At 71.1% G+C, this 81,413-nt stretch carries 63 protein-coding genes and 4 pseudogenes; 36 read left to right on the forward strand and 31 right to left on the reverse strand.

The features are described from left to right. Positions 1-184: 184 nt before the first annotated feature. A complete protein-coding gene (locus ACFWWQ_RS06730; RefSeq protein ID WP_143943349.1) occupies positions 185-1,345 on the reverse strand; it encodes a cystathionine gamma-synthase in 1,161 nt (386 codons plus the stop codon). A 137-nt stretch (positions 1,346-1,482) separates the two neighbouring features. Between ACFWWQ_RS06730 and ACFWWQ_RS06735 the strand changes: the two genes are divergently transcribed. Further along, the gene (locus tag ACFWWQ_RS06735) at positions 1,483-2,622 is read left to right on the forward strand and encodes a hypothetical protein (protein WP_384591221.1); all 1,140 of its coding nucleotides are present in this window, start codon (positions 1,483-1,485) and stop codon (positions 2,620-2,622) included. 153 nt (positions 2,623-2,775) lie between these two features. Continuing rightward, a pseudogene (locus tag ACFWWQ_RS06740) lies at positions 2,776-2,928 on the forward strand (DUF255 domain-containing protein); the annotation flags it as partial. Between the two features lie 388 nt (positions 2,929-3,316). On the opposite strand, the gene ACFWWQ_RS06745 reads toward ACFWWQ_RS06740, so the two are convergent. The 4 genes from ACFWWQ_RS06745 to ACFWWQ_RS06760 are packed head-to-tail and all read right to left on the reverse strand — an operon-like array spanning position 3,317 to position 11,074. Beyond that, on the reverse strand, positions 3,317-4,417 hold the full coding sequence (locus ACFWWQ_RS06745) for a hypothetical protein (RefSeq protein WP_384591224.1): 1,101 nt from the start codon (positions 4,415-4,417) through the stop codon (positions 3,317-3,319). After that, on the reverse strand, positions 4,414-6,297 hold the full coding sequence (gene drmB / locus ACFWWQ_RS06750; RefSeq protein ID WP_384591227.1) for a DrmB family protein: 1,884 nt from the start codon (positions 6,295-6,297) through the stop codon (positions 4,414-4,416). The genes ACFWWQ_RS06745 and drmB overlap by 4 nt, the downstream gene beginning before the upstream one ends. Positions 6,298-6,302: 5 nt before the next feature. Continuing rightward, on the reverse strand, positions 6,303-9,461 hold the full coding sequence (locus ACFWWQ_RS06755; RefSeq protein ID WP_384591230.1) for a helicase-related protein: 3,159 nt from the start codon (positions 9,459-9,461) through the stop codon (positions 6,303-6,305). Further along, the gene (locus ACFWWQ_RS06760) at positions 9,458-11,074 is read right to left on the reverse strand and encodes an NERD domain-containing protein (protein WP_384591233.1); all 1,617 of its coding nucleotides are present in this window, start codon (positions 11,072-11,074) and stop codon (positions 9,458-9,460) included. Before ACFWWQ_RS06760 ends, ACFWWQ_RS06755 begins: the two co-directional genes overlap by 4 nt. Positions 11,075-11,780: 706 nt before the next feature. Here ACFWWQ_RS06760 and ACFWWQ_RS06765 point away from each other — a divergent pair. From ACFWWQ_RS06765 to ACFWWQ_RS06780, 4 genes and pseudogenes are all read left to right on the forward strand, one after another. Continuing rightward, positions 11,781-12,437, forward strand: a pseudogene (locus ACFWWQ_RS06765) (RNA polymerase sigma factor RpoD/SigA); the annotation flags it as partial. Positions 12,438-12,710: 273 nt separating this feature from the next. After that, positions 12,711-14,606 (forward strand): annotated as a pseudogene (locus tag ACFWWQ_RS06770) (transcriptional regulator); the annotation flags it as partial. Next, complete coding sequence (locus ACFWWQ_RS06775; protein ID WP_384591236.1) at positions 14,603-15,595, forward strand: hypothetical protein; 993 nt, start codon at positions 14,603-14,605, stop codon at positions 15,593-15,595. The pseudogene ACFWWQ_RS06770 and the gene ACFWWQ_RS06775, both read left to right, overlap by 4 nt. Then, positions 15,592-16,479, forward strand: coding sequence for a DUF6339 family protein (locus tag ACFWWQ_RS06780; RefSeq protein WP_384591239.1), 888 nt, complete (start codon positions 15,592-15,594; stop codon positions 16,477-16,479). The genes ACFWWQ_RS06775 and ACFWWQ_RS06780 overlap by 4 nt, the downstream gene beginning before the upstream one ends. On the opposite strand, the gene ACFWWQ_RS06785 is transcribed toward ACFWWQ_RS06780, so the two are convergent. Together ACFWWQ_RS06785 and ACFWWQ_RS06790 are read right to left on the reverse strand one after the other, a co-directional pair. Then, the gene (locus ACFWWQ_RS06785) at positions 16,448-17,758 is read right to left on the reverse strand and encodes a DNA cytosine methyltransferase (RefSeq protein WP_384591242.1); all 1,311 of its coding nucleotides are present in this window, start codon (positions 17,756-17,758) and stop codon (positions 16,448-16,450) included. The two genes, ACFWWQ_RS06780 and ACFWWQ_RS06785, sit on opposite strands and share 32 nt — an antisense overlap. 118 nt (positions 17,759-17,876) lie before the next feature. Then, positions 17,877-18,380, reverse strand: coding sequence for a very short patch repair endonuclease (locus ACFWWQ_RS06790; protein ID WP_384591245.1), 504 nt, complete (start codon positions 18,378-18,380; stop codon positions 17,877-17,879). Between the two features lie 84 nt (positions 18,381-18,464). Here ACFWWQ_RS06790 and ACFWWQ_RS06795 point away from each other — a divergent pair, with 84 nt between their 5' ends. From ACFWWQ_RS06795 to ACFWWQ_RS06805, 3 genes are all read left to right on the forward strand, one after another. Beyond that, positions 18,465-20,519, forward strand: coding sequence for a thioredoxin domain-containing protein (locus ACFWWQ_RS06795; protein ID WP_384591248.1), 2,055 nt, complete (start codon positions 18,465-18,467; stop codon positions 20,517-20,519). A 146-nt stretch (positions 20,520-20,665) separates the two neighbouring features. Next, on the forward strand, positions 20,666-21,670 hold the full coding sequence (locus ACFWWQ_RS06800) for a zinc-binding dehydrogenase (RefSeq protein ID WP_384591251.1): 1,005 nt from the start codon (positions 20,666-20,668) through the stop codon (positions 21,668-21,670). Positions 21,671-21,752: 82 nt separating this feature from the next. Next, entirely contained in the window at positions 21,753-23,129 is a 1,377-nt protein-coding gene (locus ACFWWQ_RS06805; RefSeq protein WP_384591254.1) for an amidase, read from the forward strand. 89 nt (positions 23,130-23,218) lie between these two features. Here ACFWWQ_RS06805 and ACFWWQ_RS06810 read toward each other — a convergent pair whose 3' ends face one another. Next, on the reverse strand, positions 23,219-23,971 hold the full coding sequence (locus ACFWWQ_RS06810) for a hemolysin III family protein (RefSeq protein WP_384591257.1): 753 nt from the start codon (positions 23,969-23,971) through the stop codon (positions 23,219-23,221). Positions 23,972-24,392: 421 nt separating this feature from the next. On the opposite strand from ACFWWQ_RS06810, the gene ACFWWQ_RS06815 reads away from it, so the two are divergent. Next, complete coding sequence (locus ACFWWQ_RS06815) at positions 24,393-26,213, forward strand: phosphoenolpyruvate carboxykinase (GTP) (protein ID WP_384591260.1); 1,821 nt, start codon at positions 24,393-24,395, stop codon at positions 26,211-26,213. A 169-nt stretch (positions 26,214-26,382) separates the two neighbouring features. Here ACFWWQ_RS06815 and ACFWWQ_RS06820 read toward each other — a convergent pair whose 3' ends face one another. From ACFWWQ_RS06820 to ACFWWQ_RS06840, 5 genes are all read right to left on the reverse strand, one after another. Then, positions 26,383-26,811, reverse strand: coding sequence for a hypothetical protein (locus ACFWWQ_RS06820; protein WP_384591263.1), 429 nt, complete (start codon positions 26,809-26,811; stop codon positions 26,383-26,385). Positions 26,812-26,940: 129 nt separating this feature from the next. Then, positions 26,941-29,355, reverse strand: a complete 2,415-nt coding sequence (locus tag ACFWWQ_RS06825) for an ATP-binding protein (protein ID WP_384591266.1) — start codon at positions 29,353-29,355, stop codon at positions 26,941-26,943. A gap of 18 nt (positions 29,356-29,373) precedes the next feature. Then, a complete protein-coding gene (locus tag ACFWWQ_RS06830; protein WP_384591269.1) occupies positions 29,374-30,003 on the reverse strand; it encodes a DUF6879 family protein in 630 nt (209 codons plus the stop codon). Then, positions 29,996-30,265: a hypothetical protein gene (locus ACFWWQ_RS06835; protein ID WP_384591272.1), complete on the reverse strand. Its 270-nt coding sequence runs from the start codon at positions 30,263-30,265 to the stop codon at positions 29,996-29,998. The genes ACFWWQ_RS06830 and ACFWWQ_RS06835 overlap by 8 nt, the downstream gene beginning before the upstream one ends. A gap of 126 nt (positions 30,266-30,391) precedes the next feature. Next, a complete protein-coding gene (locus ACFWWQ_RS06840) occupies positions 30,392-31,600 on the reverse strand; it encodes a pyridoxal phosphate-dependent aminotransferase (protein WP_384591275.1) in 1,209 nt (402 codons plus the stop codon). A gap of 254 nt (positions 31,601-31,854) precedes the next feature. On the opposite strand from ACFWWQ_RS06840, the gene ACFWWQ_RS06845 reads away from it, so the two are divergent. Further along, complete coding sequence (locus ACFWWQ_RS06845; protein ID WP_384591279.1) at positions 31,855-34,335, forward strand: P-loop NTPase fold protein; 2,481 nt, start codon at positions 31,855-31,857, stop codon at positions 34,333-34,335. 172 nt (positions 34,336-34,507) lie between these two features. Here ACFWWQ_RS06845 and ACFWWQ_RS06850 read toward each other — a convergent pair whose 3' ends face one another. Then, positions 34,508-34,744 carry a hypothetical protein gene (locus tag ACFWWQ_RS06850; RefSeq protein ID WP_384591281.1) on the reverse strand — a complete coding sequence of 79 codons (237 nt, stop codon included), beginning with the start codon at positions 34,742-34,744 and terminating at the stop codon, positions 34,508-34,510. A gap of 109 nt (positions 34,745-34,853) precedes the next feature. Between ACFWWQ_RS06850 and ACFWWQ_RS06855 the strand changes: the two genes are divergently transcribed. Further along, a complete protein-coding gene (locus ACFWWQ_RS06855; RefSeq protein ID WP_384591285.1) occupies positions 34,854-35,708 on the forward strand; it encodes a helix-turn-helix transcriptional regulator in 855 nt (284 codons plus the stop codon). 1 nt (position 35,709) lies between these two features. Next, complete coding sequence (locus tag ACFWWQ_RS06860; protein ID WP_384591288.1) at positions 35,710-35,982, forward strand: DUF397 domain-containing protein; 273 nt, start codon at positions 35,710-35,712, stop codon at positions 35,980-35,982. On the opposite strand, the gene ACFWWQ_RS06865 is transcribed toward ACFWWQ_RS06860, so the two are convergent. Further along, a complete protein-coding gene (locus ACFWWQ_RS06865) occupies positions 35,957-37,588 on the reverse strand; it encodes an amidohydrolase family protein (protein WP_384591291.1) in 1,632 nt (543 codons plus the stop codon). The two genes, ACFWWQ_RS06860 and ACFWWQ_RS06865, sit on opposite strands and share 26 nt — an antisense overlap. A gap of 190 nt (positions 37,589-37,778) precedes the next feature. After that, complete coding sequence (locus ACFWWQ_RS06870) at positions 37,779-39,113, reverse strand: alanine racemase (RefSeq protein WP_384591293.1); 1,335 nt, start codon at positions 39,111-39,113, stop codon at positions 37,779-37,781. Between the two features lie 420 nt (positions 39,114-39,533). Here ACFWWQ_RS06870 and ACFWWQ_RS06875 point away from each other — a divergent pair, with 420 nt between their 5' ends. The 5 genes and pseudogenes from ACFWWQ_RS06875 (at position 39,534) to ACFWWQ_RS06895 (ending at position 43,226) form a co-directional block, all read left to right on the forward strand. After that, positions 39,534-40,730: a sugar kinase gene (locus tag ACFWWQ_RS06875; RefSeq protein ID WP_384591645.1), complete on the forward strand. Its 1,197-nt coding sequence runs from the start codon at positions 39,534-39,536 to the stop codon at positions 40,728-40,730. Continuing rightward, the gene (locus ACFWWQ_RS06880; protein ID WP_384591296.1) at positions 40,727-41,506 is read left to right on the forward strand and encodes an IclR family transcriptional regulator; all 780 of its coding nucleotides are present in this window, start codon (positions 40,727-40,729) and stop codon (positions 41,504-41,506) included. Before ACFWWQ_RS06875 ends, ACFWWQ_RS06880 begins: the two co-directional genes overlap by 4 nt. A 5-nt stretch (positions 41,507-41,511) precedes the next feature. Next, the gene (locus tag ACFWWQ_RS06885; RefSeq protein WP_384591299.1) at positions 41,512-41,922 is read left to right on the forward strand and encodes a RidA family protein; all 411 of its coding nucleotides are present in this window, start codon (positions 41,512-41,514) and stop codon (positions 41,920-41,922) included. Beyond that, positions 41,923-42,114 (forward strand): annotated as a pseudogene (locus ACFWWQ_RS06890) (GntP family permease); the annotation flags it as partial. A gap of 194 nt (positions 42,115-42,308) precedes the next feature. Further along, positions 42,309-43,226 carry a serine protease gene (locus ACFWWQ_RS06895; RefSeq protein WP_384591302.1) on the forward strand — a complete coding sequence of 306 codons (918 nt, stop codon included), beginning with the start codon at positions 42,309-42,311 and terminating at the stop codon, positions 43,224-43,226. 111 nt (positions 43,227-43,337) lie between these two features. Here the strand turns inward: ACFWWQ_RS06895 and ACFWWQ_RS06900 are convergent, their stop codons facing one another. After that, on the reverse strand, positions 43,338-44,384 hold the full coding sequence (locus ACFWWQ_RS06900) for a chitinase (protein WP_384591305.1): 1,047 nt from the start codon (positions 44,382-44,384) through the stop codon (positions 43,338-43,340). A 322-nt stretch (positions 44,385-44,706) separates the two neighbouring features. Here ACFWWQ_RS06900 and ACFWWQ_RS06905 point away from each other — a divergent pair, with 322 nt between their 5' ends. The 12 genes from ACFWWQ_RS06905 (at position 44,707) to ACFWWQ_RS06960 (ending at position 55,354) form a co-directional block, all read left to right on the forward strand. After that, the gene (locus tag ACFWWQ_RS06905) at positions 44,707-46,209 is read left to right on the forward strand and encodes a hypothetical protein (protein ID WP_384591308.1); all 1,503 of its coding nucleotides are present in this window, start codon (positions 44,707-44,709) and stop codon (positions 46,207-46,209) included. Next, complete coding sequence (cpaB, locus tag ACFWWQ_RS06910) at positions 46,206-46,922, forward strand: Flp pilus assembly protein CpaB (RefSeq protein WP_384591311.1); 717 nt, start codon at positions 46,206-46,208, stop codon at positions 46,920-46,922. Before ACFWWQ_RS06905 ends, cpaB begins: the two co-directional genes overlap by 4 nt. A 13-nt stretch (positions 46,923-46,935) precedes the next feature. Next, entirely contained in the window at positions 46,936-48,288 is a 1,353-nt protein-coding gene (locus ACFWWQ_RS06915; protein WP_384591314.1) for an AAA family ATPase, read from the forward strand. A 209-nt stretch (positions 48,289-48,497) separates the two neighbouring features. Beyond that, the gene (locus ACFWWQ_RS06920; RefSeq protein WP_384591317.1) at positions 48,498-48,890 is read left to right on the forward strand and encodes a TadE/TadG family type IV pilus assembly protein; all 393 of its coding nucleotides are present in this window, start codon (positions 48,498-48,500) and stop codon (positions 48,888-48,890) included. After that, the gene (locus tag ACFWWQ_RS06925; protein ID WP_384591321.1) at positions 48,887-49,432 is read left to right on the forward strand and encodes a TadE/TadG family type IV pilus assembly protein; all 546 of its coding nucleotides are present in this window, start codon (positions 48,887-48,889) and stop codon (positions 49,430-49,432) included. Before ACFWWQ_RS06920 ends, ACFWWQ_RS06925 begins: the two co-directional genes overlap by 4 nt. Continuing rightward, a complete protein-coding gene (locus tag ACFWWQ_RS06930) occupies positions 49,429-50,766 on the forward strand; it encodes a CpaF family protein (protein WP_384591324.1) in 1,338 nt (445 codons plus the stop codon). The genes ACFWWQ_RS06925 and ACFWWQ_RS06930 overlap by 4 nt, the downstream gene beginning before the upstream one ends. Beyond that, complete coding sequence (locus ACFWWQ_RS06935) at positions 50,763-51,707, forward strand: type II secretion system F family protein (RefSeq protein WP_384591327.1); 945 nt, start codon at positions 50,763-50,765, stop codon at positions 51,705-51,707. Before ACFWWQ_RS06930 ends, ACFWWQ_RS06935 begins: the two co-directional genes overlap by 4 nt. Before the next feature lie 19 nt (positions 51,708-51,726). Beyond that, positions 51,727-52,620, forward strand: coding sequence for a DUF5936 domain-containing protein (locus ACFWWQ_RS06940; RefSeq protein ID WP_384591330.1), 894 nt, complete (start codon positions 51,727-51,729; stop codon positions 52,618-52,620). Positions 52,621-53,096: 476 nt separating this feature from the next. Then, positions 53,097-53,264, forward strand: coding sequence for a hypothetical protein (locus ACFWWQ_RS06945; protein ID WP_384591334.1), 168 nt, complete (start codon positions 53,097-53,099; stop codon positions 53,262-53,264). A 38-nt stretch (positions 53,265-53,302) separates the two neighbouring features. Further along, positions 53,303-54,028 carry a pilus assembly protein TadG-related protein gene (locus tag ACFWWQ_RS06950; protein ID WP_384591337.1) on the forward strand — a complete coding sequence of 242 codons (726 nt, stop codon included), beginning with the start codon at positions 53,303-53,305 and terminating at the stop codon, positions 54,026-54,028. Positions 54,029-54,095: 67 nt separating this feature from the next. After that, on the forward strand, positions 54,096-54,677 hold the full coding sequence (locus tag ACFWWQ_RS06955) for a hypothetical protein (protein ID WP_384591341.1): 582 nt from the start codon (positions 54,096-54,098) through the stop codon (positions 54,675-54,677). 8 nt (positions 54,678-54,685) lie between these two features. Continuing rightward, positions 54,686-55,354, forward strand: a complete 669-nt coding sequence (locus ACFWWQ_RS06960) for an OmpA family protein (protein WP_384591344.1) — start codon at positions 54,686-54,688, stop codon at positions 55,352-55,354. Positions 55,355-55,619: 265 nt separating this feature from the next. Here the strand turns inward: ACFWWQ_RS06960 and ACFWWQ_RS06965 are convergent, their stop codons facing one another. Both ACFWWQ_RS06965 and mgrA read right to left on the reverse strand, forming a co-directional pair. Continuing rightward, positions 55,620-55,982, reverse strand: coding sequence for a DUF192 domain-containing protein (locus ACFWWQ_RS06965; protein ID WP_384591347.1), 363 nt, complete (start codon positions 55,980-55,982; stop codon positions 55,620-55,622). Positions 55,983-56,456: 474 nt separating this feature from the next. Beyond that, the gene (gene mgrA, locus ACFWWQ_RS06970) at positions 56,457-57,494 is read right to left on the reverse strand and encodes an L-glyceraldehyde 3-phosphate reductase (protein ID WP_384591350.1); all 1,038 of its coding nucleotides are present in this window, start codon (positions 57,492-57,494) and stop codon (positions 56,457-56,459) included. 141 nt (positions 57,495-57,635) lie between these two features. Here mgrA and ACFWWQ_RS06975 point away from each other — a divergent pair, with 141 nt between their 5' ends. From ACFWWQ_RS06975 to ACFWWQ_RS06990, 4 genes are all read left to right on the forward strand, one after another. Further along, positions 57,636-58,415 (forward strand): isoprenyl transferase, encoded by a 780-nt coding sequence (locus tag ACFWWQ_RS06975; protein ID WP_384591649.1) that lies wholly within the window; start codon positions 57,636-57,638, stop codon positions 58,413-58,415. A 410-nt stretch (positions 58,416-58,825) separates the two neighbouring features. Continuing rightward, entirely contained in the window at positions 58,826-60,163 is a 1,338-nt protein-coding gene (locus ACFWWQ_RS06980) for a PhoH family protein (protein ID WP_384591353.1), read from the forward strand. Between the two features lie 410 nt (positions 60,164-60,573). Next, entirely contained in the window at positions 60,574-61,278 is a 705-nt protein-coding gene (locus ACFWWQ_RS06985) for a lytic transglycosylase domain-containing protein (RefSeq protein ID WP_384591356.1), read from the forward strand. A 135-nt stretch (positions 61,279-61,413) separates the two neighbouring features. Then, positions 61,414-62,964, forward strand: coding sequence for an AI-2E family transporter (locus ACFWWQ_RS06990; protein ID WP_384591359.1), 1,551 nt, complete (start codon positions 61,414-61,416; stop codon positions 62,962-62,964). An 82-nt stretch (positions 62,965-63,046) separates the two neighbouring features. Here ACFWWQ_RS06990 and ACFWWQ_RS06995 read toward each other — a convergent pair whose 3' ends face one another. Together ACFWWQ_RS06995 and ACFWWQ_RS07000 are read right to left on the reverse strand one after the other, a co-directional pair. After that, positions 63,047-63,580, reverse strand: a complete 534-nt coding sequence (locus ACFWWQ_RS06995) for an alkyl hydroperoxide reductase (RefSeq protein ID WP_384591362.1) — start codon at positions 63,578-63,580, stop codon at positions 63,047-63,049. A gap of 11 nt (positions 63,581-63,591) precedes the next feature. Further along, positions 63,592-64,146, reverse strand: a complete 555-nt coding sequence (locus tag ACFWWQ_RS07000; RefSeq protein ID WP_384591365.1) for a peroxiredoxin — start codon at positions 64,144-64,146, stop codon at positions 63,592-63,594. Positions 64,147-64,441: 295 nt separating this feature from the next. Between ACFWWQ_RS07000 and ACFWWQ_RS07005 the strand changes: the two genes are divergently transcribed. Further along, positions 64,442-65,425 (forward strand): hydrogen peroxide-inducible genes activator, encoded by a 984-nt coding sequence (locus ACFWWQ_RS07005; RefSeq protein WP_384591368.1) that lies wholly within the window; start codon positions 64,442-64,444, stop codon positions 65,423-65,425. 72 nt (positions 65,426-65,497) lie between these two features. On the opposite strand, the gene ACFWWQ_RS07010 is transcribed toward ACFWWQ_RS07005, so the two are convergent. The 7 genes from ACFWWQ_RS07010 to ACFWWQ_RS07040 all read right to left on the reverse strand — a co-directional run bounded on the left by ACFWWQ_RS07010 (position 65,498) and on the right by ACFWWQ_RS07040 (position 73,601). Continuing rightward, complete coding sequence (locus ACFWWQ_RS07010) at positions 65,498-67,777, reverse strand: FtsX-like permease family protein (protein ID WP_384591371.1); 2,280 nt, start codon at positions 67,775-67,777, stop codon at positions 65,498-65,500. Between the two features lie 56 nt (positions 67,778-67,833). Continuing rightward, entirely contained in the window at positions 67,834-68,523 is a 690-nt protein-coding gene (locus ACFWWQ_RS07015) for an ABC transporter ATP-binding protein (RefSeq protein ID WP_384591374.1), read from the reverse strand. Then, positions 68,520-69,044 carry a PadR family transcriptional regulator gene (locus ACFWWQ_RS07020; RefSeq protein ID WP_384591377.1) on the reverse strand — a complete coding sequence of 175 codons (525 nt, stop codon included), beginning with the start codon at positions 69,042-69,044 and terminating at the stop codon, positions 68,520-68,522. Before ACFWWQ_RS07020 ends, ACFWWQ_RS07015 begins: the two co-directional genes overlap by 4 nt. A gap of 133 nt (positions 69,045-69,177) precedes the next feature. Then, complete coding sequence (locus tag ACFWWQ_RS07025) at positions 69,178-71,562, reverse strand: FtsX-like permease family protein (protein WP_384591380.1); 2,385 nt, start codon at positions 71,560-71,562, stop codon at positions 69,178-69,180. Beyond that, complete coding sequence (locus ACFWWQ_RS07030) at positions 71,559-72,245, reverse strand: ABC transporter ATP-binding protein (protein ID WP_384591383.1); 687 nt, start codon at positions 72,243-72,245, stop codon at positions 71,559-71,561. Before ACFWWQ_RS07030 ends, ACFWWQ_RS07025 begins: the two co-directional genes overlap by 4 nt. 112 nt (positions 72,246-72,357) lie before the next feature. Next, positions 72,358-72,639, reverse strand: coding sequence for a hypothetical protein (locus tag ACFWWQ_RS07035; protein WP_384591386.1), 282 nt, complete (start codon positions 72,637-72,639; stop codon positions 72,358-72,360). Then, positions 72,636-73,601 carry an SPFH domain-containing protein gene (locus ACFWWQ_RS07040; protein ID WP_384591389.1) on the reverse strand — a complete coding sequence of 322 codons (966 nt, stop codon included), beginning with the start codon at positions 73,599-73,601 and terminating at the stop codon, positions 72,636-72,638. The genes ACFWWQ_RS07035 and ACFWWQ_RS07040 overlap by 4 nt, the downstream gene beginning before the upstream one ends. A gap of 277 nt (positions 73,602-73,878) precedes the next feature. On the opposite strand from ACFWWQ_RS07040, the gene ACFWWQ_RS07045 reads away from it, so the two are divergent. Continuing rightward, entirely contained in the window at positions 73,879-76,173 is a 2,295-nt protein-coding gene (locus tag ACFWWQ_RS07045; RefSeq protein ID WP_384591392.1) for a transglycosylase domain-containing protein, read from the forward strand. A gap of 87 nt (positions 76,174-76,260) precedes the next feature. On the opposite strand, the gene ACFWWQ_RS07050 is transcribed toward ACFWWQ_RS07045, so the two are convergent. The 3 genes from ACFWWQ_RS07050 to ACFWWQ_RS07060 all read right to left on the reverse strand — a co-directional run bounded on the left by ACFWWQ_RS07050 (position 76,261) and on the right by ACFWWQ_RS07060 (position 81,148). After that, a complete protein-coding gene (locus ACFWWQ_RS07050; RefSeq protein WP_384591395.1) occupies positions 76,261-77,724 on the reverse strand; it encodes a catalase in 1,464 nt (487 codons plus the stop codon). 327 nt (positions 77,725-78,051) lie between these two features. Beyond that, entirely contained in the window at positions 78,052-80,379 is a 2,328-nt protein-coding gene (locus ACFWWQ_RS07055) for a SpoIIE family protein phosphatase (RefSeq protein ID WP_384591398.1), read from the reverse strand. An 85-nt stretch (positions 80,380-80,464) separates the two neighbouring features. After that, positions 80,465-81,148, reverse strand: coding sequence for a class I SAM-dependent DNA methyltransferase (locus tag ACFWWQ_RS07060; RefSeq protein ID WP_384591400.1), 684 nt, complete (start codon positions 81,146-81,148; stop codon positions 80,465-80,467). Positions 81,149-81,413: the final 265 nt, after the last annotated feature.

An 81,413-nucleotide genomic window follows, 5' to 3' on the forward strand; every position in this document is an offset into this window, starting at 1 on the left:
CGCTCCCCGACCCCCCCGCCCTGCCCCGCCGCGGCGGCGCGCGCCCGCCGCCGCGCCCCCGCCCCGCCCCCCCCCCCGCGCCCCCCCCCCCCCCGCCCCGGGTGCGGAGCCCGTACGGCCTCCCCTTACGGGAGACCGCCCGCCCCGGGGTGCGGTGCGGGCGGGACCGCACCGCACCGGGTGCTCAGCCCAGCGCCTGGGTGAGGTCGGCGAGCAGGTCGTCGATCGACTCGATGCCGACGGAGAGACGGACCAGGTCGGCGGGGACCTCCAGCGCGGAACCGGCCGTCGAGGCGTGCGTCATCCGGCCCGGGTGCTCGATGAGCGACTCCACGCCGCCCAGGGACTCCCCGAGGGTGAACAGCTTCGCCCGGTCGCAGACGTCGACCGCGGCCTGCTCGCCCCCGGCGACGCGGAACGACACCATGCCGCCGAAGGACCGCATCTGCTTGGCGGCGACCTCGTGCCCCGGGTGCTGCGGCAGCCCCGGGTAGTAGACCTGCGTCACCTTGGGGTGCGCGGTCAGCAGCTCCGCCACCCGGGTGGCGTTGGCGCTGTGCCGGTCCATCCGGATGGCGAGGGTCTTGATACCGCGCATCACCAGCCACGCGTCGAACGGCCCGGCGACCGCGCCCATCGCGTTCTGGTGGTAGGCCAGCTCCTCACCGAGGGCGTCGTCGCCCACCACGAGGGCGCCGCCGACCACGTCGGAGTGGCCGCCCATGTACTTGGTCGTGGAGTAGACGACGACGTCCGCGCCGAGCGCCAGCGGCTGCTGGAGGTACGGGCTGGCGAAGGTGTTGTCGACGACGAGACGGGCCCCGGCCTCCCGGGCGATACCGGCGAGCGCCGCGATGTCGCTGATGCCGAGCAGCGGGTTGCTGGGCGTCTCCACCCAGATCGCCTTCGTACGGGGACGCAGCTCGGCGCGCACCGCCTCCGGGTCGGAGGTGTCGGCGACGGACCATTCCACGCCCCAGCGCTCCGCGACCTTGGCGAACAGCCGGAAGGTGCCGCCGTAGGCGTCGTTGGGGATGACGACGTGGTCGCCGGGGGTCAGCAGCGTCCGCAGCAGGCAGTCCTCGGCGGCGAGGCCGGAGGCGAAGGCCAGTCCGCGACGGCCGCCGTCGAGGGCGGCGAGGTTCTCCTCAAGGGCGGTGCGGGTCGGGTTGGCGCTGCGGCTGTACTCGTAGCCGCCGCGCAGCCCACCGACCCCGTCCTGCTTGTAGGTGGACACCTGGTAGATGGGCGTCACCACCGCGCCGGTCGCCTCGTCGGGCTCCTGACCTGCGTGGATGGCGAGGGTTTCGAAGTGCTGGTGGCGCTGGTCGCGCTGTTCGCTCATGGACAGCGAGGGTAGTCGCCCCCCGGGCGGGCCGATCCCCGGAACTTTCTGGTTCGCTGGGGAGTGGAGAGAGTAGGACGGGCAACACCGCGCGTCCCGTCGCTCTGTCCGACCTGCCTCCGACCAGGACACGCCTCATGGACGCTCTGCTCGTACTCTTCGCCGCCGCCGTGTTCGGCGGTGTCGTCCTCCTGCCCTGGCTGCGGCGCCGCCGGGCCGCGCAGCAGTTCCGGCTGCAGGGCCCGCCGCAGGTCTCCGACCCGGTGGCGGGCTACGGCTTCGTCCCGCTCGACGCGCTCGACGTCCGCCTGCCGGGCCCCGACGAGGAGCTGGAGCACGTCCTCGCGGAGATCCGGCGCACCCACGACTGGCGCCCGGCGGCGGCGCTGCTGCGGGCCACCCCCGAGGACGACGAGCGGCGCTGGCAGCGCGTCCAGACGCTGGCCGGGGCGGCCGCCTTCGACCTCGCCCGGGAGCAGGACGATCCGGACGCCGCACTCGGTGCGCCGCGCAGCGGCGGGGTGTGGCTGCGGCGCTGGCGGCTGGAGGCCCCGAAGGACGCCGGGGGCGCGCAGACGCACGCCCAGTTCCTCGTCCTCCAGGCGCTGCGCGACCCGGGTTCGGAGGACTTCCGGATGATCCTGGAGGAGGCCCGGACGGTCTGCGGCGAGGCGGCCCTGCTGGCCCCGGGCAGCCCGGTCCCGTACATCATCGAGCTGGCCGTCGCCCGGGGGCTGCACGACCGTCCCGCCGACTACGCCGAGCTGTGGGAGAAGGTGGCCCGCCGCGCACCGCACCACATGGGCGCGCACCTCGCGGCGCTCCCCTACTGGTCGCAGAAGTGGCACGGCTCGCGCGAGGAGGCGGAGGCGTTCGCCGAGCGCGCCGCCTCCGGCGCGCCGACGGGCACCCTCCTCCCGGCGCTGCCCCTCTTCGCCGTCTACGAACACCTCCCCGAGGCCAACATGGTCAGCGGCCTCTACCAGAGCGCGGTCATCGAGCGAGCCATCGAGGGCGCCCACTACGCCCTCCGCGAGGCCCCGGCGGACCACCCCATGGCCCCGCACGTCCGCCACCTGCTGATCTGGTTCCTCGTCCGCGCCGAACGATACGGCGAGGCCCTTGAGCAGCTACGCGAGGTCGACGGCCATGTCGGCGCCGTCCCGTGGTCGTACGGTCACAGCCCGGCGGCGGAGTACGCGGCCTACCGCGCGCTGGCGGTGGCGGGGTGGGAGCGGAGTGGCGGGACGGCTACGGGCGGCATACGGCCGGAGTGAGGGGCGGCCGGGGCGGCGCGGGCCTGCCGCCGCGCCCCCTGGCCCGTAGCCGAAAGCCTCCACCGCCCTACGGCCCGCGCGGGCGCCTTCCGCCACGCCGCCCACCGTCCCACCACCCCCGCGCACGCAGCCCACGTGCGCAAAGATGGCCCCATGCCCAACCGACTCGCCCACGCCACCTCCCCCTACCTCCTCCAGCACGCCGACAACCCGGTCGACTGGTGGCCGTGGGAGGCCGCGGCCTTTGAGGAGGCGCGGCGGCGGGAAGTGCCGGTGTTCCTGAGCGTGGGGTACAGCGCGTGTCATGGTGCCATTGAACTCATAAGCCCAGTAGTTCAGGATTCGAAGGCGAATCGCCGAAGCCGATTCAACGGTGGTTCGCGGGCTTTGAGCCCGGGGCGGCACTGATCCAATCGGCCGTCCCGCCCGGCTCCCGCACGTCCCATCCAGCGATTCCGCCCGCCGCGCGGCCACCACCACCCGCGTCCCAGCCCGGCGGAGCGCCTCCGCAATGCCTAGCCCGATCCCCGGCCCTTCATGGAAAACAGCTCAACAGGGCAGGGGTGCATGCTCGGGCTCCCTCACGACTGATCATCACATGCGTGCCCAGTGAACCGGTGCTGGGACCAGCTGCAATGCGATCACCTCCTGCAGTGCACCAACAACGCGTGGCCGGTGGGAGCACACCTCCCGATCAACCTCCGTGTCGGGCCAACAGGGAATCCGGAATGGTGGACAGGATCGCGGGTTCCTGAAGGCCGCGGTGGGCCAAGTGGAGATCCTCGCGGGCACGAGTACAGAGCACCAGGAAGCGCAGTCGGGCGTCGATGCTGGTCGGGTCCTCCGCGTAGGCGTCAAGATCCGGCACGAAGACGCTGTCGAACTCCAGCCCTTTCATGCTTGCCGTGCTCACGATCTTGATGGGACGTGCCGAGAAGTCGATGGTGTGCCGGAGGCGATCGTTGTGGACGTATGCCTGGGTCTGATCCGCCAGTCCGATGCTGGTGAGCCTGCTCTGGATGTCCCGTACCAGGAAGGTCGACCTACAGATGATTCCGATGGTCCAGTCCCGATGAGCATTGAAGTACTGGGAGACCCCGGTGACGAGATGGTCAAGGGAGGGAATCCTCATGACGACAGGGGTGCGGCCGACGCGCGCCGGCAACGGGATCTCCTCGAGGGTTTCGATGCGGAACTCGGCCGCCAGCATCGCGATCTCTCGACTGTTCCTGTGGTTTTCCGGCAGTACGAGTGGTTCGGCCCCCGCGGCGAGCGTTCGCCGTATTTCGGACAACGTGCTCTGTTCGTCACCGATGCGCTGGTTCTCGTCCGCGAACACCGTGACATCGACGCCGAGGACACGGCACAACTGATAGAAGCCGAGGGGGAGGTTCTGCCCCTCGTCGATCACCAGATGCGTGGTCGCCCCCACGTTCCGGAGGATGCAGTCGCGCTGCATCTCGACCCAGTCGTAGCTCCGCTCAGCCTGGTCGGCCCGCGGGGGGTCGGCCTGGAAGTGCGCGCGCCAGAAGTCCCTGATCCACCGTTCACAGGTGGTGATGCCGACCGCCTCGGTGAGATCCGGGGTCAGCTGCGCAAGGTACTGATGCAGCAGGTTGAACCGAGTGACGAGGATGACGTCGCGCCCGGCAGTTGCCAGGGCCCAGGCACGATAGACGGCTGTCACGGTCTTTCCCCCGCCGGGCGATCCCGTGACGACGTGACGTCCGTGGAACGGCAGGTCGATGACTTGCTGTTGCTTGTTTCCGAGCTCCAGCAGGGAGGGGATCCTCATGAAAGGCCCACGGTCTCGACCGACTCCTCCAGCGCGGCGCGGAGGGTCTCCTGGAAAAAGCCCGGAACCTCGTTGTCGCCGATCAGCAGCGTCCTGTCCAGGATGGAGTTGTCGATCTCGCAACAGGTCTCGGGGAGAAGAGTGCAGGCATGGCAGGCGGCGCGGTTGAGGTTGGCCAATGAACGACCGGTCGAATCGGCACACAGCGGGTCCTGCGAACACCATTGCGCCGATTCGAGTAGGCGGATCAAGGTCTCGGCGAGGTAGGGGGACTGGCCCTGGCGGACGAGTCCGCCCAGTGTTCCTTCGGCGTCCCCGGCAGCCGTGTAGACGAACACACCGGCCTGCGGCGGGTGCCCGCTGCCCGGTGAATGGCTCCTGGCGTAGACGCGTTCCCGGAGTGAGGCCGCGTTGTACCCGCTGTCGTAGGAGAGCTGCCGGATGAAGTGGTGGGCCAGGGTGTGCAGCATCACGAATCGCGGGAGGAGCACCGGGCCCGACTTGGCCCTCAACCGGTCGACCTTGAAGGAGGCGTCCAGATCGCGTTCGATCCGTCGCGTCCAGTCACGAACCGACTCAAGGATTTCCCAGGAGCTCAGACGATCTTCGTCCACAGCGATGAAGATTCCCTCGCCGTAGGTTTCCACGGCGGGCAGCCACTTGGCTCGGCGCGCCGTGTTGACCGATACCAGACGGCCGCCCTCGCCCTCGTCGCCCGGAGTGGGCTCGTAACGCGAGAATCCCTCCAGCGCTCGGACTTCGCGTACTCGATCCGCCACGACCACGGTGGAGATTTTCGTGGCCAGTTCCCGCATCGAGCGAGGGGCGGTGTGGTCGATGCCGAGAAGGGCCCGGCGCACGGAAAACGTTTTCGAACCGGCGACGGATTCAGGGGCGGAAAGCGCTGCCCATTCAGCGATGCTGAGGTCGTCATCCGGGTTGGTTGAGGGCTTTGAGGTGGCCTCGTCAACTGTGCGGCGCCACGCCGATTCCACGAACTCCACCGAAACATTGCACTGTACGGCGATGATCTTTTTGAACTCGCCGGCGAGGGGGCCATCAGGGGCGCTGGTGAAATCCGGCCAGAGCTTGTTGTCGACGACCGTTTGGACGAGCTCGTCGTCATCCGGCAGGCCCGCAGGCGCAGGGATGTCGATCGCTGAGTGCGTGACCGGGAAGTACGCATTGGACGCGCCGCGCTGTACCGCCTGTGGTGTTTCCTCGCAGGCGTCGGCTTCATCGGCCTCGTATTGCCAGGGGTGGGTGCCGGGGCATTGCTTCTGCAACTGCTTGAGGATGTTCTTCTGACTGATCCCAGCCAGGCTGCGGTCGGCCCGACAGGCGTCGCAGACGACCCGCAGGGCTTCGAGGCCGGACGATTCGGGGGTGGCGACGAACCGGAGCCGACGGACCTGGCACTGACGTTGATCATGGTTCTCGCTCTGCGAATGTGCCCATCGACGCCAGTCGATGTCGGCCATGTGGCCCGCCCGACACACCTGGATGAAACGCATCGGGGCCAGCTGTGGCCTGCCGGGGCAGCGCTCGCACGCGGGGTGTCTGTCCTTTGCCTCGAGCTCCGTGCGCCAGATTTTCATCTCCCTGCATTGGGGGCAGAACAGCCATTTGGGGAACCGTACGTATGAAGGTCCGCTCCGGGAAGCGTAGGCGGCCTTTCCGGAAGGAATGACAGGGGCAGAGCGAAAATCCTCGACTCGGAGCTTTGCAGCGAGTCGCGGCGACTCCACTCGTTCGGCGGTCCTGGACCAGCTGCGAATATCGGCGGCCACGAACGATTCGCCGCGGAGGTCGATGATCCCGCCGACCCCGAAGGGAACAATGGTCTGCGTCCTGCGGACCTTGCGGCGAATATCCTTCATTGTTCTCACGCTCCCCTGACGACGATGAGGCATTCGCGGTCGACGTTGCGCATGGATTGCGGCGTCTCCCACAGACCTTCCTGTTTTCCAAAATCAGTGAGGAGCGAGGTGTGCATTCTCCCCTGAGGTTTGTAGTAGAGGCGTTTTCCCTCGCCCCGCGCGATTTCCGCCTCCTGCGTCCATTCCGCGATCAGGGCATCCAGTTGCGAGGCTGTGGCATCGGCCTCGTCAGGATCGGCGCGTCGTACATGAGCCACCACGAGTTCCCGGATCCGCGCGACATCGTCGGTGTGATGGAGGATGTCTCCTGCTTTGTTCTCCGAGTCGAGTCCGGCGCCGTGTCGCATAAGAATGGTGAGCACTGCATGGAGGGCCCGGTCGCGAGAGGGCAGGGACCACGGTGTGACGCTGGTGGGTTCGACATGCCGGTAGAGCGAACGGTGATAGACGCCGAACGACTCGTAATGGGAGCGGTCGCGCGGTTTGGACGAGCGGAACAGCGTGATGATCAGCCCCGGTACGTGGCGTCGGCCGACGCGACTGGTGGCCTGGATGTACTCAGACGTCGTCTTGGGCTGCCCATTCATGATCATGAGGCCGAGTCGCGGAACATCGACGCCCACCGAGAGCATGTTGGTCGTGGCGAGGAAGGAGACACTGCCCCGTTCCTTGAACTGCTTCCCCAAGCGTTCGAGGAGTCGTGGTTGGTCGGCTCGCGGGATGTTGCTGGTGAGCTCGACGACTGAGCCGTCGCCCAGCTTGCGGCGCCGGGAATGGTCCTTCGTCAAGTGCTCCAGGCGCGCCGGAATGTCGTCCCTCGCGATGGTGACGGTTCGGCCGAGCTCCCGCAGACTGTTGTGGTACGCGACCATGGTCCAGTACGCATCACGCAGGACGTCGTCGTCACCGAGCTCCATCGGAGCCTGCAAGCCCGCGGCACCCACATGGACGGTCGCCGTCGAGGCCGTGTGCCCCTGTGCCATGACGCCGACATACAGACGTCCGGGCTTGTCCCTGTCGGGTGAAGCGAAGTACGAGTGACCCGCTTTGAGCCCTGCAGGGGGAAAGAGCTGTACGGGGCGGCCGTAGAGGCCGCGGATCTGGTCCTGTGAACGTCGGATCGTCGCTGTCGAGGCGATGACTTTGGGTGGCGTGCCGCCCCAGGCGCATAGTTCGAGGATGGCCGACTCGTAGAGGCCGACCGTTGTCCCCAGGGGGCCGGCCAGCAGGTGCAACTCGTCCTGGATCACCAGCGAGGGTGCGAGCCTGCCGTCCGCGCCGAAGAGGCGCCCCGCCTCCGGCTCCCACGCCAGCCGCGCGAACTTGTCGACGGTGCCGAGCACGAAGGTCGGGGGGTCCTTGTAGATCTGCTGGTCCACAACCGCCACCGGGAGCTGCTTGTGGAAGACGCAGGTGTTGCGCGGGCAGAAGAACGAGGTGCTGACGCCGTCGGCCCGGATGCCGAAGTCCCGTTCCCGGCCGCCCCGTTCCGGGACGATCTCGGTGCCGCACCATGGGCATCGTTCCAGCAGGAACCGATCATCCGGCTCGATCATCTGCTTCAGGACATCGAGTTCCACCTCCGCAGCGGCGATCTTGTTCGGCGTCGTCTCCTGGCCGACCCAGAGCCCGATGGAGATGGGCTCCTCACCCAGATCCTCGGGCAACGGACCGTCCTCTCCGGCCCTGATGTATTCGAGGGCGCAGATCGCCGTTGCCGTGCGCTGGAACTGCTGGGTGGTCAGCAGACTGAGGGTGTATCGGCTCAAAACGGCCGTACCGCCTCCTTTCGCGCCGAACCGGAGCCGGCGCAAGAGGATCTCGAAACAGGCGGTGAGCAGATAGGTTTCGGTCTTGCCGCCACCTGTCGGGAACCAGATGAGGTCGACCGTCCGCCGGTCCTCGTGCCCGGGATTCATCAGACTCTCGACCACGAGCAGAAAGTAGGCAAGCTGGAACGGGTGCCACGCGTAGTCGTCGGCAGGTTCGGTCAGCTCGATCAGCTCGCTGTTCCTGCGGCGACGGCTTCCCGCCAGCTCCGGGCGGCTGTGCAGCATCTGGAGTGCCATGGCCCGGTTGGCCAGGCGGAATGCCTCGCGGGCCTTGCCCGCTACCGACGTTGATGCGGTAAGTGCCTCCACGCCGGACGTCATGCGATCGAGTGTGGCGCCGATTCGATAGAGGAGACGCTTGGCGGGTACGGCGGCCCACGGCCGCAGGGACTCCGCCTCCGATTGCTGGGTCTCGAACCACTTGCGATATCCGAGGATGAAGGAGTGCAGTCCGGCTCGGAGGTCGTCCACTGTCAACTCGGGCCGTGACAGGTAGGCGAGGTTGAGCACCGGCAGATCCCGGGGCCCGTCGGGTTTGATGTGCTCGACCACCTGTCGGGGCATGACCTGTGCTCGCACGGTGGTCACCCGGTCGGAATCGTCGTCCCATTCGACAGCGCAGCCATGCCCCACGGCTCTGGTGACGATGTGCCGATACTGGACGCGAAGTTCCTGCTCTTCCTCATCACGACTATTCAGACGAATGCTCGGGTACTCGAGGACGGTGCCGTCCTCCGTCGTCGCCCGGAGTTCCACTTGGAAGAGCATCAGGTCCCGGTCCTTGTGCCGGCTCTCCTCCTCCTGGTGCTCGTTGGCCAGTACGCAGGTGACGAGATGCCCGTTGCCGAAGGCGCGCCACCGGACATGGAGACGACCGTGTCCGTCCAGACAGGGAAGCGGGGTCGGCATCCCGATGTCGATGGTTTTCGTCGTGGAGAGGCGTGCTTGCCTCTGCCAACTACGGCGCCCGCCCTCGCGGATCGTCAGGTAGCGGGAGGCCTCGCAGGACACCTCGATCCGGCGGGCATCGGTGAAGAAGGAGAAACCGAGAGACGACGGGAGCCAGGCATTTGCCTCGGCCACGGGGTCTTCGGCGAAGCCGTCCTCCTCTCCGCTGCCGGCCGCTGTCTCGTGGAAGCCCTCCTCGCCCTCCTCCTGCGTGTGCTCCAGCATGGAGGTTCCGCGTGGATACAGCGTGCCCATCAGGTAGCGCCGGTCGGGCGGGTCGACGAGGGTCTCCTCCTCGTCCGGGCGGGGGCCGACCAGCTGTCGGTGCAGGTAGGCCACATACTCGTCGCGATGGGCGGAGAGTCGCGATGCGAAGTCGTTCATTTCAGACCCCCGGTTCGATGCAGTGCGGCCGCGCCCAGGGTCGCCAGCTTCTTCCGGACGTTCGGGCGGCAGGAGATCCAGAGCTGGGCGCGTGCCCTGGTCCAGGCGACATAGATCGCATCGAGCCGGCCCTCCAGGTGCTCGGGTTCGAGGTCGATCAGACAGACGACGTGGCTCTCATGGCCCTTGAAATCGGCGATCGACGACCAGGTGAGTCGGTGCCTGGTGCGTTCGGACCCGACGACGTCGGTGAAGCGTTGGATCTTGGGCGCACGTTGCGACAGACGGGCCGAGCTCGTCTCCCAGTCGCCGGAAGCGGACAGCAGCGTGATGTCCCGCAGCGAGACATCCTGCTGCACGAGTTCGTTCACATAGGTGTCCAGCAGGTTGGCCTCGTGCCGGGCATCCTGCGGGTAGACGAACTGGGCCGGGTCCCCTTCGCCGGCAGAGGCGATACCCAGGTCGGCCCCGGTGAAGAGCTGGACCTGCTTGACGATCTGCACGGTGTTGCGACAGTTACGCTTCATGGGTCCGTACACGGAGCCCAGCGTGCGCAGGTAGTCCCAGGCGTCGGAGCTGTAGGTGTCCGGAGCCAGCACTTGGTTGTTCTGATCCAGCATGAAGATCCAGCGGCCTTGCTCAAGGCCGCCTGAGACCAACTCGTCCAGGATACCGAGGCTGTCGAAGGTCATCAGGTCCTGGGCCTCGTCCACGATCAGGTGGTCGAAGGTGCGGTGCTTGACCTCGTCCAGTCGGTCGAAGGTCAGGACCGTGATCGTGTCGTTGGCGAGGATCCGAGTCATGTGCCTGGCAAGTGTGCTGCTCGCGCAGGTGAACAGGACACTGCCGACGACGGACTTGCGGCGAGCCGCCTCAGCAGCGAGAAACGTCTTGCCGGTGCCTGCGCCTCCGGTCCAGATGAGGCGTGGGTTGGATTCCAACTCGTCGAGTCGGTCCATCTGTTCGTTCGTGAGGCGCTCGAACGCGACGTCGAGATCCGTCAACCGCGACTGCAGATTGGGCACAAGGTCGAAATCCGGACGGATCGCGTCGAGCATCTTCCGCCGAACACCGCTCGGGACGGGGGTCTGTGCCCACCTGTTGCGACCCAGCCAGAAGCGAGTGGCCCGCTCGATGCCCTGCACCAGTCCGCGGCCGCCGTCGTAGGCCGTGCGTCCCAGGTACTGCTCGGGTTCGAATTCGGTGGTGAGATCCAGATCGATGTCCGTGGTGATCACGAGGTATCCGCTGGGGACTCCCAGGTCCCTGAGGTCGCCGATCAGGGTGCCGAGCTTCCGCTCGAACTCGTGCATCCCGCCGCTGGCCTGTGCGAAGGGACTTTCCTTGGGCCCGTCCTCATGACCAGCTGGTCCGTAGTACCACTTCCCGTCCTCCTGCACGACCCGGCCGCCCTTGACTTCGATGAAGAGCAGGATGTCGGGGGTGATGACGACGAAGTCGATCTCACCGACACGCTTCGTGCGATGCCGGCCGAGATGGACCGAGTGCAGTGCGACGCTTTGGTGGTCGGGGATCGCCTTGAGCGCCGCGAACACACTGCGTTCGGCCCGGCTCCTGGTACTGCTCGAGATCTCGCTCGGGATGATCCGCATCAACTCTCCCCACCGTCACGCCAAAACATCCTCAACATACCGAGTCCCAGGGCGTCAGGGCGCGGGCCCTGATGAAGAGACGCTGGCAGGAGCGGCCCGATGGATGATGAACTACGAGCCGACACAGGTGTGATGCAGCTGCAAAGTCGGGGTGATCATGGAGTCGGGCAGTGTGTCCGGTGAGCGGATGGATGATGCCGGCCGGGACCTGCTCGTCCGTCTCGTTCGTCGATTCGCGGCCGAAGGAGTCGACCACAGGTCGGCCCTCGCGCATGTGGTGAAGGCCGCGCGGCTCGACGAGTCCGGGGCCCGGGTCCTACGGGAGGCCGTCGAGGGGGAGCACCTACGCCCCTATGCGGGGCCGTCGTTCAGATCCGGCACGACCGTCGACCGCGCGGCCGTTCCCGACAAGGATCGTGACGCCCTGGACTTCCCCGAGGCGGAAGACGCCGAGGAAGCTCCGGACCTCGCCGAGTTCCGAGGCGCGGTGCGGATCTACGATCTGGAGTCCGCTCGTGGCGCGGCACGACGTGTGCTCGAGGCCGATCGCCGGCGAGGGGATCCGAGTCGATGCTTGCTCAGCGCGGAGGAAGAGGTGGGACTCGTCCTGCTGTTCCGCGGGACCATGACGCCGGCGGAGGAGCTGCCCGACCGATACGTGGCGAATCTTGCGCGAGACGGTGAGGCGTACCGGGCTTTTTCCGCGATGCTCGCCCATAATCAGCGGTTGGTCCACAGGGCCGTCAACAACTTGGGGTACCGGGACCATCCCGATTACGAGGACCTCGTACAGCACGGCATGCGCGGTCTGATCCGCGCGGTGGAAAAATTCGATGCTTCCCGGGGCTACAAGTTCTCCACGTACGCCACCTGGTGGATTCGGCAGCGCACCTCTCGTGCGATCGCCGATGAAGGATCGATCATTCGAATCCCGGTTTACCTTCGGTCCGAGATCGAGAAGGTGCGGAAGAGGGAGCGGGAATTTTTCGCGCAGGGTAGAAACCCAAATATTGACGACCTTTCGTTGGCTTGTGGCCTGAGTCCTGAGAAAGTGACCGAGTGCCTCCGCCTGAGTCGCCGGGTTGTCTCGCTCGATCAACCCGTAGGCGAGAACGTAACTCTTGGAGAGCTGGCCGTCGGTGACCTCGGAATTGTACCGGGCCCGGAACAGGTGCTGCGGCCGATATTCGAGCGACAGGAGATCTTCCAGTGGTTCGACGCGTGCGGTCTCACAGCTAGGAAACGTGAGATTCTGCTGCTGCGACACGGATTTGTCGATGGGCGATTCTGGACGCTGGAGGACATCGGTAGCAGATTCAGCGTCACACGCGAGCGCATTCGGCAGATCGAGCGCCAGGCGCTGACGGACATCAGGATTCTTTTGGGCCTCGAACCCGACGATGTCGCCGCTGAACGACGTCGCAAGAAGGCGGCTCGCCGGCTTGCCCGGGGGAGCGTCGAAGGAACCGTGCGTCGCAGTACTCCGGGGAATCGAGCTGAATCGGGTTTCGCTGCCTCGCCGCGGAAAGGCGGGGCAGGTAGGGCGGGGACAGAGAGCAGTTCCAACAGAGGAGAGGAAACGGTGGCCTCGAAGGAGACCGAGTTCGGCCGGGGAGCGACCGAACGGGAGGTGTCGGTCAGGTGGTACCACCGTCCCGGGCACGACGACGGTGGGCGGGAGTTCGGGAACGCGGCGGCCTTCGCCTTCGAGGCAGACCTGGAGGTGCTGGCGCGTGAGGCGACCCAGAACAGCCTGGACGAGCGCGACAGGCGGAACGACCTCCCGGTCAGGGTTCGTTACACGCTGCACGAACTGACCGGTGATTTTCTTGCCCGGTTCCGCAGCGCAATGGGCTGGGACGAACTCCAGCCTCACTATGAAGCGGCCGCCACACAGGACCAGAAAGTCGGACGTGTCATCAGTACTGGCTTGCGCGAGATGGCCGAGCGGGATCGGTTGGTACTTCTTCGCATCGACGACTACAACGCCCACGGCCTGACCGGTGACGACTACGAGGACGGCCGGTTCGCGGCGGTGGTCCGACGTCAACTCGACAGCCGCAAGTCCGATGCGTCGGCCGGTGGGTCATACGGTCTGGGGAAAGCCACCTTGTGGGCCACCAGCCGTCTGGGGCTCGTACTCATGAATTCGACGCTCTCCGAACCACACGAGGGGCGTACCCGGCGTCGATTGATCGGGCGGCTCGATCTGCCCTGGCGGGAGGTGGACGGCAGGAGATTCGCTGGTCCCGCCTGGTTGGGGCGGCCGGATCCTGGGGCGGAGAACGCGGAGGTCGTCCGCTCCTGGTGGGCGGACGATGAGACGGTCGAGGGCTTGCATCTCACCAGGGAGGGCGATGAGCCTGGCACATCCTTCCTGATCGTGGGAGCCCACGATGTGGCCAGCCTGGCCGAGGCCGGGCAGGATCACGAAGGCGATGCGAGCGAGGACGAGGACAGCCTGGAGCGCATGCATCGGCGACTTGTCCGCGCCCTGGGGCGCAACTTCTGGGCCGCGATGACATCAGGGGGAGAGCGCCGGCCCTTGCTGGAGGCGTCCGTGCGGACGCTTCGCAACGGTGTGGATCACATCGAGGAGGAACGGGTCGACCCGCAGGTGCATCAGCCTGCTCGCTCGCGCGCTCTTCAGGCCTTTCTGGCCGGGACCACGGTGGATCGTCTCACCGAGGTGGGCCAAGTGGCTCTCACCACGGTGCGATTGAAACTCCCCGAGCGCGATGGGATCGCCGGTACGGCTGGTGAGCATCGGGCCGTGCTTCTCGTCACCGAGGCCACGGACGCTGACGGCAGGATCAATCACGTGACTGCGATGCGCGGCAATCGCATGACGGTCAGGACCAGTCGGGTACCTGGTCTTCCCGTTGGGACGAACCCTTTCCAGGCTGTCCTGCTCGCCGGTCAAGCGGCAGGAGAGGACGCGCTCTTCGCAGCCGAGGCCGAGGAGTTCCTTCGAGCCTCCGAGCCGCCGGAGCACAACAAGTGGAGTCAGACCGAGGAGCTGAGGATGCGCTACTCGCCGTCGGCCCATCGGCGGATCGCGGCGATGACGTGGGAGATCAACAAGGCGGTGCACCAACTTGTGGCGGTCTCCAAGAAGGAGAAATCCGGTGGCACGAGCAAGGTGAGCAAGCGACTCGAGATCTCGGGCAGGCCGGCCGCCAAGGTCAGGGGAACGGCCACGCCTCCGAAACTGGATGAGCTGGCAGCCGTGATCGACGCCTCCGGTGCGTGGCAGATCACAGCGGTGGTCAAGGTGGCGCCTGGGAACGAGTCCTGGGCGATGAACCCCGTTGCCAAACTGGAAGTGCGCTCCGGCCCACGTCCGTCGGTCGGATGGGCCGAGCTGGCCGCCGTCAGCGACTGCGAACTGGTCGACGGTGTGCTGCACTTCGCGCCCGGAACACGCCGTGCCGTCTTCCGGGGTGTCACCGACGTGTCCACCCACCCGGTACGGGCGACGCTGACCGGCCTCGTCGTCGAACTTCAGGAGAACAAGGAGGCCGTCGCGTGAAGGTCTACCCGTACCCCTGGCTGGCCGGCGCGGTGACGGCCCGGGTCACGGCAGTCCGGTTGCGCGGGCCCGACGATAGCCGTGAACAGCTGGACTCCCGGGGCTGCTCGGTGGTCGAGCAGGTCGTGGCACTCGGCATGGCGGAACGCGAAGACTGGCAGACGGCCAGGCTTGCTGTGACGGCGACCGTGCCCTCTCGTGAGATCGAGAGGAAGGGTTGCTGGTCCGATGTCGCGGTCGTCGCTGTGCTGACGGAGGGGATCACCAACACCCGTACTGTGACCCGACTGGAGCCCTGCTCGGAGGGTGACCGGGAATGGACCGGGGAGATCGAGATCGACCGGGACAATCATGTGGATCGAGCGTCCCTCGGCGTGCACGTGGTGGCAACGGTGAAGGGTGTGGGGGGTCGGGTCATCGGTTCCACCGACCAGGAGTGGCTGATCGATGTGACGTCCGATGTTCCGCTCAGGGACCGCCAACTCGAAGTCAGCACCGTCAGCTTCGCCCGTGGCGCGGAGTGGCTGCGGAGCTTCCGGGACGCGCCCTGGATAGTGGACACCTCTGGGCGGATGCCAGCCGTACGTCTGAACGCGGATTTCGAGGGCTTTGCGGCGCTCGTGCAGGACCCGGGCTCCAAGATGGAGAGCATGGTGAGCGAGATATTGCTGGCCCAGATGTGCGCCGATATCTGGACCGCAGTGTTCCATACGGCGATCGGTGATCTGGAGATCGAGGACGACGGAACGCCGCTCTTCCCACCCGACTGGCGGGGGGCCGTGCTTCGGGAGATGCTCCCGGACATCATCCCCGGACGGTCGGAGGAAGATGCTCTCCGAGAGGTGCACACTCGGCGCACCGGTGAGGGGAGCTGGACGGATCTGCAACCGCGCATCCAGTACGCCGCCGCTCGGCGTGCCGAGATTCCCAGGGCATTGGCATCCACTGTCCGCGGCATCGAACGATTCGAGCAGGAGACCCACGCGTGACTTCCCGACCCGAGCACCTGCCGGAGCGGCTGGCTCTGATCTCCGATGTGCAGGCCGCCGAGTTCCTCTCCGCAGGACTGCTCGAAGGGAACGACGACGTTCCATCCATCGCGCTGAACAAGGTTGCCGAGCCCTTGGCGGGTGACGATGTGCGACTGGAACTGCATCGCGTCCGGGATCTGATCGATGACGCGCTGAACAGGTTCCGAGTCGGCCGCCCCACCGCAGCGGACGCATGGCTGGCGCCGCGACTGCACGAAACCCTTCGGCTGACGCGTAGGGAAGCCGCCGAGAAGGGGTTCTGGACGTATCTGGCCCTTGGAGTTGCGCCGGACTACGTCGTCTGGCGGCATCTCCCCGAGCCGAAGGCCGACGGTTCGCGCGTACGTGTGGCTCGCGACAGGTTCGTCGGTCCGCACTACAAGCAGTCGTTCGCCAGGCTCTGGTGGGCGGCGGAGCTCTTCCGGGACGGCTCGGACTACCAACCCGTCGTCGTGGCCTGTGGCAATCAGGACATGCTCAATTCCGCACTTCGGCTGGACGTCATCGATCACCGCCCGACCGCTCAGGCACTCGTTCGGCTTCTGGAGCGAGGAACCGTGCGCACCGGTCGAGAGGTCAATGCCCTGACACCTGCGGTCAACGCCGCTGCAGCGACCCTGATGTACGACATCGTCGCCCCGGACGTGGAGCGTGACGGCGAGGCACTGAGGGACTGGATCGTGGGGGCTGCATCAGCTCTTCCCTCCCCCCGGAACGGACTTCCCGAAGGCCCGGAGGAGGAGCGAGTCCCGGAAGACGCGGTGCAGAGCCTGGTCACCCACTTCGAGGAGCTGTTCGCCGACGCACCGGTCAGGGGGCGGACTTCCGAGCAGTCCGCGTGACCTTGTGTCCGTCCTGGGGGCACTGGCTCTGATCACCGCACCCGATGGCGCGCAACTCATCGGCAGTGGGCCCGGAGACGGTCGGCCAGGTCGTCGAACGTTCCAATTCGTTGTTCGAGGGAGCGGTGCCGCGCAGTGCCCTGCTGAGTACGTGCATGCCGAGCCGGGGCGGTACCGCATTGCCCACCTGCTGCGCCTGGTCTTTCCCCGACCAGGGGAAGTTGTGCGGGAAGGTCTGCAGCACTCCGGATTCGGCCATGGTGAAGCGGTCGGACCTTTCCGCTTCGTAGTCCGCCCTGCTCTTGTACACCTTGTTTCGGGAAACCTTGCTGGTGACCGTGAAGGCAGGTTCGGAGGACAGGCGCCGGCCTCGGTTCTTCGGATTGCCGTTCGATCCGTAGTTCGAGACGACGAAGAACTTCGTCTTGCCTCTGGTTCGGAGCCGGGAGATGTCGATCGATGACCCCTTCAGGGCGCTCGCGGCGTCGAGTGCCTCCGCCATCGACAGCCAGCGGCGCTCGGCTCCGGAGCTGGTCGGAAACATTTGGGCCTGAGCAGCATTGCCTCTTCCGCGACGCACGTCGAAGGGCAGGTGAGTCGCTTCGGGCCGTTGGACGGCTCCGGATCCCACGAGCCGGGCGACGAGTACGGCGCGTGTGCGAGTCTGGGGGACCCCGAACTGCTCGGTCTTCAGCTCCCAGCAGTCCGCTTCGTACTTGACGCCCTTGAGGCGTCCCTCACCGCTGCGCAGAAGCTGCGCATAGACGTCCCATAGGGGCAGGACCGCAGGAACCTGTTCCAGAACGATCACCCGGTACGGGTCGCGGCCTTCCGTCTCTATCGCTTTGAGGAGCCAGCGGAGGGGTTCGAGCACCAAGGCGGTGCGTGGATCCACACCGAGAGCATGCAGGTCCTTGTCGATCTGGGATTCGTCCTCCCCGCTCACCAGGCGGTGAATGAACTCTTTCACGGTGTTGAGTGCTGCCCGTCCCGCGCCGCGCCCCGCTACGGAGAACGACTGGCAGGGAGGCCCGCCGGCGAGCACCTCGACCGATGTGGGGATCTCGTCGAAACGGGTCTCGCGCATGACACTGACATCGGCATGAAAGGTTGGCAGGCCCGCTGCGTAGCGCGTTTCGCACGCGTTCTGGTCCCACTCGATGCCGATGCTCTTGAAACCCAGGAAGTGCGCGGCCACGTCGAGTCCGCCAGGGCCCGCAAACAGGTCCAGGATACGGACTTCGTCGAGGGGGTGAACCTGTGTTCCCGGGCTGCTCATGGAGCTGAAGTCTAGCCGGCCGCTATGACGGCGTTGCCGGTGCGGACCGAAGTGCCGTGGCCCGGGATCCCTGGCCGCGGGGCACGGCCTGGCGTGCCGCACTACGGACCGAGAGTATTCAGTCGCTTGCGGATGCGACACCTTCCGTCCCGGAGGGCAGAGCTACCCGACTCCGTGCCCGTGTCGGCGTGGGAGTCCGCCTGCCCGCCTTCTCCCGATCCACGGCCTCGGCAATCTCTCGCTTGACGGCTTCCGGTGACTCGTGTTCCCAGAAGCGCAGGACCGTCCATCCCTCGGAGCGAAGCTGCGCAGTGGTCTCCAGGTCCCGCTCGATGTTGCGATCGAGTTTTTGTCGCCACCAAGCCGCGTTCGCCTTGGGACTGGTGGCGTGCTCCGGGCAGCCGTGCCAGAAGCAGCCATCTATGAGGACGGCCAGCTTTGCTCGCGTGAATGCGATGTCGATCTTGCGTCTGGGCATGCCCGGCACCGGAAAGTGGACGCGGTAGCGGTATCCGGAGGCATGGAGGAGTTGTCGTACGGCCCGTTCGGCACCGGTGCTCTGGCTGGTCTGCCGGCTCATCCGGGCGGAGACCTCAGGACTGGAGGGCGGTGCGGCTTGCATGATCCCAGTGTCCCGAATTTCGAAGTGGAACGAGACCGTTCGCAAGGTTCCAGATTTTGGACGGGGGTGTGAGAGGTTGGCGGCGTGAACCGTCTCGCGGACGCGACCTCGCCGTACCTGCTTCAGCATGCCGAGAACCCCGTCGACTGGTGGGAGTGGGGGCCCGCGGCCTTTGAGGAGGCGCGGCGGCGGGATGTGCCGGTGTTCCTGAGCGTGGGGTACAGCGCGTGTCACTGGTGTCACGTCCTCGCGCACGAGAGTTTTGAGGACGAGGCGACGGCCGCGTTCATGAACGAGCACTTCGTGGCGGTGAAGGTGGACCGCGAGGAGCGGCCCGACGTCGACGCCGTGTACATGGAGGCGGTACAGGCGGCCACGGGCCAGGGCGGCTGGCCGATGTCGGTGTTCATGACACCGGACGGGGAGCCGTTCTACTTCGGTACGTATTTTCCGCCTGAGCCGCGGCACGGCATGCCGTCGTTCCGGCAGGTGCTGGAGGGCGTGCGGAGCGCCTGGGCGGAGCGGCGCGGGGAGGTCGGGGAGGTCGCCGGGCGGATCACCGCGGATCTGGCCGGGCGGTCCCTGACCGCGTCGTTGTCGGCCGACGCGCCTCCGGGGCCGGGGGATCTGGCCGGGGCCCTGATGGCGCTGACCAGGGACTTCGACGCCGTACACGGGGGATTCGGCGGGGCTCCCAAGTTTCCGCCGGCGATGGTGCTGGAGTTTCTGCTGCGGCATCACGCGCGGACGGACTCCGAGGCCGCGGTGGAGATGGTCGAGGCGACGTGCGAGGCGATGGCGCGCGGCGGGATCCACGATCAGCTCGGCGGCGGGTTCGCGCGGTACGCCGTCGACGCGACGTGGACGGTGCCGCACTTCGAGAAGATGTTGTACGACAACGCGCTTCTCTGCCGCGTTTACGCGCATCTGTGGCGTGCCACCGGTTCCCGCACGGCCCGTCGCGTCGCGCTCGCGACCGCCGATTTCATGGTGCGTGAACTGCGCACCGTCCAGGGCGGGTTCGCCTCCGCGCTGGACGCGGACAGTGACGACGGTTCGGGCAGCGGGCGGCACGCCGAGGGGGCGTATTACGTCTGGACCCCTGAGCAGTTGCGGGAGGTGCTCGGGGAGGAGGACGGGACCTTCGCCGCCGCGTACTTCGGGGTGACGGAGGAGGGCACCTTCGAGGAGGGAGCCTCGGTGCTGCAACTGCCGGACGGGGTCGGTCCGGTGGACGCCGAGCGCGTGCGGTCGGTGCGGGAACGTCTGCTGGCTGCGCGGGACGAGCGGCCGCGCCCCGGGCGGGACGACAAGATCGTCGCGTCCTGGAACGGGCTGGCCGTCGCCGCGCTCGCGGAGACCGGCGCGTACTTCGACCGGCCCGACCTCGTCCAGGCGGCCACCGACGCAGCTGACCTGCTCGTTCGCGTCCACATGGACGGGCGGGCCCGGCTGCACCGCACCTCCCGGGACGGCGTACCCGGCGACAACAACGGCGTCCTGGAGGACTACGCGAACGTCGCCGAGGGCTTCCTCACCCTCGCCTCCGTCACCGGTGAGGGCGTCTGGGTGGACTTCGCGGGCTTCCTTCTCGACACGGTGCTGGTGCAGTTCCGGGCCGAGGACGGTTCGCTCTACGACACGGCGGCGGACGCGGAGGCACTGATCCGCCGCCCGCAGGATCCGACGGACAACGCCACGCCGTCCGGCTGGACCGCCGCCGCCGGAGCCCTGCTCTCCTACGGGGCGCTCACCGGCAGCGCCCCGCACCGGGAGGCCGCGGAGCAGGCGCTCGCCGTCGTGACGGCGCTGGCCGGTCGCGCGCCGCGCTTCACCGGCTGGGGGCTGGCCGTCGCGGAGGCGGCGCTGGACGGGCCCCGGGAGATCGCGGTCGTCGGCCCGCCGGACGACGCGGCCACCCGGGCGCTGCACCGCGCCGCACTGCTCGGCAACACGCCCGGCGCGGTCGTCGCGCTCGGCGCGCCGGACACGGACGACGCGGGGGCGGTGGCGCTTCTCCGGGACCGGCGGCTGGTCGACGGAGCCCCCGCCGCGTACGTCTGCCGCCGCTTCGTCTGCGAGCGTCCCACGACGGACCCGGACGAGCTGAGCGGGCGGCTCCGGGGGACGGTGGGGTGACGGGGCCGGTCGGCGGCGGGCTGAGGGCACGAGCGGCCCGCCGGTGTCGTCAGCCCTGACGGTGCGACCGGGCGCGTTCCCGGTCGGAAGTACTCCGCCCTAGGGACGAGTTGACGCCGGGCGGGAATCGGGCGTGAGATCGACACATGACTCAGCGCACTGCACGTGAAGTTCATCTGACGGCCCGTCCCGAGGGGCCGGTCACCGACGCGCTCTTCGCGATCGTGGAGGTGCCGGTCCCCGAGCCGGCGCCCGGGCAGGTCCTGGTGCGCAACACCCTGATGAGCGTCGCGGCGGTGATGCGCACCCTCATGGACGAGTCCAGCGCGGTGCCGATCCCGCCGTTCGCGCTGGGCGAGCCGCTGAACGGACCGGCCATCGGCGAGGTCGTCGCCGCGCCCGGAGGCGAGGTGGCCGTCGGCGATCTGGTGCAGCACCGCCTCGGCTGGCGCGAGTACGCGCTGGTGGACGCCGCGGCCGTGCAGCGGATCGATCCGGCGGTGCTGCCCGACCCGGCCGCCCATCTCTCGCAGGGGCCCACCGCGTGGATGGGTGTCGTCCGGGGCGCCGAAGTGCGGCCCGGCGACACCGTGTTCATCACCGGGGCGGCCGGTGGCGTCGGTTCGCTGGCCGGGCAGATCGCGCGGCAGCAGGGCGCCGCCCGGGTCATCGGCAGCACCGGCTCGCAGGCCAAGGCCGACTCCCTCATCGACAACCTCGGGTACGACGCCGTGGTGATCCGGGGCGCGGGACCGATCGAGGAGCAGCTGCGCCGCCTCGCCCCGGACGGCGTCGACGCGGTCTTCGACAACGTCGGCGGCGAGCAGTTGCGCGCCGCGTTGGCGGTGGCCAACCGCGGCGCGCGCATCGCGGTCGTCGGTGCGCTCGCCGCCCAGATGGGCGGGCACGGCGCGGCCCCGCTGGAGATCGACACGTTGTCGCTCCTGGCCCGCGGGATCACGCTGCGCGGCCTCGCCCTCCACGACCACCTGGATCTGATCCCGGAGTGGAACGCCCGCTTCGGCGAGGGCCTGCGCGAGGGCACGTTCACCTTCCCCCACACCCGCCTGCACGGCATCGCACAGGCTCCGGCCGCACTGCGGGGGCTGACCGAGGGGCGTTATATGGGTGCGGTGATCGTGGAGTTGTGACCCCGGCGGGGCGGCGGCGCCGCGGCATATGTCCCTTCGGGCTTCCGCCCCGCCCTGCCTCCCGCGGTTGTAGCCTGCCGCCGTGGACAGCTTGCTCCGGCATCGATCACTCGTCCGGGAGGCCGCGGCGCTGCGGTCCGGTGCGGACGACCCCGTGGCGGCGGCGCGGCGCACCTGCGACCGTATCGACGCCGTCGACCCGCACGTTCTCGCCTTCGTGCCGGAACCGGACCGGCGGGCCCGGCTGCTGGACGAGGCGGAGCGCGCCGTCGCGGCGTGGGACAGCGCGACGGCGGGCGCCCCGGACCCGGCCGGCCGGCCCGCCAAGCCGCCGCTGTACGGCGTGACGGTCGGGGTGAAGGACATCATCCGGGTCGACGGGCTGCCCACCCGCGCCGGTTCGGTGCTGCCGCCGGGGGTGCTCGCCGGGCCGCAGGCCGCCGTTGTGGACCGGCTGGTCGCGGCGGGCGCGCTGATCGCGGGGAAGACGGTGACGGCGGAGTTCGCGGTCACCGCGCCGGGGCCGACGCGTAACCCGCACCATGTCGCGCATACGCCGGGCGGTTCGAGCAGCGGCTCGGCGGCGGCCGTCGCGGCGGGCATGGTGCCGCTGGCCCTCGGCACCCAGACCGTCGGCTCGATGATCCGCCCGGCCGCGTACTGCGGCATCGTCGGCTTCAAGCCGAGCTTCGACCGCGTCCCGACCGCCGGGGTGATCCCCAACGCCGTCAGCTTCGACACGGTCGGCTGGTACGCGCAGGACGTCGCGGGCGTCACGCTGGCCGCCTCGGTGCTGTGCGACGCCTGGCCGGCCGATACGGGCACGGCGCCCGGACCACCGCCGGTGCTGGGCGTGCCGGCCGGCCCGTATCTGCGCCGCGCGGACGACGAGGCGCTGGCCGCCCTCCGGGCCCAGCGGGAGGTGCTGCGCCGCGCCGGGTACACCGTCGTCGAGGTGCCGGTGATGGAGGACTTCGAGGAGGTCGTCACCCAGCTGTTCACCATGAACCGCTACGAGGTCGCCCGCGCGCACACGGAGTGGTACGCGCGCTTCGGTGACCTCTACCGGGAGCAGACCGCGAACGCCCTGCACGAGGGCCACGCCGTCACGGACACCGCCTACGAGCAGGCGCGCGCCCGCCGGGCCGAGTTCCGCGACCGGCTGGATGCGGCGCGGGTGGCCGCCGGCGCCGACCTGTGGATCACCCCCGCGGCCACTGGCCCGGCCCCCTTCGGCCTCGGCTCCACCGGTACGTCGGTGATGTGCCTGCCGTGGAGCAACGCCGGTCTGCCGTCCGTGAGCCTGCCCGCCGGGTACGCCGCGAACGGCCTGCCGCTGGGCCTCCAGCTGGTGGGTCCGTACGGTTCCGATCCGGCGGTGCTCGCCTGGTCGGCGGGTGTGGAGGAGGCGCTGGGGGCGGCGGGAGCGGGAGCCCCGGCCTCGGCCCGTCCCAGGTAGGTGACCCGTTCACCCCGGCGTGGGCATGACGCCGGGGGCGGCCGTCACTCCTTGGCGGGGAAGTACCGCGCGGGCGGTGGTCACCGGTGTCAGCCGTGCGAGTAGGCGACCAGGGAGATGCCGACGTAGTGCACCACGAACGCCGCCAGCGTGAAGGAGTGGAAGACCTCGTGGAAGCCGAACCAGCGGGGGGACGGGTTGGGGCGCTTGATGCCGTAGATCACGCCGCCGACGCTGTAGAGGAGGCCGCCGACGATCACCAGGACGAGGACGGCGATGCCGCCGGTGCGCAGGAAGTCGGGGAGGAAGAAGACGGCGGCCCAGCCCATCGCGATGTAGCAGGGGGTGTAGAGCCAGCGCGGCGCGCCGACCCAGAACACCCGGAAGGCGATCCCGGCGAGCGCCGCCCCCCACACCGCCCACAGCAGGATCTGCCCGCGGCTGCCCGGCACGAGCAGCATCGTCAGCGGCGTGTACGTACCGGCGATGATCAGAAAGATGTTGGCGTGATCCAGCCGTCGCAGCACACCACCGGCGCGCGGGCCCCAGTTGCCGCGGTGGTAGAGCGCGCTCACGCCGAACAGCAGGCAGGCGGTGAGCGTGTAGACGCCGCAGGCCACGCGGCCGCGGGTGCTGTCGGCGAGCGCCGTGAGGAAGACGCCGGACAGCAGGACGGCCGGGAACATCCCGGCGTGCAGCCAGCCCCGCAGCCGGGGCTTGAGCGGGGCGGTCGCCGCCGGGTCGGCCGCGGCGGCGGGGGCCGCTCCGGCCGGTGGGACCGCTTCGGCCGCCGCGGGCGCGGAGGGGGGCTGGCTCGCTGCGGCATCGGGCGCGGAAGTCATGCCGGACATGCTATCTACGGCACCGTAAGTTTCCGGTCTGGCGGCCGCCGGGCGGGCGACGGCGGACCCGGATGCACGAGTGCCGGGGCGGTCGGGTGAGGGACGGGGGCGCCGGGGACGCGGGCGCCCGGCCTTCCCCGCGGGCGCTTGACGCTCGCTTGGCACGCGCTTGACGAGGGCTTTTGGCCGCGGGTGTACGTACGGGTGCGAGTGGTGACGGTCACCACGCGGCCCCCTGGACAGAAGCCCGTCGGGGTCGGATGATCAAATGAGTGCGGTCGGCACCGGATGAGCGGTCACGAAGCGTCCGGGTCGCAGCCCCCAAGGGGCACCAACCAAAGAAGCGGATTTCCCGGACCGAACCGGCAGCCTCCGGCCCGGCCCGTCGGCAATCCGTCCACACCCTCATCTAGGAGCGATCGTGGCGCGCGACAACGCGGCTCCCACCACCCAGACCCGTCACCAGGAGCTCATCGCCTGGGTCGACGAGATCGCCGCCCTCACCCAGCCCGACCGGGTCGTCTGGTGCGACGGCTCGGAGGCGGAGTACCAGAGTCTGTGCGAAGAGCTCGTCGACAAGGGCACGTTCACCAAGCTCGACCCCGTCAAGCGCCCCCACTCGTACTACGCCGCGTCGGACCCCCGCGACGTCGCGCGCGTCGAGGACCGCACCTTCATCTGTTCCGCCAAGGAGGAGGACGCCGGCCCGACCAACCACTGGAAGGACCCCGCCGAGATGCGGGAGATCTTCACCGGTGAGCAGGGCATCTTCCGCGGCTCGATGCGCGGCCGGACGATGTACGTCGTCCCCTTCTGCATGGGCCCGCTCGGCTCGCCGCTCTCCGCGATCGGCGTCGAGATCACCGACTCCGCGTACGTCGCCGTCTCGATGCGCACCATGACGCGCATGGGCCAGGCCGTCCTGGACGAGCTGGGCGACGACGGCTTCTTCGTCAAGGCCGTCCACACCCTGGGCGCCCCGCTCGCCGAAGGTGAGGCGGACGTGCCGTGGCCCTGCAACACCACCAAGTACATCTCGCACTTCCCCGAGGACCGCGAGATCTGGTCGTACGGCTCCGGCTACGGCGGCAACGCGCTCCTCGGCAAGAAGTGCTACGCGCTGCGCATCGCCTCCGTCATGGCGCGCGACGAGGGCTGGCTCGCCGAGCACATGCTGATCCTCAAGCTCACGCCGCCGCAGGGTGAGGCGAAGTACGTCGCGGCGGCGTTCCCGTCGGCCTGCGGCAAGACCAACCTCGCGATGCTGGAGCCGACCATCCCGGGCTGGACGGTCGAGACCATCGGCGACGACATCGCCTGGATGCGCTTCGGCGAGGACGGCCGCCTGTACGCGATCAACCCCGAGGCCGGATTCTTCGGCGTCGCGCCCGGCACCGGTGAGCACACCAACGCCAACGCCATGAAGACGATGTGGGGCAACTCCGTCTTCACCAACGTCGCACTCACCGACGACGGCGACGTGTGGTGGGAGGGCATGACCGAGGAGCTGCCCGCGCACCTCACCGACTGGCGCGGCAACGACTGGACCCCGGAGTCCGAGACCCCGGCGGCCCACCCCAACGCCCGCTTCACCGTCCCCGCCGGCCAGTGCCCGATCATCGCGCCCGAGTGGGAGGACCCCAAGGGCGTGCCGATCTCCGCGATCCTCTTCGGCGGTCGCCGCGCCAGCGCCGTCCCGCTCGTCACCGAGTCGCTGACCTGGCAGCACGGCGTCTTCCTCGGCGCGAACGTCGCCTCCGAGAAGACCGCCGCCGCCGAGGGCAAGGTCGGCGAGCTGCGCCGCGACCCGTTCGCCATGCTGCCGTTCTGCGGCTACAACATGGGCGACTACATGGGCCACTGGGTCAAGGTCGGCGCGTCCGCGGACGCCGCCAAGCTGCCGAAGATCTACTACGTCAACTGGTTCCGCAAGGACGACAAGGGCCGCTTCGTGTGGCCGGGCTTCGGCGAGAACAGCCGCGTCCTGAAGTGGATCGTCGAGCGCCTGGACGGCAAGGCCGAGGGCGTTGAGACCCCCATCGGCATCCTCCCGACGAAGAACGCCCTGGACACCGACGGCCTCGACCTCTCCGACGACGACCTCGACTTCCTCCTCACCGTCGACAAGGACGTCTGGCGCGAAGAGGCGTCCCTGATCCCCGAGCACCTCAACACCTTCGGCGACCACACGCCGAAGGAGCTGTGGGACGAGTACCGGGCGCTGGTGCAGCGACTGGGCTGACACGGGCGGCGCCACCTGGTGGCGCGCGTGGAAGGGACCGAGGGACCTCGCACCTGTGGTGCGGGGTCCCTCGGTTTGTGTGGGGTGCCTGGGTTTGTGTGGGGTGCCTGTGCCTGTGCCTGTGCCTGTGCCTGGGTCCGTCGGTTTCCCCGTCCCCCTACGTCACCGGCTATGCCGTGGCGAGGTCCGGGAGCGCCGGGGTGGCGGGTGCCTCGTGGGCGGCGCGGCGATCGGCGGCGAGGGCGGTGGCCGCCGCGTCGCTCCGCGAGGTGGCGACGGTCAGCGCATGCCCGGCCAGGGTGTATGCCCGCTGGTGCAGGGCCCGCACCCGAGCCGGATCCCCACCGGTCGGCTCGGCCCGCAGCGGATACCGCCCACCACGCAGCCGCGCCACCTGCCCGGCGATCCGCTCGGCCGCCGCCGTCAGCGCTTCCCCGTCCGCCCCGGTCGTCAGCGCCCGCAGCTCATCGGTGACCGTCAGCAGTGCGGTCAGGTGCCCGGCGAGGCGGATATCCAGTTCCTCCGCCCGCGAACGGTGGGGAAACTCCCCGGCGGCGGCCATGGTGTGGACCGACTTGGAACGGATCGGTTCGTACATGGGATGGCCTCCTGAATGTGTCCAGGAAACTATCTTAGCTTAGACAGAGTCTAAAGTGGGGGTGGGTGTGAGGCCCTCGCGCGGCAACGGGAGCGCGTACCGCCAGTGGGGTCCCGCCTCCGCTCCGGCTCACCCGCCGCCGGACAGATCCTCCAGGCGCGAACGGAAGGCCGTGGCCCGGGGATCGGCGTACCCGGACAGGTGGGACAGGGCTTCGGACCGGTGGGCGCGGGCGGCGCACGGGTCCTCCTGGCGGACGGCGGCGGCCACGAGGTCGAGTTCCACGGCAAGCTGCCAGGAGTCCCCGAGGGCGCGGTGGACGGACAGGGCCTGCCGGTGGAAGTCCGCGGCTTCCGTGGAGCGGCCCATCGCGGCGTACGCCTGGCCGGTGCCGCGCCAGGCCAGGGCCTCGCGGCTGCGGTCGCCGAGCCGGCGGTGGAGCATGGCGGATCGTTGGTAGGACGCCAGAGCCTCGCCGTATTGCCCCTCGGCGCGCTGGACGTCGCCGAGGGTGAGGAGCCAGTACCCCTCCAGCGTGTGGTCACGGAGGGCGAGGGCGATGTCGAGTGCCTCGTCGATGGCCTGCCGGGCCGCGCCGACATCCTCCTGTTCCAGGCACAGCGCGGCCGTGAGGCGCAGGGCATTGCCCGCGCTGCTCCGGTTGCCCTGAGCGCGGTGGGCATGCAACGCCTCACCGACGGCTGCGGCGGCTTCCGGAAGGCGGCCCGCGCTGAGGCGGGCGCCAGCGACATTGGACAGTGCGACGGCGATCAGCCGGCGGTCCGCCACGGCCCGGAAGACGGAGAGTGCCCGGCCGAAATGGGCCTCGGCCAGGCCGAGTTCGCGCTGCCGGAGGTGGATCAGGCCGATGAGGTTGAGGGCTCGGGCCTCGTCGTGCCCACTCCCCAGCCCCCGCGCGAGATCGGCTGCTTCGCCCAGGGCTTCCAGACCCTCCGGGAAGTTGTTCAGCGCCCGGTACGCGATGCCCGTGTTGAGGAGGAGCTGCATCCGCGCCGCCGGGTCGTTGCGTTCCACCGCGGCTTCCCTGCCGATGCGCCCCAGCTCCAGCCAGTCGCGCTCCGACGAGGAGGGGGGCCGCGCGGACCACATGACGGCGGCCAACAGCCATGTGAGCTGTGTCAGCCCGTTGCGTGCGGCGCTGCGCACCACCGGAAGGAAGGACGGGTGTTCCTGCTCGGACCAGTCGACGGCCGCGTGGTAGTCGGCGAAGGTGAGCGGCCGTACGCCCGGCGGCGGCTCCGGCAGGGTCAGGTGCTCCGCGGACGGCGCGAGCCAGGTCTGCGCGGCGTCGGCCGTGTGCAGGTACCAGCTCATGAGCCGCCGTAGCGCCGCGTCCCGGTGTGCGGGAGATTCCTCGGTCTGCACCAGGTCGGTCGCGTAGGCGCGCAGCAGGTCGTGGAACTGGAAGCGGTCCGGGGCGGTCTGCTCCAGCAGGTGGGTCCCGACGAGGTCGTCGAGCAACTGGCGGGCCCGGTGGTGCGGGAGGTCGCCGAGCGCGGCTGCGGCGGCGAGGCCGAACTCCGCTCCGGGGTGCAGCCCGAGGAGCCGGAAGAGGCGCGCCGAGTGCGTGGACAGGGCGCGGTAGGACCAGGCGAAGACCGAGCGGACGGCCTCGGCTTCCTCGTCGATGCCGGTGCTGAGGGTGTCCCAGAGCGCGGACTCGTCCCGCAGATCGCTGATGAGATCGTCGAGCCGCAGATACGGGTGGCTGGCGGCCCGTTCGGCGGCGATCCGCAGGGCCAGGGGCAGACGGGCACAGTAGCGGGCCAGCTCCGCGAGTTTGTCCTCGTCGTACTCGGGCCGGTAGTCCTTCGTGACCGCGTGCAGCAGGGCGACGGCCTCCGGTTCCGGGAGCGTGCCGAGGGTGATCCGGCGGGCACCGTCGCGTACGGCCAGGCCGGCCAGGCGGTTGCGGCTGGTGACCACGACGAGGCTGTTTCCGCTGCCGGGCAGGAGCGGCCGGACCTGGCTGACCGTCGCGGCGTTGTCCAGCACGATCAGCACCCGTCGGTCGGCGAGCAGCGAGCGGTACAGGGCAGCCGCGTCATCGGTGTCCTGCGGCAGATCGCCCGCCGCCACGCCGAGGGCCCGCAGAAACCGTTGCAGGGCCTGGTCCGCTGTGACCGGCTGGCCGGGATCGTAGCCGCGAAGGTTGACGAAGAGCTGGCCGTCGGGGAAGCGGTCCTTGACCTGGTGGGCCCAGTGCAGCACCAGAGAGGTCTTGCCGGCACCTGCGGTACCGGCCACGACCTGCACGGAGATGACGACGTCGCTGCCGTCCCGGCCTGCCAGCACAGCGTTCAGCTGCCCCAGCTCCGCGGTGCGGTTCACGAAGGTGCGGATGTCGGACGGTAGTTGACGAGGACCGGGGCGGTGTGACGCGGCCGGGGGCGCCTGGTGGAAGTGCACACCTCCGGCGATGCTCCCGGCCTGAACGACGTCGTGGGTCGCTCCGGAGACGTCGTTCCGCGAGTCCCCGCAGTGCTCGTTGCCGTGGTCATCCGGCATATCGGTATCCGGCACGGCGATCGTGATATCCGGTCATGCCGCCGGCGGCGGAGCCAGCGGGGCCACCACACGGTCGAAATACGTCTGCATGCTCTCGGCCGCCGCGTACAGCTTCTCCACATACGCCGCCCATCCCTGTACGAGGTGGGGGTCGGTGAAGCGGATCGCTCCGTCGGGCTTCCCGCTTTCGGTGTAGAGAACCCGGAAAAGTACGCGGTCGCCGGGTAGTGTCAGCTCGGGAAGGAGCCCGTCGGTCTCGGCCGGGGCGATCGCGGCAGCGGGCAGTACGCGGACGGGGTGGCCGCACTGCGCACGCATATGCAACCAGTGCAATTCCCACTGCACATACGGTGTCAGCGGTTCCTCCACGACCCGGATGCGATGGAGGAGTGCGCCCCGCAATTCCTGCTCCCGGGCTGCCTGACGCGTGGCGTCACGCTCGGCTTCGAACAGGCGCAGGACTTCCGGCCAGTCCCCGTTGCGCAGGGCGTCGCGGCTTTCGTCGTTCGTCTCCTCGAAGTGCTGCAGCCGTTCGAGTTTCCAGGAATTACTGCCGCGGATTTCCTTCCGGTGCTCCCGGAATTCACGATGGTATTCAGGACGCGTGAGCCGCACACCCGATGCGCCGGGGAGCGGTGGAACGGGGATGCAGAGGTCAAGCATCGGGGATATCCGCCTTCGCTGCGCTGAGCATGTTTCCCGGGATGACGACCACGCGCTCGTCGGGGCCGAGGCGTACGCCTTCCGGCAGGCGCGAGCCGTACTGGTCGCTGAGATCGCGACCTATGACGGCCACATCGCCATTGCTCAGCTGCCAGATGTCCGGGCAGTCATCTTCGTCCTTGGAATTACCGAGTTCCGCTGCCGATTTCCCCAGTCGTTTGGTGAATAACGCTGACGGGTCGGCTTCCCAGGCGCGGGCCATGGTGACCTCCAGATTCCGATGGCGTGCACGGTCCTGCGGACGATACCGGACGCGAGGGGCGCGGGGAGCGGGCGATTCGGCCACCACCGGCCATGCGGGTGGTGGGCCATCCCCGCCCCGCGGCGCCTACTTCCCGTACCCCTCCAAAAACGCCCCGATCCGCGTCACCGCCTCCGTCAGATCATCCTTATTGGGCAGAGTGACAAGGCGGAAATGATCCGGCGTCGGGTGATTGAAGCCGGTGCCGTGGACGATCATGATTTTTTCGGCGCGGAGGAGGTCGAGGACGAGTTCGCGGTCGTCGGTGATCTTGTAGATCTTGGGGTCCAGGCGGGGGAAGGCGTAGAGGGCGCCCTTCGGCTTGACGCAGGTGACGCCGGGGATCTGGGTCAGCAGCTCGTAGGCGGTGTCGCGTTGTTCGAGGAGGCGGCCGCCGGGGAGGACCAGGTCGTTGATGGACTGGCGGCCGCCCAGGGCAGTGGCTACGGCGTGCTGGGCCGGCATGTTGGCGCACAGGCGCATGTTGGCGAGGATCGTCAGGCCCTCGATGTACGACGTGGCGTGGGCCTTCGGGCCACAGACCGCCATCCAGCCGCTGCGGTAGCCGGCGACGCGGTACGCCTTCGACAGGCCGTTGAAGGTGAGCGTCAGCAGGTCGGGGGCGAGGGCAGCGAACGGGGTGTGGGTGACGCCGTCGTAGAGGATCTTGTCGTAGATCTCGTCGGCGCAGACGATGAGGTGGTGGCGGCGGGCGATCTCGGCGATGCCCTTCAGGAGCGCGTCGTCGTAGACCGCGCCGGTGGGGTTGTTCGGGTTGATCACGACGATCGCCTTGGTGCGGTCGGTGATCTTGGATTCGATGTCGGCGAGGTCCGGCATCCAGTCGGCCTGCTCGTCGCAGCGGTAGTGGACCGCGGTGCCGCCGGAGAGGGAGACGGACGCCGTCCACAGCGGGTAGTCCGGTGCGGGGACGAGGACCTCGTCGCCGTCGTCGAGGAGCGCCTGCATGGACATCTGGATCAGCTCGGAGACGCCGTTGCCGAGGTAGATGTCGTCGACGGAGACCTCGACGCCCTTGGTCTGATAGTGCTGCATGACCGCGCGGCGGGCGGAGAGCAGGCCCTTGGCGTCGCCGTAGCCGTGGGCGGTGCCGACGGAGCGGAGGATGTCCTCCAGGATCTCCGGCGGGCACTCGAAGCCGAACGCCGCGGGGTTGCCGGTGTTGAGCTTGAGGATGCGGTGGCCTGCCGCTTCCAGCCGCATCGCCTCCTCCAGCACCGGGCCGCGGATTTCGTAGCAGACGTTGGCGAGCTTCGTTGACTGGATGACCTGCATGTCCGCCACCTTACGGGCGCTCAGGGGGCTCGGCGCGGTGTTTTTGCCCACGTTGGGCCGGTGGGGGAGCGGGCGGACGGATCGGCTGCGGGGCGCGGTGGAGCGGCGGTACGCTCCGGGCGTTCGTCGGCGGGCGGCGCCCGGCCAGGGGCGCGTTCGCCGGACCGGGGCGGGGACGCGGGGGTCGGATGGCAGGGCGGCACGGCGGCGGCAGCGGGGACAGCGGGGGCGCGGGGAGTACACCGTTCTCGTTGTTGAGCGATGAGCCCGTGACCGAGGCGGGCGGGGATCTGCTCGGGGCGCAGGCGGCGGCGCGGCGGTTGGCGGGGCTGCTGGTCGCCTCGCGCCCCGCGACGCCGTTCACCCTCGCGGTGGACGCCGGGTGGGGGATGGGCAAGAGCAGCCTGATGCGGCTTGTCGACGCGGAGCTGACGGCGCAGCCCGAGGTGCACACCGTCTGGTACAACGCCTGGACGTCGACCGGCGCGGACGCGCTGGAGGGGCTGATCAAGTCAGTCCTGATGCGGTTCGACCGGCGGGTGCTGCGGCGCGGGCTGGCGCGCGCCTCCGAGCAGCGGGCGCTGCTGCGGGTGGTGCGCGCCGTGACGACGGTCGCCGCGGGCCCGCTGGGCGTCGCCGGTCTGGTGGACGAGCTGTGGAAGAACCTGTCCGTCAATTCGCAGGCCAGGAACGAGATGCGGACGGCCATCGGCGAGCTGGTCGGGGAGTGGGCGCAGAGCGCCGGTGAGCTGCGGCGGATGCTGGTCGTGTTCATCGATGACCTGGACCGATGCTCGGAGGAGACGGTGCTCGCGGTCTGCGAGGCGGTGAAGGTCTATCTGGACGTGCCGGGGCTCGCCTTCGTCGTCGGCTGCGACCGCTCCGCGATGGGGCCGAACGGGCTGCTGCGCGATCTGTCGCCCGCCGGGTCGGCGTTCATGGAGAAAATTTTTCAGACGAGCTACCGGATTCCGGCGCCGGACGGCCGCGGCGTCGAGGAGTACATCCGCTGGTGCGCCCGGACCGCGGGCGTCGAGCCGCTGCTGGACGACACGCTGGTGGAACTGCTGGCACAGCGCAGCGCGCGCAACCCGCGGCGCATCAAACGCCTGGTCAACGGCTTGGTGCTGGAAGCGACGCTGAATCCGGTCTGGCGCGACTTCGGCCCGGACGCGGTGCTGCGCACGCTGCTGCTCCAGTACTTCTATCCGGACTTCTACCGGATGATGACCGGCCCGTCGGGGACGGTGGACGGCGATGTGGTCGCGGAGTTCCGGACGTACCGGGAGGTGCGGCGGACGCTGCTGGCGCCGCGCGGGTCGGTCGCCGAGGGGGAGGTGGCGCAGGCGGCGGATTTCGTCGGCCGCTATGACCTGGTGCTGCCGGAGGGACCTGACGCGCTCGGGCCGGAGACGCTGGCCCTGCTGGAGCGCCAACTGCCGAGGGAATTCCCGGAGTTGGTGCTCAATTCCGGTTTCGTCTCGCTGATCGACGAGCTGGTCGGTCTGGACGACGCGGCACGGCTGCTGCTGCGGTTGCGCGAGGGGCCGGCGCTCTCCGGGGACGGCCCCTCCCGGATGTCGGCCGCTTGGGAGCCGCTGCGGGAGGTCCTGGGCGGGATGCGCGACGGGCTCGACGCGGACGGGTCGCCGCTCGCCTGGGCGATGACGTCTCCGCCGGGCGGCAGCCTGCCGGGCGCTGCACCGGAGCGGGATGCCTCCCCGGAGCCGTCGGCGGGTCCGGAGCGGGACGACGGTTCCGTCAGGGCCGGTTTCCCCGGCGGGCCGGTCAGGGTGAGGGAATCCATCGTGGCGGGTTCCTTCGATCCCGCGTCGATCAGGCTGGGCGACGCCGCCTGGATGGACGTGAGCCACCTGCGCGCCCAGTACAGGCAGCCCCTGCCGGTGCGGCTCGATGTGCTCTGGGTGGACGACCAGCCCGACCGCAAGGGCGAGGTGATGGAGATGCTGCTGAACATGGGGGTGCGGGTGCGGCATGTGACGTCGACCCGGGAGGCGGTCGGCGCGCTGCGGGAGCGTATGCCCGATCTGCTGATCTCGGACATCAGCCGCGGCCGTGACCACAGCTCCGGGTTCGTGATGGTCGAGCGCTTCCGGAGCAGGCCGCTGTACGAGGGCCCGGTGATCTTCTACACGATCCGGCAGAGCCCCGAACGGGAGGACCGCGCCGCGTCGTTGGGTGCGCGCATCACCAACCAGGAGGAGGAGCTGCGGGCGATGGTGCGGGAGGTCGCGGAGGAGCTGGCCGAGGCGCCTGCCCCGGGGCTGCGGCCGTCGGAGCCCCTTCCGGAGCAGCGGTCGGACGGCGGGTCCGATGCGGATCTCGCCGTCCTGTGGCTGGACGACGCCCCCGAGACGTTGTCGTCGCTGGTCGCGCGGGTGCGGCGGCCGGGCGTGGACGTGCGGGTCGTGGCCACCGAGGCGGAGGTGCTGACCCGGGTCGCCGACCGCCGGGTGGACCTGGTCCTCTCCGGCTGCTCCCTGGGCGGCGATCCGGACGGCGGCTTCGCCCTCGTCCGGCGCCTGCGGGACGAGGGGCTGTACGACGGCCCGGTCGGCTTCCTGACCGGACGGGTCACCCCGGAGAGCGCGCGCCGGGCCGACGAGGTCGGGTCGCTCGGCGTGACCGGCGATCTGTGGGTGCTGCTCGACTGGGTCGAGGAGGCGCTGGCGGTACGGCGGCGGCGAGCCGGGGGTGACTGTCACGCAGAGTGAGGCAGGCGGCCCCGCGCATCGAGGCGTACGGGGCGCGCGTTTCAGCGGCGCCCGCCCCCTCCTGACGACCATCTGTTGAGCCGCCGGACCTCCTCGGCCAACTCTTCCCGCCGGGTCTCCTCGGGCCCGGAAGGCGGCTCCTTCGGGGCACGTTCCCCGTCCCGCCGCTCCGTCATCGCGCCGTACCCGTACCGGAAACGGCCTGGTGGAGGGCGGCGGAAAGGCGGCGGACGGTGGCGGTGTTGCAGTTGCCGAGGGCGATCAGCGGGGCGGTGCAACTCCCCGCGTACGACGGCAGGTCGATGCCGAGAGAGGGGAGCGTGATGCCGTGCGCGGCGAGCGCGGCGCGCAGTTCCTCGACGCAGTCGTCGATGTCGTCGTGGTGCGGGTAGTGGTAGGCGTGCGGCATGGTGTCGGCTTCCTGTGCGTTCGGTGACGATCCGCTCACAGCGTGACGCGGACCGGCGTACCGTGGAAGGCCCTTCCCTTTCGGTACGAAGACCGTGGAGCGGTGAAAAATGCCTGCACGCAAGGATGTTGACGGTTCGGAAAGTGTCCCCGCCTTCTACGGTTCCGAGCTGCGCTGGAAGCGGGAGGAGGCGGGCCTGACCCTCAAGGACGTGGTCAAGGACTGCTACTACTCCGTGAGCTATCTGAGCGAGATCGAGCGGGGGCAGCGGCGGATGCCGATGGACTTGGCCGCCCATGTGGACCGCGTGCTCGGCACGGATGGCTTCTTCAAGCGGCGGTGCGAGGACGTGCGGAAGGCGGCCCGCAATGGCCATGCCAGCTATTTCACTCGCGTACTGGAGGCGGAGACCCACGCGAAGACCATCGAGGAGTGGTGTCCCAGCGTCTTCCCCGGGCTGCTGCAAACCGCCGCGTACGCACGGGCGGTTGTGCGGGCGACGCATCCGCTGGCGCCCGCCGAGGAGGTGGAGGAGAAGACCAACGGGCGGATGGCGCGAGCCCGTCTCTTCGAGGACGACCACAAGACGCCGATGTACTGGGTGGTCCTGCACGAGTCGTTGCTGCGTGAGCCCATCCTGCCTCCGGCGGAGATGGCCGAGCAGCTTGAGCACATCGCCGCGCTTGCGCGTCGGCACCGGATCGCTCCACAGATCCTTCCGCGCAACCGGGGGCCGCACCCTTTCATGCTCGGCACGGCCAAGCTCATGACGTTCCCCGACGCCCCGCCGCTCGTCTACACGGAGTCGCTGCACAGTGGTGTGACCATTGACGATCCGGCGCTCGTGGAGGAGTACCGCAGGTCGTACGATCTGCTCAGGGCCGCCGCACTGCCACTGGAGGCGTCCCTGGAGATGATCGAGGCGACGGCGGAGGACTACCGAAATGGCAAGCGCGCGGATTGACTTGAGCACCGCCGAGTGGCGCACCAGCAGTTACAGCAACGGCTCCGGCGGCGACTGCGTCGAAATCGGCGAAGGCTTCCTCGGCGCAGCCCGCTGGCGCACCAGCACCTACACCAATGGTGATGGCGGGGACTGCATCGAGGTCGCCGACGACCTCCCCGGCATCGTCCCCGTTCGCGACACCAAGGACCGGACCCGTGCCACGTTGGTCTTCGGGTCCGGTGCCTGGGGCAGCTTCGTTTCGGCGGTCAAGGGCGGGGCGTTGCGCGCCTGACCGAGCGGCCCGCCAGGACCTCCGTCCGGTGGCCGTTCTCGATGACGAACTGGCCGTCGATGAGGACGTGCGGGATGCCGGTGGGCAGGGTGCGCGGGGCGTCGAAGGTGGAGCCCGCGGCGACCGTTTCCGGGTCGAAGAGGACGAGGTCGGCGCGGTAGCCCTCGCGGATCAGGCCCCGGTCGGGCAGGCGCAGGCGGGCGGCGGGCCGGGACGTGAGGTGGGCGACGCACTCCTCCAGGGAGAGGACGCCCAGCTCGCGGACGTAGCGGCCCAGGTAGTGGGGGAACGTTCCGTAGGCGCGGGGGTGCGGTTTGGCGCCCTGGAGGATGCCGTCGGAGCCGCCGGTGTGGACGCGGTGGCGCATGATGCGGCGGACGTTCTCCTCGTGGCCGACGTGCTGGAGGATCGTCGGGCCGAGGCGGTCCGCGACGAGCAGGCGACGGGCGACGGTCCACGGTTCCTCGCCGCGCGCGGCGGCGCTGTCCGCGACGGTCCGGCCGACGTAGGCGGCGAGCGCCGGATCCGTCGTCCCGGAGATCTCGATGGTGCCCCACTCGATCGGCACGCCGTGGCAGCCGTCGGCGCCCTCGACCTCCATGGTGTGACGGATACGGGCGGCGCTCTCCTCGTCCCGGAGGCGGGCGAGGATCGCGTCCGGCCCGCCCTCGCTCGCCCAGCTCGGCAGCATCGCGACGAGCGTCGTGCAGCCGGGGGTGTACGGGTACGTGTCGAGGGAGATGTCGGCGCCGCCGTCGAGTGCCGCGTCCAGGAGGGCCAGCAGCTCGGGGGCGCGGTCCTTGTTGACGCCGAAGTTCATGGTGGTGTGGGCGAGGTGGAGGGCGCAGCCCGCCTCGCGGGTGAGGGCGATCATTTCCTCGTACGCCTGGAGGGCCCCGGCGCCGTAGGAGCGGTGGTGCGGGCAGTAGTAGCCGTCGTATTCCGCCACGACGCGGCACAGTTCGGTCAGTTCGGCATCGGACGCGTACATGCCGGGGGTGTAGGTGAGGCCGGAGGAGAGGCCGACGGCGCCCTGTTGCAGGCCCTCGGCGACGAGTTGCTTCATGCGGGTCAGCTCGTCGGGGGTGGCGGGGCGGTCGTCCCCGCCCATGGCGAGCATCCGGACGGTGCCCTGCGGGATGAGGTAGGCGGCGTTGAGGGCGATGCCGGCGCCGTCGAAGCCATGGTCGAGGCGGTCGAGGTAGCCGCCGACGGAGCGCCAGGAGAAGTCGATGGCATCGTCTCCGGGGCCACCGCCGTTCCAGCCGGTGATCTGGGCGCGGACCTCCGCGAGGGTGCGGTCGTCGACGGGCGCGTACGACAGGCCGTCCTGGCCGAGGACTTCGAGGGTGACGCCCTGGGCCGCCTTCGCCTCGTGCGCCGGGTCGCGGAGCAGCGCGAGATCGCTGTGGGCATGCATGTCGATGAAGCCGGGGGCGAGGGCGAGGCCGTCGGCGGAGACCGTGTGGCGGGCGGACGGGCGCGGGCCGCCGTCGCCCTCGCAGTGCAGGACGGCGATCCGGCCGCCGTCCAGGGCGACATCGGCGCGGTAAGACAGGCCGCCCGATCCGTCGATGACGCGTACGTCGCGGAACACGGTGTCCATGAGGGCTGCCTTTCGGTACTGCTGCCTTTCGGTACTTCTCGGTACTTCGGCCTTGCGGTCGAGCGTGCGGCCGGTGTCCCGGGTGGTGCGCCGGTCGGGTGGGGGCCGGGAGGAGAGAGGGGCCGGGCGGGGAGCGCTTCGTTCAGGAAGCCTCCCTGAACGAAGCGCTCACGCCCGGCCCCGCCGCCTCCTAGAAGAACGTCCGGATGAAGTCCACGACCGTGCCGTCCGCCTCGACCAGCGGGATCAGCTGCCACTTGTCGAAGGAGGTACAGGGGTGGGAGAGGCCCATGCCGACCCAGTCGCCGACCTCCAGGGCGTCGGCGGACTCGGTGGCCAGCCAGGCGTGCTGGTCGGACAGGCCGGTGACGGTGACGCCGGTGGCGGGGCGCTCGGCGCCGTCGCGGGCGGAGCGGACCACCTGGGCCTGCGGAAGGTGGAGGTCGTAGGCGGCGTCGCGCTTCCCGGCGTTGGCGAACGCCTGGTGCGGGGTGGGGCGGGAGATGACCTGCGCCCAGAGGCGGAACGCGGGCTGGAGGGCGCCCTCTTCGGGGACGCGGTTGAACGGGGTGAGGTGGCGGTAGTGGCCGTCGTCGTGCGAGACGTACGCGCCCGAGCGCAGCAGCTTCAGGACCGGGGCGGACAGCTCGGGGATCTCCTCGAAGACCTCGGCGACCGCGTCGAACCAGGCGCTGCCGCCCGCGCTGACGATGATCTCGTCCACCCCGGCGAAGCGGCCCTCGGCGTCGAACGCGCCGGTGAGCGCCACCAGGCGGCGCAGCCAGGAGGTGACCTTGGCGTGGTCGGCGTCGGGGACCTCGCCCTCGTAACCGGCGAAGCCGACCAGGCGCAGGGTGGCGGTCGCGGCGACGGCGGCGGCCACCTCGCGGCAGTCGGCGTCGGTGCGGGCGCCGGTGCGGGCGCCCTCGCCCGCACCCAGTTCGATGACGACGTCGAGGGGGCGGCGGGCCCCGGCCTCGCGCAGGGCGGCGTCCATCAGCTCGACGCCGCGCACGGAGTCGACGTAGCAGACGAAGCGGAACTCCGGGTCGGCGTCCAGTTCGGCGGCGAGCCAGCGGAGGGCGGCGGGGTCGACGAGTTCGTTGGCCAGGAAGATCCGCGCGATGCCGTGGGCGCGGTAGACGCGGGCCTGGTGGGGGACGGCGGCGGTGATGCCCCAGGCGCCGTGTTCCAGCTGGCGGACGAAGAGCTGCGGGGCCATGCAGGTCTTGCCGTGCGGGGCGAAGGCCAGGCCGTGGCGGAGCGCGTACGTCTCCATCAGCGCGAGGTTGTGGGTGACGGACTCGGCCGAGAGGGCGAGGACGGGGGTGGTGAAGCCGCCGTCGAAGAGGTTGCGACGTTCGGCGGCCAGTTCACCGACGGTGCGGCCCTCGGCGTCCGGGGGGAGCGCCTTGAAGCGGTGGTCGACGCGTTCGTCCGCCAAGGCCCGGGTTGCCGCCGACGCGAGGGCCGGGGTGTGCGGGTCCGTGGCGGGCCGGTCGTCGGTGAGCCGGTCGTCGGCCATGGGGGCCTCCTCAGGGAAGGACGCCGGGGCGCGGGCTGCGCCGCGGCGTGCTGGGTCGGTGCAGGGCGAAGTATGCGCGGTGCGGCCGGGTGGCCGGGGGGCCGGGTGGGGGCCGGGCCGTGGCGGGGCACCCCCAAGGGTGTGTGCGTTGCATTAGCTGCAACATCCATTGCGTATATCGCTTAATGCTGTCTAACATCCGAGCCATCACCGGCACCGGCGCGGCCGGGTCCCCGACCGCGGCCACGGCTTCCCCGCACGGCACAGCCACGGCTTCCCCGCATGGCACAGCTAAGGAACACCACCCTCGTGACCAGGCTCTCGCACGCCGGCGGCACCGCAGGCCAGGACGGTGCCGCCGCCGAGCGCGGCGCCGGGCTCCCGGCGGGCGGCACCGACGTCGTCTGCCTCGGCGAGTCCATGGTCACCTTCCTGCCGTCCCGCCCCGGGCGCCTCGCCGATGTGCCGTCCTTCGACCGCGCCATCGGTGGCGCCGAGTCCAACGTCGCCTGCGTCCTGGCCGCCGCCGGACACCGCGTCCGCTGGGTCTCCCGGGTCGGCGCCGACGGCTTCGGCGACCACCTCGTCGCCGCCATCGCCGCGCACGGCGTCGACACCGGCCACGTCGCCCGCGACCCGCACCGCCCGACCGGCGTCTACTTCCGTACGGCGGGGGAGCGGGCCACGGGGGCCGACGGCGAGGCGCCCGGCACCGCCGAGGTCGTCTACTACCGCGCCGGTTCCGCCGCCTCTGCCATGACCCCCGGCTCCCCGGGGCCCGCCGCCCTCGCCGGGGCCCGGGTGCTGCACCTCACCGGCATCACCGCGGCCCTCTCCGACAGCTGCCTCGACGTGCTGCGTACCCTCACACGCCGCACCCCGGGCCGCCCCCTCGTCTCCTTCGACGTCAACTACCGCGTCGGGCTGTGGCAGGGCCGCCCGCAGGGCCCGGAAACCCTCCTCGACCTGGCCCGCGGCGCCGATGTGGTCTTTGTCGGGGAGGACGAGGCCGCGGCCGCCTGGGATCTGCACGGACCCGAGGCGATCCGCGCGGCGCTACCCGAACCGGGCGTTCTCGTCGTCAAGCAGGGGGCGGAGGGGGTCACGGTGCTCCACCGGGAGGACGGGGACGGCAGGGACGGTGGGGAGGCCGGGGACGCCGCCGGCGCCGGGGCGACCGCGCCCGCCGCGCACCCTGGCGCCGCCGCGCCCGCCGCCCTCGCGGACACGCCCGCCGCGCACCCCGGTGGCGCCACGCCCGCCTCCGACAGGCCCGTCTCCTACACGCCCGCCTCCGCCACGCCCGCCCCCGACACCCTCACCTACGCCCCCGCCCTCACCGTCGACGTCATCGCCTCCGTCGGTGCGGGTGACGCCTTCGCCGCCGGTTTTCTGTCAGGGACCCTGCGCGGGCTGCCGGTCTTCGACCGGATCCGGCACGGGCACCTGACGGCCGCCGCCGCGCTCACCGTCCCCGGCGACCTCGCCGTACCCCCGCCACGCGCCCTCGCCGACCGCCTCGTCGCCCTTCCCGCCGACGACTGGGGGAGACTGCGACTCGGCCCCGGCTGGACGACGGGGATGCACGACGCACGGGTGGAGGCCCCCCAGACATGAGCCAGACAGTAGACCGCGCACTGAGCATCCTTCCGCTGCTGGCCGAGGGCCCGGCCAACCTCGAACAGGTCGCGGTCCGCCTCGGCGTCCACAAGTCGACCGCGCTGCGGCTGCTGCGCACCCTGCACGAGCACGGCATCGTCTACCGCCAGCCCGACCAGCGCTACCGCCTCGGCGCCCGCCTCTTCGCCCTCGCCCAGCAGGCCGTCGAGAACCTGGACGTCCGCGATATCGCCCACCCCCACCTCGTCGCCCTCAACGAGAGTTGCGGACACACCGTCCACCTCGCCGTCTACGAGGAGAACGAGGTCCTCTACATCGACAAGGTCGAGAGCCGCTACCCGGTGCGGATGTACTCGCGGATCGGCAAGCCCGTCGCGATCACCGTCGCCGCCGTCGCCAAACTGCTCCTCTCCGACCTGTCCGAACCCGAGCGCCGCGCCGTCGCGGAGAAGCTCGACTACCCCCTCTACACGTCCCGTTCGACGCCGAACGCCGCGGCTTTCCTGGCCGAACTGGCCAAGGTCCGCGAACAGGGCTGGGCCACCGACCTCGGCGGCCACGAGGAGTCCATCAACTGCATCGGCGCCCCGATCCGCGGCGCCGACGGCCGGGTGGTCGCCGCGATGTCGGTCTCCGCACCGAACGTCGTCGTCACCGCCGACGAACTCCTCACCCTCCTCCCGCTGCTGCGCCGCACCGCCGACGCCATCAGCCGGGAGTACTCCGGAACAGCAGTCCCCCGGCCCTCCGCCGGACCCGCACAGGAAGCCTGAACACCATGACCGAGAAGACCGCGCTCACCCCGGCCACCCACACCACCCCGCCGGCGAAGTTCTCCCACGGCGTCAAGAAGGGCAACCTCCTCCAGGTCGCCGGCCAGGTCGGCTTCCTCCCCGCCGAGGAGGGGAAGGCCCCCACCCCGGCCGGCCCCACCCTGCGCGAGCAGACCCTCCAGACCTTCGCCAATGTCAAGGCGATCCTCGAAGAGGGCGGCGCGAGCTGGGACGACGTCATGATGATGCGCGTCTACCTCACCGACGTGGACCACTTCGCCGAGATGAACGAGATCTACAACGCCTACTTCGAGGAGCAGGGCCTCCAGGCGCCGCCCGCCGCCCGTACGACCGTCTACGTCGGTCTGCCCAAGGGCCTGCTCATCGAGATCGACGCCCTCGCCGTCCTGAGCTGAACCGACGGCATCGTCACGACCGCCGGGATTGTCCTGCCGCTCGTCCAGAACCAGGGCCTGTCCCAGCCGCACCTGGCGCTGATCATCATGGCGATCTCCGCCGGTTCGATCTTCGGCTCGCACGTCAACGACGGCGGCTTCTGGACGGTCGCGAAGTACTTCGGCATCTCCGAACGCGACACGCCGTCGTCCTGTCCGTACCCCTTCCCCTCCCCTGGACGGAACGGGACGACCACGGCGCTCCGGGCGGCGCAAGGTGGCACGGTGCGCCAACTTCCCCTCGATTCGGGCCGATTCATTGCCCTGGGGCCCGGCCCAGCCAACAATGCGCACGACAAACCGAAGGGCTGTTCGCCCTGCGGTACGCAGCATGAGAGGACCCCACAATGAACCGACCTCTCGTCGGCACCCTCGCCACCGTCGTCCTGGGCGCCGCCGCCCTGGTGGGCACCGCCGGAACGGCCGGTGCCGCCCCGAAGTCCGGTACGGACGTCCCCCACACGTTCCGTGCGGCCACGCCCATATCCGCCCCGGCGCAGCACGGCGTCCACACCAAGGCCGTGGACTTCGCCGGCACCGTCGCGCTCAGCAACTGCTCCGGCTCGATCGTCAAGTTGCCCACGTCCAAGGACACCGACCCGGCGCTCGTCATGACCAACGGACACTGCCTGGAGTCCGGGATGCCCGGCGCCGGTGAGGTCATCGTCGACCAGCCCTCCAGCCGCAGCTTCACCGTCCTCGACGCCGGCGCCGGTGACCTCGGCACCGTCAAGGCCACCAAGGTCGTCTACGCCACGATGACCGACACCGACGTCACCCTGTACGAAACCGGCTCCACCTACGCCGACATCCAGCAGAAGTACGGCATCAAGCCGCTGGAGGTGGACACCGCGCACCCCACCCAGGGGCACAAGATCACCGTCGTGTCGGGCTACTGGAAGCAGACCTACGCCTGCTCCATCGACGGTTTCGTCCCCCAGCTCAAGGAGGGCGACTGGACCTGGAAGGACTCGGTCCGCTACACCACCGACTGCAAGACCATCGGCGGCACCTCCGGCTCCCCGGTGGTCGACGACGAGACCGGCAAGGTCACCGCCATCAACAACACCGTCAACGAGGACGGTGAGAAGTGCACGCTCAACAACCCGTGCGAGGTCGACGAGAGCGGCCAGGTCACCGTCCACAAGGGCACCCCTTACGGCCAGGAGACCTACGGCATCCCGAAGTGCTTCACCGCCGGGAACAAGCTCGACCTGAACGCCTCCGGCTGTGAACTCCCCAAGCCGTCCGGCGTCCGCCGCTGATACCGCGTCATACGAAGAGGCCGGGCCCCGCGCGCACGCTACGCGGGGCCCGGCCCGTATGGGGGGTGGCGCTGGGGAGGCCCGCCGCATCCGGGCCCGCGCCGCGGGAGGCTACGGCAGCCCGTGCACGTGCCCGCCGACCTGGGAGGCGAAGGCGTTGCCGTTCGCCGCATCCCAGTTCGTCGACCAGGTCATCGCGCCGCGCAGCCCCGGGTACGTCTTCGACGGCTTGAACGTGCCGCAGCCGCTGCCCTTCGTCAAGCAGTCCAGCGCGTCGTTGACCACCGACGGCGCGGTGTAGCCGCCGCCTGCCGCGCTGGAGGACGCCGGGACGCCGAGGGCGACCTGTGAGGGATCCAGACCGTTCTCCAGCTGGATACAGGCGAGCCCGGTCAGGAAGTCCACCGTGCCCTGCGAGTAGACCTTGCCGTCACAGCCCAGCATCGAACCGCTGTTGTAGTACTGCATGTTGACGACGGTCAGGAAGTCCTTGATCCCCAGCGCCGTCTTGAAGTACTCGTTCTGCGGCGACTGCATGTCGAGGGTCTGCGGCGCCATCGTCACCACCACATCGGGGTGCTTGGCGTGCACCGCCTTCAGCGCCTGTGTCATATAGGTGGAATTCAGGCCATTCTCCAGGTCGATGTCGACGCCGTTGAAGCCGTACTCGTCCATCAGCGTGTTCACCGACGCGGCGAAGGTGTCCGCGGAGGCGGAGTCGCTGACGGAGACGGAACCCCTCTCGCCGCCGACGGAGAGGATCACCGACTTCCCCGCCGACTGCTTCGCCTTGATGTCGGCCTTGAAGTCGTCCGCGGAGCCGTAGCCGACCGCCGGATCGAGGGTGAAGGTGATCTCGCCCGGTTTGCCCGTCGCGTCGGCGAAGGCGACCGCGATGATGTCGTACGCGTCGTCGACGTCCTTGAGCTTCTGGACGGTGGCGCCGTTGTCGAAGTTCTGCCAGTAGCCGGTCACCGCGTGCTTGGCGACGGCGGACGCGCCCGCCGCCGGAGCGGATTGCCGGTGGCTGTCGGGCGCCGCCTGTGCGGTGCCCGCGGACAGCGCGCCGCCCGACAGTAGCGCCGCCACGGCGACCACGGCCGGCAGCGCCTTCCTCGTCGTACCGGAACGTGTCTTCCTGCTTCGTGCGCCAACCACGACTGCCTCCGTGTGTGGGGGAGTTGGGGGTGTGCGGATGCGCGCTCAGGGGCCCCTGTGCTGCCGTACAACGTGGTCCAGACCAATGCCCCTGTCAAGGTTTCCGACACCACCCGTTGCCCCGTGCGGGTGGCGGGCGTGACGATGGCGAGGAGGTGAAGTGGCCCTTCCGCAGGGGCCGCAGGGGCGGGGCGAGTGGCCCGGAACGTGTTCTCCCGGACGTATCTCGCGGATAAAGTGCTGGACGTACGGCGCCGAGTGCGCAAGCAGTGCAGACAGCGGTCCCGGGATCCGGAGGCCGGAGGGAGTTGGGAGGGAGCGCGTGCCGACCGCGATTGCCGTCACCGGCTCCGATCTCGCGCTGCCCGCCGCCGACCGCACCACCCCCGCGGCGGTGGTGCTCCCCGCCCCGCATCTCCAGCCGCTCGACGAGGCGTTGACGCAGACCGCCGCGGTCCTCGAACACCACGGCCATCTTGTCGTCCTGTACTCCGACGCCTGCCCGGAGGCGCACGTACGGCGGCTGCACACCCTCCGTGGCCTCCTGGAGAGCGACCGCATCGCCCTGGTCAAGGTGGACCTGCCGCCCCTGGGCCTCGCCGTCCTCGCCCGACAGCTGCGCGAACTCTCCCGCTCGGCGCTCAGCCCCGGCGTCCTCGCCTGCGCCGCCCGGCTGCTGGCGCACTACATCCACGCCGGGGCGCTGCTCGGTACGGTCGGCGGGCTGGAGCGCGTCGCGGTCGACCTCCGCGCCCATATGGCGTCCTGGCTGCCCGGCGTGCAGTTCGCGGTCCTTGCCGCGCCCGCGCCGCACCTGGTCAGAGTGGAGCGCCACAGCACCGAGGCCGCCCTGCCCGCCCCCTCGTACGCCACGGAACTGACGGTCGCCAGGGGGCATTTCAGCGGCGACTGGGTCGGCTCCGTCCTCGCCCCCGCCTGGCAGGTGCGCGGCACTCACGAGGTGCCGCTGCCCGCCGAGTCCGCCCGCTGGTGGGGCACCCGCAAGCTCGTCGAGTTCGCCGCCGCCATCCCCGACCCGGCGCTGCTGCACCGCCTGGTCTCCTCGGTACGCCGCGAGGACTGCGGCTGGTGCGGCCTCGAACTCCTCGGCGACCGCTGCGCGTTCTGCGGTACGCCCGGCCGCGGCGGGGAGCACGTTGCCGCAGGTGGACGCGCGGTGACCGGCGGCTCGACGGGCACGCGGAACGCACTGCCGCCGGGGGGCGGTGCCGGGGCCGCCATGGAGGGTGGCCCGGGGACCGGGGTGCGGGTTGCCGACACTGTGCGGCCCGGCCCGCTGCCCGCTGCGATGCCGCCCGGTGCGGTGCCGCCCGCGGCGATGCCGCCCGGGGAAGCGCCCCCCGTGGCCCAGCCGTTCGGCGCGCCGGGGGTGCCGGGGGCGCCGGGGCTGCCGGGGCTGCCGGGCGTTTCCGGGACACCGGGCGTCGGCGGGCCGTCGGGCATCTGCGGCGAGCCGGGTGCCCCCGGTACGGCGGGCGTACCGGGTCTCCCCGCGGCCCCCGCCTCGTTGCCACCGGACGCGCCGCCCACCGGTCCGCGGTACCCGGGCGCGCACCCGGGCGGCCCGCCGCTCCCCGGCCCGCTCCCCGGCGGCCCGTTCGCCGGACCGCCGCCCACCGGGCCACCGCCCACCGGTCTCCCTCTCGCCGGTCCCGCGCCCTTCGCCCCGCCCCCCTCCGGCCCCGCGTACGCCCTCGGGCTCTCCCCGGTGGCGCCGCCCGGCGTTCCCGGGGGCGTTCCCCGTCCGCAACAGCCCCGTCCGCAACAGCCCCGTCCCGCCCCGATCGAGGTCCCCCACCCATGAACGCACGTCAGCGCCGCGGCCTGATCCTGCTCCTGCTGTCGGTCCTGTGCGCGGCCGGCGCCTTCGCCGGGGTGCTCTCCGTCATCCGTAACGTCGAGTCGAAGGTCGGCCCGGAGCGGACCGCGTACCGGCTGAAGGCCGATGTGCCGGCCTACACCCCGCTCGACCCGGGGCAGTTCGAGAAGGTCGCGATGCCCGAGCGCTGGCTGCCGCCGACCGCCGTCACCGACCTCGACGCCCTCAGCGGGAAGATAGCGGTCACCCCGCTCCACAAGGGCTCGCTGCTCCAGAACGACATGATCGTCGCCCGGCCCGCGCTCCAGCCCGGCCGCCAGGAGATCGCCATCATGATCGACGCGGCCACCGGCGTCGCCGGGAAGATCACCCCGGGTGCCCGGGTCAACATCTACGCCACCTTCGAGGGCAAGCGCCCCGAGGACAAGCCGGTCTCCAAGGTCATCGTGGCCGGTGCCCAGGTCATCGACGTCGGCAAGCTGACCCCGCTCGCCGCACAGGACCCCGGCGATGCCTCCGGCACCCGCCGCGAGGGCGAGGCCGTCCCGATCACCTTCTCGCTCGACACCAAGGACGCCCAACGCGTCGCCTACGCCGAGTCCTTCGCCTCCCACGTACGCCTCGCCCTGCTCGCCCCCGGCTCCGACCGCGCCATCCCGCCGGGCGAGCGCACCTACACCCTGGACGGCGACAAGTGACCCGGAGGCCCCGGTGACCATCCGCATCCTGCCCGCCGTCGGCGACCCCGACGCCGCCCGCGCCCTGACCGCCCTGCTCGCCGGGGTGCCGGACGTGGCCGCGGCGCCGCCGGTCGCCGAATCCGCCGCGCTCCTCGACGCGCTGGCCGGAGCCGCGCCGCCGGACGCCGCCGGGCCCGCCGCCGTCGAGGCGCTGCCCGAGGTGGTCCTCGTCCACGAACGCATCGGACCGCTGCCCGCCCTCGACCTGATCCGCGAGGTCGCGCTCCGTTTCCCCGCCGTCGGCGTCGTCCTGCTCACCGCCGACGCGGGGCCCGCGCTCTACTCCGCCGCCATGGACGCGGGCGCCCGCGGCGTCGCCGGGCTGCCGCTCGGTCACGACGAACTCGCCGCGCGGGTCCAGGCCGCCGCCCAGTGGGCCGCCGGGGTCCGCGTCCACCTCGGCGGCGGCCGCGAGGCCCCACCGGGACCGGCCGGGACGCTGCTCACCGTCACCGGCGCCAAGGGCGGCACCGGCACCACCGTCACCGCCGTCCAACTCGCCCTCGCCGCCCGCCAGGCGGGCCGCCGCGTCGCCCTCGTCGACCTCGACCTCCAGTCCGGCGACATCGCCTCCTACCTGGACGTCCAGTTCCGCCGCTCGGTCGTCGACCTCGCCGGAATCGCCGACCTCTCCGCCCGCGTCCTGGCCGACGCCATACACGATCACCCCACCGGCCTCGCGCTGCTCCTCGCGCCCGAGGAGGGCGAACGCGGCGAGGAGGTCGACGACCGCGCCGCCCGGCAGATCGTCACCGCGCTGCGCGCCCGCTACGACGTCGTCATCGCCGACTGCGGCTCCCAGATGCAGTCCGCCAACGCCGCCGCCGTCGAACTCGCCGACACCGCCCTGCTGGTGACCACCCCCGACGTCGTCGCCGTACGCGCCGCCAAACGCCAGGTCCGGCTCTGGGACCGGCTGCGGATCCGCAAGGCCGGCTCCACCCTCACCGTCGTCAACCGCCTCACCCGGCACACCGAGATCCAGCCCCCGCTGATCGCCAAGGCCACCGGCACCACCGTCGCCGCCACCACCATCCCCGCCGCCTTCAAGGAGCTCCAGCCCTGCGTCGACTCCGGCCGGATACAGGACCTCGACGCCCGCTCCACCGTCCGCGCGGCCCTGTGGGCGCTCGCCGGTGAACTGGGCCTGGTGGCCGCCTCGTCCGGCGTCCCCCGCCTCAAGTCCGGCCACCGCACCCGCCCGTCCCTGACCGGCCGCCGCCGCAAGGCCCTGACCGCCGGGCCCGCTGCTCCCCAGACCGCTCCCGGCCCGTCCGCCCTCTCGTCCCCGGCGGGCCCGGCCGCTCCGTACGAGGAAGGCTGAGCGGGGTGGGGTGGGCCCGTGGGGCGGGGAGTGCGGCGTGGTGCGGACGGGGCGGCGTGGTGCGGGCGGCCCGGTGCGGTGATCCGAGGCGTGCGGCGCGGCCCGGCCCGGAGCGTCGGGCCGGGGGCGGCCAGGCCGGTGCGGCGTGCCCGGCCCTCTGCCGTTGTGCCCGGCCCCGTAGCGCCCGGGTGGCCCGGCGGCCCCGTCACGTGCATGCGGCCCCGCGGCCCCGCTACGCCGGGGACCGCGGCCAGGTCACGGTCGAGTTCGTCGGGATGCTCCCGCTGATCCTGCTGGTGCTCGTGCTGCTGTGGCAGTTCGTGCTGGTCGGCTACACCTTCTCGCTCGCCGCGCACGCCGCCGACCGGGGCGCGCGCGCCGCCGTCGCGCTCCAGGGCGGCGGCCCGGGCGCCTGCCGCACCGCCGCCACCGGCGAACTCCCCGCCTCCTGGCGCACCGCCGCCACCACGGCCTGCGCCGCCGACTCCGGCCTCTGGCACGCGACCGTACGCCTCAAGGTCCCGGTCCTCTTCCCGGGCGCGGCCGCCTTCCCCTGGACGGTCAGCGGCACGGCGGGAGCCGTTGACGAGGAGGGGCGATGAGGACGACGAGGGAGGCGAGGGAGACGAGGAAGACGAGGGAGACGAGGGCGGCGCAGCCTGCGCGGTGGAAGAGCCGGGTGCCCGCCCGCCTCCGCGCCCACCCCCGCCTCCGTGCCCATGCCCACGCCCGCCTCCGCGCCCACGCCCGCGACCGCGGCCAGGCATCCATCGAATTCCTCGGCTTCCTGCCGTTGCTGCTGGTCGTCGCGCTCGCCGTCGTCCAGCTCGGCGTCGCCGCCTTCGCCGTGCAGCAGGCCGGTACGGGCGCCCGCGCCGCCGCCCGGACCGCCTCGCTCGACCCGCTCGACCGCCCACGCGACCCGGCCGCCGCCGGGCGCGCCGCGATGACCGGGTGGGTCGCCGACCGCGCCCGGATCGGCGTCGACGGCGCGGGCGACGCGGTCCGTGCCACCGCGACCGTCACCCTGCCCTCCCTCATCCCCGGTGTCTCCCTCGGCACCGTCAGCCGCAGCGCGACGATGCCCCGCCCCGCGGCCGCGCACGCACCGGGTGCCGCCCCGGAAGGAGTCCTCGCGCCATGAGCCTCAAAGGCCGGATCGCCGCCCCGGAACCGGAGGGCGAGGCCCGCTCCGACGGACGGCTGGTGCCCGTCTACCGCGCCAAGCTCCTCCAGGAGATCGACCTCGCGGAGATGTCCGCGCTGACCGCCGTCGAACGCCGCTCCCGCCTGGAGCGCGTCCTCGGCCACATCATCAGCCGCGAGGGCCCGGTCCTCTCCACCGCCGAACGCGATCTGCTCATCCGCCGCGTCGTCGACGAGGCGCTGGGCCTCGGCGTCCTCGAACCGCTCCTCGAAGACGCCTCCATCACCGAGATCATGGTCAACGGCCCCGACCGGATCTACGTCGAACGCCACGGCCGCGTCGAGCCCGTCCCCGTCCGCTTCGCCTCCCACGAGCAGCTGATGCAGACCATCGAGCGGATCGTCTCCACCGTCAACCGCCGCGTCGACGAGTCGAATCCGATGGTCGACGCCCGGCTGCCGTCCGGCGAACGCGTCAACGTCATCATCCCGCCGCTCGCCCTCAACGGCGCCGTCCTCACCATCCGCCGCTTCCCCCGCGCCTACGCCCTCGCCGAACTCCTCGGCATGGGCACCCTCGACGAGCAGACGCTGCTGCTGCTCGCCGCCCTCGTCCGCGCCCGCTTCAACATCGTCGTCTCCGGGGCCACCGGCGCCGGGAAAACCACCCTGCTCAACGCGCTCTCCGGGCTCATCCCGGACGGCGAGCGGATCATCACCGTCGAGGACGCCGCCGAACTCCAGCTCCAGCAGAGCCACGTCATCCGCCTGGAGTCCCGCCCGCCCAACGTCGAGGGCAAGGGCCGCATCACCATCCGTGACCTGGTCCGCAACTCCCTGCGCATGCGGCCCGACCGCATCATCGTCGGCGAGGTCCGCGGCGGCGAGACCCTCGACATGCTCCAGGCCATGTCCACCGGCCACGACGGTTCGCTCGCCACCGTCCACGCCAACAGCGCCGAGGACGCCCTGATGCGGCTCCAGACCCTCGCCTCCATGTCCGACGTCAAGATCCCCTTCGAGGCGCTGCGCGACCAGATCAACAGCGCCGTCGACTGCCTCGTCCAGCTCGGGCGCGGCGCCGACGGCGCCCGCCGCATCACCGAGGTCGCCCTCCTCGACTCCCGCGGCCACCAGGCGTACCGCCTCGCCGCCGTCTGCCGCTTCGAGACCGAACCGATGACCGCCGACCGGCAGGTCCACGGCCACATCCGCCACTTCCCGCTGCCGCGCCGCACCGCCGAACGCCTGCGGATGGCGGGCGAGTCCGTCCCGCCCGCCTTCGGCGTCGCCGCGACCGACGATCAGCTCGCCACCCGGGAGGCCCGATGACGCGCGCCCTCGACCCCGCGCTCCTCACCGTCGGCGCCGCCCTGCTCAGCTGCGTCCTCGCCGTCGCCGGGCTCCAGCTCTACGCGTCCGGGCGGGACCGGCGCCGCGCCGTCGTGGACCGGCTCGCCGACGACCGCCCGCCGGTGTCCGGCCGGGGCCGCCGCTTCGCCGCCCTCGACCGCGCGGTCCGCGCCACCCGCTACGGCCGCCGCCTGGAGAAACGGCTGGCCGCCACCGGACTCGACGTCACCCCCGGCGAGTTCACCGCCTACCTGGCCGGGGCGGTCGTCGCGCTCTGGCTGGTCGCGCACGCCGTCCTCGCCGCGTTCTTCGGGCCGATCGCCGCGCTCACCGCCGTCTGGGCCGCGTTCGCCTTCCTCGACTGGCAGCGCCGCAAACGCACCGAACGGTTCATCAACCAGCTCCCGGAGCTCTCCCGCATCCTCGCCAACGCCACCCAGGCGGGCCTGGCGCTGCGCACCGCGCTGGGGATGGCCGCCGAGGAGCTGGAGGCGCCGGCGGGTCAGGAATTGGCCAAGGTGTCCGACAAACTCGCCGTCGGCCACTCCGTCGAGGAAGCGCTCGGCGAACTCGCCGAACGCCTTCCCTCCCGCGAACTCGTCGTCCTCGTCACCACGCTGGTCCTCGCCAACCGCGCCGGCGGCACCGTCGTCGGCTCGCTGCGCAACCTCACCCGCACACTGGAGGAGCGCAAGGAGACCCGCCGCGAGGTCCGCACCCAGCTCTCCCAGGTCACCGTCACCGCGTACGTCGTGCCGCTGCTCGGCATCGGCACCCTGCTGCTGATGAACCGCATCGCCCCCGGCGCCATCGACCGGATGACCTCCTCCTTCCTCGGCCAGTTCGCCGTCGTCGCCGCGTTCGTCCTCTACGGACTGGGCTTCTTCCTCATCCGACGGCTCTCCAAGATCGACGTCTAGGGACAGGGAACGGCAACGCATGGGCACCGGAATTCTGCTGGCGCTGCTCTTCGGGCTGTCCGTCGCGGGCGTCTGCGGCGGACTCGCGCTCTACCGCCGCGAGGCGAAACTCCCGCCTGACCTCGCCCTCTCCCTGGAGGTCGGCGCCCGCCGCACCACCGCCGTCGGCTCGGCCGTCGACCGTACGGGCATGCGCTACGCGCCGCTGGTGCTGCGGCTGATGGGCCCGGAACGCGTCTCGCGCCTGCGCCGCCGCATCGACCTGGCGGGCAACCCGGGCGGGCTGACCGTCGACCGCTACGCCGCCCGCCGCGCGGTCTACGGCGCGCTCGGGCTGTTCGGCGCGCTGGTGATGTTCCTGCGCGGCCAGCCGCTGCTCGGCGTGCTGATGGTGCTGTTCGCCTGCTTCTGGACCGAGGTCGGCATCCGCTCCGCCATCCGCCAACGCAAGGAAACCATCGAACGGACCCTGCCGGACTTCCTCGACGTCCTCGCCGTCGTCGTCAGCGCGGGGCTCGGTTTTCGCCAGGCCCTCGACCGCGTCGCCGACCGCTACGAAGGCCCCTGGGCGGACGAACTGCGCATCACGCTGCGCCAGATGGACATGGGCGTCAGCCGCCGTACCGCCTTCGAGGAACTGCGCAAACGCAACGACTCCGAGCAGGTCGCGCAGTTCGTCACCGCGCTCCAACAGGGCGAGGAGCTGGGCGCGCCGATCGTCGACACGCTCATCCAGATCGCCGACGACATGCGGCGCACCGACGCGCAGAACGCCCGCCGCCGGGCCGCCCGCGCCGTCCCCAAGGCCACCATGGTCGTCACCACCTTCATGGTCCCGGCGACCATGATCCTGCTGATCGCCGGGTTCTTCCTCGGCTCCGGCACCGATTTCGGCTCCCTGATGGGGAAATGAAAGCCGCCGACATGTCGCCGCCACTTTCACCCGTACGCGCCGCGCGCCGTGCCCGGACGGTCGTATCGCCGGACCGCTCCGGGCGCCCGGCGGAGCGCCGTGTACCGGATGTGGGCACGCGGCCAAAACCGTATGCGGACGACGACGGCTTGCCGCCAACTCCTTCGCAGAAGCAACGAGTTGTGTCACAGTGGAGCCGCCATCGGGGTACGGGATGTCCCGCACGAAGATTGCAGGGGGATCGGGGGTGAACGGAGTGCGAGGGGCGTCGCTTCCGCCACGCACGCCGAATGGCCGGATTCTTTCGCTCCGGCCCCTCGCCGTGTCCTCCGAACAGGTTGGGGTAGGGATTCCCTGTCCCAGGAGCGCTTTTCCGGCGTACTTTTCTCGTGTCGTGACCGCGGAGCCACGCGCCGACACCACGGGGACTGCCCAGCCGGACCAGAGCGGTACGGGGGCCCATGGAGGAGAAGACGATGGTGAAGCGGATTATGAGGAACGACGACCGGGGGCAGACCTCGATCGAGTACCTCGGCATCATCGCGGTGGTCGTGGCGATCGTCCTGGTGCTGTCCACCACGGACTTCGGCAGTCAGATCGCGAACGCCATCGCCGACAAGATCTCCGAAGTCGTCGGCATCTAGCGGGCCGCGCCCCCGCACCCGCCCCGCCCGGCGCTGCCATGACCGCCCCCGCCGCCCGCCCGCCGCGCGATGCCGGACAGGCGTTCCCGGTGTACATCGTGGCGGTCGCCGGGCTGCTCTTCCTCGCCCTCGCGTTCTTCGCGGTCGGCCAGGCGGCCGCGAGCCGGGGCGGCGCCCAGACCGCCGCCGACGCCGCCGCCCTCGCCGCCGGGCAGAAGTACCGCGACCGGCTGACCGAGAACCTCTTCGACGCGCTGCGCTCCGGCGCCGACTGGCGCGATCTGCTGGACGGCCGCGGCGCCGACTCCCGCGTCGCCTGCGACAACGCCGGCTGGTTCGCCGGACGCAACGACGCGGTCCTCACCGACTGCACCCCCGATTCCTGGCCCACCTCCTTCGCCGTCCAGGTCCGCGCCCGCTCCGCCGTCGGCCGCTCCGTCATCCCCGGTACGGAGTCCGCCCACGCCCGGGCCACCGCCACCGCCGTCGTCGAACCCCGCTGCCATGCGGGCGCGATCGGCGACACGCCCCCGACGACCGGACCGCAGACCCCCGGCGGGCGGGTACCCTCCTCCACCCCCGGACACGGCACCGGCGACCCCGGTGCGGGAAAGGGGAAGGACGACCCCCACGGCACGGACGACACCCCCCTCCCCGGGCTCGTCTGCGACGGGAAGGCATGGCATCTGGAGCCCGGCGACCTTCATGACGGCCGCGGACTGCCCGAGGCCACCGACCTCTTCGCCGTACGGCTCGCCCGATGACCGCGCCGCCGGTCCCGGGTGCCGCCGACCGCCCACCGAACCGCTGACGACCGAAGGACTGGCACCCATGAGCATGCGGCGCACCACGAAAGCCGCCCGAGGGGCGGCCGCCACGGCCGTCGCGGTCGGCCTGGCGCTGGTCGTCGCCGGCTGCGGTGGCGGCGACGCCGGGGGAGGAGGGACGGACGACCGGGCCCCGGCCCGCAACGCCGGCCCCGCTTCCGCCGAGCCCACCGCCCCTGCCGCCGACGTCGACAAGGACATCGGCGAGATGAAGGGCCCGGACGGTGTCACCGTCACCCTGCACTCCGTCGTCCGCGACTCCGGCGGCTTCGTCACCGTCAACGGCACCGTCGCCAACCACGGCACCCGCGTCTTCAACGCCGTCGACTGGCGCTCCAACGAATCCGAACTCCGCTCCCGCTCCTCCCTCTCCGGCGCCACCCTCGTCGACAAGGCGGGCAAGAAGCGGTACCTCGTGCTGCGCGACACCGACGGCGAATGCCTGTGCACCACGGGCCTGAGCGGGCTGCGGCCCGGCGAGAGCCGCCCGATTTTCGCGCAGTTCCCCGCCCCGCCCGCCAAGGTCACCGAGGTCGATTTCCAGCTCCCGACGATGCCGCCCGCCGACGTACGGATCACGGAGTGACCGCGCCCATGCCCGCGACACACCCGCCCCGCCCCCACCCGACCGGCACCCGCCCCGCCGGTACGCATCCGCCGCGCGCCGCCCGGACCGGCCGCGCCGTCACCGCCGCCGCCCTGCTGCTGGCCACCGGGCTCGCCGCCCCCGTGGCGCACGCCGACACCCCGCCCGGCCTGACCGAGGACACCACCCCGCCGGTCGCCATCGATGCGCGCGACCCCGATCTGCGGATGGTGCAGGGCGCCACGCTGGCCCCGTCGAAGGTCCTCAACATCAAGTCCGTCGTGGAGACCGACGACGGGGCCGAACGCCGCCAGGACACCAACGACAACGTGACGTTCGCGCTCCAGGCGGAGGTGTTGTTCGGCAAGGACAGCGCCGAGCTCACCGACGACGCGCGCTCCCGTATCGCCGCCATCGCCGACGAGGTCACCGAACAACACGCCAAGAAGCTGCGGGTTTTCGGCTTCACCGACAACCTCGGCTCCGCCGCTCACGGCCTGACCCTCTCCCGCAAACGCGCCGGAGCCGTCCAGCGCCGCCTCGCCCAGGACCTCGGCTCCGCCCTCACCTTCGAAATCCGCGGCTACGGCGAGCAGTACCCGATCGCGGACAACTCCACGGAGGAGGGGCGGAAGAAGAACCGTCGGGTGGAGGTCAGTTTCCCTCGGGAGGATTGACGTATCCGGCAGGGTTGGTCCCTGAAGGTCGTGATGGTGCGTCAGCGTGTGCTGGTTCTCTCGCGGGCGGCTCTGGACCTCCGGTGCGGCTCTGGACCTCCGGGGCTGCGCCTGCCGCCGGGCTGCGCCTGCTGCCGGGCCGCGCCGCCACCGGGCCGCGCCTGCCACCGGGCCGCGCCGCCACCGCGTGGTCCCCCGCCGAAGGGCGCCCGTGACCCCGTCGCCTACGGGACGGCTCCCGCCGAGGGGCGCCCCGGCCCGTCCCCTACGGGCCGGCTTCCCCCGTGCGAACCGTCAGGCGGACCCCTGCCACCAGCCCCCACCCGCCCATCGCCCCCGCCGACGCCTCCAGTACATGGCGGGCACACGGACGCGGCAGCCCCAGCCTCCCCGGCGGCATGGTGCGCACCGCGAGCACCCGCAACTGCCGGTCGAGATAGGCGACATCGATCGCGAACCGCATCCCGAAGGTGTGCACCCCACTCGCGGGCGTCAGCAGCAGCGCGCCCGTCACCCCGTCCCGGCCCAACAGTCCCCGCCTGCGTGCCCGGTAGGACGCGGCAATCTCCACCGCGACCGGAGTGCCCGCCCCGTACAACGTCCCCGTACCGTCCCGCCAACGCGCCATGGCCGCCGTTCTACCAGCCGCCCGCCCACGGCGGTACGGGCGCCCCGGGCCCACCCGCGACCGTGCGGGTGCCCCGGGCCCGCCCGCCGCGACCGTACCTGATCGCCGGGGTGCTCTGCGGGCTGCTCCCGGCGGCCGTGGCAGCAGCCTGACGAGGGCCGCGGCGGCCGTCCGGGTGGCGGCGGTGCGCCCCGGCGCGCGACCGGGGCACACCGGTTTTCCGATGTTGCGCACACCGCAGGGCTCATGGGGTTATGGTGGAAGCCCCCCCTCGGGCCGGTCCGTATCCCCCCCCACGGACCGGCCCGCTTTTTCTTTGGGGTTTTCTTTCAGACTCCGTTCCTGTGCCTTCCGCCGCGTCCGGCGCACGCCAGGGGCACACGGCACAAGGGGGCGCACGGCACAAGGGGGCGCACACCGCCTCCCGGGCCCGGGACCGGCCCGGGACTCCGGCCCCCGGGCCTCCCGCCGGATTCAGCTCCGGCGGGCCCAGATGTTCACCCCGTCGGTGGTCTGCGCGAACGCGTCGATCTCCGACAGCTCGGCCTCCGTCAGCGCCGGGGCGCCCAGCGCCGCGATGTTCGCCTCCAGCTGCGCCACGCTGCTCGCCCCGATCAGCGCCGACGTCATCCGCGGGTCCCGCAGCACCCAGCCCAGCGCCAGCTGCGCCAGTGACCGGCCCCGGCGGGCGGCGATCTCGTTGAGCCCCCGCAGCCGCCGTACCACGTCCTCGGAGAGCAGCCCCGGGTCGAGCGACTTGCCCAGCGAGGCGCGCGAGCCCTCCGGGACGCCGTGCAGGTACTTGTCGGTGAGCAGCCCTTGCGCGAGCGGCGCGAACGAGATGCAGCCCATGCCCTCGCTCTCCAGGGTGTCCAGCAGCCCGTCGTCCTCGGTCCAGCGGTTGATCATCGAGTACGACGGCTGGTGGATCAGCGCCGGAACGCCCATACCGCGCAGAATCCGGGCCGCCTCCCGGGTCTGCGCGGAGCTGTACGACGAGATGCCGGCGTAGAGCGCCTTCCCCTGGCGGACGGCGGACGCGAGGGCGCCCATCGTCTCCTCCAGCGGGGTTTCCGGGTCGAAGCGGTGCGAGTAGAAAATATCGACGTAATCGACGCCCATCCGCTTCAGCGAGGCATCGAGCGAGGAGAGGAGATATTTCCGCGAACCCCATTCGCCATACGGGCCGGGATGCATCCGATATCCCGCTTTGGTCGAGAGAATGATCTCGTCGCGGTAGGGCCGGAAGTCCTGAGCGAAGATCTTCCCGAAGTTCAGCTCGGCCGACCCGGGCGGCGGACCGTAGTTGTTGGCCAGGTCGAAGTGGGTCACGCCCAGGTCGAAGGCGCGGCGCAGGATCGCGCGCTGCGAGCTCAAGGTGCGGTCGTCACCGAAGTTGTGCCAGAGTCCCAGAGAGATGGCCGGAAGTTTCAGGCCGCTGCGTCCGGTGCGCCGGTACTCCATGGCGTCGTAGCGCGAATCCGCGGCGCGGTACGGAGAAGAATCAGTCATGGTCAACTCCCTATCACGGTCGCGAGAGACACCTGATGGGGCTGCCGACACGCCCGAGAAGTAAAGTACGTACTTAGGCGACGGGGCGACCGCCAATGGGCACGGAGGGGCTGGACCACACTCATGCTGCGATCTTCCGGGATGCGTATCCCGTATCCGCAGGCACTGCGGAATCTGGTCTACCGGCTGTATGCACGGCGGGTGGAGGGCCGGCTGGACCACAGCCAGGTGCCCAAGCACATCGGCGTCATCCTCGACGGCAACCGCCGCTGGGCACGGGCCGACGGCCGCACGCCCGAGCAGGGCCACCAGGCCGGCGCCGTCAAGATCGGCGAACTGCTGGGCTGGTGCGCCGAGACCGATGTCGAGGTGGTCACACTCTGGCTGCTGTCGACCGACAACCTCGACCGGCCCGAGGTCGAACTGACGCCACTGCTCGGCATCATCGAGAACACCGTGCGCGACCTCGCCGCCGACGGCCGCTGGCGCGTCCACCACGTCGGCAACCGCGACCTGCTGCCCTCGGACACCCAGCATGTCCTCAAGCAGGCGGAGGAGGACACCGTCGACAACACCGGCGTCCTGGTCAACGTCGCCGTCGCGTACGGAGGCCGCCAGGAGATCGCCGACGCGGTCCGCTCCCTCCTCCTCGAACACGCCGACCGCGGCACCTCCTTCGAGGAGCTGGCCGAGACCGTCGACATCGACCTCATCTCCAACCACCTCTACACCAGCGGCCAGCCCGACCCGGACCTGGTGATCCGCACCAGCGGCGAACAGCGTCTCTCCGGGTTCATGCTCTGGCAGTCCGCGCACTCCGAGTACTACTTCTGCGAGGTCTTCTGGCCCGCCTTCCGGAAGGTCGACTACCTGCGCGCCCTGCGCGACTACGCGGCCCGGAACCGGCGTTACGGCGGCTAGCCCGCCACGTCCGTTATGCCCGGTACGTCCCCCTCGGGGCGCCCCGGTGAAGCTCCGGCCCCGGTTTCTCCCGTGCCCCGGTCACCCCAGGTGGTGGCCGGGGCACGGTCGTACGCGGCGCGCGTCATCCAAGGTTCACCGCCTGTGCGCCCGCGCGCCGGGCATGGTCGCACCCCAACACGGGAAGGTTCCTGGCAGGTCGGCGTCCGGAATCAGACACGGGCGCCGTATCTCAGCGGACGGCATGGGGCCGTCCGCCCGGGAGGCCCTTTGCGCATCACGGAGGCCCGTGCGACCCGCACGGACGACGCGGAGGGCCGGTGTTCGGCCCGCGCAGCGCGGCCAGAACCCGGTCCTGTCCCCCGCGACGCCGTCGCACCCCGACCTCATCCGAGGGGGTTCGTCCACCCGTGGTGAACAGCAACAAGCGCCGTGAGAGCGGCCGGCACACCTACGTCCTCGACACCAGCGTCCTGCTGGCCGATCCAGGCGCCATGTCCCGCTTCGACGAGCACGAGGTCGTCCTGCCGGTCGTGGTGGTCACGGAGCTGGAGGCCAAGAGGCACCATCCAGAGCTGGGGTACTTCGCGCGGCAGGCGCTGCGCCTGCTGGACGAGTACCGCGTACGGTTCGGGCGGCTGGACGCGCCCCTCCCGATCGGAGACCTGGGCGGCACCCTCAGAGTCGAACTCAACCACTCCGACCCCGGGATCCTGCCCGCCGCGTTCTGGAACGGCCACAGCCATGTCGGCGACAACGACGCACGGATCCTCGCCGTCGCCCGCAACCTCCAGGCCGAGGGGTACGACGTGACCGTCGTCTCCAAGGACCTGCCGATGCGGATCAAGGCGTCCTCCGTCGGACTGCTCGCCGAGGAGTACCGCGCCGAACTGGCCGTCACCGACTCCGGCTGGACGGGCATGAGCGAGATCGCCGCCACCGCCGATCAGGTCGACGAACTCTTCGCCGACGAGGTCGCACACGTACCGGAGGCCGCCGAGCTGCCCGTCCACACCGGGCTCGTCCTCCAGTCGGAGCGCGGCAAGGCGCTCGGCCGGGTCACCGAGGACGGCGCGGTGCGGCTGGTGCGGGGCGACCGTGAGGCGTTCGGCATCCATGGCCGGAGCGCCGAACAGCGCATCGCCCTGGACCTCCTGCTGGACCAGGAGGTCGGCATCGTCTCCATGGGCGGCCGGGCCGGCACCGGCAAATCGGCGCTGGCGCTCTGCGCGGGCCTGGAGGCGGTGCTGGAACGCCGTCAGCACCGCAAGGTGATGGTGTTCCGGCCGCTGTACGCGGTGGGCGGGCAGGAGCTGGGCTATCTGCCGGGCAACGAGTCCGAGAAGATGAGCCCCTGGGCGCAGGCGGTCTTCGACACGCTCTCGGCGGTGACGAGCAAGGAGGTCATCGAGGAGATCGTGGAGCGCGGCATGCTGGAGGTGCTGCCGCTGACCCATATCCGCGGCCGGTCGCTGCACGACGCGTTCGTCATCGTCGACGAGGCCCAGTCCCTGGAGCGGAACGTCCTGCTGACCGTGTTGTCCCGGATCGGGGCCAACTCCCGGGTGGTGCTGACGCATGACGTCGCGCAGCGCGACAACCTCCGGGTCGGGCGGCACGACGGCGTGGTGGCCGTGGTGGAGAAGCTGAAGGGCCACCCGCTCTTCGCGCATGTCACGCTGACCCGCTCGGAGCGCTCGCCGATCGCCGCGCTGGTGACCGAAATGCTGGAGGACGGCAGCATCTGATCCGGTGTGTACGACGGGACGCCGCCCGGGGAGGCCAAGGAGCCTAACCGGGCGGCGTTCTGATGCGCGGGAATATCCGTGAATCTCAGGGGGGCAAACCGGGTGTGAGCTTTCACACCCGGTAGAGAATTGATTCCCGGTGGCCCTGTCAGGCAGAGTCTGGGTCCTGTCAGGCCCCGCATACGGCACCACCAGCATCCCCAGAGGTGCGGCACCACCCGAACTTCATAGTGAACCGCCGTATGCCGCCCGAGCACCACGCGAACCCTGAGGGGGACGTACCGGGCCCGTGCCTCCTGTGACCAGTCGCCCCCGCCGCTCAACAGGGGGCGGAACAAGGGAAGCCAGCGCCAAGGGGCACGATTGCGTCCGCGAGGTCACCTATGCGGGCGATGCTGGAAGGAAATCGTGTGAGCCGGATCTCGGTCCGGGGATTCGCCGTGGCCTCCGCCACCGCGGTCACCACCGTCGGCGCCGTAGTCGGCGTCGCTGCAGGCAACCAGCCGGGCTTGGATGGCAGCAACACCCAAGCCACGGCAGCCGACGCGACGATCGCCGACCTCCCCGCGGGCCAGCAGGCCCAGGTGCAGACGGCTTCCCTGACACAGCAGGCGGACGCCCAGTCCACCCAGGCCGATGCGGCAGCCCTCAAGTCCGCGCAGGAGTCGGCACGCAAGGCCGCCGCGCAGACCGCGAAGGAGAAGAAGGACGCCGCGGACGAGGCGAAGGCCAAGGCCGCCGCCGAGGCGCGGGAGAAGAAGAAGCTGGAGGCGTCGCGCTCCGCGGCCCGTGATGCCAGCGACTTCGTCGCCAAGGGCTCGTACACAGTTGCTGAGACGCAGGCCATCGCGCGACAGATGGTCCCGGCCGATCAGTTCCAGTGCTTCAGCAACATCGTGAACCACGAGTCCACCTGGAACTACCGCGCCACCAACGCCTCCTCCGGCGCCTACGGTCTGGTCCAGGCACTCCCCGCCAGCAAGATGGCCTCCGCGGGCGCCGACTGGCAGACCAACCCGGCCACCCAGATCAAGTGGGGGCTGAACTACATGAACGGCAAGTACGGCAGCCCCTGCGGCGCCTGGAGCTTCTGGCAGGCCAACAGCTGGTACTAGACGTACCCCGGCCTCCGGCTGCACCTCACGTACGCCCCGAAACCCCCGACCGCGTCAGCGTCGGGGGTTTCGTGTGTCCCGCACAGGTAACGTCGTCCCGTCAGGAGTGGGGGGCGGGAGGGGAAGAGGAACGACATGTCCAGATTGCCTCAATGGGTCGGCGGTCTCGGCGCCGGTCTGACGCGGCTCGCGCACCGGCTGGAGGAACAGCGCCGCCGGGCGGAAGCCGCGGCGGCGGCCGAGGACGCGGAGGCGCTGCGGCGTGACGGGAGTCCCCGGCCCCCGGGCTGGACGGATGCCGCCGCGGCCTCGGGGGGAGCGCGGCCGGGGCCTGAAGCGCCTGGGGTGGGGGAGGCGTCCGCGGCGGCGAAGGGGGCCGTGGCTCCGGGGGCCGCTGCTCTGGAAGCTGCTGCGCCGGGGGCCGTGACGCCCGTGGCCGCGGCGCCGGCGTCCGGGAGTACCGTGCCCCCGTCCGAGGGGGAGGCGGGTGCGGGCCGTGCGGCCGCCGTCCCCGCGCCGCCCGCGTACGCTCCGGCCGTTGCCGCGCGGCCCGATCCGGCGTCGGCGGTGCCGTGGGGGGTGCGGGTCGCCGCCGAGGCGGGGTGGCGGCTGCTGGTGCTGGCCGGGACGCTCTGGGTGCTGGCCCAGGTCATCACCACCATCGAGCTGGTCGTGCTGGCCTTCGTCGCGGCGCTGTTGATCACCGCGCTGTTGCAGCCGACGGTTGCCTGGCTGCGGCGCCGGGGGCTGCCGCGCGGCTTCGCCACCGCGCTGACCTTCATCGGCGGCTTCGTCATCATGGGCCTGGTCGGCTGGTTCGTCGTCTGGCAGGTGCAGGCCAACATCGACTCGGTCTCCGACCGTATCCAGGAGGGCATCACCGAGCTGAAGGGCTGGCTGCTCAAGAGCCCGTTCCATGTGACCGAGAGCCAGATCAACAACATCGCCAAGAACCTTCAGGACGCGGTCGGCGCCAACACCGAGGCCATCACCTCCGCCGGTCTGGAGGGCGTCACCGTCGTCCTTGAGGTGTTGACCGGCATCCTGCTGGCGATGTTCACCACGCTCTTCCTGCTCTACGACGGCCGGCGGATCTGGAACTGGATGCTGAAGCTGGTCCCGTTCGCCGCCCGCGAGGGTGTGGCGGGCGCCGGGCCGCGCGCCTGGCGGACGCTGACCGCGTACGTCCGCGGCACGGTGCTGGTCGCCCTGATCGACGCGTTCTTCATCGGCACCGGGCTCTACTTCCTCAAGGTGCCGCTGGCCGTGCCGCTCGCCGTCTTCATCTTCCTGTTCGCCTTCATCCCGCTGATCGGCGCGGTGGTCTCGGGCGCGCTGGCATGTGTCGTCGCGCTCGTCACCCAGGGCATGTTCACCGCGCTGATGGTGCTCGCGGTGGTGCTGGCGGTGCAGCAGATCGAGGGCCACATCCTCCAGCCGTTCATCCTGGGCCGCGCGGTCCGCGTCCACCCGCTCGCGGTGATCCTCTCCGTCGCGGCGGGCGGCCTGATCGCCGGTATCGGCGGTGCGGTGGTCGCCGTCCCGCTGGTCGCCGTCACCAACACCGTCGTCGGCTACCTCCGTTCGTACTCCCTGGAACAGGCGGTACGGATGGCGCCGCAGCCGCGCGGCGCCACGGCGATCGGGGTGGCGCCGACGCCGGCGCGGCCGCCGTCGCGGGACTGACCGACCGCTCCGGAGACGCGAAGAAGCCCCGTGGACCCAACGGTCCACGGGGCTTCTTCAAGGTGCGCGGTGCGCGGGCGGATTACTCCGCCAGGGCGGCCTCGGCGTCGAGGGTGGCGCCGACGGCCTGGAGGACGGCGGCGATCTTGACGGCCTCCTGGATCGTCTCGCGGTCCACACCGGCCTTGCGGAGCACCTGCTCGTGCGAGTCGAGGCACATACCGCAGCCGTTGATGGCCGAGACGGCCAGCGACCACAGCTCGAAGTCGACCTTGTCCACGCCCGGGTTGCCGATGACGTTCATCCGCAGACCGGCGCGCAGCGTGCCGTACTCCGGGTCCGACAGCAGGTGCCGGGTCCGGTAGAACACGTTGTTCATCGCCATGATCGCGGCGGCGGACTTGGCGGCCTGGTACGCCTCGGGGGAGAGGTTGGCCTTGGCCTCCGGCTCCAGCTCGCGGAGCACCTTCGGCGAGCGCGAGGCGATCGCGCAGGCCAGGACGGTGCCCCACAGCTGCTGCTGCGGGAGGTCGCTGTTGCCGATGACCGAGCCGAGGTTCAGCTTCAGGTCCTTGGCGAAGTCCGGTACGGCGGACTTCAGTTCATCGAGAGCCATGTCGGATCAGCTCACTCGCCCGAGAGCAGCGCGACCGGGTCGAGGGTCTCGTCGCCCTTGGACCAGTTGCAGGGGCACAGCTCGTCGGTCTGCAGGGCGTCGAGGACCCGCAGGACCTCCTTGGGGTTACGGCCGACGGAGCCGGCGGTCACCATCGTGAACTGGATCTCGTTGTTCTGGTCGACGATGAAGACGGCGCGCTGCGCGAAGCCGTCCTCGCCCTCGATGCCCAGGTCGCGCATGAGCTCGTGCTTCGAGTCGGCGAGCATCGGGAAGGGCAGGCCGGTCAGGTCCGGGTGGTCCTTGCGCCAGGCGTGGTGCACGAACTCGGAGTCGCCGGAGAAGCCGAGGACCTGGGCGTCACGGTCGGCGAACTCGTCGTTCAGCTTGCCGAAGGCGGCGATCTCGGTGGGGCACACGAAGGTGAAGTCCTTCGGCCACGCGAAGACGATCTTCCACTTGCCTTCGTAGGTCTTGTGGTTGATCTGCTCGAACTCCTTGCCGGATTCGAGCGAAACGCAGGCGGTCAGATCGAACTCGGGGAACTTGTCACCGACAGTGAGCACGCGCTCTCCTTGCAACACCGGAAGTCCCTTTTTAGGGCATTCCTTGAGGGTTGGACGGATAACACAGTGCCATACGGGGTATTGATCAGGGAAATAGCCAGAGTTGTTGATGTTGATTGGATGAGGTTATCAGTGCTGTTCGGGGGCGTTCTGTGTGCCGGTGAGCGGTGTCGGTGCGCCGAAAATCGGTCTACGGGTGCGGGGGAAGCGCCGTGGAAGAGGCCGGAACCGGTGGGCGCCGTCGTTCGGGCGGCGGCTCCGTAGACTGGAATGTGTTGATCGGAGGTGGTTGTCAGTGGCGTCGCCGGTGAGCGGGGGCCGGGCGCGGCAGCCGAGTCTGGCGCAGCTGCGGGCCTTCGTGGCGGTCGCCGAGCATCTGCACTTCCGGGAGGCGGCGGCCGAGATCGGGATGAGCCAGCCCGCGCTGTCCGGGGCGGTGTCCGCGCTGGAGGAGACGCTCGGCGTGCAGCTGCTGGAGCGGACCACGCGCAAGGTGCTGCTCTCCACCGCCGGGGAGCGCGTCGCGGCGCGGGCCCGTGCGGTGCTGGCGGCCGTCGGGGATCTGCTGGAGGAGGCGGAGGCGGCCCGCGCGCCGTTCACCGGAGCGCTGCGGCTCGGCGTGATCCCCACCGTCGCGCCGTATCTGCTGCCGACGGTCCTGCGACTGGTCCACGACACCTACCCCGACCTCGACCTCCAGGTCCACGAGGAGCAGACCGCCTCGCTGCTGGACGGGCTCGGGAACGGGCGGCTCGACCTGCTGCTGCTCGCGGTGCCGCTCGGCGTCCCGCAGATCACCGAACTCCCGCTGTTCGACGAGGACTTCGTCCTGGTCGCGCCGAAGGAGCACTGGCTGGGCGGGCGCGGCGACATCCCGCGGGAAGCGCTCAAGGAGCTGGATCTGCTGCTGCTCGACGAGGGGCACTGCCTGCGCGACCAGGCCCTCGACATCTGCCGGGAGGCCGGGCGCGAGGAGGGCGTGCCGGTCACGACCAGCGCGGCGGGCCTGTCGACGCTGGTCCAGCTGGTGGCCGGCGGCCTCGGCGTGACGCTGCTGCCGCGTACCGCGCTGCGCGTGGAGACCGCCCGTAACGACGAGTTGACCACCGGGTACTTCGCCGATCCGGCGCCCGCCCGGCGGATCGCGCTGGCGATGCGCAGCGGCGCGGCGCGCCAGCGCGAGTTCGAGGAGTTCGCGGCGGCGCTGCGGGTGGCGATGCGGGGGTTGCCGGTGCGGATGGTGGAGGCGGGGACGGGGGACGGGGGCGCCGCGTCGTAGACGCTCGGGCCCGGGAGGGGCTCGGCCCGGGGCGCCCGGCCCCTCGCGCCGTGAGCCGACCGGCCCGCCCGTTCACTCCGTCCGCAGCCCCTCCGGCCGCATCATCCGCCACAGGGGCGGCAGGCTCAGGGCCGTGACGAAGAGGATCACGCCGCCGCCGATGCCCGTCATCCCGGCCACCACCGGCCAGTCCACCCGTACCTCGGCGTGGATCATCCGCAGCAGCAGTGCGCCGAGCAGCAGACCGCAGCCGACCGCGAGGGCCAGGCCGAGCAGGACCGGGATCGCCGTCTGCCACAGGACCGACCAGCTCAGCGCGGACCGGCGGACGCCGAAGGCGTGGAGGGAGGAGAGGATCCGGCGGCGTTCGTGGAGCTGTTCCACCGTCGAGATGATCAGGCCCGCGCCGATCAGCAGCAGGGTGACCGCGGCGGCGGCGAACAGGCCGTTGCGGACGCCCGAGTAGGCCCGGTCGTGCGGGTTGTCCACCGCGGAGCTTTCGTACACCGCCGGGGTGACCTGCGCCAACGCGGTACGGATGCGTTCGACGGCGTCCGGGACGGAGCGGTCGAAGCCGACGCGCAGCGCCATGTCGCCCATGCCCAGGCGGCGGACGTCGACGGTGGACGGGGTGGCCAGGACGTCGTAGCGGTGGTCGTCCGGCCCCTGGCCCGTATACAGGAGCCGGACCTGACGGGCGTCGGCGGGGACCGTCCACGGGTGCGGGGTGGCGCGGTCCTCCGGGGAGAACGCCGGGTTGAGGTCGAGGGCGGCGCCCGGCCGTACCGCCTTCGTGTCGCGGCCCTGTGCCACGAAGACGTCGCCGTCGCGGCAGGAGTCCAGCGCGGCCACCCGGCGCAGTTCGGCGCAGCTGCCGACGGCGAGGTTCGGGAAGCTGTCGCTGCTGGGCAGGGTGTCCGCGGCGGCCTCGATGACGCCACGGGCGTCCGTCACCCCCGGCGTGGCGCGCACCGCCGTGAGCGCCCGTTCGGTCTGCCGCCAGCTGTCGGCCTGCGCGGTGTAGCCGAGCCGGGGCAGCGCGCCGGAGCGGGCGTACGCCTCGGCGAAGCCGAACTGCATACCGGTGAAGAGCATGTGGATGGCGATGGCCCCGGCCACCGCGACGGTGATGCCGCTGACCGCGCGGGTCGCCGAACCCCCGGCCAGCTGGAGGCGGCGGATGGCCAGCTGCCAGGGCACCGGGCCGCCGCGCAACCGGCACACCACCGCCTCGACCAGCCACGGCAGCAGCGCCGTGACGCCGAGCAGCAGCAGCATCGAACCGACGGCCAGCTCCGCGGTGTTGGCGGGGGTGTCGTCCCAGCCCTGCCGCCGGAGCAGCGGGACCAGCAGCGCCGCGCCGAGCACCGGCGGCAGCAGCCGCCACCACAGCCGGCGGCGCGGCGCGGGCCGCCGGTGCACCACACCGAGCGGATCGACCGTCACCCCGCGCTGCGCGAACAGCGCCACCAGGACCGAGACGGCCGGGACGAGGACGGAGATCAGCGCGGCGGGCAGCGGGCCGGGCCGGATGTCGGCGGGGAAGACGTTGACGTCCCACAAGGTGATCGCCCCGGCGGTCTGCCGGGCGGCGAGGAACAGCGCGGTGCCGCCCGCCAGCCCCAGCGCCGAGCCGAACAGCGCCTCACCGGCGGCGACCCGGCGGGTGGTGGCGATGTCCGAGCCGAGCAGCCGCAGCGCCGCCAGCCGCCGTTCGCGCTGGTCGTTGCCGAACCGCGCGGACGTGCCGATGAAGACCGTCACCGGCGTCAGCAGCGCCACACACGTCATGATCACCAGCAGGGTGCCCTGCGGGCTCAGCGGGCGCGGGGTCCAGCTCTTGCCGAAGTGGTCGATGCGGTGCCAGTCGGGCGGGCGCAGCGCCGTGCCGCCCGCGACATAGGTCAGCTCCGCCGGGCCCTGGAGCCCCGCGTCGCCGATGACGCCGGTGACCTTGTACGGGAGCCGCTGCCGCAGCAGGGCGCTGCCCGGCTCGGCCAGCAACTCCTTGAGCGCCGGGGAGACCCGCATCTCGCCCGGCCCGGGCAGACGGTCCATGCCGGGCGGCACCGGCGGGTGCGTACCGTCGGGCTGGACCAGGCGGCCGCGGATCCGCTCGCCGTGGAAGACGGTGTCGGCGCTCGCGTAGCGCACCGTGGTGTCGCCGCGCGGCGGTTCGTGCAGCTGGCCCAGGTTCTCGCGGGCCTTCTCGCGGCCGTGCCAGGCGTTCATCAGCGTCGGTACGGACGCGCCGATCAGCAGCACGGCGACGCCGAGGGCCACGCCGACCGCCGTCAGGGCCGTACGCGTCCAGCCCTCGCGGCCGCCGCCCGCGGCGAACCGCATCCCCATCAACAGATCGCGGCACCAGCCACGCGCCCGGACGGGCACGGGAGCCGCGGGAGTGGTCACCGCAAGCCCGCCAGCAGGTCCTTCACCTTGCCGTCGCGGACGGTGATCTCGCGGTCGGAGTAGGCGGCGACGCGGGTCTCGTGGGTGACGAGGACGACGGCCGCCCGGGTCTCGCGGGCGGCGTCGGTCAGCAGCGTCATGACGCGCTCGCCGTTGAGGGAGTCCAGGGCGCCCGTGGGCTCGTCGGCGAAGACGACCCGGGGGCGGGTGGCGAGGGCGCGGGCGACGGCGACGCGCTGGCCCTGGCCGCCGGAGACCTCTCCGGGGCGCTGCTTTTGGACGTCCTCGATCTCCAGCCGCTCCAGCCACTCCCGCGCCTGCCGCTCGGCCTCCTTGCGGCGGGCGCCGTTGAGGCGGAGCGGCAGAGCGACGTTCTCCAGGCAGGTGAGTTCGGGGACGAGTTGGCCGAACTGGAAGACGAAGCCGAAGTCGGTGCGGCGCAGGGCGCTGCGTTCGGCGTCGCTCATGGTCGTCAGGTCGCGGTCCCCGTAGCGGACGGTCCCGCTGTCCGGCCGGACGATCCCCGCCAGACAGTGCAGCAGCGTCGACTTCCCCGAGCCGGACGGGCCGAGGACGGCGACGACCTCACCGGGGTGGACCGAGAACTCCGCGCCGTCCAGCGCGGGCGTGGCGCCGTACGCCTTGTGCAGAGCGCTCGCGGCGAGCAGTGAACCGTCAGGCGTCATTCGTGCACCGTCTGCGCCAGGCCGTCGAGCCGGGCGGCGGTCAGCTCCAGCCAGCGCAGGTCGGCCTCCAGGTGGAAGAGCGCGTGGTCGCAGATCAGCTGGTCGGCGAGGTCACCCTGGCGCTTGCGCTCGGTGAGCCCGCGCATCAGCCGCAGATGCTCGGCCCGCTGGGTGTCGAGCAGCTCGGCGGCGTCCCGCCCGGTCATCAGCGCGAGAACGACCTTGGTGTACAGCGTCGACTGGAGATACGGTTCCGGCTTCTCCGGGCGGCTGAGCCACTGCCCGACGTCGGTGACACCGGCGTCCGTGATCGCGTACCGCTTGCGCTCGGGTCCCGCACCGGCCTCGACGCTGTCCACCTCGACCAGACCGTTCTTCAACAGTCGGGACATCGTCGAGTAGACCTGCCCGTAGTGCAGCGGACGGTCATGCCCGAAGTGCTCGTCGAAGGTCCGCTTGAGGTCGTAGCCATGGCGGGGACCGGACTCCAGAAGGCCCAGCAGCGTATGACCGATTGACATGGCGACCACCTTACGTCGTGGGTGTATCCGGGGTGTATACGCTCGATTTATACGTACCCGGTACGGGCACGGGAACGCCCCGCGCGGCCCGGTCGCCCGGGCCCCGCGGGGCGCGTTCCACGCGGCGGCGCGGTCACTCCGTGCGCAGGCCGTCCGGGCGCATCAGCCGCCACAGCGACGGCAGGCTGAGCAGCGTGACGAGGAGGACCAGTAGGCCCCCGGCGAGCGGCAGCGGCCAGATGCCCGACCAGTCGTAGTCGGCCTTGCCCGCCATCCGCAGCAGCCCGGAGCCGAGCCCGAGCCCGGCGGCCACCGCGAGGGCCAGCCCCAGCGCGACGGGCACCGCCGTCTGCCACAGCACCGACCAGGCGAGGGTGGAGCGGCGGGTGCCGAAGGCCACCAGCACCGACAGCAGCCGCCGCCGCTCGCGCAGCTGCTCCAGGGTGGTGACCAGCAGCCCGGCGGCGACCAGCGCCATCGTCACGGTCGAGCCGAGCAGCAGCCCGGTGTGCACGCTGGCGTACTGCGCATCGCTCTCGGTGTCGTGCACCGTCGAGACGGACACCTCCGGGCCCAGCGCGGCGGCGGTGTTGCGGACGTGTTCCTCGGCGTCGGGCACCGCGGGATCCGTACGGATCAGGACGCGCGCGTACGGGTCCTGGAGCCGGGTGGCGTCGAGGGCGCCGGGGGTGGCGAGGACACCGAGCGAGAGGCCGCCCGTCGGGTCCTTGCGGGCGGTGACCTCGCGGGTCCGTTCCGGGACGGTCCACAGGCGGGGCGCGCCGATCGGCTTGCCGGTGTCCCCGTCGGCGTTGAGCAGGACCTGCCCGCCGGGGCGGGCGGCGGCGCGGACGGACTCGGCGTCGGACGCCAGGCCGCCGTGCACGGCGAGGAAGACGTCGCCGTCGCGGCAGGGGCCGGTGTCCGCCACCTCGCGGAGCGAGGCGCAGTCGCCGACGGTCAGCGGGGCGCCGGGCGGGAAGTCCTCGCCCTTGCCCAACGGACCGGGCCGGGTCACGTGCGCGTCGATCAACGCGCGCGTGTCGCGGATGCCCTCGGTCCCCGCCAGCCGCGCGATGCCGCGGCGGAGGCCGGCGGTGGTGGACTCCGGCAGTGACACGGACATCTGGGCGCGGCTGGAGTCCTGCCCGGTGCGCTGGACGAAGTCGCTCTGGAGGGCGGAGACCAGCAGTTGCAGCGCCAGCGCCCCAGCCACCGCGACGCAGATGCCGCTGACCGCGCGGGCCGCGCCGCCGCCGCTCAACTGGAGCCTGCGGACGGCCAGTTGCCAGGCGACCGGGCCGCCGCCGAGCCGGTTGACGACCGCCTCGACTGCCCACGGCAGCAGCGCCGTGACGCCACACAGCGTCAGCGCCGCGCCCACCGCGACCGGGTAGACGTCGCTGCCGCTCTGCCGCGGGTCGAGCCGCCCGCCGAGCAGCAGGACCGCCGGGCCGCCCACCAGCAGCGGGAGCCGCCACCACAGCCGTCGGCGCCGTACCGTACGGCCGCGGACCACGCCGAGCGGTTCGATGGCGACGCCGCGCAGCGTGAAGAGGGTGACCGCGAGGGCGGCGAGAGGGACGGCCACCGCGATCAGCGCGGCCAGCGCCGGGAGCGGCGTGACGTCGGCGGGGAAGGCGTTGATGTCCCAGAGCGTGACCGACCCCGCGCACGCACGGCAGACCAGGAACAGCGCGGTGCCCAGCACCAGTCCGCACAGCGCGCCGAAGAGCGCCTCGCCCGCGGCGATCCGGCGGGTGGTGGCGACGTCCGCCCCGACCAGCCGGAGCGCGGCCAGCCGCCGGTCGCGGCGGTCGCCGCCGAAGCGGATCGCGGTGGCGATGAAGACGGCCACCGGCATCAGCAGCACCACGCACGCGATGATGATCAGCATCAGCAGCATGGGGCTCATCGGCGGCCCGGGCTCGTCGGCGCCGAAGTGGGTCAGGCGGAACGCGCCGTTGTCCACGGTGAGGGTGTCGCTGGTCAGGTAGTACGCCAGCTCCTTCGGGCCGAGCAGCCCCGCGTTCTCGATGGTGCCGGTGATCACGTACGGCAGCCGCTCACGCAGCAGGGCGCCGTCGGGCGAGGCCAGCAGGGAGCGCAGGGCGGGGGAGACGACCATCGTGCCGGGGCGCGGGTACGCGGTGACGCCCGGCGGGAGCGGGGCGTCGGGCCCCTCGGGGCGTACCCGGGTGCCGAAGACCCGCTCGCCGCGGAAGACGGTGCCGTCCTGGTCGGCGAGCACGGTACGGGCGGCGGCGGGCGGCGGCTCCTCGCCGTTCAGCAGCTGACGGGCCATGGCCCGCTCGTGGCGGCCCTCCATGAGGTGCGGCACCGACGCGGCGCCGAGCAGCAGCAGGACGCCGAGGCCGACGCCGACGGCGGTCAGCAGCGTACGGGTCCAGCCCTCGCGGCCCCCGGCAGCGGCGAACCGCAGCCCCATGCCGAGGTCGCGGAGCCGGACGGCCGGGCCGTGCGGAGGTACGGGACGCCGGTGCGGTGGGTGCGTCATACGGCGGTCACCGCTTCCCTGACCTTGCCGTCCCGGACGATGACCTCGCGGTCGGAGTAGGCGGCGACGCGGGTCTCGTGGGTGACGAGGACGACGGCCGCCTGTGTCTCGCGGGCGGCGTCGGTCAGGAGGCCCATGACGCGTTCGCCGTTGAGGGAGTCGAGGGCGCCGGTCGGTTCGTCGGCGAAGACCACGCGGGGGCGGGTGGCGAGGGCGCGGGCGACGGCGACGCGCTGGCCCTGACCGCCGGAGACCTCACCGGGGCGGCGTCCGGCGACGGGGTCCACCTCCAGCCGCTCCAGCCAGCCGCGCGCCTGTGCCTCGGCCGCCTTGCGCGCCACCCCGGCCAGCCGCATCGGCAGGGCGACGTTCTCCAGGCAGGTGAGTTCGGGGACGAGTTGGCCGAACTGGAAGACGAAGCCGAAGTCGGTGCGGCGCAGGGCGCTGCGTTCGGCGTCGTTCATGGCGGTGAGGTCGCGATCGCCGTAGCGGACGGTGCCGCGGCCGGGCTGGACGATCCCGGCGAGGCAGTGCAGCAGCGTGGACTTCCCGGAGCCGGACGGGCCGAGGACGGCGACGACCTCACCCGGGTGGATCGAGAACTCCGCGCCGTCCAGCGCGGGCGTGGCGCCGTACGTCTTGTGCAGACCACCGGCGTGGAGCAGCGAGCCGGACGGGGTCATGGGCGGGCCTCCGTGGGTGCGGGCAGGGGACGACCTTCGGGCATGCGCCGCACTCTACACGAGGTGTATACATCGCGTGTATAGGGAGAAGGATGGCCGTGGTTGGCCCTGGTTACGGGGTCGCTCCGGCCGCGTCCGGCCCCTGCCCCTTCGGCGGCCGCCCCCGCCGCGGCGGCCCGCCCGCCCCACGCGGCAGCCGGCCCGCGTCCGCCAGCGCCCTCCGCAGCAGGAACTCGATCTGCGCGTTGGTGCTGCGCAGTTCGTCGCCCGCCCAGCGGGCCAGCGCGTCGTGGATCAGCGGGTCCAGCCGCAGCAGCACCTGCTTGCGCTGCTGCGGCCGTCGCGCGGGTTTGCGGGCGCCGCCGCCCGCTCCCTCGGGGCTCTCGTCACTCACTGGTAGAGCGAGCCCGTGTTCAGCACCGGCTGGGCGGCCCGGTCGCCGCAGAGCACCACCATCAGATTCCCGACCATGGACGCCTTGCGCTCCTCGTCCAGCTCGACGATGCCCTGCTCGCTGATGCGCACCAGCGCCTGCTCGACCATGCCGACCGCGCCCTCCACGATCTGCTGCCGCGCCGCGACCACCGCACCCGCCTGCTGCCGCTGGAGCATCGCCGAGGCGATCTCGGGCGCGTACGCGAGGTGGCTGAAGCGGGACTCGATGATCCGCACGCCCGCCGCCTGCACCCGCGCGGTCAGCTCGGCGGCCAGCTTCTCGGTGATCTCCTCGGCGTTGCCGCGCAGCGACAGGGCGTTCTCGTCGTGCGCGTCATAGGGGTACTCGATCGCGATGTGCCGGACCGCCGCCTCGGTCTGGGTGGCGACGAACTCCAGGAAGTCGTCCACCTCGAAGAGCGCCTGCGCGGTGTCCTCGACCTTCCAGACGACGATCGACGCCAGCTCGATCGGGTTGCCGTACGCGTCGTTGACCTTCAGTACCGCCGTCTCGTGGTTCCGCACCCGAGTGGAGATCTTCCGCGCGCTGGTCAGCGGGTTGACCCAGCGCAGCCCGTCGGTGCGGATGGTGCCGACGTACCGGCCGAAGAGCTGGATCACCCGCGCCTCGCCCGGCGCCACCATCTTCACGCCGGTCATGCAGAAGAACGAGGAGAGCAGCAGCAGGATGCCGACGATGATCAGCGGGGCGGCGACCGCGGGGCTGCCGCCCGAACCGGCGACGCCGCCGCCGATGATCATCGCGATGCCGAGGAAGACGCCGAGCACGGTCAGCAGCAGCGCCAGACCGCCCGGAATGCTGTGCGCGGCCCTCTCGCGGACCTGCGGGGCGGGCATCTCGGGCGCATCGGCGAGCGGTGCGCCGTCTCTGGGCGGGGTGACGGGTGTGGTCTCGGACATGGAAGCCCCGTTTCTCGTGACGCGCCCGGGTGCCGGACGCGGGGTCGGTGGCGCACCCGGGCGGTCCCCGGGTGCGATCTCACCGACGCATCAAAGTGATATCACTTTAATGCGTCGCCCCGTCCGATGCGCAACCCTGCGTCTGCGGTTCCGTCACGCCGGGTGCTGTTTGTCACGTAGGAAAAGCCCTTGATCGATGAGTATTTGGGGGCAGATGCGGTGTTAGCTTCAACAGCTGACCCAGCTGGGGGCGGTACGAGCGAAAGTGACGGGAGCCATGGGCCGAGCGGACGCGACACGAGCGCGGCAGGGGAGCCGCGGGGCCGGGCCCCGACGCCCGAAGGGCCGGATACGCCGCCTCTTCACCTGGAAGAAGATGCTCGGCACCTTCTTCGGGATATGCCTGCTCGGCATAGCCGCCGCCTTCGGCCTGTACTACTACGTCGACGTCCCCGCGGCGGGCACCGAACTCGCCACCGCGCAGAGCAACGTCTACAAGTACGCCGACGGCAAGGTCCTCGCCCGCACCGGCAAGTTGAACCGCGAGAGCGTGCCGCTCAGCAGCGTGCCCCTGAAGGTGCAGCACGCCTTCGTCGCCGCCGAGAACAAGACCTTCTACGACGACTCCGGCGTCGACCTCAAGGGCACCTTCCGCGGCATCTACAAGACCCTCCGCGGCGAGGGCAAGCAGGGTGGCTCCACGATCACCCAGCAGTACGTCAAGAACTACTACCTCAGCCAGGAGCAGACGGTCTCCCGCAAGCTCCAGGAGATCGTGATCTCCCTCAAGGTCGACGCCGAGAAGGGCAAGTCGGAGATCCTCGACGGCTACCTCAACACCAGCTACTACGGGCGCGGCGCCTACGGCATCCAGGCCGCCGCCCAGGCGTACTACCGCAAGGACGCCGGACAGCTCACCGTCTCCCAGGGCGCCTATCTCGCCTCGCTGCTCCAGGCCCCCAACCAGTACGACTGGGCGCTGGCCACCCCGGACGGCAAGAAGCGCGCCCAGGCCCGCTGGGCCTACACCCTCGACAACATGGTCGAGATGAAGTGGCTCTCCCAGGCCGAGCGCGACCAGCAGAAGTTCGACGTGCCGAAGGACCCCAAGCCCCAGGAGGGCCTGACCGGCCGCACCGGCTACCTCGTCAAGGCCGCCAAGGACGAACTCTTCGCCCACGGCGTCGACGAGAAGAAGTTCGAGCTGGGCGGCTGGACCGTCACCCTCGGCATCGAGAAGGACAAGCAACTCGCCCTGGAACAGGCCGTCAAGCGCAAGCTCACCGACGACCTCGACCCCAAGAGCCGCCAGGTCGACCGGGACGCCCAGCTCGGCGCCGCGTCCGTCGACCCGAAGACCGGCCACATCGTCGCGCTGTACGGCGGCGCCGGCTACACCCAGCACTACGTCAACAACGCGACGCGCGACGACTACCAGCCGGCCTCCACCTTCAAGCCGCTGATCCTCGCCACCGCCCTGGAGAACCACGCCACCACCCAGGACGGCCGCCCGATCACGCCCGACACCCCCTACGACGGCACCAACCGGCGCCCGGTCACCGGCGGCACCGCGCCGTTCGCGCCGCCCAACGAGGACCAGCGCAGTTACGGCAACATCACCGTCCAGAAGGCGATGAACAACTCCGTCAACTCGGTGTTCGCGCAGATGGGCGCCGATGTCGGCCTCGACAGCCTGAAGAAGACCGCGACCTCGCTGGGCATGAATGGCGCCCGGATGGACGTCCAGCCCGCCATGACCCTCGGCAGCATGGGCGCCAGCCCCGTCCAGATGGCCGGGGTCTACGCGACCTTCGACAACCACGGCCGGAAGGTCACCCCGACCCTGGTCACCAAGGCCGAGCACGCCACCGACCCGAAGCCGGATCTGCCGGGCCCGATCGGCGACCAGGTGCTGAGCCGGAAGACCGCCGACACCGTCACCTCCGTGCTGCGCGGTGTGGTCGACGACGGTACGGCCACGGCGGTGCAGGACACCTCGTACCAGGCGGCGGGCAAGACCGGCACCTCCGACGACAACAAGTCGGCGTGGTTCGTCGGCTACACGCCCAAGCTGGTCACCGCCGTCGGCATGTTCGGCGAGGCCGCGGGCGGTAAGCAGGTCACCCTCCGCGGCACCGGTGGCGGCGGCCGCGTCAACGGCGGCGGCTACCCGGCGCAGGTCTGGGCCGCCTACAACGCGGCCGCGCTCGGCTCCGGCGCCGGAGCCACCTTCCACCTGGACGCCGACTCGGGCATGGGCGTGGCCCCGCCGCCCCCGACGACCGACACCGCCCCGCCGTCGGAGACGCCGTCGGGCACCCCGACCGAGACGCAGCGCCCCTCGGGCACGCCGTCCACCGACCCGACGCCGACCGACTCCGGCGCCCCGACGCCCACCGACACCGGCTCGCCGCCGACCGACCCCGGCACCGGCGCCCCCAACGGCGGCACCACCGGCGGTCCGGGCGGCAACGGCGGTCAGAGCAACGGCGGCCAGAGCAACGGCGGTAACAACGGCACCGGCGGCACGGGCAACGGCCCCGGCGGCGGCCCCGGTGGCCTCACGGGCTGAACTGACCGGCCCCCCGCACAGCCCGCGGCCCCCGCCTCGTACTCACGTACCCATGAGGCGGGGGCCGCGGCCGTGCGGCGGCCGGGATCAGCCGCCGTCGACCTTCTTGGCGATCCGGTCGCCGAGCTCCTTGTCGACGTTGCGCCAGTACTGCAACGCCCGCTCCAGCACCGGCTTGCTCACGCCGTTGAGCAGATGCCCGCCGACATTGCTCACCAGCCGGGCGCGCGCCGCGTCGTCCAGCACCTTGCGGACCATCGTCCCCGGCTGCCCGAAGTCGTCGTCGTCCCGGCGCTTGGTGTATGCCTCGCGGACCAGCTCACCGGCGGTCTCCCAGCCCACCGGGTCCTTCGACTCCTGTGTGGCCGCCGCCGGACCCCCGTAGGAGTTCGGCGCGTACGGCCGGGCCGCCCGCGACGGATCGAACCGCATCGGCCCGTCCTTCGCGTACGAGTGGACCGGGACGTGCGACCGGTTCGGCGGCAGCTGCGCGTAGTTCGGGCCGATCCGGTACCGGTGCGTGTCCGGGTACGAGAACAGCCGCCCCAGCAGCATCTTGTCCGGCGACGGGCCGATGCCCGGCACGAGGTTCGACGGCTCGAACGCCGCCTGCTCGATGTGGATGAAGAAGTCCTCCGGGTTCCGGTTGAGCGTCATCCGCCCGACCTCGATCAGCGGGTAGTCGCCGTGCGGCCACACCTTCGTCAGGTCGAACGGGTTGAACCGGTAGTCCGGCGCGTCGTCGAACGGCATGACCTGCACATACAGCGTCCATGACGGGGCGTTGCCGCTCTCGATCGAGTCGAAGAGGTCCCGGCGGTGGAGGTCACCGTCCGAACCGGCGAGCCGGTCCGCCTCCTCCTGCGTGAGGAAGTCGATGCCCTGGTCGGTCTTGAAGTGGTACTTGATCCAGAACTTCTCCCCTCCGGCGTTGACCCACATGTACGTGTGCGAGCCGTAGCCGTTCATGTGCCGGTACGTCTTGGGGATGCCGCGGTCGCCCATCAGCCACGTGACCTGGTGCGCGGATTCCGGCGACAGCGTCCAGAAGTCCCACTGCATGTCGTTGTCGCGCAGCCCGTTGTCCGGGCGGCGCTTCTGCGAGCGGATGAAGTCCTGGAACTTGATCGTGTCGCGGACGAAGAACACCGGGGTGTTGTTGCCGACCAGGTCGTAGTTGCCCTGCTCGGTGTAGAACTTCAGGGCGAAACCGCGCGGGTCGCGCCAGGTGTCGGGGGACCCCTGCTCACCGGCGACGGTCGAGAAGCGGGCCAGCATCTCGGTCGTCTTGCCCGGCTGGAAGAGATCTGCCTCGGTGAACTGGCTGACGTCGTTGGTGACCTTGAAGAAGCCGTACGCGCCGCTGCCCTTGGCGTGCACCACCCGCTCGGGGACCCGTTCCCGGTTGAACTGGGCCATCTTCTCGATCAGGTAGTGGTCGTGCAGCAGGATCGGACCGTCGCGGCCGACGGTCAGCGAGTTCTCATCGCTCCCGATGGGGATACCGGCGTTGTTCGTCGTGCGCGGGACGTTCTGCGCGGGGCTGGACATGGAGGAGCGCCTCCGTTTCGACGGGGGAAGTGGGGGAGTGGGGGGTCAGTCAGTCCCTTTTGTCCACTCAAGCAGTCAACGCCGCCGACGGCCTGTCGGCAACCCTTGCCCGCTGACCGTGCCCCTGATGGCCCCGGAACGGCAGGCGCCCGGCCCTTACGGGACGCCGCCCCGGGAGGCGCCCGGCCCGGATCGCTCCGCCCGGCCCTTACGGGACGCCCCTACGGGCCACGCACCCCGCGGCCCCCGCCGCACATGACGGAGCCCCGCCCGGCTGCCCGGACGGGGCTCCGTACCGCCGCACGCGCCATGCGTCCGGCCGGGTGATCAGCGCGGTGCGGCGCCCGGCGGCATCGACAGCTCGAACCACACGACCTTGCCCATGCTCAGCCGGGTGGCGCCCCAGCGCCGCGCCATACGGTTGACGAGATACAGCCCGCGCCCGCCCTCGTCCGACGGTCGCGCCTGCCGCAGCCGCGGCAGCTGAGGGACATCGTCACCGACCTCGCAGCGCAGCACATCCGTCCGCAGCAGCCGCAGCGTCACCGGCCGCTCCGCGTACCGCACCGCATTGGTGACCACCTCGCTGACCAGCAGCTCCACCTGATCCGTCAGCTCCTCCAGGCCCCAGCGCGACAACGCCCGCCGGGCCAGCCGACGCGCCTGCCCCGCCGTCTGGGCCTTCGGATCGAGATACCAGTACGCGACATCGCTGGGCGCTATCCCGTCGAACCGCGCCGCCAGCAACGCGATGTCGTCATCGCGGTCGCCGGGCCCCAGCATGTCCAGCACCTCGTCGCAGAGCGGCTCCAGCGGCGGCGGATTCGGGCCCGTCAGCCGCGCCGTCTCCGCCAGCCGCTCCCGCAGCTGCTCGATGCCGGTCCACACGTCCCGGATCCGCGACTCCACCAGACCGTCGGTGTACAGCACCAGCGTGGCCCCCGCCGGGGCGTCCAGCTCCACCGCTTCGAAGTCGACACCGCCGACCCCGATCGGCGCGCCCGCCGGGACCCGCAGCACCTCGGCCCGGCCGCCGCGGTGCAGCATCACGGGCGGCGGATGTCCCGCGTTCGCCACGATGATGCGGTGCGCCACCGGGTCGTACACCGCGTACAGGCACGTCGCCATGCGGTCCGAACCCAGCCGCTGCGCCTGCTCGTCGAGGTGGTGCAGCACCTCCTGCGGCGGCAGATCCAGACCGGCCAGCGTCTGTGCCGTCGTCCGCAGCTGCCCCATGATCGCCGCCGACGTCATCGAATGCCCCATGACGTCCCCGACGACCAGCGCCACCCGGCTGCCCGGCAGCGGAATCGCGTCGTACCAGTCGCCGCCCACCCGCGCCGTCTCCGCCGCGGGCAGATAGCGGCTCGCCAGGCGGACGCCGGTGGGCTGCGGCAGCGAGTCCGGCAGCATCGTGCGCTGCAGCGCGTCGGCGATGTACGCCTCCCGGCCGTAGAGCACCGCCTTGTCGACACCGAGCGCGGTGTGCGTCGCCAGCTGCGCCGCGACCAGCAGATCGTCGCCCTCGAACGCCGGACGGTCCGGGCGGCGCAGGAACACCGCCGCGCCGATCACCCGGCGGCGGCCACGCAGCGGCGCCAGGATCACCCGGCGCCCGCCCGGCAGTTGGGTGCCGTCGCCCAGCAGCTCCGGCAGCGCCGTCCGCGCCGCCGGGACATCGCCGAACAGCGGCCGCACCCCGCGCAACACCTCCGCCAGCGGCCCGCCGGTCAGCACCTCGGCCAGCTCCGCGGCGCTGCCGCCCATCGCCGGGCCCAGATCCGGCTGCGCGGGCAGCACCGGCAGCCGGATGCCGTTGGTGTCCGGCTCCTCCGGGATCCGGTCGGTACGCCGCAGCCGCAGCACCATCGGGCCGGTCGGCCGCTCGTCGCCCACCGGCAGCGGATCGCGCAGATACACCAGGATCGCGTCGGCGAACGTCGGCACCGTCGCCCGGCAGAGCCCCAGCACGATCTCGTCGAGGTCGATGCCCCGGGCGATCCGCCGGGTGGCCGCGCCGATGAACCGCAGCCGGTCACCGCCCGCCTGCCGGGCCGCCGCCACCTCGTCGCCCTCGCCCGGATGGTCCGCCCGGGCCGGAGGCACCGGCGCCGCACCCTCGCCCGGCACCACCGCGCCGCCCGCCGGACCCGTGGGCGGCGGGACGAACGCACCGGACGGCCCGTCGTCGCCCGGCGGCCGCGACCGGCCACCCTCCCGCGGCCGCCCGATGCCCTCGGCCGGTACGTGGCCGGTGCCCGGCCGCGGCTCACCGGGGCGCGGCTCGCCCTGCTCCGGCGGCTGCGCCCCGCCGACCGCGCCGCGCGCCGCGAGTCCGTCGTCGTACGGGGCGTGCCCGCCGGACGTACGGGGACGGCCGTGGCCCGCGACCGGCTCGCCGTCGCCCGGCCCGGCACCGGCCGTGACCAGCGGGGCGTCCGGCGGTCCGGCGGCCGGGCCGCCCTCGCCGCGCACGGCGGAACCGGCCCCGGGCAGCGGCGCGAAGCCTGCCGCCCCCGGCTGCTGGAGGGCGCTGCGCGGATCGGGCACCGCGCCGAACGGCGCCGAGGAGCCCGGGCCCCGCGCAGGGGACGCCGAAGGAGCGGCAGGCGGGACCGGCTGCCGCAGGTGGTGGGAGGTTGGGTGCTCCGTCACGCGTGGGATTCCATCCGTCCGGGGCTGCGCGCCCGACGCGCCGCGTGTCAAGTGCGCCGGGGCGACGCGCCTGACCCGCTGCGTCTCAAGCGCGTCGCAGGTGCAGAAAGAGCTGGATCTCGGGTGGTACGTCCGTACTGGCCGGGGCGTACGCGTAGGAATCCTCCCCGGCGATGTCGAAACCCGCGTCGCGCACGACACGGCGCAGGTCCTCGCGCAGGAAACCCGATACCCGGATCGAGTTGCCCAGGAACGGAATCGTGAAGTCGTCCACATCGGCCTCGACCATGGACAGGGCCATCACCCCGCCCGGCCGTAGCAGATCATGCAGCATCCGCAGCGCGTAGGGAATCTCCGCGCGCGGCAGCATCAGCAGGGTGAAGTACGCCGTGATCCCGTCGAACGACCCGGGGCCGCCCAGCGAACCGCTGCGCAGCTCCGCGACGTCCAGCAGGTGGAACTCCGCCTTGGGGACGTTGTCCCCGGCCAGCTTGACCATCGCGGGGGAGAGGTCGATGCCCACCACCCGGTGGCCCGCCTCGGCGAGCTGATGGGAGGTGGGCAGACCGGTGCCGCAGCCGACGTCCAGCACCCGCGAGCCGGGCGGCAGTTCACCGGCCAGCCATGCGGCGGACGACACCTGTCCGTCCTTGTACGGGAACGCTTCGTCGTAGCGGTCGCCGATCGCGTCGAACGCCTCGGCCTGACCCGCCCGGTCCAGCGTTAACCGGTTCAGGCCCTCGTACTTGTCGTAGCTGTCAGCGCTCACGACCTCGCCTCTCCTGCGACCGCGGTCAAGTTCGGTTGTTTGGGGTGGAGTTGCGCCTGTGCAGTCTCGCGGAGGACGATCCTACGGTTCGTGGCCCAGGGCACAGCAAGGGGGGCTCGGCGCCCCTGCCCGCCAAGCGGGCGGAGGAGTTGCCCCTGGGGGGGGGGGGGGGGCCCGCCCCCCCCCGGGGGGGCACGGGAGACAGGGCGACCCCCCGCAGAGCGGCGATGGACCCGGGGCCCCGGGGTCGCGGCCCGGGGGCCAG

The organism is Streptomyces sp. NPDC059080, assembly GCF_042739975.1.
Taxonomy (GTDB): domain Bacteria; phylum Actinomycetota; class Actinomycetes; order Streptomycetales; family Streptomycetaceae; genus Streptomyces; species Streptomyces benahoarensis.

Bases quoted from the DNA above. Each gene is read 5' to 3' on its own strand.
- ACFWWQ_RS06730 (WP_143943349.1), bottom strand. From the start codon at position 1,345: ATGAGCGAACAGCGCGACCAGCGCCACCAGCACTTCGAAACCCTCGCC.
- ACFWWQ_RS06735 (WP_384591221.1), top strand. From the start codon at position 1,483: ATGGACGCTCTGCTCGTACTCTTCGCCGCCGCCGTGTTCGGCGGTGTC.
- ACFWWQ_RS06745 (WP_384591224.1), bottom strand. From the start codon at position 4,417: ATGAGGATCCCCTCCCTGCTGGAGCTCGGAAACAAGCAACAGCAAGTC.
- drmB (WP_384591227.1), bottom strand. From the start codon at position 6,297: ATGAAGGATATTCGCCGCAAGGTCCGCAGGACGCAGACCATTGTTCCC.
- ACFWWQ_RS06755 (WP_384591230.1), bottom strand. From the start codon at position 9,461: ATGAACGACTTCGCATCGCGACTCTCCGCCCATCGCGACGAGTATGTG.
- ACFWWQ_RS06760 (WP_384591233.1), bottom strand. From the start codon at position 11,074: ATGCGGATCATCCCGAGCGAGATCTCGAGCAGTACCAGGAGCCGGGCC.
- ACFWWQ_RS06785 (WP_384591242.1), bottom strand. From the start codon at position 17,758: ATGAGCAGCCCGGGAACACAGGTTCACCCCCTCGACGAAGTCCGTATC.
- ACFWWQ_RS06790 (WP_384591245.1), bottom strand. From the start codon at position 18,380: ATGCAAGCCGCACCGCCCTCCAGTCCTGAGGTCTCCGCCCGGATGAGC.
- ACFWWQ_RS06800 (WP_384591251.1), top strand. From the start codon at position 20,666: ATGACTCAGCGCACTGCACGTGAAGTTCATCTGACGGCCCGTCCCGAG.
- ACFWWQ_RS06810 (WP_384591257.1), bottom strand. From the start codon at position 23,971: ATGACTTCCGCGCCCGATGCCGCAGCGAGCCAGCCCCCCTCCGCGCCC.
- ACFWWQ_RS06820 (WP_384591263.1), bottom strand. From the start codon at position 26,811: ATGTACGAACCGATCCGTTCCAAGTCGGTCCACACCATGGCCGCCGCC.
- ACFWWQ_RS06830 (WP_384591269.1), bottom strand. From the start codon at position 30,003: ATGCTTGACCTCTGCATCCCCGTTCCACCGCTCCCCGGCGCATCGGGT.
- ACFWWQ_RS06835 (WP_384591272.1), bottom strand. From the start codon at position 30,265: ATGGCCCGCGCCTGGGAAGCCGACCCGTCAGCGTTATTCACCAAACGA.
- ACFWWQ_RS06840 (WP_384591275.1), bottom strand. From the start codon at position 31,600: ATGCAGGTCATCCAGTCAACGAAGCTCGCCAACGTCTGCTACGAAATC.
- ACFWWQ_RS06850 (WP_384591281.1), bottom strand. From the start codon at position 34,744: ATGCCGCACGCCTACCACTACCCGCACCACGACGACATCGACGACTGC.
- ACFWWQ_RS06855 (WP_384591285.1), top strand. From the start codon at position 34,854: ATGCCTGCACGCAAGGATGTTGACGGTTCGGAAAGTGTCCCCGCCTTC.
- ACFWWQ_RS06865 (WP_384591291.1), bottom strand. From the start codon at position 37,588: ATGGACACCGTGTTCCGCGACGTACGCGTCATCGACGGATCGGGCGGC.
- ACFWWQ_RS06870 (WP_384591293.1), bottom strand. From the start codon at position 39,113: ATGGCCGACGACCGGCTCACCGACGACCGGCCCGCCACGGACCCGCAC.
- ACFWWQ_RS06875 (WP_384591645.1), top strand. From the start codon at position 39,534: ATGGTCACCTTCCTGCCGTCCCGCCCCGGGCGCCTCGCCGATGTGCCG.
- ACFWWQ_RS06880 (WP_384591296.1), top strand. From the start codon at position 40,727: ATGAGCCAGACAGTAGACCGCGCACTGAGCATCCTTCCGCTGCTGGCC.
- ACFWWQ_RS06885 (WP_384591299.1), top strand. From the start codon at position 41,512: ATGACCGAGAAGACCGCGCTCACCCCGGCCACCCACACCACCCCGCCG.
- ACFWWQ_RS06895 (WP_384591302.1), top strand. From the start codon at position 42,309: ATGAACCGACCTCTCGTCGGCACCCTCGCCACCGTCGTCCTGGGCGCC.
- cpaB (WP_384591311.1), top strand. From the start codon at position 46,206: ATGAACGCACGTCAGCGCCGCGGCCTGATCCTGCTCCTGCTGTCGGTC.
- ACFWWQ_RS06925 (WP_384591321.1), top strand. From the start codon at position 48,887: ATGAGGACGACGAGGGAGGCGAGGGAGACGAGGAAGACGAGGGAGACG.
- ACFWWQ_RS06930 (WP_384591324.1), top strand. From the start codon at position 49,429: ATGAGCCTCAAAGGCCGGATCGCCGCCCCGGAACCGGAGGGCGAGGCC.
- ACFWWQ_RS06935 (WP_384591327.1), top strand. From the start codon at position 50,763: ATGACGCGCGCCCTCGACCCCGCGCTCCTCACCGTCGGCGCCGCCCTG.
- ACFWWQ_RS06940 (WP_384591330.1), top strand. From the start codon at position 51,727: ATGGGCACCGGAATTCTGCTGGCGCTGCTCTTCGGGCTGTCCGTCGCG.
- ACFWWQ_RS06945 (WP_384591334.1), top strand. From the start codon at position 53,097: ATGGTGAAGCGGATTATGAGGAACGACGACCGGGGGCAGACCTCGATC.
- ACFWWQ_RS06950 (WP_384591337.1), top strand. From the start codon at position 53,303: ATGACCGCCCCCGCCGCCCGCCCGCCGCGCGATGCCGGACAGGCGTTC.
- ACFWWQ_RS06955 (WP_384591341.1), top strand. From the start codon at position 54,096: ATGAGCATGCGGCGCACCACGAAAGCCGCCCGAGGGGCGGCCGCCACG.
- ACFWWQ_RS06960 (WP_384591344.1), top strand. From the start codon at position 54,686: ATGCCCGCGACACACCCGCCCCGCCCCCACCCGACCGGCACCCGCCCC.
- ACFWWQ_RS06965 (WP_384591347.1), bottom strand. From the start codon at position 55,982: ATGGCGCGTTGGCGGGACGGTACGGGGACGTTGTACGGGGCGGGCACT.
- mgrA (WP_384591350.1), bottom strand. From the start codon at position 57,494: ATGACTGATTCTTCTCCGTACCGCGCCGCGGATTCGCGCTACGACGCC.
- ACFWWQ_RS06975 (WP_384591649.1), top strand. From the start codon at position 57,636: ATGCGTATCCCGTATCCGCAGGCACTGCGGAATCTGGTCTACCGGCTG.
- ACFWWQ_RS06990 (WP_384591359.1), top strand. From the start codon at position 61,414: ATGTCCAGATTGCCTCAATGGGTCGGCGGTCTCGGCGCCGGTCTGACG.
- ACFWWQ_RS06995 (WP_384591362.1), bottom strand. From the start codon at position 63,580: ATGGCTCTCGATGAACTGAAGTCCGCCGTACCGGACTTCGCCAAGGAC.
- ACFWWQ_RS07010 (WP_384591371.1), bottom strand. From the start codon at position 67,777: ATGGGGATGCGGTTCGCCGCGGGCGGCGGCCGCGAGGGCTGGACGCGT.
- ACFWWQ_RS07015 (WP_384591374.1), bottom strand. From the start codon at position 68,523: ATGACGCCTGACGGTTCACTGCTCGCCGCGAGCGCTCTGCACAAGGCG.
- ACFWWQ_RS07020 (WP_384591377.1), bottom strand. From the start codon at position 69,044: ATGTCAATCGGTCATACGCTGCTGGGCCTTCTGGAGTCCGGTCCCCGC.
- ACFWWQ_RS07025 (WP_384591380.1), bottom strand. From the start codon at position 71,562: ATGACGCACCCACCGCACCGGCGTCCCGTACCTCCGCACGGCCCGGCC.
- ACFWWQ_RS07030 (WP_384591383.1), bottom strand. From the start codon at position 72,245: ATGACCCCGTCCGGCTCGCTGCTCCACGCCGGTGGTCTGCACAAGACG.
- ACFWWQ_RS07040 (WP_384591389.1), bottom strand. From the start codon at position 73,601: ATGTCCGAGACCACACCCGTCACCCCGCCCAGAGACGGCGCACCGCTC.
- ACFWWQ_RS07045 (WP_384591392.1), top strand. From the start codon at position 73,879: ATGGGCCGAGCGGACGCGACACGAGCGCGGCAGGGGAGCCGCGGGGCC.
- ACFWWQ_RS07050 (WP_384591395.1), bottom strand. From the start codon at position 77,724: ATGTCCAGCCCCGCGCAGAACGTCCCGCGCACGACGAACAACGCCGGT.